We start from the raw sequence: 113504 nt of genomic DNA, 5'->3' as shown, positions 1-113504 counted from the left end.
TGCAAGCCAATAACCAGCAACAACTGGCTCAGGTGCAGGCGCTGAACGATCAGGCGCAAAGCCTCAAGCTCAACGAGCAGCGCATTACTGCACGGCTGGAGCAGTTGCCTGCCGTCGATGAGCTGCAAGCGCGCAGCCGCCTGGTGACGCAGTTGCAGGGTGATCAACAACGCCTGAACCAGCGACTTGAAACCATCCTCGGTGCCAGCCGCAAAGATTGGCGCCTGGCCGAGGCCGAGCATTTGCTGCGTCTGGCCAGCCTGCGACTCTCGGCATTGCAAGACATCAGCAGCGCCCAGGCGTTGGTGCAGGGTGCCGACGATATTCTTCGTGAACAGAACGATCCGGGCTCTTTTGCCGCTCGCGAGCAAGTGGCCAAAACCCTGGTGGCGTTGCGCAGCACCGAGCAACCGGATCGCACCGGGTTGTTCCTGAGACTGGGCGCTTTGCGTGATCAGGTGATTGACCTCACCGAACTGGCGCCCGAGTACAAGGACCGGGGTGAATCACTGCTGGGCCTGACCGCCGATGGTGACGGTGCCAGTCGCTGGGCGCAGTGGTGGGATCAGATCTCCCGCTACATCCGCATCGACTTCAATGCTGACAAAAATGTGCGTCCATTGTTGGCCGGGCAGAGCCTGAGCCAGGTGCGCCTGGCCCTGAGCCTGGCGCTGGAGCAGGCGCAATGGGCCGCGCTCAATGGTCAGGCTGCGGTTTACACCCAGGCGCTGGCGGAAGCGCGGGATGTGTTGACCGGCAACTTCAATCCGGACAACCCCCAGAGCAAAGTGATGCTTGAGCAGGTTGGCGAGTTGAGCAAACAACGGGTCACCGTGGTGACGCCGGACCTGACCGGCACGCTGAGCGCGGTTCAGGGGTATCTGGAGCGGCGTAACGTCAACGCCGAGGACTCGATCAAGCCGATGGCTAAACCTGCCGCAGGTACCGCTCAGGAAGCAACGCCATGAAACGTCTCTATGTGATCGTGTTCCTGGTGATCGCCGCGGCCGCCGCGCTAGGGTTGGCGATTGCCGAACATGCCGGTTACGTGCTGATTGCCTACAAAAGTTTTCGTTATGAATCGAGCCTGTGGGCGACGCTGGCGTTGGTCGCGGTCCTGTGGCTGCTGTTTTGGGGCATCAAGGTGCTGGTTGAGCTGGTGATGACGTCCAGTGGCGTGGTCAATCCCTGGTCGAACCGAAATCGCAGCCGCCGCGTGCAAGTGGCGATAGAACACGGTCAGCTGGATTTGGCGGAAGGTCGCTGGGCAAGTGCGCAGCGTCATTTGCAACGGGCTGCGGAGGCCGAACGCCAACCGCTGCTTTACTACCTCGGCGCGGCTCGCGCCGCGAACGAACAAGGTCACTACGAAGAAAGCGACAATCTGCTGGAGCGTGCACTGGAGCGCCAGCCGCAGGCCGAACTGGCGATCGCCTTGAACCATGCACAATTGCAGACTGACCGGGGCGATACCGACGGTGCGCTGGCGGCCCTTCAAGCCATGCATGAGCGTCATCCGCACAACGCGCAGATGCTGCGACAGCTACAGCGTCTGCTTCAGCAGCGTGGCGACTGGTCGGCGGTGATTCGCCTGTTGCCCGAGCTGCGCAAGGATAAAGTCCTGCCGCCCGCTGAACTGGCTGAACTGGAGCGTCGTGCGTGGGGTGAAAACCTGTCCCTGGCGGCGCATCGGGAAGACGATGGCAAGGTTGGTCTGCAATCGCTCAACCGCGCCTGGCAGCAGCTCACTTCGGCTCAGCGTCAGGAACCTCAGCTGGTGCTGGCGTATGCCGAGCAATTGCGGCAGCTGGGCGCGCAGGTCGAAGCGGAAGAGGTTTTGCGCACGACCCTCAAACGTAAATACGACAGTCATCTGGCGCGTCTTTACGGACTGGTTCGCGGCAGCGATCCGGCTCGGCAGTTGCAAACGGCTGAGGGCTGGCTCAAGGATCATCCGGCCGACCCAAGCCTGTTGCTGACACTGGGTCGCTTGTGTCTGCAAAACAGCCTTTGGGGCAAGGCGCGTGATTACCTGGAAAGCAGCCTGCGGGTTCAGCGTAACCCGGAAGCCTGCGCGGAACTGGCGCGGCTACTGGCACAGCTCGGTGACACGCAACGCAGTAATCAGCTGTTTCAGGAAGGCCTGGGCATGCTCGATGAGCGCCTGCTGGCAGCACCGCTGCCGACGTTGGCTCACGCTTGAAGTCTTGGGCAAGGGGCGCTCGAAAGGGCGATCCGCATGCTCAAAATTCTTCTGGTGTTTGGCTTTGTAGTCTTTGATCGGCCTTGTCCTACATGGGACTACACCAATTCCTCTCGACGCCGTCGGGAATTCCCTACGCTTCTGGTGAAGTGTCCGTGCAGACCTGCCTTGAAAGGCCGGCGCGCTTTCCTCTACCGTAACCACCTGTCTCTATTGGTACGGAAATGCCATGTCTTTGGCCTGCTCACGCTCCTTGTTTTTCATGGTTTTCATTACAGGCTCCCTGGCCTTGGGCGTTTCCTATTACCTGGAATATGCGGTCGGACTCAAACCCTGCGGCTTGTGCCTTTTGCAACGGCTTTGCCTGGCGTTGCTAACGGGTATCAGCCTTGCAGCCTCGGTGCAGGGGCCTGGGCGCTTTGGATCGTTCCTGTATTGGTTGTCCGGATTTTTCTGCAGCCTCGTGGGCACAGCTACGGCGTGGCGGCAGATTTTGCGGCAAAGTGATCCGGCGCATCAGCTAACGACGTGCTCGTCCAGCCTGGAGACGATGTACCAAAGCCTGCCCTGGGTATGCCGGGTCACGCAGATGTTTAAAGGGGAGGGCGATTGTGACGAGATTTCCTGGACGTTGTTCGATCTGAGCATTCCGGAATGGAGCCTGCTGCTCTTTGTCGCGATGACGATTCTGGGGAGCTATCAGTTGCTTCGCATCGTCTGGCTTGCGTGTGAACGACCGCTCAGCGGCAAGTCGTCGCACCGGGTGCGGATGGGCGATTAAACACTTGTATGAACTTTATCGCCTGCGTACCTTGAAGCCACAGTCGCGCGGGCATAATCTGGCCCGCACGTGTCATTGGAATTATGTTGCTCGATGACGCTCTGCCTGACCGCCCACTGACGTAACAAGAGGCGAGCAGGCATAGAGCAGCTGACCCACAAGGGAAGAGAGATCACCATGCTCGAAAGTTGTCAGAATGCTCAGGAACGCTGGGGCGGAGTGCACCTGCTGATCGACCGCTGGTTGCAGGAGCGCAAAGATCTGATCGATGCATACGACAAGCTCGGTGCAAAGCCTGAAACGCTGAGCGAAGACCGAAAGCCCTTGCAGGAATTCTGCGGCGTGCTGGTCGATTACGTGTCTGCCGGGCACTTCGAGATCTACGAACAGTTGACGGGGGAGGCCAAGGCCTTCAACGACAAGCGTGGTCTGGAGCTGGCCGAGACCCTTTACCCACGCATCGACGTTATCACCGAGAAGCTGCTGGCGTTCAACGACCTGTGTGATGCGGGCAAGTGCGTCGCGGAGAAATTCAAGGAGCTGGGTGGCCTGTTGCACGAACGCTTCGAGCTGGAAGATTGCTTGATCGAAGTGCTGCATACCGCTCACAAGGAAGAGGATTCGGTTCAGGCCTGAACCTATTCCCGCAGGCTAAAAACGGTGCGCTATGCGCGCCGTTTTTTGTGCCTGCCATTCAGCTGGTGGCGCCGCGCAATTCGACTTCAAATACCAGCGGTGTGAACGGTGCGATCAGGTCGCCGGCACCGTCCGCGCCGTAAGCCTGGGACGATGGAATCACCAGGCGCCATTTCGCACCGACGGGCATGTTTTGCAGTGCACTGCGCCAACCGCTGATGACGCTGTCGAGACTGAACCACTGTGGCGAACTGTTCTGATCGAACACGGTGCCATCAGGCAGGCGTCCGATATACAAAACCTGCACCTTGCCGTTAGGGCCAGCCTTGGCTCCCGTGCCGGGAGTCAGCTCCGTCAGCAACACGCCATCAGCTAATTCCCGAACACCCGGCTTGGCTTTTTCTTCGGTGAGAAAGCGCTGCTCTTTTTCGAGTGCGGCCTCGCTTTGCGGGAGGGCGGGTTGCTCGGCGAGTTGGGCCTCATGCTCGGCCAGGATCTGGTCGATCTGTTCGTCTTTCAATGCCAGCGGCTTGCCTTGATACGCTTGTTGCAGACCTTCCAGCAGTGCCTGAAGTTGCAAATCCGGAACCTCCTGGCGAAGGCGTTCGCCCAGGCTCGCGCCGAGGCTGTAAGCAAGATCGTGAGCGTTTTTTGCGGCGGTTTTTTCGTCGGCTTGAGCCACCGAAAAAATCACGCACAGCGATAAAAAAAGGTAGCGCGACATGGGCACTCTCCGACCTGGGATGCGGTGGATTATGCCAGTGTGATTGCGCAGAAAGGTGAACTGGTTTTGCGCAAGCGCAGAAGATTTTCGATTCGTTGCAACGCAGCGCTTTGGATACTGTCAACATGCCCTAGCGGCGGTAGCAGCAGAGGTCTAGTATGAGCCGCACCCACGTCAGCCAGGAGGTAAACCATGTCGGCCACCAAGAAGCCTGTAAATACCCCGTTGCACTTACTCCAACAACTCTCGGGCAGCCTGCTCGAGCATCTGGAAAACGCTTGTTCCCAAGCCTTGGCTGATGCTGAAAAACTGCTCGCCAAACTGGAAAAGCAGCGCGGAAAAGCGCAAGAGAAACTGCACAAATCCCGTACCAAATTGCAGGACGCTGCGTCGGCCGGCAAGGCCAAGGCACAAGCCAAAGCCAAGGACGCAGTGAAAGAGCTTGAGGAGTTGCTCGATGCCCTCAAGGGTCGTCAGTCGGAAACTCGCGGCTACATTCTGCAACTCAAGCGTGATGCTCAGGAAAGCCTGAAATTGGCCCAGGGCGTCGGTCGCGTTCAAGAGGCTGTCAGCAAGGCGTTGTCCCTGCGTGCAGCCAAACCTGCTGCGGCACCTGCCAAGAAAGCCGCTGCCAAACCCGCTGCTGCAAAAGCACCGGCCAAGCCTGCTGCCAAACCCGCCGCCAAAGCGCCGGTGAAAGCCGCAGCCAAACCTGCCGCCAAACCGGCGGTGAAAAAACCAGTCGCTGCCAGCGCTGCGAAGCCTGCCGCAAAACCAGCGGCGAGAACTGCAGCCGCCAAACCAGCCGCCGCGAGAACCGCCGCTGCCAAACCGGCTGCCAAAGCGCCTGCCGCCAAACCTGCTGTGGCAAGAACTGCAGTAGCCAAGCCAGCAGCCAAGCCAGCCGCTAAACCGGCTGTTAAAACTGCTGCTGCGAAACCGGCCGCTAAACCTGCCGTGGCCAAAACCGCTGCCGCGAAACCAGCCGCAAAACCGGCAGTAAAAACCGCAGCAAAACCTGCCGCTAAAATTGCGGCCAAACCTGCTGCCGCCAAGCCAGCCGCTGCCGCGAAACCAGCAGCCAAGCCAGCCGCCGCCAAACCAGCTGTTGCCAAGCCTGTTGCAAAACCAGCGGCCAAGCCTGCTGCAGTCAAGCCAGCCGCAAAACCCGTCGCTGCCAAACCAGTCGCCGCTGCCAAACCGACCCCTGCGCCCGCTGCCAAGCCAGTGACGCCAGCGCCAGTTGCATCGACTGCACCCGCCGCAACCACCTCGACAACCACGCCTGCGCCAACGCCAGCCGCACTGTCGAACTCCAGCACCAACCCAACCAGCGCTTCCTAAGTGCCGGTTACCGCGACGCGCAGCTCAAGCAGCGCGTCGCGGTCCAGGTTGGCGGCGCCTGCCGCCATACCTTCCAGCCAGGCCGTTAGATCGGTCGCCTCATTCTGCGGCCAGCTCTGCGCCGATCGCTCCAGTCGCAACAACAGATGTCGCTCGGCTTCCAGTTCCAGTGCCTGCACTTGCTCGCGCAATTTTTTCAGCTCGGAGTCCTTCGTTGCGACGGCTTTCCAGCGCATGCGCAATGCGCGCAACGGTTGCACGACATCCCCATCCCAAGGTTCCGCCACCGCGCGCAGCCTCTTGATTCGATGCTCGTTGCAGGCGACGCCACGCTCCCCCAGCCACAATCCACAGAGCAGCAAACACACATTCACGCCGGCCGACTGCAGTTGCAGGCACGCGTGTTCAACGCCGGGACGGGCGTAAGTCGTCAGGGAAAAGCTCCACAGGTCAGAGGACATAGTGCTACTCGCGCCAGTTGCGAGCGAAGCTGGTAGACTCCGCCGCCATTATGATTCGACTTCAGAACCTGACTTTACAGCGTGGCCCTCAACGTCTGCTAGAAGACGCCGAGCTGACCCTGCACGCCGGCCACAAAGCCGGCCTCATCGGTGCCAACGGCGCCGGCAAATCGAGCCTGTTCGCCTTGCTTCGGGGCGAACTGCACCCGGACTCGGGTGATTGCTTCCTGCCGGCCGACTGGCGCATCGCCCACATGCGCCAGGAAGTCGATACGCTCGAACGCCTGGCGGTCGACTACGTGCTCGATGGCGACCTGCGCCTGCGCCAGGTGCAACGCGACCTCGCCGCAGCCGAAGCGGCGCATGACGGTGCCGCTCAGGCCCGCCTGCACGCGGAACTCGACAGCGCCGACGGTTACACCGCCGATGCCCGGGCCCGCAAGTTGCTGGCCGGCCTTGGATTCACCAACGAGCAGATGGATCGTCAGGTAGGAGATTTCTCTGGTGGTTGGAGGATGCGTCTGAACCTGGCGCAAGCTTTGATGTGCCCCTCGGACTTGTTGCTACTCGACGAACCGACCAACCACTTGGACCTCGACGCCATCATCTGGCTCGAAGAGTGGCTCAAAAGCTACCCCGGCACTTTGATGCTGATTTCCCACGACCGGGACTTCCTCGATGCCGTGGTCGATCACGTGGCTCACGTCGATCAACGCAAGATCACCCTGTACCGCGGTGGTTATAGCGCCTTCGAACGCGCCCGCGCCGAACGTCTGGCCCAGCAGCAGCAGGCCTACGAGAAGCAGCAGGCGCAACGTGCGCACATGGAAAGCTACATCGCCCGCTTCAAGGCCCAGGCCACCAAGGCCCGTCAGGCCCAGAGCCGGATCAAGGCGCTGGAACGGATGGAAGAACTGTCCGCCGCCCATGTCGATTCACCGTTCGATTTCGTTTTCCGCGAATCACAGAAAATCTCCAGCCCGCTGATCGATCTGTCCGATGCCCGGCTGGGTTATGGCGACAAAGCCGTGCTGGAGAAGGTCAAGCTGCAACTGACCCCCGGTGCGCGGATCGGTTTGCTTGGCCCGAACGGTGCCGGTAAATCGACCCTGATCAAAAACCTGGCCGGTGAACTCGAGCCGTTGTCCGGCCGACTGACCCGTGGCGAGAACACCGTCGTCGGCTACTTCGCCCAGCATCAGCTGGACTCACTCGACTCCAAGGCCAGCCCGTTGCTGCACTTGCAGCGCCTGGCTCCGACCGAGCGCGAGCAGACCCTGCGCGACTTCCTTGGCGGTTTCGACTTCCGTGGTGCACGCATCGATGAGCCGGTGCTGAACTTCTCCGGTGGCGAGAAGGCCCGCCTGGCACTGGCGTTGATCGCCTGGGGCCGACCGAACCTGTTGCTGCTCGATGAGCCAACCAACCACCTGGACCTGGAAATGCGCCTGGCGCTGACCATGGCCCTGCAGGAATTCAGTGGCGCGGTACTGGTGGTCTCCCACGATCGCCATTTGCTCAAAAGCACCACGGACAATTTCTACCTGGTGGCGGACGGCAAGGTCGAGGAGTTCGACGGCGACCTGGAAGACTACACCCGTTGGCTGGTGGACTATCGCCAGCGCAATGCGCCGGTCAGCAACACACCGGTCAACCCGGACAAAACCGACAAGAAGGCCCAGCGTCAGGCCGCTGCTGCGTTGCGTCAGCAACTGGCGCCGCACAAGCGTGAGGCCGACAAGCTGGAAGCCGAGCTTGGCAAACTGCACGAGAAACTGGCGAAGATTGACGCCAGCCTGGGTGACAGCGACATCTACGAGCCGGCGCGCAAGAACGACTTGCGCGATCTGCTGGCCGAACAGGCCAGGTTGAAGGTGCGCGAAGCCGAACTGGAAGAAGCCTGGATGGAAGCGCTTGAACTGCTGGAAAGCATGCAGGCCGAGCTGGAGGCGCTGTCTTGATGGAGGCGTTCAAGCTGCCGTTGCCGGCAGTCTGGATCGAACCCCTCTGGCTGGTCGTGCAAATCCTGCTGATTCTGCTGGCTGGCTATTTCACCCAGCGCTTCGTTGCCAAAGGCCTGACCCGACTGGGCGAGCGCTATCCGTTTCCGCCGCAGTTGCTGATGCCGCTACGCGGTGGATTGCGCTGGCTGATCATGGGCAGTGCGCTGATTTTCGTGCTGGAGCGCCTCGGGGTGTCGGCCACGGTTCTGTGGACCGCGCTGTCGGGCTTCGTTGCGGTGGCGGCGGTGGCGTTTTTCGCCATGTGGAGTGTGCTCTCCAACCTGCTGTGCGCGATCCTGATTTTCACCGTCGGCCCGTTTCGCCTTGGCGATGTCGTCGAGTTGGTGGACACCACCGACAAGCCTGGCGTCAAAGGCCGGGTAGTGGCGATCAATCTGCTTTACACCACGCTGATCGAAGCGGAAGAACTTGGCACCGGCAGTGCCATGGTTCAAGTGCCCAACAGCCTGTTCTTCCAGCGCTCGGTTCGACGCTGGCGCGGTACGGATGTATTCCCCTCGAGCGGTTTCGAAAAATAGCCGGGATGCCGACCACGCTGGTCGGCAGCCGCAATATCCTGCAAAAAATTGATGGTCATCAGCCCAAAGCCGCATTAGCTTAGACGTCTGTCACGAGTCTGAGTCGAGGTGTGCAATGGAGCTTCAAACATGGCTGGCGTTTTTTGCAGCCTGCTGGGTGATCAGTCTGTCACCCGGTGCCGGCGCCATTGCGTCGATGTCCAGCGGTCTGCAATACGGTTTCTGGCGCGGTTACTGGAACGCACTGGGCCTGCAATTGGGCCTGGCGGTGCAGATCGCGATTGTCGGCGCCGGTGTGGGCGCGATCCTCACCGCTTCAGCCTCGGCCTTCTATGCGATCAAATGGTTCGGCGTGGCGTACCTGGTTTACCTCGCCATCAAGCAATGGCGCGCGCTACCCAGCGACATGAGCGACGATGCCGCAGTGCGTCAGATTGGCAAGCCGATGGCGCTGGTGTTCCGCGGTTTCCTGGTCAACATCAGCAACCCCAAGGCGCTGGTGTTCATGCTGGCGGTGTTGCCGCAGTTCATTGATCCGCATGCACCGCTGCTGATCCAGTACCTGATCATTGGCGTGACCATGATCTGTGTTGATCTGATCGTCATGGCCGGTTACACCGGGTTGGCGTCCAAGGTGCTGCGCCTGTTGCGCACCCCCAAGCAGCAAAAACGCATGAACCGTACCTTTGCCGGGCTGTTCATCGGCGCGGCGGCGTTCATGGCGACGTTGCGTAAAGCCGCGGTGTAAAACCCGCGGACATAAAAAAGGCGACCTCTTCAGGTCGCCTTTTTCATTTCCGTTATCGTTCCCGCGCAGAGCGTGGGAGCGTGGGAGCGATCAGGCGGGCGCTCAACGCAGAATCACCGGCGCGGTATCCGGTGGCAGGTCGTTGTGTGGCTCCGCCTGCCCCGATGGCTGATCGCTGCCGTCCCCGAGCTGTTCGCTCAATTGCCGCGCCACATCCTCGCCCAAAGACCTCGATACTTCGCGCACCACCCGAGGCCGGTTCAGTGAAACGTGGATGTCCCGATCATTCACCAGCTTGGTGTCCTGAGCCTCACCCATGGCGGTGAAGGCCGAGGTGATCTCGTAGGTCCTGGTATTGATCAGGCTGAAGTCCGCCACCAGAGTCAGCGCCAACACCGCCGAATAGCTGTCGGTATTGGCCAGTTCGTTCATGTCCTGGGTGAAGTCGATGTCTGACAGCGTGCCAAACAATACGTAGTCGGCCCCCTTGAAATGGCCGGCCTTGATGCGTTCGATCACGTCATACACATCGGTTTTGGTGCTGACGGTGTAGGGCGTCCCCTGAATCAGCTGGAACATCCCGGTCTTGAGCATCTGACCTTTGATGTCCCCGCTGAATCGGCGGATTTCGGTCTGTTCCAGGTAGCTGTTCTGCGTCGTGTACTCGTCATAACGGGACGAGCCGCTGGCGCCGTAATAGTCCTGCTGATGATCGTCCCGGGCCGAAATCACGTGGACGTATTGATCCACGCTGGCCTCATAGGCAATGTCAGTGACCGCGATTTTCGGGGCCGCCTGAACGCCCAGGGCGCCGGTCAGGGCCATGATGCCAATCCATGCACGCATTGCTCAGCGCTCCGTGGTCTTGCGGATTTCTTTTTCGTCCATCCAGTCGGCCAGCCCGCTTTCGACGTCGATCAATTGCAGGCTGAACGTGTAGAAGACGTCCTTGTAATCGTTGCTGCGCTTGACGATTGAGCTGATCGACCCTTCCAGGCGATAGCGAGCGGCGATCATGTTGCCGGTTTTGGCCACGGTACTTTTCTTGTACAGGCCGCTCTGGTTTTGCAGTTTGAGGTGATCGACCTGGCTCTGCATGTCGGTGTTATCGCTGGCAAAGCGTGCAGTGCCGGAGCGCATCAGTTGGGTCTTGATTGACGTGGTGATGTCGCGAGTGTCGATGTACTCGCTGGTCTTGTTTCGCACGTCGTACACCTGGACCACCGGACGGCCTTTCAAGACCCCAGACTGGGCGAGTGAGCGGGTCATGCTTTCAGCGATCATTTGCAAATCGGTGGAACCGAATTCGTTGGTCACCAGCTCCACGGCTTTCGGATCACCGTAACTGATGTTGCCGCTGCCCAGCACCGGCGAGTGATTGGCCGCGCAGCCGCCGATCAGCAGGAGGCTGAGGGCGAGGGACGAAACACGTACAAGCATGGGCGTGGTCTCAAGTGGACGGTTCATGGCGTGTTGATTTCCAGGCGAAAGTCCACGGCTTGTGGTACCGGGGCGATGGCCGGCAGGAAGCTCGTCTGCTCGGCGTACAGGGTCAGGCTTTTCCAGGACTCGGCTTCGACCACTGGAAAACCTTCGGGGCCGAGCCATAGATAGCGGTAGTAGAGCGTCCGGTTATCGGTATCGGTGTTGCTCAGCTGCGTATTGACCGTCAGGAACCCGTTTTCCCGAGCCATGCGCATGGGACCGATAGCCAGGCTCTCAATCGGGCCGGTGGCCATGACTTTACTGGCTGCAGTGGGCGGCGCGGTGGCGCAGCCGGCCAACAGGGCCAGCGCGATAACGACGAAGCATTTCAATCCCATGAGGCGCTCCATTCAGGGTTGAGCACGGCTGGTGACAGCCTGCGGTGTTGGAGGGGGGGCGAGATCCAGGGCGACATCTGCGGCGAAAACCCGGTTATTCACCGCGCGCAGGCTGAAGGCCTGATAGGTCTGGCCGATCTTGAACCTGACCGGTGGGCGTTCCGGCGCATTGGGCAGGGTCAGTTGATGCTCGCCTTTCTTGAGGCGCAGGCGAGCGACGTATGTTTTGTCCGGCAGCGTGCGCCAGCCTCGTGTGTCGGCATCCTCTCGCTGGGTTTGCTGCAAGAGGGTTTCTTCAAATTTCTCGGGCCTGTGCTTTTTCAAATAGGCCAGGTACTCGACGTTGGACCGGGCGCGATGAAGCGTGCGCTCAATGATGCCCGGCATGTCGTCACGCAAGGTGCGCCGCGACATGTCGCCATAACTGTTGAGCAACGTCAGTTTCTGTTTTTTTCCATCCACCGTGATGAAGTCCACGGGCGGTGTGGACGTGTCAGGGACGAGGATCGGGAACGACATGTTGGTGATGTAGGTTTCGCCCTCGACGTCCACCGAAATCGGCACACGCACGGAGTTGCGTGCAGGGGCGAGGCCGGTTTGCACGATCAGCAAGACATCACTCTCACCGGCCTTGAGCGGCGATTTGTCCAGGTTGCGCAGCGCCTGTTCAAGCAGCGGCGTGTTGGGGCGCAACTCCACGGCTTTGCGATAACCCGGTGCGGCGAGGTCTTTTTCACCCAGCGTTTCATAGACGAAACCTGCCAGGTAATGACTGAACGCACTTTGGTAGCTGTTTTTCAGCGCAATGACTTCAGGTGCATCTAGGGTCGCCACCGGGTAGCCCTGGAGGTTCTGGTATTTCAGGGGCACGCCTTGCTCCTGGGCCTGGGTTTCCAGTGCCAGGTATTGCTTGTCGCGCTTATCGGCGATGGTTGCTTCACGCTCGTGGGTTTTCTTGATCATCACCCGAGCGAGGTCGGGTTGGGCGCTGGACAGGCACGTCAGAGCCATTTGCGTGGTCAGGGCGACCTTCTCGAAGTCGTAGCCATCGTACAAACGCACTTTGTCATTGGCGCCGTAACTATTGAACTCGGTGAATGCTTTGAAGGCGCCGAATCGTGGCGAGTTTTCCCACCCCTCAATCAGCCGGTCGGCGTAATCCCAACTGGCGTAACTACCGGTCATATCGCCAGTGAGCCGCAGCAGTTCGCCCTTCTCAAAGTTATAGAGCAGGTCGCCCGGGGCAATGGGATTGTTTCGATCCAGTACAGCAACGGCGGAGTCGATCTGGCCGGCTTTGAAATAGTCGAGGGTCTCGCTCAGCTCCGCGTTGTAGTCCCGCATGGTAGGGCAACCGCTCAGTAGCAAGCATGCACCGAGCACAAACATGAAGCGCAGGCGAGTAGCCATTTGCAGTGTGTCTTCCTTGAAGAAAAGCCGCCAAGAGGCGGCACACTGTAGAGCGCAATGATGGCACTTTGTTCCGCGGCTGCTGGCCTCAGTTGCAGACAAAGCTTGAGTGAAAGTGATTGGGAGGGAACAATGTGTTACTTCGTATTACCAATTGAGATTCATTCATGACTGCCCCGTCCCGTTTTCTGGCCTGGCTGGTGTTTCCACTGTTTGCCTTGTGCAGTTTCAATCTGCTGGCCGACACCGTGGAAGGTGCGCCGCAAGCGTTGCACCTGCTCGATTACATCAGCGCGGACTACCCGCAAACCGTGCAAGCGGGCAAGGTGATTGATGAGTCCGAGTACCGCGGGCAGCTGGAATCCATCAAGACGTTGCAGGGCCTGATTGCGGCGATGCCGGCCAAGCAGGAGAAGGCGGGGTTGGAGCAGGGCGTGAGCTCGCTGCGCAGTGCCGTCACTGCCCGTCAGGAAGGTGCGGACGTGGCCCGTCAGGCGCGGCAACTCGGTGCGAAACTGGCCGTGACTTATGAAGTCAGTCAGGCACCGATCATTACGCCGGACCCGACCCGTGGTGCGCCGCTGTATGCCCAGCATTGCTCGGTTTGCCACGGTGATGCGGGCGCTGGCGACGGCCCGGCGGGTGTCGGGCTGATGCCACCACCGTCCAATCTGCGAGATACGACGCGCCTGGATCATCTGAGCCTCTACGCGCTCTACAGCACCGTGGGCCTGGGTATTGAAGGCACCGACATGCCGGCTTTTGCCGATCAACTTGATGATCGTCAGCGCTGGGACCTGGCCACCTACATCGCCAGCTTCAGCGCCGACCCGGCGGCTGCAAAATCCGAAAAGACCTACAACATCGCCGACCTGGGGCGTCAGACGCCGGCAGAAGTGCAGGCCGCCGACGGTCCACAAGCCGCTGCGACATTCCGTGCGCAGCGGGCGCAACCGCCGCAGGTCAAGCGTGGCCCGGCGCAGTTGCTCGACTACACCGCTGCCACCCTCGACAAAAGCATCGCGGCCTACCGCGCCGGCGATCACGATCAGGCCTATGACCTGTCTGTCGCCGCGTATCTGGAAGGTTTCGAACTGGTCGAAAGCTCCCTGGACAACGTCAATGCCGTCGTGCGCAAAGACACTGAAAAATCGCTGATGGCCTACCGTCAGTCGTTGCAGGACGGGTTGCCGGTGGCAGAAGCCGAGCAGCGCCTGAACACGGCCAAGGCCAAGTTGAAGGAATCCGCTGACCTGTTGGGCAGCGATGGTTTGAGTTGGTCGCTGAGCTTCATTTCCGGTTTGCTGATTTTGTTGCGCGAAGGTCTGGAAGCGATTCTGGTGTTGGCTGCGATCCTGGCGTTCCTGCGCAACACTGGCCAGCAATCGGCCGTGCGCAGTGTCAATGTCGGCTGGGGACTGGCGCTGTTGGCCGGTCTGGGGACGTGGGCGCTGGCTGCATACGTGATCGATGTCAGCGGTTCGCAGCGCGAATTGCTGGAAGGCGCGACGGCGCTGTTTGCCTCGGTCATGGTGCTCTGGCTTGGCGTGTGGATGCACGACCGTCGTCACGCTGCGGCGTGGCAGGATTACATCAAGAGCAGCTTGGTGGGCGGCGGCGGCCGTTTCGGCTTTGCGATCCTGGCGTTCTTCTCGGTGTATCGCGAGTTGTTTGAAGTGATTCTGTTCTACGAAACCCTGTGGTTGCAGGCCGGACCTGCAGGGCACAACGCGGTGCTGGCCGGCGGCGGGACGGCGCTGGTGTTGCTGGTGGTTTTGGCGTGGGTCATCTTGCGTGGTTCGGCGAAGCTGCCGCTGGCGTTGTTCTTCAGCATCAACGCCGGCCTGTTGTGCGCGTTATCGGTAGTGTTCGCCGGGCATGGCGTGAAGGCGTTGCAGGAAGCGGGGATCTTTGGTACCCGGCCGGTGCCGTTCTTTGATTTTGACTGGCTGGGGATTCACGCGGATGCCTATTCGCTGGGCGCTCAGGCGGTGGCGATCATTGCGATCTTCGTGTTGTACGGTCGCAGTTGGGTGGCCGAGAAGCGTCGGGTGCAGGTTTCCTAAACAACATTCGCTGCGCTCACAATCGCGGGCAAGCCATGTTCCCACGGGTTTAGGGTTAACCTTGTGGGGGCGAGGCGGCTCGCGATTTTTTTTGAAAGAGGAAAACACAATGCGTGTCTGGATCGACGCCGACGCCTGCCCACGGGCGGCCAAGGATCTGGTGGTGAAGTTCGCCCTCAAGCGCCAATACGAAGTGGTGCTGGTGGCGGGGCAGCCGCAGATCAAGCCGGGGCTGGCACTGGTGAAGTTGATCGTGGTGCCGAGTGGCCCGGACGCCGCCGATGATTACCTGGTGGAGCACGCGGTGCCGGGTGAACTGGTGATTTGCAGCGACGTGCCGCTGGCGGATCGTCTGGTCAAGAAGGGGGTGGCGGCACTGGACCCGCGTGGCAAGGAGTTCGATGCGCAGAACATGGGCGACCGGCTCGCGGTGCGCAACCTGTTCACCGACTTGCGTGAACAGGGGCAGATGGGCGGCGGGCCGGCACCGTTTGGCGAACGCGAGAAGCAGGCGTTCGCCAATGCACTGGACCGGATACTGACGCGGCTTACCCGCAAGCCCTGAGCCGTACCGAGAACCTGTGGGCGTGTGTCAGGCGTCGTTTTCGTGGGTCAGTTCGAGCACGCGGTCGACCATTTTGTTGATGCCGGACGCCGCTTCGCTGATGCTTTGCGCCAGCATGTAGGCCGGTGTACACACCAGCTTGCGCGCCTTGTCTTCGACGATTTCAGTCACGGCGCAATCGGTGTGGGTGGCGCCCATTTTGTTCATGACCGCAGCGGTCTCGGCATCATTGCCGATGGTGCAGTTCACCCCTGGCCCATAGATCTTCGCCGCCAGCGCTGGCGAAATACACATCAAGCCCACTGGTTTTCCAGCCTCGGCAAAGGCTTCGGTCAGCGCCAGGACATCCGGTTGCACGGTGCAACCGGCGCCTTCGATGGCGAAGTTCGACAGGTTCTTCGCCGAGCCGAATCCCCCAGGAACGATCAACGCATCGAAGTCGTCGACGTCGGCCTCGCGAATGTCCTTGATGTGGCCGCGAGCAATCCGTGCCGACTCCACCAACACGTTGCGTGACTCGGGCATCTCTTCGCCGGTCAGGTGATTGATCACATGCAATTGCGCGATGTTCGGGGCAAAGCACTGCACCTGAGCACCACGCTGGTCCAGTCTCAGCAGGGTAATCACGCTTTCGTGGATTTCGGCGCCGTCGTACACGCCACAGCCGGAAAGGATCACTGCAATTTTTTTGCTCATGGGCTTTTCTCCAGATTCATGGCGTTAAATGTCCACTAATTTGTCGCTCGTTGCCATAGGGTTAATTCGCGGCTACACCTAGCATCTGTCCTCGGATTCCGATCAGGGCGCGTCATGGACTTCATTCTGTATGCAGTGCCGTTTTTCTTTGCGCTGATCGCTGTCGAGCTGCTGGCCGACCGTTGGCGCGGGGTCAGCCATTATCGCGTGGCGGATGCGATCAACAGCTTGAGCACTGGCGTGCTGTCGACCACTACGGGCCTGTTGACCAAGGGTGTCGGGCTGGTCACCTATGCCTTTGCCCTTGAGCATGTGGCGCTGTTCCAGTTGTCGGCCGAGAGTATCTGGGTCTGGGTGTTTGCCTTCGTCCTCTACGACTTCTGCTACTACTGGCTGCATCGTATGGGGCACGAGCGCAATATCCTCTGGGCGGCGCACTCGGTGCATCACCAGAGCGAGGAGTACAACCTGTCCACGGCGTTGCGCCAGACCAGCACCGGCTTCTTGCTGAGCTGGATTTTCTACCTGCCGATGGCCGTGCTCGGCGTGCCGCTGCTGGTGTTCGTCAGCGTGGCGGCGCTGAATCTGCTGTATCAGTTCTGGGTGCACACCCGGCACATTCCCAAGCTCGGCTGGTTCGAATGGTTCTTCGTGTCGCCGTCCAATCATCGGGCTCACCATGCACAGAACGCTCTCTACATGGATCGCAACTACGGTGGGGTGTTCATTATTTGGGACCGCCTGTTTGGCTCGTTTCAGGAAGAAGACGACAACGAACCGGTGATTTTTGGCGTGACGACGCCGTTGGCGAGCTGGAACCCGCTGTGGGCAAACCTGCAGTTCTATGTGCAGTTGTGGGATGACGCGCGGCGCGCCGAGAGTACGTGGGACAAGCTGCGGATCTGGTTTATGCGCACCGGTTGGCGGCCGGCGGATGTGGCGGCCAGGTACCCGATGAGCAAGCCTGAGTTGAGCCAGTTCCGCAAGTTCGAGGTGCCGCTGGACGGTCGTCAGCAACTGTATGTGGCGTTGCAGTTTTGCGCCTACATCGCGTTGGGCAGCTATTTGATGAACCTGGAACGGAGCCTGCCGACCGCCGCCTTGGTGCTCGGCTGGAGTGCGGTGGCGCTGGGGTTGTTTGCCTTGGGCGTGGCCCTGGAGAATCGCCCGTGGGCGTTGACGCTGGAGCTGCTGCGGCTGGCATCGAACGTGCCGCTGGTGTGGCTGGCGCCGGTGGTCGGGTTGTGGCCGGCCAGCACGGTGGGCTGGATCGGCCTGCTCAGTTACAGCGTGTTGAGCGCTATCGGTCTCTACTGTTGCACAAACCGCTTCACTCGCTTGGCGTCTTAGTCGCTTCGACGGTAGCCTGTCTGGCTTTCAAGGCTTGCTCCTCGGCGTATATCTTCTTCGCCAGACGCGCATTTTTGAACCGTCGGCGCAGCCACAGGCCAAGTCCCAGCACCAGCAAGGCGCCGAGTACCCACAATTCATATTTCTTGACGCTGCCGAGCATGCCTTCCAGTACGGCGCCAAAGTGGTAGGCCGCCGCCGCCAGGGCCGCCGCCCAGATCGCGGCCCCAATTCCGTTGAGCAGCAGGTAACGTCCCGGTGGATAGCCTGACAGGCCGATGGCCACTGGCATCACCGTGCGCAAACCGTAGACAAAGCGGAAGCTCAGCACCCAGATGTCCGGGTGCTTGCGGATGTGTTCCAGCGCCCGGTCGCCCATCATTTGCCAGCGCGGCTTGCGTGCCAGCAGTTTTCGCCCGTGCTTGCGCCCCAGGAAGTACCACAGCTGATCGCCGGCATAACTGCCGAAGAACGCCACGACCACCACCAGGTTGATGTCCATGTATCCGCGGAACGCGAGGAAGCCTGCGAGCACAAGAATGGTTTCGCCTTCGAAGAACGTGCCGAGGAACAAGGCAAAGTAGCCAAAGTCATGCAGAAATTGTTGGAGCATTGTCTGGGTGCTGGCGAAATGAACGCGCAGCCTAACCCTTCGTGCACATTCATGAAAGTGTCCAAATGTGTCTCGACGTGAACATTTCCTACAATGACAATGGAATGCGGCTACCTGTCACAGGGGTGCACATAACTGTCATGCGTTGGTCATAATGGTCGCTTATAACTGTCACGCTCGCCCGTAAGCGCGGGCTCAGGAGTCTGCCGTGAGCTTTACCCCCGCCAACCGTCTATTCCCCGCAACCCGCCTGCGTCGCAACCGTCGTGATGATTTTTCACGTCGACTGGTCCGTGAAAACGTTCTGACCGTCGATGACCTGATCTTGCCGGTGTTTGTGCTGGACGGTGAAAACCGTCGTGAAGCGGTGACTTCGATGCCGGGCGTCGAACGCCTGACCATCGACCTGTTGCTGGAAGAGGCGGCCAAATGGGTCGAACTGGGGATTCCTGCGCTGGCACTGTTCCCGGTGACACCGCCTGAGCTCAAATCGCTGGACGCCGCCGAAGCCTGGAACCCCGAAGGCATTGCCCAGCGCGCCACTCGCGCGCTGCGGGCGCGGTTCCCGGAGCTGGGTGTGATCACCGATGTTGCCCTCGATCCGTTTACCACCCACGGTCAGGACGGCATCCTCGACGAAGAAGGCTACGTGCAGAACGACATTACCGTCGACGCACTGGTCAAGCAGGCCCTGTCGCACGCTGAAGCCGGTGCACAGGTGGTGGCTCCGTCCGACATGATGGACGGTCGCATCCAGGCAATCCGTGAAGCCCTTGAGGTGGCCGAGCACGTCAATGTGCGCATCATGGCCTACTCGGCGAAGTACGCCAGCGCCTATTATGGTCCGTTCCGTGATGCGGTCGGTTCGGCGCTGAACCTGGGCAAGGCCAACAAGGCCAGCTATCAGATGGACCCGGCCAACAGCAACGAAGCCCTGCACGAAGTGGCGGCGGACTTGTCAGAAGGTGCGGACATGGTCATGGTCAAGCCAGGCATGCCCTACCTGGACATCCTTTACCGGGTCAAAGAAGAATTCAAAGTGCCAACGTTTGTTTACCAAGTCAGCGGCGAATACGCCATGCACATGGCGGCAATCCAGAATGGCTGGTTGAGCGAAGGGGTTATTCTCGAATCCCTGACCGCTTTTAAACGTGCAGGCGCCGATGGCATCCTGACTTACTTTGCCGTCCGTGCCGCTCAATTGTTACGAGAGCAAAAATAGCCCTCCCAGGAACATTTCATGAATACCGAAGGACTCACTGAAGTTGCTGTAAAAGAGGCTCAACCCGTGGTCGAGCAAATCGCCGAAACCCCACCGGAGCTGGAGCCCGCTCCGCCCGTGGTGGCCGAAGCCGCCGCAGCGGCGCCAGCGATTGCCATTCCCGGACTGGATGACAGCAGCCTGTACATCCATCGCGAGCTCTCGCAACTGCAATTCAACATCCGCGTGCTTGAGCAGGCGCTGGATGAGTCCTATCCATTGCTTGAGCGGCTGAAGTTTCTGCTGATCTTCTCCAGCAACCTGGACGAGTTCTTCGAAATTCGTGTGGCAGGTCTTAAAAAGCAGATCACCTTCGCCCGTGAACAAGCCGGCGCCGATGGTCTGCAACCGCATCAGGCCCTGGCCCGCATCAGCGAACTGGTACACGGTCACGTTGACCGCCAGTACGCGATCCTCAACGACATTCTGTTGCCGGAACTGGAAAAACATCAGGTCCGCTTCATCCGTCGCCGCTACTGGACGGCCAAGCTCAAGACTTGGGTTCGCCGTTACTTCCGCGACGAAATTGCCCCGATCATTACGCCGATCGGTCTCGACCCGACGCACCCGTTCCCGTTGTTGGTGAACAAGAGCCTGAACTTCATCGTCGAGCTCGAAGGCGTCGACGCCTTTGGTCGCGATTCCGGTCTGGCGATCATCCCGGCGCCGCGTTTGCTGCCGCGGATCATCAAGGTGCCGGAAGAAGTCGGCGGCGCCGGCGACAACTATGTGTTCCTGTCGTCGATGATCCACGCCCACGCCGATGATCTGTTCCAGGGCATGAAGGTCAAGGGCTGCTACCAGTTCCGCCTGACCCGAAACGCCGACCTGGCGCTGGACTCCGAGGATGTCGAAGACCTGGCGCGCGCATTGCGCGGCGAGCTGTTCTCCCGTCGTTATGGCGATGCGGTGCGTCTGGAAGTGGCCGACACTTGCCCGAAACACCTGTCCGATTATTTGCTCAAACAGTTCAACCTGGGCGAGACCGAGCTGTATCAAGTCAACGGTCCGGTGAACCTGACGCGCCTGTTCAGCATCACCGGCCTGGACAGCCAGCGCGAACTGCAATACCTGCCGTTCACCCCGCAGATCCCGAAACTGCTGCAAAACAGCGAAAACATCTTCAGCGTGATCAGCAAGCAGGACATCCTGTTGCTGCACCCGTTCGAATCGTTTACCCCGGTGGTCGACCTGCTGCGTCAGGCCGCCAAAGACCCGCACGTGTTGGCTGTGCGTCAGACCCTGTACCGCTCCGGCGCCAACTCGGAAATCGTCGATGCGCTGGTGGATGCGGCGCGTAACGGTAAAGAGGTCACGGCGGTCATCGAGTTGCGTGCGCGATTCGACGAAGAGTCCAACCTGCAACTGGCCAGCCGTCTGCAAGCGGCCGGTGCGGTAGTGATCTACGGTGTGGTCGGCTTCAAGACCCACGCCAAGATGATGCTGATCCTGCGTCGCGAGGCGGGCGAAATCGTCCGTTACGCACACTTGGGCACGGGCAACTACCACGCTGGCAACGCCCGTCTGTATACCGACTACAGCCTGCTGACCTCCGACGACGCCTTGTGCGAAGACGTCGGCAAACTGTTCAGTCAGTTGATCGGCATGGGTAAGACCCTGCGCATGAAGAAGTTGCTGCACGCGCCGTTCACCCTGAAGAAGGGCATGCTCGACATGATTGCCCGAGAGACGCAGTTCGCCCTCGACGGCAAACCGGCGCACATCATCGCCAAGTTCAACTCGCTGACCGATCCGAAGATCATCCGCGCGCTGTACAAGGCCAGTCAGTCCGGGGTGCGTATCGACCTGATCGTGCGCGGCATGTGCTGCCTGCGTCCAGGCATCGCCGGGGTTTCGCACAACATCCACGTACGTTCGATCATCGGCCGCTTCCTGGAACACACCCGGGTCTTCTACTTCCTCAACGGCGGTGACGAGCAGATGTTCCTGTCCAGTGCCGACTGGATGGAGCGCAACCTCGACAAGCGGGTCGAGACCTGCTTCCCGGTGGAAGGTCGCAAGCTGATTGTGCGGGTCAAGAAAGAGCTGGAGCTGTACCTCACCGATAACACCCACAGCTGGAGCCTGCAGTCGGACGGTCGATACATCCGTAACACACCGACCGGCAACCAGAACCCGCGCAGCGCCCAGGCGACGTTGCTGGAACGTTTGGGCAGTCCGATCCTGACCGTGCGTTAACGCGAACCCGGTGGGCAAAAAAAGGGCGATCCATGTGGATCGCCCTTTTTTTCACCTGCCTCCCTGTAGGAGCACAGCTTGCTGGCGATGACGTCCATTAGATCGCCATCGCCAGCAAGCTGAGCTCCTACCGAAGGGTGTTTTAGCGTGCGTTCAGAACGATATCGACGCGGGTGAGCCATTCCGCTTCAATGGCGAAGTCGGCCTGGGTCAGCTGGTTGTCGTCCAGCCATTTGTCCGGGAATACCACTTCCAGGCTGTTGCCATTGGCTTTCAATTCCACCTGAGGCATTTGCTGGGTGCCGCGGATGTGATGGAACAGGATCGCAAAGCGCAGCAGCACGCACAGACGGATCAGCTTGGTGCCGTCATCGCCGATCTCGGCGAATTTGTCCTTGGGAATATTGCGTCGGTGACCGCGCACCAGCAGCGCCAGCATTTGCTGGTCTTCGCGAGAGAACCCGGCCAGGTCCGAGTGCTCGATCAGGTAGGCGCCATGCTTGTGGTACTGATAGTGGGCGATGTCCAGGCCCACTTCATGGACCTTGGCAGCCCAGCCGAGCAGTTCACGCCAGACGCCATCGTCCAGGTCCCAATCCTCGGCCACTTGATCGAAGGCGTGCAGCGCCTTGCGCTCGACCCGCGCCGCTTGTTCCAGGTCGACGTGATAACGCTCCATCAGCGAACTGAGTGTGCGTTCACGGACGTCTTCGTGATGATGACGGCCCAACAGATCGTAGAGCACGCCTTCACGCAGGGCGCCTTCGCAGTGGTCCATGCGTTGCAGTTCGAGCGAGTCGAAAATCGCTTCGAGAATCGCCAGGCCTGCCGGGAAAATGGCCCGGCGGTCGGGCTTGATGCCGTCGAAGTCGATTTTCTCGACGTCGCCGAGCTTGATCAGCTTGCGTTTGAGCCAGGCCAGGCCTTCGGCATTCACTTCGCCTGTGCCGTGGCCGCCGGCCTTCAGTGCCAGGCCGATGGCGCGAATGGTGCCCGAGGAGCCAATGGCTTCATCCCAGGTCAGGCGATGCAGGGCATGCTCGATGCTCATGATCTCCAGCCGCGCGGCGGTGTACGCCTGGGCGTAACGGGCCGGGGTGATCTTGCCATCCTTGAAATAGCGCTGGGTGTAGCTGACGCAACCCATTTGCAGGCTTTCGCGCAGCAGCGGTTCGAAGCGCTGGCCGATGATGAATTCGGTACTGCCGCCGCCGATGTCGGCCACCAGGCGCTTGCCCGGGGTGTCTGCGAGGGTGTGGGAGACGCCAAGGTAGATCAGGCGCGCTTCTTCACGACCGGAGATGACTTCCACCGGGTGGCCGAGAATTTCTTCGGCGCGGCGGATGAATTCGGCGCGGTTGCGCGCTTCACGCAGGGCGTTGGTGCCGACGATGCGGACGGCACCCGGGGGCATACCGTTGATCAGTTGGGCAAAACGCTTGAGGCAGTCGAGCCCTCGCTGCATGGATTCTTCGTTGAGGTGGCGTTCTTCGTCGATGCCTGCGGCCAGTTGAACCTTCTCCCCGAGACGCTCGAGAATACGGATTTCGCCGTTCTGGGCCTTGGCCACGACCATGTGAAAGCTGTTGGAGCCCAGGTCTATTGCGGCGATCAGGGACAGATTCTTGGCTTGGGATTGCGGCATGGTCAGGGGGTCTCGGTCGATAACCTCGACATCGTGCCACGATCAAAGGCTGGCGCCAACGCGCAGTGTTCAAAGCCTTGATCCAGCACAACCCTGTGGCGAGGGGCTCGCCCCGTTGAGCGGCGAAGCAGCCCCCCTCGCCACGAATTCTCGCCAGGCAGGGATATGAGCTATACCCAAACTCATGCAGCACCATAGCGAGACTCAATCATCTGCACCTTCCTGAACAAGGGAAGGGCAGCTATGATGGGCCACGTTTTTTTGCTTACAACCTGGAGACTTCCATGAGCAGCGATCTTATCAAACACGTTAGCGACGCTAGCTTCGAGGCCGACGTACTCAAGGCCGAAGGCGCTGTACTGGTCGACTACTGGGCTGAATGGTGCGGCCCTTGCAAAATGATCGCTCCTGTTCTGGACGAAATTGCTGAAACCTACAAAGGCAAGCTGACCGTTGCCAAATTGAACATCGACGAAAACCAGGAAACCCCGGCCAAGCATGGCGTGCGTGGTATCCCGACGCTGATGCTGTTCAAGAACGGCAACGTTGAAGCGACCAAGGTCGGCGCGCTGTCGAAGTCGCAACTGGCTGCCTTCCTCGACGCCAACATCTAAGCGTTGATCAAAGCGTCATCAAAAAGGCCCCGCATATTGCGGGGCCTTTTCGTTATTGAGGGCTAGACGCTCCGAAACTCAGGTGGTACATTCGGCCCCGCACTGGTTTCTCCATTGCCCCCTGCTAGCCGTCGCCGACGCACTCCTTTTCGAATAAGTACGCGATCCTGTCGCCTTCTCCGCGGCGCGGCCTCATTAAGCCAAAAGCTTAATTTCCCCCCTCCATAAATGATTACGTCATTCCTATATGAATCTGACTGAACTCAAGCAAAAGCCGATTACCGAACTGCTCGAATTGGCCGAACAGATGGGCATAGAAAATATGGCCCGTTCGCGCAAGCAGGACGTGATTTTCTCCCTGCTCAAAAAGCACGCTAAAAGCGGCGAGGAAATCTCCGGTGATGGCGTGCTGGAGATTCTCCAGGACGGCTTCGGCTTCCTGCGCTCCGCTGACGCTTCCTATCTCGCAGGTCCAGACGATATCTACGTCTCGCCGAGCCAGATCCGCCGCTTCAACTTGCGCACCGGTGACACCATCGTTGGCAAGATCCGTCCTCCAAAGGAAGGCGAGCGTTATTTCGCGCTGCTCAAGGTTGATACGATCAACTACGATCGTCCCGAGAACGCGAAAAACAAGATTCTCTTCGAGAACCTGACCCCGCTGTTCCCGACTGTGCGCATGAAGATGGAAGCCGGCAACGGTTCCACCGAAGACTTGACCGGTCGTGTCATCGACCTGTGCGCCCCGATCGGCAAAGGCCAGCGCGGTCTGATCGTTGCACCGCCGAAAGCCGGTAAAACCATCATGCTGCAGAACATTGCGGCAAACATCGCCCGTAACAACCCGGAAGTTCATCTGATCGTGCTGCTGATCGACGAACGTCCGGAAGAAGTGACCGAAATGCAGCGCACCGTGCGCGGCGAAGTGGTTGCCTCGACGTTCGACGAGCCGCCAACCCGTCACGTGCAGGTTGCCGAGATGGTGATCGAGAAGGCCAAGCGCCTGGTCGAACACAAGAAAGACGTGGTGATCCTGCTCGACTCCATCACCCGTCTGGCCCGTGCCTACAACACCGTGATCCCGAGCTCCGGCAAAGTGCTCACCGGTGGTGTCGATGCCCACGCCCTGGAGAAACCGAAACGTTTCTTCGGCGCCGCGCGGAACATCGAAGAAGGCGGTTCGCTGACCATCATCGCCACCGCGCTGGTTGAAACCGGCTCGAAGATGGACGAAGTGATCTACGAAGAATTCAAAGGCACCGGCAACATGGAACTGCCTCTGGATCGCCGTATCGCTGAAAAACGCGTCTTCCCGGCCATCAACATCAACCGTTCCGGTACCCGCCGCGAAGAGTTGCTGACGGCCGACGACGAGTTGCAGCGCATGTGGATCCTGCGCAAGCTGCTGCACCCGATGGACGAAATCGCTGCCATCGAGTTCCTGGTCGACAAGCTGAAAACGACCAAGACCAACGACGAGTTCTTCTTGTCGATGAAGCGCAAGTAAGACGGTTTACAAGCCGCTAAAAATGGCGTCCTTCGGGACGCCATTTTTTTTTGCAAAAAAAAAGGGAGGTTTGTGGTGACGGTTGGTCAGTACAAAAGCGAATTGGGCGTGCGACCCCAATAATTTCAACTGATTGGCTTTCTTGCTTATGACCACGCTTGCTTATCGAAGAGACATCGACGGCTTACGCGCAATCGCCGTGATTGCGGTGGTGTTGTTCCATTTCGGTGTTCCTGGCTTCACCGGCGGTTTCGTCGGTGTAGACATCTTTTTTGTGATTTCCGGCTACCTGATTACCTCGATTATCTGGAATCAGCGACAGGCCGGGCGCTTCAGTTTTGTCGATTTCTGGGCCCGTCGCGCGCGGCGAATCCTGCCCGCGCTGTTCGTGATGATCGCTGCCGTGCTCGCAGTCGGCTGGTTCCTGCTGGCGCCCAAGGATTACGAAGAGCTGGGCCGCTCGGTGCGCTACCAGGTGATGTTCGTCTCCAACCTCTTGTTCATGCGTCAGGATGGTTACTTTGATGTGGCTTCCGACCTCAAGCCGTTGCTGCATACGTGGTCGCTGGCGGTTGAGGAGCAGTTCTACATTGTTTTTCCGTTACTGCTGATCCTGCTGTCGAGTCGCCTGAAACATTGGCGACTGGCGCTGTTCGCCGTGTTGCTGGTGTCGTTCGGGCTCAGTGTGTGGGCCGTTGCGCATCACCCTGAAAAAGCATTTTTCCTGTTGCCGATGCGTGCCTGGGAGCTGTTGGCCGGTGGCATGCTGGCCGTTGCGCCCAGAAGCCAATGGCGTCTGACAACGATGGGGGCACAAGCGATCAGCCTGGCTGGCTTGGCGCTGATTCTGTTGGCGGTGTTGTGCTACGACAAAAGCACGCCATTTCCCGGTGCTGCGGCATTGCTGCCGACACTCGGTGTGGTCGCGCTGATCCGGGCCAACGGGCATCAGCCGACATTTGTCGGCAGACTGCTGGCCAGTCGTGTGCTGGTCGGTCTCGGGCTGATTTCCTATTCCTGGTACTTGTGGCACTGGCCGGTGTTTGTTTTTGCCAACTACGCCAGTCTTGATGAGCTTGGCCCTTTCGATATCACAGGATTGATCTTGCTCAGCCTGGTGTTGGGTTATCTGTCGTGGCGATTTGTCGAGACGCCGTTTCGCGAGCGGCGGTTGTGGGCGGGGCGCCGGCAGATCCTGCTTGCCGCCGCGTGCGGTGTGCTGGTGCTCGGCCTGGCCGGTCAGGCATTGCGCTGGACCGATGGATTACCCTCGCGCTTATCTGAACAGGCCCTTCAATACGCCAAAGCGAAGGAGTGGCGGCCGGAACTGATGCGCTGCCTGGCCGACGACAAAACCCCGGACGACCAACTCTTTTGTCACTACGGCACGCCAACGCCGACCGTATCAACGGCGCTGGTCTGGGGTGACAGTCATGCCGCCGCACTGATCCCGGTGTTCGATGAGGGGGCGCACCAGCACGGTGTCAGTGTGATGCTCGCCAGCTCCCCCGGCTGCATCCCGGTTGAAGGGCTGGAGCATGAAGCGCAGTGTGCCCGGTTCAATCGCCGGGTCGAACAAGCCTTGACCCGGCAATCGGTCGGCGATGTGGTGCTGGTCGCGCACTGGAGTCTGTATCTGTATGGCGATGTGAAAGGCGATCTTGGTCATGTCCTGACGGACGCCCGTGGCCGTTATGACCGCGCCATCGCCGAGCAACGATTGGCCGAAGGATTACAGGCGACCGTGCGGCAGCTACGAGAGGGTGGGCATCGCGTCTGGCTGGTAAAGGAAGCGCCGCTGCAAACCTTCAGTCCGCCTTATCGTCTCAGCCGCCTGGCGATGCTGCATCGCCCGACCGACGACGTGGGGCTGGCGGTGACTGAACACCTCAAGCGCCAAGCGTTCATCAGTCAACTGTTCACGCAACTGGCGCAAGCCAACCCGGGCGTGACGGTGGTGGATCCGGCGCCGGTGCTGTGTGATGAAGCGGGACTTTGCCGCGCCGAACTCGGTGGTCAGTCGTTGTACACCGACACCAATCACCTGTCCGAGGCCGGCGCGCGGTTCATCGCCCCGGTCCTTGAGCCGTTGTTCAAGCACTTGCGAGCACGGGCAGCACTGGGCAATGGCAACGCGAATGCAGCCAACTGAACAGCGATAAGCTGCCAGCGGACGGCAGAGCAGGTAGGATGTACGCCTATTTTAGGGGTGCCATCGTCAATGAAATTCAAGGACCTTCGGGATTTCGTGCAGCAGCTTGAGCAGCGCGGAGAGTTGAAACGCATCCAGATCCCCGTCTCTCCAGTGCTGGAGATGACCGAAGTCTGTGATCGCACGCTGCGGGCCAAGGGGCCGGCGCTGCTGTTCGAAAACCCTACCGGCTACGACATTCCGGTGCTCGGCAACCTGTTTGGCACCCCCGAGCGGGTCGCCATGGGCATGGGCGCCGAGTCGGTCAGCGAGCTGCGCGAGATCGGCAAGCTGCTGGCCTTCCTCAAAGAGCCCGAGCCGCCGAAGGGCTTGAAAGACGCCTGGTCGAAGTTGCCGATCTTCCGCAAGATCATTGCCATGGCGCCGAAAGTCGTCAAAGACGCGGTGTGCCAGGAAGTGGTCATCGAAGGCGACGACGTCGACCTGGCGATGCTCCCCGTGCAAACCTGCTGGCCGGGCGATGTCGGCCCGTTGATCACCTGGGGCCTGACGGTCACAAAGGGGCCGAACAAGGACCGCCAGAACCTCGGCATCTACCGTCAGCAAGTGATTGGCCGCAACAAGGTCATCATGCGCTGGTTGAGCCATCGAGGTGGCGCGCTGGACTACCGCGAGTGGTGCGAGAAGCACCCGGGCCAGCCGTTCCCGGTGTCCGTGGCGTTGGGTGCTGACCCGGCGACCATCCTTGGTGCCGTGACGCCGGTACCGGACAGCCTTTCCGAATACGCTTTCGCCGGTCTGCTGCGCGGCAATCGCACCGAGCTGGTGAAGTGCCGGGGCAACGACCTGCAAGTCCCTGCGACTGCCGAGATCATTCTCGAAGGCGTGATCCATCCCGGCGAAATGGCCGATGAAGGTCCGTATGGCGACCACACCGGTTACTACAACGAAGTCGACAGCTTCCCGGTGTTCACCGTCGAGCGCATCACGCATCGGATCAAACCGATTTACCACAGCACTTACACCGGCCGTCCGCCGGATGAGCCGGCGATTCTCGGTGTGGCGCTGAACGAAGTGTTCGTGCCGATCCTGCAGAAGCAGTTCCCGGAAATCACCGACTTCTATCTGCCGCCCGAAGGCTGCTCGTACCGCATGGCCATCGTGACCATGAAGAAGTCGTATCCGGGGCACGCCAAGCGGGTAATGCTGGGTGTCTGGTCGTTTTTGCGACAGTTCATGTACACCAAGTTCGTTATCGTCACTGACGACGATATCAACGCCCGGGACTGGAACGACGTGATCTGGGCCATTACCACGCGCATGGACCCCAAGCGCGACACGGTGATGATCGACAACACGCCGATCGACTACCTCGACTTCGCCTCGCCGGTCTCAGGCCTGGGGTCGAAAATGGGGCTCGATGCCACGCATAAATGGCCGGGCGAAACCACTCGCGAGTGGGGCCGGGTGATCGTCAAGGACGACGCCGTGACCCAACGGATCGATGCCATCTGGAATCAGTTAGGAATAGATTGATGCGTGTAACCTTGCAGCCCTCCGGAGCAGTGCTAGAGATTCTGCCCGGCGAGCGGATTCTCGATGGTGCGCGGCGCCTGGGCTACGAATGCCCGCAAAGCTGCCGCAATGGCAATTGCCACGTATGTGGCGCGTTGCTGGTGGAAGGTCGGGTCGAGCAGGCAGGCCATGTGCGTGACCATGGCGAGTTCTACACTTGCATAGCAGAGCCGCTGGAAGACTGCATCGTGCTGTGGGATGGCGTGCTCGCGCTGGGAGAACTGCCGGTGCGCAGCGTGTCGTGTCAGGTCATTGAATGCAGGGACGTCGGCGGCGACACCTGGCGTGTGCGCCTGCGCGCGCCGGCCGGTAAGCCACCGCGTTATCACGCTGGCCAGTATTTGATGATCGAACGTGAGAATGGCGAGAAATCCGCGTTCTCGCTGGCCTCGGCACCCCATGGCGGACGAGATCTGGAGATCCATGTGCTGGCGCGCGAAAACAGTGCGCTGAGCCTGATCGCACAGTTGCAACGCAACCCGATAGTGCGGGTCGAGCTGCCATTCGGCGATACCCACCTTGCAGAGTTGCCGGACGGTCCGCTGGTGCTGATCGGCGCGGGCACCGGCATGGGCCAGATTCACAGCCTGATCGAACACTGCCGCGCCGCAGGCTTCAAGCATCCAGTGCACCTGTATTGGGGCGTGCGCCGTCCTGAAGACTTTTACCAGATTGAGCATTGGGATGAGTGGCTGAAACTGCCCAACCTGTTCCTGCACAAAGTCGTCAGTGATCAGTGCGGTTGGCAAGGGCGTTGCGGGATGTTGCACGAGATAGTGTGTGAGGATTTCCCGGATCTTAAATCCTTGCATGTCTACGCCAGCGGATCTCCGGCGATGGTCTATGGCACGCTGGATGCCTTGGTCGAAGCCGGGATGGACGCTCATCAAATGCGCGCGGATGTGTTTGCGTACGCGCCGCGATCTTGATCCGCGATCTTGATCCGTGATCTTGATCCTCAATCTTGATCCAAGCCTTTAGAACCGCACCCCGGTCGTAACCATGGCTGCGTTGGCGCCGAGAAAAACCAGCTCGGCGGCCAACGGTCCATAGTGAGTGCCGACCGACGGAATGATCACCGGCGCAACGCCGTAGCGGTTCAATGGAATCTTATCCTTGTAGTCACCGCTATAACCCTGCAACAGGCCGCCAGTCACTTTCAGGTACACCGGATAATTGGCGCTGTCATAGCGTTTACCGGCGTAGGCGTAGTTAGAGCGCTGCCTGAACGAGTTACGAAAAGTCGCCCCGCCAAATACCCAGCCCGATGCCTGATTGCGCTCAATACCAATCAAATCCTGATTGTTATTGTGTTCTGGGTCCGGTGAGTAATGTTTGGTATAGACACTGGTCTGTGCGTACCAAAAACCTTTGCCCTGTGAGTCCTCCAGCGCCATTGCCTGGTCGAACGGAATCAATAGGAAGAGGGTGAAAAGCCCTGGAATTTTCATCATGCAGCCTCGGTTAAACGGGGTGGCTTGCGCCAGAGGAAGGCCGTTATACGTAGGCGTTCAGTGACAGAGAAGTCAGAAAGTCCGATATTTTAGTAGGAAGTTTCCTGCATCTTCTTGAACCGAACCTGAACGAGTGGAAGGCTTATGCATATTTCATTCAGGTATTTAAGATATTCCTGCGATGGTATTAGGCTATATAAAACTCGATAGCGAGGCTGATAATCCCGATTTAGCGCTATTGCGAGTGTCATACATCCTTTAGCACTTTTCGTTTTACGGTTACTGCTATATGTTCTATGAAGCGAGTTTTGCTTACATCTTGTAATACTTGTGGGGCCGAACACTTTCATCATGACCGCCATTGAATCTGCTTTTGTGAATCCGGCTTACCCTCCGCGTCTCGATCTGGGGCCGCAGCTGACGCACGAACAACTTCTCGTCTCGATGCAATCGACCATGGCGCGTCACAAGGGCGGGCCGGTGTGGTTGTTCGCTTACGGTTCGCTGATCTGGCGACCAGAGTGTTCGGCAGTAGAGCGCGTTCGCGGCCGAGTGCATGGTTACCATCGCGGTTTGTACCTGTGGTCCCACGAACATCGCGGCACGCCGGAAATGCCTGGTCTGGTGTTCGGCCTGGACCGCGGCGGCTCCTGCAGTGGCTTCGCCTATCGCCTGCCCGAAGAACAACTTGAAGCTTCGCTGTATGCACTTTGGCAACGCGAAATGCCCGTCCCGTCCTATCGCCCGCACTGGCTCAACTGCCGTCTCGAAGACGGAAGCCAGGTGCAGGCGTTGGGATTTGTTCTGGAGCGGCACCTGCCCAGCTATGCCGGCAACTTGCCGGATCATGTGCTGAGCCAGGTGTTCGAAAGCGCTTGCGGGCGGTACGGCACCACTCGCGATTATGTCGAGCAGACCGCTCATGCCCTGCGTAGCCACGCCATGCCAGACCGGAATCTGGAGGCGCGGCTCAAGCGCTGCAAATCAAAAGCCGATCAGGCAATCGCTTCGCGGGTCTGACTGACGACGTTCCTTTACGAACCTGTCGCTCAGCTGTAAGAACAGGGTGTTTTCACCACCTGTGGACATGGGGGGGCTTAGACTCGCGGACAGTCCAGCCGATTGATCAACAGAGATAAGAGATGCCCCTGACGGTTCGCATGTTGGTGCCGAGATTATTGGTGGCGGCCGCTCTCACTGTTGGGTTGCTGGCATTGGTGATTGCCGACCATCCCGTCCAGTCCGGTCTGCGCAACACTACCGTGATGATCATTCGTCATGCGGAAAAACCCAGCGTGGGCACGGAGCTCAATGCCCGAGGCGAACAACGGGCAGCCGCCTATGTCGACTATTTCAATCCGCTGAAGCTGGAGGGGCAGACACTGACCCCTCAACGGCTGATTGCTGCCGGCGACAGTCCGGAGAGTTCGCGCTCGCGCTTGACCCTGACTCCGCTGGCGCAACATTTGAACTTGCCGATCGAGCAGCCTTACATCAACGTTGATGTTCATAAATTGGTCAAACTGTTGCGCCAGAGCAATCAGGCGCAAACGGTGTTGATCGCCTGGCACCACGGGCGCATCAACAAATTGATTGCAGCTTTCGGCGGCAACAGCATGGCACTGATGGGGCAGGAGAAATGGCCGGACGGCGTCTATGACTGGGTGATCGTTTTACGCTTCGATGAGAATGGGCGACTGATCCCGTCGCGCAGCGAGAAGGTTCAGCCGCATCTGTTGCCGGGCGATGGAGCGGTCCCGCCCGGCAATTGACGGCGACTTTGCGGCTGTCAGCGAACCTGCACCACAACCTTGCCCACAGCCTTGCGCTGCCCAAGATCATTGATCGCCTGTGCCGCATTGCTCAGCGGATACACCTGTGACACCAGCGGCTTCAACTTGCCCTCGGCAAACCAGCCGAACAACTGCTGGAAATTCGCTGCATTGTCCTGCGGCTGGCGTTGAGCAAACGAGCCCCAGAACACTCCGACCACGGCGGCCCCTTTGAGCAGTGCCAGGTTGACCGGGAATTCCGGAATGCGTCCGCTGGCGAAACCGACCACCAGCAGTCGGCCGTTCCAGGCGATGGCGCGCACAGCCTGATCAAACAGGTCGCCGCCGACCGGGTCGTAGATCACGTCGGCGCCTTGGCCGTCGGTGAGGCGTTTGATTTCGTCCTTGAGGCTGGTTTCGCTGTAGTTGATCAGCTCATCGGCGCCAGCGGCCTTGGCCACGGCAAGCTTTTCGGCACTGCTGGCAGCGGCGATCACGCGGGCGCCCATGGCTTTGCCGATTTCCACCGCCGCCAGGCCAACACCGCCGGAAGCACCCAGCACCAGCAGCGTTTCGCCGGGTTGCAGGTTGCCGCGTTGCTTGAGGGCGTGCATCGAGGTGCCATAGGTCATGCTGAAGGCGGCGGCCGTGTTGAAGTCCATCGAGGGCGGGATCGGTAATACGTTGTAGCCTGGTACTGCGATTTGCTCGGCAAAGCTGCCCCAGCCGGTCAGGGCCATGACCCGGTCGCCGACCTTGAGATGACTGACCTTTTCGCCCACTGCGCTGACCACGCCGGCGGCTTCACCTCCCGGGGAGAAAGGGAAGGGCGGCTTGAATTGATATTTGCCCTCGATGATCAGCGTGTCCGGGAAGTTGACCCCGGCGGCGTGCACGTCCAGCAGGATTTCATTCTTCTTGGCGACAGGACTGGCGACGTCTTCCAGTACCAGCGATTCGGCAGGGCCGAAGGCTTTGCACAGCACGGCTTTCATCAGGGCTATTCCTTTGGGAGTGATGGCCGATAAGTGTAGGTGTGTGAGTCGATGGGTCAACGAGCATGCCCGACCCTGATAGTCAGCCATAAGCTTGTGCTTGAGCGGCGGGTCGTTATGCTAGGCCGCAAACCGGATAAGGAGCGAATTGTGAAAGCGTGGATCATGTTGTTGCTGGCCCTGTCTCTGCCTGTGGCAGCGATGGCCGAAGAAGCCAAAGAAGGTGAAGCTCCGAAGGTCAATTACATCACCCTGAGTCCGCCGTTCGTGGGCAACTATGGGCTGGACGGTACGCCGAAGCTCAAGGTCTACAAGGCAGATGTGGCATTGCGCGTGACCGGTGAGGACGCCACCAAGGCCGTGAAGGCCAATGAACCGCTGATCCGCAATCAGCTGGTGGCGTTGTTTGCCCAGCAAACCACCGAGACGATGAACAACGTCGAAGCCAAGGAAAAACTGCGCCAGGAAGCCTTGAAGCAGACCCAGCAGGTGATGAACGACGAAACCGGCAAGCCGGTGGTTGAGGATTTGTTGTTCAACAACCTGATCATTCAATAAGACTTCTGTTGTCTGATCCGGCCTCATCGCGGGCAAGCCCGCTCCCACAATATTCTCCAGTGTATGCAGGTTTTGCATCCACCCCAGATCTCTGTGGGAGCGGGCTTGCCCGCGATGGCATTCTCAGACGCGCAGGCGTTTCTACGGTTTGAGCGCGATGACTGCCGCCCACTGTTCAGCCGTGACAGGCATCACCGACAACCGCGAGCCCTTCTGCACCAATGGCATCTCGGCCAGCGCGGTCTGCTGCTTCAGATAATCGAGCTTCAACACCCTGGCAAACGTCTCGACATGTGCGACATCGATCGCGCTCCAGGCGTTTTTTTCTGCCGTGGCCTTCGGATCGTAATAATGACTCTCCGGCTCCAATGCCGTGGGGTCCGGATAGGCCGCTTCGACAATTTTCCCTATCCCGGCAATTCCCGGCTCCGGGCAACTGGAGTGGTAGAAGAAAAACTCGTCACCGACCGCCATCGTCCGCAAAAAATTACGCGCCTGATAGTTGCGAACCCCGTCCCAGCGCGCTTGGCCGAGCTTCTCCAGGCCCTTGATCGAGAGTTCGTCCGGCTCGGATTTCATCAGCCAATAGGCCATGGATTTTGCTCCTTGCGAGGTGAGTGGACAGGTTGTCCGGCAATTTTATGACAAACCGACAGTCGGTTGACGCCAGCGTTTGCGTGTCAGTTCACGTTGTCGCAAAATGCCGGCCTTCTAAGCTTGACGCTGCTGCACGGCCTACACCTACAACGGAAACCGCTGCTGTCATCGTGTTGATGTGCCTTTGGGGGGCAATCGATGAAACGCAAACCGGATTTACTATGGATTTTGGTTATTTTGTTCGGCCTCGGCGTCGTAACCACCGGTTATGCCCAAAGCCTGTGGAATAACAAGACTGACGCGCCGATCGAAATCGCGCAGCAACAGCAACCGTCGGCCTTCAAGCGCTAAACCTGTCTTTTGGACGCCGCTCTTGGCAGTGGCGTCTAGCGTGCGAAGTACCACGCCTTGTCTGTCACCGTTCCCTGCAGCGGTACATCCCAGCTCGCCTGAGCCAATCGTTCGACTTTCTGACATTCATGGGCCAGCCCCAGCAGCGTCGGCTTGCGCCAGGATTTGCGGCGCGCCAGATAGGCCAGGCTTCGATCGTAGAAACCACCGCCCATGCCCAGGCGTCCGCCGACATCGTCAAACCCCACCAATGGCAACAAAATCAGATCCAGAGCCCAGACTTTGCGTTGCCGGGCGAGGTTGTGCCGTGGTTCGAGGATGCGGAAGCGGTTGGGTTTGAGTGTTTCGCCCGGGCGAATTCGCTGGAACACCATTTTGGTTCGCGGCCAGGCACTGAGCACCGGCAGATACGTCGCCTTGCCCCGACGTTGGGCGGCACGCAGCAATACGCGCGGGTCAATTTCACCGTCGGTCGGCAGGTACAGGGAGATGTGTCTGGCGCGGCGAAACAACGGCTGTTGGGCCAATTGCTTGTACAGCCCGCGAGCAGCCTGGCGCTGTTGACTGGGTGTCAGTGCGCGGCGGGCCTTGCGCAGCATGCGTCGAAGTTGCGGGCGGGGAAGCAGCGCAGGTTCGGTCATGGATTCAGGCTTCGGCAGGACGAGTACGTAAAGCGTACCCGTAAAAAAGCCGATGCCGGCATAAAACCGGCATCGGACTGGAATCAGGCTCCCCGGATGAACCGCTGCTGACTTAGCCCTTGAACCCGAAAGTTCAAGGTGGAAGATGCAGTAGGCTTTAAGGCTTTCCGTCTAGCGGACATGCACACCAGCCCAACGTGCAACCTCCAGGGTAGTGCGAATCGGCTCAGGGACGTGGTCAACTGGCAAGCACCCCAGGGAGTGTTGCGAGTATAACCCAAGCGGTTCGACGAATCAGCCTTTGGTGACGTCCGGATCGGTGGCGAGCACCAGATCGACGCGATCCAGCAAGTCGCGCACCTGTTCGCGAGTCGAGCCGCTGGCCTGTACATCCGGGCGTTCTTCCTTGTGCAGCAGGTCGTGCGTAATGTTCAGCGCGGCCATGACGGCAATGCGGTCGGCGCCGATGACTTTGCCGCTGCTGCGGATTTCACGCATCTTGCCGTCCAGGTAGCGGGCGGCGCTCACCAGGTTGCTGCGTTCTTCCTGGGGGCAAATGATCGAATATTCTTTGTCGAGGATCTGCACGGTAACGCTATTGCTTGAACTCATGAGTCTTGCTCCAGGGCCTTGAGGCGCGAAATCATCGATTCGACCTTACGCCGGGCGATTTCGTTTTTTTCAATGAGGTGCGCGCGTTCCTCGCGCCAGGTCTTTTCCTGAGCTAGTAAGAGTCCATTTTGACTCTTAAGTTGCTCGACTCGATTAATCAGCAGTTCGAGTCTGGCCATCAGCGCTTGCAGGTCGGTGTCTTCCATTGTGTCCACTGATATTGTGCTTGATGGGTGGTAGCTGGCGGACAGCCTTTAATAGTCTTGGCGAGTCTGTCGATGTAGGATACAAGGCCTTCATTCTAGACATAGCGCCGTCTGGCGCCTAGCTGCCCATGACCATTCAGAATTCCCCGTACCAAGCCTTCGCCACACTGCTGACCTCCAGCGGTCATAACGTCTCGCCTGCCGAACTGCATGGCCTGTTGCTCGGCCGCAGTTGCGCCGGTGCCGGTTTCAATGCCGAAGAGTGGTTGATCGATGCCGCCGAACTGCTGGAAAGCGAACCGCAGGACAACGTCCGCAACGCCTTGATCGGCTTGCAGGATATGGTCAAGGGCGAGCTGACCGGCGACGACGTGACCGTTGTTCTGCTGCTGCCGACCGATGACGCGCCCCTGGTTGACCGTGCCGTCGCACTGGGTGAGTGGTGCCAGGGCTTCCTCAGCGGTTTCGGCTTGAACTGCCGGGACAGCAGCACGCTCAGCACTGAAGCCACCGAAGTATTGCAGGACCTGGCGGCCATTTCTCAGGTGCAAGATGCCCTGGAAGAGTCCGAAGATGGCGAAAGCGATTACATGGAAGTCATGGAATACCTGCGCGTAGCGCCGCTGCTGCTGTTCTCCGAGACCAAAAAAGACGTGCCGGCCGCTGCCAAACCGTCTTTGCATTAATCGTAAAAGGGAAAACCATCTGCCCATGATTCATATCCCGAAATCGGAATACAGCCGTCGCCGCAAGGCCTTGATGGCGCAGATGGAACCCAACAGCATCGCCATCCTGCCCGCCGCCGCGGTGGCCATCCGCAACCGCGACGTCGAGCACGTCTATCGTCAGGACAGCGATTTCCAGTACCTCAGCGGTTTTCCCGAGCCTCAGGCGGTCTTTGTCTTGATGCCGGGGCGTGCGCATGGCGAATACATCCTGTTCTGCCGTGAGCGCAACGCCGAGCGCGAGTTGTGGGACGGCTTGCGCGCCGGTCAGGAGGGCGCGATCCGCGACTTCGGTGCCGACGATGCCTTCCCCATCACTGACATCGACGACATCCTGCCGGGCCTGATCGAAGGCCGTGACCGGGTGTATTCGGCCATGGGCAGTAACCCCGAATTCGATCGGCACCTGATGGACTGGATCAACGTGATCCGCTCCAAAGCGCACCTCGGTGCCCAGCCGCCGAACGAATTTGTTGCCCTGGATCATCTGCTTCACGACATGCGCCTGTATAAATCGGCGGCAGAAGTGAAGGTGATGCGTGAAGCCGCACGGATTTCTGCCCAGGCGCATATCCGGGCGATGCAGGCCAGCCGCGCCGGGCTCCACGAGTTCAGCCTCGAAGCCGAGCTTGATTACGAGTTCCGCAAGGGCGGGGCGAAGATGCCGGCCTACGGTTCGATCGTCGCGGCGGGGCGCAACAGTTGCATCCTGCATTACCAGCAGAATGACGCCGTGCTCAAGGACGGTGACCTGGTGCTGATCGACGCCGGTTGCGAGATCGACTGCTACGCCAGCGACATCACCCGCACCTGGCCGGTCAACGGCAAGTATTCACCGGAGCAGAAAGCGATCTACGAGTTGGTGCTGGCGTCGCAAGAAGCCGCGTTTGCCGAAATCGCCCCGAACAAGCACTGGAATCAGGCGCACGAAGCCACGGTTAAAGTGATTACTGCCGGCCTGGTGAAGCTTGGCCTGTTGCAGGGTGACGTCGACGAGTTGATCGCCAGCGAAGCCTACAAGGCGTTTTACATGCACCGCGCCGGTCACTGGCTGGGGATGGATGTGCATGACGTCGGCGAATACAAGGTCGGTGGCGAATGGCGTGTGCTGGAAGTCGGCATGGCGCTCACCGTGGAGCCGGGAATCTACATTTCCCCGGACAACCAGAACGTGGCGAAGAAATGGCGCGGTATCGGCGTGCGCATCGAGGACGACGTGGTGGTGACCAAGACCGGTTGTGAAATATTAACCAAAGGCGTACCGAAAACGGTTGCCGAGATCGAGGCCCTGATGGCGCAAGCGCGGACACAAGCAGCATGAGCCGGGTCAATCTGGCAATCATCGGTGGCGGCCTGGTGGGCGCCAGCCTGGCGTTGGCGTTGCAGGCCGGGGCCAAGTCTCGCGGCTGGAAAATCGTCCTGATCGAGCCATTCGCCCCGGGTGATACGTACCAGCCGAGCTACGATGCTCGCTCCTCGGCGCTGTCCTATGGTGCCAAACAGATTTATCAACGGTTGGGCGTCTGGCAGGAAATTTCCCGCCGCGCCGAGCCGATCAAGCAGATTCATGTGTCCGACCGTGGACGTTTTTCCACCGCGCGTTTATCGGCAATGGAAGAGGGCGTTCCGGCACTGGGTTATGTGGTGGAAAACGCCTGGCTGGGCCAATGCCTCTGGCAAGGCCTGGACAAGGACGTGGTCACTTGGCGCTGCCCGGCGGAAGTCACCCGCATGGAACCGCTGACTGACGGTTACCGCCTGACCCTCAATGACGAAACCACCCTGGAGTGCGACTTGGCGGTGCTCGCCGATGGCGGCCGTTCAGGCCTGCGCGAGCAACTGGGGATCGGCATCAAGAAACGCCCGTATAACCAAAGTGCCCTGATCGCCAACATCACCCCGAGCGAAGCGCACAACGGCATGGCGTTCGAGCGATTCACCGACGACGGCCCGATGGCATTGCTGCCGCTGCCGGAAAACCGCTGCGCGTTGGTCTGGACCCGTCTGGGCATGGACGCGCAACGGCTGGCGGCACTGGATGACCGTAGCTTCCTCAGCGAGTTGCAAGGTGTGTTCGGATATCGCCTCGGCACGTTGAAGCAGGTCGGCGCGCGACATCTTTACCCGCTGACACTGATCGAAGCCGAAGAGCAGGTGCGCCCGCATCTGGCGATTCTCGGTAACGCGGCGCACAGCCTGCATCCGATTGCGGGGCAAGGTTTCAACCTGTCGCTGCGTGATGCTCAGGCCTTGGCCGATGCGTTATTGGCGGGCGAGGCATCGCTGGGCGATTTCGCCACATTGCAGGCTTACCGTGAGCGCCAACGCCTGGATCAGAACCTGACGGTAGGTTTTTCCGATCAGGTCACCCGTTTGTTCGGCAGCACTCAGCCGCTGGTTTCGCTGGGCCGCAACCTCGGCTTGCTCGGTCTCGACCTGCTGCCGCCGGCCAAGCGTTGGTTCGCCCGGCAGGCCATGGGCCTGGGTACGCGTCCCGATGCTTAAGTGGTTGACGAACACATTCGGCAAAGCGCGATTGATGCGTTGCTTCATGTCGTTTTACCCGCCGTACATGGGTGCCGGGGTTCGGGTGCGGCACATCAGCGATGACTTTCGCGACATCACGGTGTCCATGGGCCTGAGCTGGTACAACCGCAATTACGTAGGCACCCAGTTTGGCGGCAGCCTGTATTCGATGGTTGATCCGTTCTACATGTTGATGCTGATGGAAAACCTCGGGCGCCATTACATCGTCTGGGATAAGGCGGCGGACATCGATTTCATTTCGCCGGGCAAAGGCCCGGTGTTCGCCAATTTCCGGATCGATGAGACGTTGCTCGACGAGATCCGTCGGCAAACGGCCGGTGGCGAGAAATACCTGCCGCAATTGCAGGTCGATATTCACGACGGCGCCGGCACCTTGGTGGCGCGAGTCGAAAAAACCCTTTACGTGCGGCTCAAGCCGCCAGCGAGACAGGCTTAAAGCATGGACATGCGCGCAGATGTGCTGATTGTCGGGGCCGGAATGGTCGGCAGCGCCCTGGCGCTGGCGTTGCAGGACAGCGGGCTGGAAGTCCTGCTGCTGGACGGCAGCCCCTTGAGCGTCAAACCCTTCGATGACCAGGCACCGTTCGAACCGCGGGTGAGCGCCTTGTCGGCGGCCAGCCAACGAATTCTCGAGCGCTTGGGCGTGTGGGACGGCATCGCCAAGCGGCGCAGCAGTCCTTACACCGATATGCACGTCTGGGATGGCAGCGGCACCGGGCAGGTCCATTTCTCGGCCACCAGCGTGCATGCCGACGTACTGGGGCATATCGTCGAGAATCGCGTGGTGCAGGACGCCTTGCTCGATCGCCTGCACGACTGCGACCTCGGGATGCTGGCCAATGCGCGCCTGGAACAGATGCGCCGCTCGGGCGACGACTGGCTGCTGACCCTGGCCGACGGCCGCACGTTGCGTGCGCCGTTGGTGATCGCGGCCGATGGCGCCAACTCGGCAGTTCGGCGTCTGACCGGCGTGGCGACACGTGAGTGGGACTATATGCACCACGCGATTGTCACCAGCGTGCGCAGTTCCAAATCCCATCAGATGACAGCCTGGCAGCGCTTCACCGACAACGGTCCGTTGGCGTTTTTACCGCTGGAACGCGACGGCCAGCAGGACTGGTGTTCAATCGTCTGGTCGACCACGCCGAGTGAAGCTGAACGCTTGATGGCGCTGGACGAAGCGGGTTTTTGCAAGGCACTGGAACGAGCATTCGAAGGCCAGCTCGGCACAGTGCTTGGCGCTGATCCGCGTCTGTGCGTGCCCCTGCGTCAGCGCCATGCCAAGCGTTATGTAGCCGAAGGCCTGGCGCTGATCGGCGACGCGGCGCACACCATTCACCCACTGGCGGGGCAGGGCGTTAACCTCGGTTTTCTCGATGCCGCCGTGCTGGCGGAAGTGCTGTTGCAAGCGTCCGCTCGTGGTGAACGCTTGGCGGACGTGAAAGTGCTCAGCCGCTATGAACGTCGACGCATGCCCCACAACCTGGCGCTGATGGCGGCGATGGAAGGGTTTGAGCGATTGTTTCAGGCGGATCCGCTGCCGGTTCGATGGTTGCGCAATGCCGGGTTGAAGATGGTCGACCAGATGCCCGAAGCCAAGGCGTTGTTCGTGCGCGAGGCGTTGGGATTGACCGGGGATTTGCCGGCGCTGGCCAAGGCTTGATATCTGCGTTACGGCTGACGTCTTCGCGGGCAAGCCCGCTCCCACAGGATCTTCAGTGTTCACACATAATGTGTAATCACCTGGACCCTTGTGGGAGCGGGCTTGCCCGCGAAGGCGTCAGTACATTCACTGCGCATCTCAGGCAGTGCAACATCTGGTAACTCCTCCGCGAACGGATCGATTGAGAAGCTAAATGTGAGTCCTTATCATTTGGCCTCAATTTTTCAATCGAGAGATCGCTCCCATGCTACCGAAGCGTCTACTGACTGCACTCGCCCTGACCCTGATTGGCAGTACCGCCGCCCAGGCCGCTGACGAGGTGGTGGTTTACTCATCGCGTATCGACGAGCTGATCAAGCCGGTCTTCGACGCCTACACCGCCAAGACGGGCGTCAAGGTGAAGTTCATCACCGACAAGGAAGCGCCGCTGATGCAGCGGATCAAGGCCGAGGGCGAAAACGCCACCGCCGACCTGCTGTTGACGGTCGATGCCGGTAACCTCTGGCAGGCCGAGCAGATGGGCATCCTGCAACCGTTCACCTCCAAGGTGATCGACGCCAATATCCCGCTGCAATACCGCGCATCCTCCCATGCCTGGACCGGCCTGAGCCTGCGGGCGCGGACCATCGCTTACTCGACTGATCGAGTGAAGCCGGGCGAGCTGACCACCTACGAAGCGCTGGCCGACAAAAACTGGGAAGGGCGCCTGTGCCTGCGCACGGCGAAGAAGGTCTACAACCAGTCCCTGACGGCCACCATGATCGAAATCCACGGCGCCGAAAAAACCGAGAAGATCCTCAAGGGCTGGGTGAACAACCTGTCCACCGACGTGTTCTCGGATGACGTCGCAGTGCTGGAAGCAATCAACGCGGGTCAATGCGATGTGGGCATCGTCAACACCTACTACTACGGTCGTTTGCACAAGCAGAAGCCGAACCTGCCAGTGAAGCTGTTCTGGCCGAACCAGGCCGACCGTGGTGTACACGTCAATCTCTCCGGCGTTGGCCTGACCAGGCACGCCCCGCACCCGGAAGCCGCCAAGGCCCTGGTGGAGTGGATGACCACGCCGGAAGCACAGAAGATCTTCGCTGATGTGAATCAGGAATTCCCGGCCAACCCGACGGTAGCGCCTTCTGAAGAAGTCGCGGCCTGGGGCAAGTTCGTTGCCGATACCCTGCCCGTGGAAGTGGCCGGCAAGCGCCAGGCTGAAGCGATTCGCATGATGGATCGGGCAGGCTGGAACTGACACCACTGATCGTTCCCACGCTCTGCTGATCGTTCCCATGCTCTGCGTGGGAATGCATCCCCCGACGCTCAGCGTCGAGCGTGACAAGATATGTGCCCACGCAGAGCGTGGGCACAATCATTTAACTTTCTAGAGAACCTCCTTGGCCCACCCCGCCCAACGCCGCTGGTATCCCCTGGTCTTCGCCATCGCTGCGCTGGTCCTGTTGCCTCTCAGTGTTTTACTGCTGTCCTGGCAAACCATCGATCAACAGATCTGGTCCCACCTCTGGGACACCCAGATGCCGCGCCTTTTGGGCAACACCCTGACGTTGATACTCGGTGTCGGTGTCGGCGTCACCCTGCTGGGCGTGAGCCTCGCCTGGCTCACCAGTCTCTGTGAGTTTCCCGGTCGACGCTGGCTCGATTGGGCACTGATGTTGCCGTTTGCGATTCCGGCCTACGTGCTGGCATTTGTCTTCGTCGGCCTGCTGGACTTTGCCGGCCCCGTGCAAACCCTGTTACGCGAATGGTTTGGCACGGGCCTGAGGTTGCCGCGCGTGCGCTCCACCGGCGGTGTCATCCTGGTGCTGGTGCTGGTTTTCTATCCTTACGTTTACCTCTTGGCTCGCACGGCATTCCTTGCTCAGGGCAAAGGCCTGATGGAAGCCGCCCGGGTTCTCGGACAATCCCCGTGGCAGGCGTTCTGGCGAGTGGCCTTGCCGATGGCTCGCCCGGCCATTGGCGCGGGGGTGGCGTTGGCGTTGATGGAAACCCTGGCGGATTTCGGTGCGGTGTCGGTGTTCAATTTCGACACGTTCACCACCGCGATCTATAAGACCTGGTACGGGTTTTTCAGCCTCGGCACCGCTACGCAACTGGCTAGCCTGTTGCTGTTAGTGGTGATGCTGGTGCTGTACGGCGAGCGTCGTGCTCGCGGGGCCAACCGGGCGAGTAACGAACGACCACGGGTCAAGGCGCTGTACCACTTGCGAGGCTTAAAGGCGCTGGCGGCGATGAGCTGGTGTGGCCTGGTGTTCGCCTGTGCGTTTGTCATTCCGATGCTGCAACTGGTGGCCTGGTTCTGGCAACGCGGGCGCTTTGATCTGGACGAGCGCTACACCGGGCTGATCCTCCATACCTTGTACCTGGGTGGCATGGCCGCATTGATTACGGTCAGTGTTGCCCTGGTGTTGGCGTTCGCGCGACGCTTGGCACCGACCCGAGCCATCCGCTCCGGCGTCAGCCTGGCCAACCTCGGCTACGCCTTGCCGGGTTCTGTGTTGGCGGTGTCGATCATGCTGGCGTTCAGTTACCTGGATCGCGAACTGGTGATCCCGCTGTCGGGCTGGCTCGGTGGTGCGGGCAAGCCGTTGCTGCTGGGCAGTCTGTCGGCGTTACTGCTGGCCTATCTGGTGCGTTTCATCGCAGTGGCTTACGGCCCACTGGAAAGCAGTCTGGCGCGTATACGGCCATCTTTGCCCGAAGCGGCACGTAGCCTTGGCGTCAGTGGGCCACGACTGTTTTTCAAGGTGTATCTGCCATTGCTGTTGCCCGGTACCTTGAGCGCGGGGTTGCTGGTGTTTGTCGATGTGCTCAAGGAAATGCCCGCGACCCTGCTAATGCGCCCGTTTGGCTGGGATACGCTGGCCGTTCGGATCTTTGAAATGACCAGCGAAGGTGAGTGGGCGAGGGCCTCTTTGCCGGCGCTGACTCTGGTCCTGGTCGGGCTGTTACCGGTCATCGGATTGATTCGACGTTCGGCGCATCGAAACAGCTAGGTGTCAGTCCTACACCTTGCGGCTACAATGCGCGGCATTCGGTGCGGTCCGTCTGACAGACCCGGTAGCTGAAATCGGCTGGAAACCTTCTATTTCAAGGTTTTCACCCCGGTGCAGCACCTGTCCGCACCTTCGCCACGCCCGGAAGGAGAAACCCATGGGACAGCGTACGCCTCTGTATGACCTTCATCTCGCCCTCGGCGCGAAGATGGTCGATTTTGGCGGTTGGGATATGCCTCTGCATTACGGCTCGCAGGTCGAGGAACACCATCAGGTGCGCCGCGATTGCGGGGTTTTCGATGTATCCCACATGACCGTGATCGATGTCAGCGGCCCCCAGGCCAAGGCCTGGCTCCAGCATTTGCTGGCCAATGACGTCGAACGCCTGCACAGCCCCGGCCGTGCCTTGTACAGCACCATGCTCAACGAGCGTGGCGGTATCGTCGACGACATGATTGTCTATCGTCTCGACGACGGTTATCGCCTGGTGGTCAACGCTTCCACCCGCAATCAGGACCTCGCCTGGATGCAGGCTCACCTCGATGGTTTCGATGTGCAGCTCAACGAGCGTGCCGAGCTGGCGATGCTGGCCATTCAAGGCCCTCAGGCCCGGCAAAAAGTCTGCGAACTGGTGTCCCAGGCCCGCAGTAACCTGATTCAGCTACTCAAGCCTTTCGAAGGCCAGCCCGAAGGGGACTGGTTCATCGCTCGCACCGGTTACACCGGGGAAGATGGATTGGAAATTGTGTTGCCGGCCAGTCAGGCGCCGGGTTTTTTCAACGATCTGGTCGGTGCGGGCATTTCTCCTATCGGCCTGGGTGCGCGGGATACCTTGCGCGTCGAAGCTGGCATGAACCTGTACGGCCAAGACATCCACCAGGATGTCTCACCGCTGGCCTCCAACATGGCCTGGAGCATTGCCTGGGAACCGGCCACGCGCCAGTTCATCGGGCGCACGGCCCTGGAAGGCGAACGGGCCGGTGGCGTACAGCACAAACTGGTGGGGCTGGTCCTTGAGGAACGAGGGGTTTTGCGCGCTCATCAAGTGGTCCGCATCGCCAATGTTGGCGAAGGGGAGATCACCAGTGGTAGTTTCTCTCCTACGCTTAGCAAGTCGATAGCACTGGCGCGCGTGCCGATGGCAACTGCCGACCGCGCCGAAGTGGAAATCCGTGGCAAGTGGTACCCGGTCCGAGTGGTCAAACCGACCTTCGTACGCCATGGCAAAACCTTGATCTAACCTTTTCTGGCGGACTACAACCGCCGACACTTTTTTGAGGACACAGAACATGAGCGATATTCCTGCCGACCTGCGTTTTGCCGAAAGTCACGAATGGGCCCGCCTGGAAGCCGACGGCACCGTCACCGTGGGCATTAGCGATCACGCGCAGGAAGCGCTGGGTGATGTGGTGTTCGTGGAGCTGACTGAAGTCGGCAAAGCCTTCGCCGCCGGTGATCAATCCGGTGTGGTGGAATCGGTTAAAGCTGCTTCCGACATCTACTCCCCGATTGCCGGTGAAGTGATCGCGATCAACGAAGAACTGAGTGGATCGCCAGAGCTGCTCAACTCCGACCCGTACGGCGCGTGGATCTTCAAGCTCAAGCCAAGCAACGCTGCCGATCTGGAGAAGCTGCTCGACGCCGCCGGCTACAAGGCTGCCATCGGCGAATAACGTTGCTCTTGCAGGAGCATGGCTTGCCTGCGATGGCGTTTTCGAAAACGCCATCGCGGGCAAGCCATGCGCCTACAAGGAACGGTTCAAGGCTTTAGAACAGCTTTGACCGCCGCCACCGAACGCTCGACGTCCGCTTTGCTCATGGCCGTGAACATCGGCAGCGAGACAATCAGGCGTCCGACCCGTTCGGCGACCGGGAACATGCCCTCCTTGAAACCGCGCTCGCGGTAAAGACTCAACAAATGAATCGGCGGGTAGTGATAGCCGATGCCGACCCCCAGCGCCTGCATCTGCTCCATGAAGGTAGCCCGCGCCGGCTTGCCATCCCCGCGCTCCGGCAATACCAGCTGGAACAAGTGCCAGTTACTGTTCTCGAAATCCGCCGGGGGCAATTGAGCCCCGTACACCGACTCGAAATCCTCGCCAAAGCAGGCGAAATAGTGCCTGGCCAGTTCACGGCGATGGGCGGTGATGGCTTCAATGTGAGCAAATTGCCCAAGGCCGATGGCCGCTGCGACGTCGGTCATGTTGAATTTACCGCCCAGCACATCGACATCCAGGCCATCGAAGCCACTGCGGGTGACGCCCTGCAAGCGGTACTTCTGCGCCAGTCGAACTTCCTCATCGTTGTTCAACACCAGGCAACCGCCCTCTGACGAGGTCACGTTTTTGTTCGCCTGGAAACTGAACGACACCAAATCCCCGGTCGAGCCAATGCGCTGGCCGTTCCAACTGGAGCCCAACGCCTGGGCCGCGTCTTCCAACACCCGAAGGTTGTACTTTTTCGCCAGTGCGTACAGGTGCGTCATGTCCACCGGCAGCCCGGCGAGATACACCGGAAGGATGGCTTTGGTACGTGGGGTGATGGCGGCTTCGAGCTGAGCCAGGTCGATGTTGCGGGTGATCGGGTCAATGTCGGCAAACACCGGGGTGGCGCCGACTTCCAGAATCACGTTGGCGGTGGCCACCCAGGAAATCGGCGTGGTGATCACTTCATCACCTGGCCCGACACCGGCAATGCGCAAGGCGATTTCCATGGTGCAGGTGCCAGAGTTGAAGGTGAGTACCGGGCGCCCACCGAAATACTCCGAGAGTTGTTGCTCAAAGGCCTGGACCTTCGGGCCGCTGGTAATCCAGCCCGAGCGCAACACGTCGCCGACCGCGGCAATCGTCGCTTCATCGATGGTGGGTTTGGAAAACGGCAGGAACGGCAGTTGGTTCATGAATACAGGCACCTGATCAGCAGTCATTAGGCAGATGGCGTGCATGATGATCCGCAATGGTCGCGGCGCCAAGCCATCCGCCCGGATATCCGCTGCTATGCTGGTTTGACCGTGTTGCATCGACGCTGAGCGCCAGTCAAGAGAGAGCCCGTCATGTCCCAGTTGCCGTCCTTGAGCCAGTTACGCGACCCCAATGCCTTTCTGCGCCGCCACCTCGGGCCCGATGCCGCCGAGCAGCAGGCGATGCTCGACAGCCTCGGCCTCGGCAGCCGGGTCGAGCTGATTGAGCAGACGGTGCCGCCGGGCATCCGTCTGAACCGGGCGCTGGACCTGCCGCCCGCCCTCGACGAGCAAGCCGCACTGGCCAAGCTGCGTGGCTATGCCGAGCAGAACCAGGTCTGGACCAGCCTGATCGGCATGGGCTACCACGGCACCCTCACGCCGACGGTTATTTTACGCAACGTCCTGGAAAACCCCGGTTGGTACACCGCCTACACGCCTTATCAGCCAGAGATCGCCCAAGGACGACTCGAAGCGCTGCTGAATTTCCAGCAACTGACCATCGATCTGACTGGCCTGGAGCTGGCCAACGCTTCGTTGCTGGATGAAGCAACGGCAGCGGCGGAAGCCATGGCGCTGGCCAAGCGTGTCGCCAAGTCCAAAAGCAATCTGTTCTTCGTCGACCAGAACTGCCATCCGCAGACCATTTCGGTGGTGCAGACCCGCGCCGAAGGCTTTGGCTTCGAACTGATCATCGACGCTGTGGATAGCTTGAAACAACACCAGGTGTTCGGTGCCCTGCTGCAATACCCCGACACCCACGGCGAGATCCGCGATCTTCGGCCGCTGATCGATCACCTGCACGCACAGCAAGCCCTGGCGTGTGTCGCCACTGATCTGCTGAGCCTGTTGTTACTGACACCGCCGGGGGAGTTGGGCGCCGACGTGGTGTTCGGCTCATCCCAGCGTTTTGGCGTGCCGATGGGTTACGGCGGGCCACACGCGGCGTTCTTTGCCAGCCGCGATGAGTACAAACGGGCGATTCCCGGGCGGATCATCGGCGTGTCCAAAGATGCCCGCGGCAACGTGGCCCTGCGCATGGCCCTGCAAACTCGCGAGCAACATATTCGCCGGGAGAAGGCCAACTCGAATATTTGCACCGCTCAAGTATTGCTGGCCAACATCGCCAGTTTCTACGCGGTCTATCACGGTCCAGAGGGGCTCAAGCGCATTGCCCAGCGCGTGCACCGCTTGACGTGCATCCTCGCCGCCGGCCTCGAACGCCGTGGCATCAGCCGCCTCAACACACACTTCTTCGACACCCTGACTCTGGATGTCGGCGGCATCCAGACGGCGATCATCGAAAGCGCTCAAGCGGCGCAGATCAATTTACGCATCCTGGGGCGAGGGCAGTTGGGGTTGAGCCTTGACGAAACCTCTGACGAAACCACCGTCGCGCAGTTGTTCGCGGTGTTCCTGGGGGCCGATCATGGCCTGAGTGTCGACGATCTGGACGCTGAAACGTTGCCATCGGGCATACCCGACGGGCTGCAGCGCACTTCACCTTATCTGCGCCACCCCGTGTTCAATGCACACCACAGCGAAACCGAGATGCTGCGTTACCTCAAGCAACTGGAGAACAAAGACCTCGCCCTCAACCAGTCGATGATTCCGTTGGGCTCCTGCACCATGAAGCTCAACGCTACCAGCGAAATGATCCCCATCACCTGGCCGCAGTTCGCCAACCTGCACCCGTTCGTGCCCAAAGAGCAGGCTGCGGGGTATTCGCTGATGATCGAAGAGCTGGAGCGCTGGCTCTGCGCAATCACCGGTTTCGATGCGATTTGCATGCAACCCAACTCCGGCGCCCAGGGCGAGTACGCCGGGTTGCTGGCGATCCGCAAATACCACGAGAGTCGTCATCAAGGGGCGCGGGATCTCTGCCTGATTCCGTCCTCGGCCCACGGCACCAACCCGGCGTCGGCGCAGATGGCCGGGATGCGCGTGGTCATTGTCGAGTGCGACGAAGCCGGCAACGTCGATCTGGATGACCTCAAGGCAAAAGCGGCGGAGGCAGGGGACAAACTCGCGTGCCTGATGGCGACGTATCCCTCGACCCACGGCGTCTACGAGGAAGGCATCAGCGAGATCTGTGAAGTTATCCACAGCCACGGCGGTCAGGTGTACATGGACGGCGCCAACCTCAACGCCCAGGTCGGCCTGGCACGCCCGGCGGATATTGGTGCCGACGTTTCGCACATGAATTTGCACAAGACGTTCTGCATTCCCCATGGCGGCGGCGGCCCGGGCATGGGGCCGATTGGTGTGCGGGCGCACCTGGCGCCGTTCGTGGCCAATCACCCGGTGGTGCCCATCGACGGACCTTTACCGCAGAACGGCGCGGTGAGCGCCGCGCCTTGGGGCAGCGCGAGCATCCTGCCGATCAGCTGGATGTACATTGCGATGATGGGGCCACAACTGGCGGACGCCAGTGAAGTGGCGATCCTTGCCGCAAACTACCTGGCCCAGCACTTATCCGGTGCGTTCCCGGTGCTCTACACCGGCCGCAATGGCCGGGTGGCTCACGAATGCATCCTCGATCTGCGACCGCTGAAGACGCTGACCGGCATCAGTGAAGAGGACGTTGCCAAGCGCCTGATGGATTATGGGTTCCATGCGCCAACGATGTCGTTTCCGGTGCCAGGGACACTGATGGTCGAGCCGACCGAAAGTGAATCGAAGGCCGAGCTGGACCGGTTTATCGGAGCGATGCTGAGCATCCGCGCAGAAATCAGCGAGGTGGAACAAGGCAACTGGCCGGCGGAGGACAACCCGCTGAAACGTTCACCGCACACGCTGGCCGACATCACTGGTGTCTGGGAGCGGCCCTACAGCATCGAGCAAGCCGTGACGCCAGATGCGCACACCAAGGCGCATAAGTATTGGCCGGTGGTGAACCGGGTCGATAACGTCTATGGCGACCGGAATCTGTTCTGCGCGTGTGTGCCGGTGGATGATTACCGCTGAGATCTCGCGGTACACCTGACCCCTGCAGGAGCACGGCTTGCCGGCGATGGCGATCTTAAGGACGCCATCGCCGGCAAGCCGTGCTCCTACAGGGGATTTGTGTCGGGCAAAAAAATGCCGCTCAGCTGAGCGGCATTTTTGTACCTGTGGACTTACTGCGCAGCGACCGCGTTCTTCGCCAGGATCGCATTCGCCAGTTCCATGTCCGTGGCCTGCAAGCCCGGGTTGTCGGCGCGGACTTTCTGCAGCGCCGCTTCCAGGTAAGGGCCACGAATGCCGCCGTCACTGGCGACGAAGCTGCCAGCATCGTCCTGAGCGGCGACGACCATTTTGCGGTCTCTGGACGTCAGGTAGGACGTGCCGGTAGTTGCGCCGGACGTGAGGACATTTTGCCAAAAGCTATCGTCGGCCATCGCGCAACCAACGGGAAGAGACAGCAGCGCGACGGTGGCGACAGCAAGTTTGAAACGCATGATGGGTGACTCCACTGGGTTAACTGCGGCCTTGGATAGCCAACCCCCCATCGAGTTCCGTGGCGGCGCGTTTACTTTTGTTCGCTCTGTGGCGTCACTCGTAATACCTCTTCGAGCGTGGTCAAGCCCGCTGCGACCTTCTGCGCCCCCGATAGCCGCAAGCTGCGCATGCCTTCCTTGAATGCCTGACGCCGGATCGCCAGCAAGTCGGTGTCGGGATTGATCAACGCTTTGACGCCGTCCGTCAGTTTCATGATTTCGTACACCCCGGCGCGGCCGCGATAACCGGTGTCGCGGCATTCGAGACAGCCGATGGCACGTTGGGCGTTGGTGGGCAGAGGGGCTTGCCAAGGTTTGGTCAGGGTTTGCCAATCCTCTTCTTCCAACGTCAGCGGCGCCTTGCAATGGGAGCACAAGGTGCGCACCAGGCGCTGGGCCATGACGCCCAGCACGGTGGCTTTGATCAGGTAGTGCGGCACGCCGAGTTCCAGCAGGCGACTGATCGCACTCGGTGCGTCGTTGGTGTGCAACGTCGACAGCACCAAGTGGCCGGTGAGCGCCGCCTGAATCGCCATTTCGGCGGTTTCGAGGTCGCGTATCTCGCCGATCATGATGATGTCCGGGTCTTGCCGCATCAACGCGCGCACGCCGGCCGCGAAGGTCAGGTCGATGTTGTGCTGGACCTGCATCTGGTTGAACGCGGGCTCGACCATTTCAATCGGGTCTTCGATGGTGCAGAGGTTGACCTCTGGCGTCGCCAGTTTCTTGAGCGTGGTGTACAGCGTGGTGGTCTTGCCCGAACCCGTGGGCCCGGTGACCAGGATGATGCCGTTGGGCTGTCGGGTCATGTCCTGCCAGCGGCGCAGGTCCTCGGTGGAAAAACCCAGCTGGTCGAAATCCTTGAGCAGCACTTCCGGGTCGAAGATTCGCATGACCATTTTTTCGCCGAACGCGGTCGGCAATGTCGAGAGCCGCAATTCGACTTCACCGCCGTCCGGGGTCTTGGTTTTCACCCGGCCGTCCTGGGGTTTGCGTTTTTCCGCGACGTTCATCCGCCCCAGGCTTTTCAGGCGACTGACGATGGCCATGGTCACCTGTGGCGGGAATTGATAGACGTTGTGCAACACACCGTCGATGCGAAAACGCACCGTGCCTTGCTCGCGCCGGGGTTCGATGTGGATATCACTGGCGCGTTGCTGGAAGGCGTACTGGAACAGCCAGTCGACGATGTTGACGATGTGCGCGTCGTTGGCATCAGGCTCCTGGTCGCTGGCGCCGAGGTTCAGCAGTTGTTCGAAGTTGCCCAGGGTCGAGGTCTGCTGTTCGGCGTTGCTCGCACCGCTGACCGATTTGGCCAGGCGAAAAAACTCCACGCTGAAGCGCTGGATGTCGACCGGGTTGGCCACGACCCGTTTGATCGGCAGCTTCAACACGTGGGTCAGGTCGGCTTCCCAGCCGCTGACGTAAGGCTGGGCGCTGGCCACGGTCACCGCGTCGCGGTCGATGGACACCGCGAGAATCTTGTGGCGCTGGGCAAAGGCGTAGGACATCAGCGGCGTGATGGCCGCGACGTTGATCTTCAGCGGATCGATACGCAAGTAAGGCTGGCCGGCCTGTTGTGCCAGCCACAACGTCAGGCTTTCCAGGTCCAGGTGCTTGCCGGGACGGCTGAGATCGTCGAGGTGTTGGCCGGCAATGAATTCCAGCGGGTGTATCTGGCCATTGGCGGTGTGGCGGCGTCGGGCGTTTAGCGCGTTCTCGGCCGAGTCCTGACTGATAAAGCCTTGGGCGACCAGTTCGCGCAGCAAATCATTGAGATCCAGCCAGCGGTCCTGAAAGGCAAGTTGAACGGACATGCGGGCTCCTCATGAACAACAGTCCGCCAAGGATAGTCGTGGACCCGTCGACCGTTGGGCCACTACCGGACAAAGCCGTGTCGAGGTTTTTCAGCCCATCGCCTGGGACGGCTCATCCCACGTCGCATCCGCCGGCTGCACGTCGACCGAGCAGACGCTGATCAGGTTACGCAGTTTGTGCGCGATCACTTGGGCGCGGTGCCAACTCAGACCGTCCATGACGAGGTCGATCGCCAGCACATCGTCCTGGCGCTGTACGTTGACCTGCTGCGGTGTCAGAAACTGCAACGCGAACAGATTGAGCGCCCGGCACAGCACATCCGGTTCGGCTTCGGCCAGCAGTTGATAATGAACACGGCAGTGGGCGTTGCTGGCGTTCCAGACATCGGTACGGGTGGGCGGGGTATGAACGGCTTCTAGATGCGGCATGGTCGGACTCCAAAATCACTGGAGGAATTTTTACATTCGTTGCCGGACATTTCTTATCTATGATTGGGGTTATTGGCGATTTATCGAATCGTGTAATTCATAAAAACAGCGATATAAGGTTTTTCTATGCAAAGCGAGTTGGATAGCTACGACCGCAAGATTCTCGCGTTGCTGCAAGAGGACGCTTCGCTTTCCAGTGCACAGATCGCCGAACAGGTGGGGCTCTCGCAGTCGCCGTGCTGGCGACGGATTCAGCGGATGAAAGAGGAGGGGATCATTCGTGGGCAGGTGACCTTGCTTGATCGCAAGAAGATCGGCCTGAACACGCAGATCTTCGCTGAAATCAAACTCAACGCGCACGGACGCTCGAACTTCACCGAATTCACCGAGGCGATTCGCGGCTTTCCCGAAGTGTTGGAGTGTTATGTGCTGATGGGGTCGGTGGATTTTTTGCTGCGCATTGTCACGGCGGACATTGAGGCGTACGAGCGATTTTTCTTTGAAAAACTGTCGATGGTGCCGGGGATACAGGAGGTCAACTCGATCGTGGCGTTATCTGAAATCAAATCCACGACGAGTTTGCCGGTCTGAGGTTTTGAGGTGAACCGGCGGGCCTCATCGCGGGCAGCCTTGCTCCTACAGAATTCGAGTCGGTCTCCCAATTGGGTTTGACACAAAACCTGTAGGAGCGAGGCTTGCCCGCGATGGCGGTATTACATACGCAGCAGCATTTTCCAGGCACGATTCTGATAAACCGCAATCGCCTGCTGCTTGCGCGCATCCAGCGATTCATCGGTGATCGGCTCGTTAGCTAGCAGGGCAAGCTGCTTCAATTCACCGTACAGGCGATCCATTTCCGGGATGTCCAGCACGTGACGGGCATGGTGCAACCAGGACTGGATACGCTCGATGCGCGGCAATTGCTCGGCCAGATCTTCCGGCTGTTGCTGGTAACGCTGCAATTGCAGGGAGGTCGCTTCTTCACCCAGCAGGCGAGGCAACCAACTGCCCAGTTGCGCGGCGCCCTGGCGATTGCCACGCACGTTGCGATCGGCTGCCCAGGTACGGGCCAGCAACCAGCGCGAGGTGTTCAGCGAGAACAGGCCCCAGCGCGGGTCTTCGAGTTCTTCCAGGAACTGCTCCGGTGCCGCTTTGCGCACGTCTTCGTCGTCCAGACCGGCTTGTACCAGCGGACGCCAGTCTTCCAGCAACGCATCCAGCGCAAGGCGCAGATCGTGGGTCGATTGACGTGGCGCGGCCTGGCCCAGGCTGCTGAGCAATGCGCGCAGTTCGGCGAGGTTTTCAACCCAGTCCTGCAACAGACGCCAGTGGCCGTTGAAGCGATATTGCTCGGCCAGACGCTGGCTGCTGCCCAGCAAATGCCAGCTCAATGCGGCGAAGGCATCGTCCAGCAGGGTTTCGGCGGTGATCTGCGGCGCCGGCAAGCTCAACGAATAGCTGTTGGCGTCGTACAGGCGATAGCCGCGTTCGGCCTTGCTGATGTCGCACGGCATCAGCGCCAGTTTCTCGGCCAGTTCGGCGGCCAGTTCCAGCAGCGCGGCCGGCTCGCCTTCACGCAGTTCGAGTTCCAGCTCGCAGATTTCTTCTTTCTGCTTGCCGACGATCACATGGCCAAAGTCCAGCGCGGCTTCGATGACCACTTTGGTCTTGCCACGGCCCCAGGCGATTTCAGCGCGTTCGCGAACGAAATCGGTAGTGAAGATCGGCTTGAGGGTTTTCTTGTCCAGCTCGGCCAGTTCCTCGGGCCAGCATTCGCCGTCGAGTTTCTTCAGGTCGAGCTTGGCTTTGGGCAGGTTCCAGTCGTATTCATTGCGCTCGGACAGACCGGCGACGCTCTGGCCACGGGTCTTGAGCGTCTGGATCACTTCCTCGCCGTCGCGGCGCAGGCGCAGGGCAACCTTGGCGCGGGCCAGGTCGCGCTCTGGCGTGTCGAAGTACTGGTTCATCAACTCACGGCGTTCCCAGCCACTTTTGTTGCGTTTTTTCAGGAGCGGGTGCTCGCGCAGGGCAGCGAGGGTTTCGCGGCTGACGCGGAGTTTGATTTCGGTTTCTTTCTGCATGGCCGGAAAATCCAGGATCGGGAGCGCAGCCGGGGGAATGTGTGGCTGCCAAGGTCGTGCAGTGTACAGGACTCGCAGCGGGTACGCGCCGCGACGGTTTATTCCTGTCACCGGATGGTTCTATGATGGACTTCACTTCGGGAGTTGGGAGTCAGCGATGCCTTTGCCGTCCATGAAAGATCAGTTCGCTGCGCTGATCGCTGCACCCTCCGTCAGCTGCACCCAACCGAGCCTGGATCAAACCAACCGTCCGGTGATCGAATTGCTGGCGACGTGGCTGGGTGATTTGGGTTTTGCCTGTGACATCCAGCAGGTCAGCCCCGGCAAGTTCAATCTGCTGGCCAGTTATGGTTCCGGCCCAGGCGGTCTGGTGCTGGCCGGTCACAGCGACACTGTGCCGTTCGATGGCGCGTTGTGGCAAACCGACCCGTTGAAACTGACCGAAGTGGACGGCCGTTGGGTGGGCCTGGGCAGCTGCGACATGAAAGGCTTTTTTGCCCTGGCCATCGAAGCCGTTCTGCCATTGCTCGACCAGCCGTTCAAACAACCGCTGATGATCCTCGCCACCTGCGACGAAGAAAGCTCGATGTCCGGTGCCCGCGCCCTGGCCCAGGCCGGTCGCCCGTTGGGCCGGGCTGCGGTCATCGGCGAGCCGACCGGCCTGAAGCCGATCCGCATGCACAAAGGCATCATGATGGAACGCATCGACATCCTCGGTCAGAGCGGCCATTCCTCTGATCCACGCCTGGGCCACAGCGCCCTTGAAGCGATGCACGATGCGATTGGCGAACTGCGGGGATTGCGCCTGTTATGGCAACGAGAGTTTCGTAACCCGCAGTTCGGCGTACCGACGCCGACACTGAATTTCGGCTGTATTCATGGCGGCGACAACCCCAACCGCATTTGCGGGCAATGCTCATTGGAGTTCGATCTGCGGCCATTGCCGGGCATGGACCCCAAGGCGCTGCGCGCGGAGATTTTGCAGCGCCTCCAACCGGTTGCCGAACGCCATCAGGTGAAGATCGATTACGCGCCGCTGTTCCCCGAGGTGCCGCCCTTCGAACAAGCCGAAGACTCGGAACTGGTGCGCGTCGCTGAAAAGCTCACCGGTCATGTTGCCGAAGCAGTGGCGTTCGGCACCGAAGCGCCTTATCTTCAGCGCCTTGGCTGCGAAACACTGGTGCTCGGCCCGGGTGATATCGCCTGCGCGCACCAGCCGGGGGAATACCTTGAAATGTCACGTTTGCAGCCTACGGTGCATCTATTACGTCAGTTGATTCAACATTACTGCCTGACAGCCCCAATGCCAGCCGGTTGAGCGCTCCCACAGGTTCTGTGTTTTGACGTATAAATTGCCAGTGTCCCAACCCGTATTCATGAGGAGAGCGCGCGTGTCGCCAAGCCTGTTCCGACGATAACCATCAGCCCGTTGTGCATTTTTTGTTTCGCCCTTTTTTTGGCTGCTATTTATTACAGGCCCAGGTTCATGCCCGACTACGTTAATTGGCTTCGTCACGCTTCGCCTTACATCAATGCCCACCGCGATTGCACGTTCGTCGTCATGCTCCCAGGCGATGGGGTGGAGCATCCGAACTTCGGCAATATCGTCCACGACCTGGTGCTGTTGCACAGCCTGGGGGTGCGACTGGTGCTGGTTCATGGTTCCCGTCCGCAAATTGAAACCCGCCTCGCCGCGCGTGGGCTGACCCCGCATTACCACCACGGCATGCGCATCACCGATGCCGCGACGCTGGAGTGCGTGATCGATGCGGTCGGCCAGTTGCGTATCGCCATTGAAGCGCGCCTGTCCATGGACATGGCCTCGTCGCCGATGCAGGGCTCGCGCCTGCGGGTGGCCAGCGGCAACCTGGTCACCGCGCGGCCGATTGGTGTGCTGGAAGGCGTTGATTATCACCACACCGGCGAAGTGCGCCGGGTCGACCGCAAAGGTATCAACCGCCTGCTGGACGAGCGCTCCATCGTGCTGCTGTCTCCTTTGGGCTACTCGCCGACCGGTGAAATCTTCAACCTCGCCTGCGAGGACGTCGCTACGCGCGCGGCCATCGACCTGGGCGCGGACAAGCTGCTGCTGTTCGGCGCGGACCTGGGTTTGATCGATGAAAACGGTCGACTGGTGCGCGAATTGCGTCCGCAACAAGTGCCGGCGCATCTACAGCGATTGGGCAGCAACTATCAGGCCGAGCTGTTGGATGCGGCCGCTGAAGCGTGCCGGGGCGGCGTCGCGCGCAGCCACATCGTCAGCTACGCCGAAGACGGTGCGTTGCTGACCGAGCTGTTCACCCGCGACGGTGGCGGTACGCTGGTGGCGCAGGAGCAATTCGAGGTGGTGCGTGAAGCCGCGATCGAAGACGTCGGCGGTTTGCTGGATCTGATCAGCCCGCTGGAAGAGCAGGGGATTCTGGTGCGTCGTTCCCGTGAGGTGCTGGAGCGTGAGATCGAGCAATTCAGCGTGGTTGAACGCGAAGGGATGATCATCGCCTGTGCGGCGCTGTACCAGATTGCTGATTCGGACGCCGGGGAGCTGGCGTGTCTGGCAGTGAACCCGGAATATCGCCATGGCGGTCGCGGGGATGAACTGCTGGAGCGCATTGAAACCCGCGCACGGGCTCAGGGCTTGAAAACGTTGTTCGTGCTCACCACCCGGACTGCTCACTGGTTCCGCGAGCGCGGGTTTGTGCCGAGCAGCGTCGAGCGCCTGCCATCGGCGCGGGCGTCGCTGTACAACTATCAGCGTAATTCGAAGATCTTCGAAAAGACCCTGTAATTCATGAACGTTCCCACGCAGAGCGTGGGAACGATCCGTTACTGCGCCACAAACTTCGCACTGACATACGCCGAATAATCCGGCAGCACCGTTTCAACCTTCCCTTGCTCCTTCAAGAACTTTGCCGTTTCGCCAATCGCCTTGGCCGTACCGCCCTCCAGTAGCGCGGTGGTCTGCTGGGCCTTGGCATCCGGGAATGCAGAGCCGGCCAGCAACTCCGGTACATCGGCAGCGTTGGCACCGGTCAGTTTGGCGATTTTCTGCACGGGCACCGAGTCAGCTGTCCAGCTGTCTTTATGTGCGGCGTAATCGGCGAACGAATCCAGGGTGACTTTGGCAAATTTGGCCACCACCTCAGGGTGTTTCTCGGCGTAATCCTTACGCGCGACCCAGACCTCAAAGGTCGGCGCCCCCCACTGACCGACCTGCGCGGCATCGGTCAGCGTCTTGCCAGTCTTGCGAATTTCCCCCAGCGCCGGGGACCAGACAAACGCACCATCAATATCACCACGCTTCCACGCCGCCGCGATTTCCGCTGGCTGCAAATTGACCACTTTGACTTTCGAGGCGTCCAGGCCCCAGTGCTTGAGTGCGCCAAGCAAGCTGTAGTGAGAGGTTGAAACGAACGGTGTGGCGATGGTCTTGCCGATCAGATCTTGTGGTTTCTCGATGCCGCTGCCGTTGCGCACCACGAGGGCTTCAGCCGCATTGATCTGGGCGGACACGATGAACGCCACAATCGGCAGGTTGCGCGAGGCGGCTGCGGCCAAAGGGCTGGAGCCGAGGTTGCCGATCTGCACGTCACCGGAGGCGATGGCGGTTACCACTTCGGGGCCGCTGTTGAATCGGCGCCAGTCGATTTTCTGGCCGATGGCTTGCTCGTACAGACCATCGGCCTGGGGGACTTTGCTGGGGTCGATACCGGTTTGATACCCAACAGTCAGGTTGGCCGCCTGAGTGGAAAGAGAAAACAGCATCGATACACAAACTGTAACAATTGAGCCGGATAGTGCGCGTTTGGTCGTCATGGCGTCGCCTTTCGGTGGGGGTTTGTTTCCGAATTGCTTCAAACGCTAAACGATCTAAAAAACGGCTAATAAATACCATTTAGGAATTAGCTTATGAGTGGGTGGCTCTATTCCGGGATTTATCAGTCATCTAGAGCTTAATTCCTAAACGGTATGAGAAAAGGCTCAGGTAGTTCTTTTCAGGTTTATGACGAACTCATGACCTGCATGGACCAAAAAACGGGGGATTAGACCATGGTCGTAGACACATATAGTTACGATTGACTTGTGGGTCACGGTCTGGCGCTAATCGCGCATCTTAGGATCCCGGGCAAAGAACCGGGGCCAGGAACACAAGAATTAGAAACGAGAGGAGTTTTACAATGAACAAGTCCACCTTGGCCCTGGCCGTGGCCGTAGGGGTTTTGGCGCAGCAGGCAGGCGCCGCCGGTTTCCTGGAAGACAGCAAGGCTTCCGTTAGTTCGCGGACCATGTACTACGACGCCGATATACGTTCACATCTGAACGCTCCAAATAACAAGCTTGCTGCTAACCGTCAGCGAGAAACCGCTGAAGGTCTCAAGTTCGATTACCTGTCCGGTTTCACCCAAGGTACCGTAGGTTTTGGTATCGACGCCCAGGCTCTGGTGGGTATCCACCTGGACGGCGGCAAGGGGCATCACCCGACGGGTAACGCTAACTCGTTCTTCCCTAGCGATGGCGATCATTCGGCCGACGAGTGGAGCCGTCTGGATGGCAACGTCAAGGCGCGCTTCTCGAAGACCGAAGCCCACCTGGGTGGCGCTCTGGCACCCAACCTGCCGATCCTGATCGCGAACGACAGCCGTTTGCTGCCACAAACCTTTGAAGGTGGCACGATCTCCTCGAAGGAAATCGACAACGTAACCATCAACCTGGGTCAGCTGGAGCACGCGTCGGGCCGCGCCTCCTCCAACAGCACCGGCATGGCAGTGGCGGGCGGTACTCAGGACAGCAACCAGTTCCGTTACGCCGGTGCTGACTGGAAAGTAACCAAAGACCTGACCCTGCAGTACTACCATGCGAATCTGCAGGATTACTACAAACAGGACTTCCTGGGCTTGGTGCACGTCTGGACGATCGATGCCAAGCAGTCGTTCAAGTCGGATTTCCGCTACTTCGACAGCAGCTCTGATGGCAAGAACGGCGACGTCGGCTACCGCTTCAACAACAACAACGGATTCGCCAAGACTCCGGGCGAGGTCGATAACAAGACCTGGAGCGGTATGTTCACCTACACCCTGGGTGGCAACGCATTCCTGCTGGGTCACCAGCGCGTCAACGATGACGGCGGCTTTGTTTTCCTGAACCAAGGCAACCTTATCGATGACAAAGGTCGTCAAGAAGGTGCTGGCGGCGCCAGCTTCTACTCGTTTACCGATGCCACAGTGGGCAGCTTCATCCGTGCCGGTGAAAACACCACGTTCGGTCAGTACTCCTATGACTTCGCCTCCCTGGGCGTCCCAGGTTTGAAAGCTTCGATTTCTTACTTGAATGGCCAGGACATCAAGGCAACCAACGGTACTGGTAAAGACCTGAGTGAGCACGAGACCGACGCACGTGTGGACTACGTGATTCAAACGGGTGCACTGAAAGGGTTTGGTACGACGCTGCGTCACGGTACCTACCGTGGCAACACCAGCACCCTTGATCAAGACCAGACCCGTCTGATCTTCAACTACACCTACAGCTTCTTGTAACAGGCCGTCTGGTTTCCTGAATCAGGTGTAAACCTTATTCAGGACGAGACAAGGCAAACAAAAAAGCCTCGCCCTTACCGGCGAGGCTTTTTTTTGCTTTCTCATATTCCAAAATGACCGCAGTCAATTATTTTTTATTCTTTTTAGTTTTTACTGTGCTCACCTAAAGTAGGCCCGTCCGGCACTCGTTACGAGTTTCGGAGCGAGCAATGTTCCCCCGTTAATCAAACAGGTTAAGGATTCGGCTTTTTAGCCGATACCTCGACTCTGTGCTGTCCAGGCATATTCCATGAAGCTATGAGAAATAAAGATGAAATTCTTTTTAGCTTTATGACGTTGTATCCTGCGCGGCCAAAACGACCGGGCTAGAAGCTTCGGCAAAAAATTGCGCTTTCTGGACCCAGGGCGATCGACTCAGGGCCAGGAACACAAGAATTAAAAAATGAGAGGAGCGAAACAATGAACAAGTCCACCTTGGCCATGGCTGTGGCCGTTGGGGTTTTGGCGCAGCAGGCAGGCGCCGCCGGTTTCATCGAAGACAGCAAGGCCACCCTGGGGCTGCGTAACTTCTACATCAACCAAGATTTCCGTGACGGCAATGCCAACCCGAACAAAAACGAAGAATGGGGCCAGGGTTTTGATCTGCGCTTCATCTCCGGTTACACCCAGGGCACTGTCGGCTTCGGTATCGACGCGATCGGCCTGCTGGGCGTCAAGCTGGATTCGGGCGGCGGCACCAACGGCGCCACGGCGACCTCCTACGGCGGCACGGTGTTCCCAAGCAAGTCCAATGGCGAAGCGGTTGATGACTTCTCCAGCCTGGGCCTGACTGCCAAGGCCAAGATCTCCCAGACCGAACTGAAGCTGGGTACTCTGCAGCCAAAACTGCCGGTCATCGTGACCAACGATGGTCGTCTGCTGCCGCAAACCTGGCAGGGTGGCCAACTCTCCTCGAACGACATCAAGGATCTGACCCTGATTGGTGGCCAGATCGAGCAGGTAAAAGGTCGTAACTCGAGCAACAACCAACAGATGTCGATCGCGGGTGCAAACAGCCGTGCCGCAACAGGTCGCGACAGCAACAAGTTCTACTATGCCGGTGGTGACTACAAAATCACCAAGGACCTGACGGCCCAGTACTACTACGGCAACCTGGAAGAGTTCTACCAGCAACACTTCGTGGGTCTGTTGCACAACTGGGCAATCGGCCCGGGTGTGTTGAAGTCGGACTTCCGTTACTTCAACAGCTCTGACGACGGCGCAAACGGCCACGACCCGCTGTACTACAGCACTGGCAACTACAACGCGCCAAGCGGTAAAGGCAAGGTCGACAACAACCTGTACAGCGGCCTGTTCCTGTACTCCGTTGCCGGTCATACCTTCGGTGGCGGATACCAGGTCAGCAACGGCAGCAGCGACTTCCCTTGGCTGAACCAGGGTGACGGTTCGTCGGCCTACATCATCACCGATTCGCAAATCCAGAAATTCGCCCGTGCTGGCGAGAAAACCTGGCAAGCACGCTACTCGTTCGACTTCGCCAAGGTCGGCGTGCCTGGCCTGACGGCAGGTATGGTTTACCTGCACGGTGACGACATCGACACCTCTAACGCCAAAGGCGGCGTGGCCGCTAACGGCGCTTCCGAGTGGGAACGCGACTTGAACGTTGCCTACGTCGTACAGGAAGGCCCGCTGAAAAACCTTGGCCTGGCCTGGAAAAACGCTATGTGGCGCACCGACCTGCCGAACACTCGCTCCCAGGACGAAAACCGCCTGATCCTCAGCTACTCGATCCCGCTGTTGTAATAGCGCTCGCGTAACCGAGACAAAAAAAGCCCCGCCCGGCATCTCGCCCGGCGGGGCTTTTGCGTTTCAAGGCGGAGTCACCCCCGTAATCCCGCCTTGAAATTCCCCTCTTTTGCAGCACTCAAGGCCTTCTCGAACCTTATGGGCGATGTTCGGTGCGTTACCTGCACAGGTCCAGTGAACAGATATTTAATATTCGTTTATGGTCTAAATAAATCGATATTTATTCTTTTTAATCATTGAGAAATGCAGGCACAGTTGAGCTCAACACGCACTCATCAGGAGCAGCACCATGAGCCTCAGACTGGGCGACATCGCCCCCGACTTTGAACAGGATTCCAGCGCCGGCACCCTCCGTTTCCACGAATGGTTGGGCGATAGCTGGGGCGTGCTGTTTTCCCATCCGGCAGACTTCACCCCGGTGTGCACCACGGAGCTGGGGTTTACCGCCAGGCTCAAGGAGGCGTTTGCCGAGCGTGGCGTGAAAGCCATCGCCCTGTCGGTTGATCCGGTGGACTCGCACCACCGGTGGATCGAAGACATCAACGAAACCCAGAACACGCTCGTCAACTTTCCGATCCTCGCCGACGCCGACCGCAAGGTATCGGACCTTTACGACCTGATCCACCCAAACGCCAACGACACCCTGACTGTGCGCTCGCTGTTCGTGATCGACCCGAACAAAAAAATTCGGCTGACCATCACCTACCCGGCGAGTACCGGTCGAAATTTCCACGAAATCCTGCGGGTGATCGACTCGTTGCAACTCACCGACAACTACAAAGTCGCCACCCCGGCCAACTGGCAGGACGGTGATGACGTGGTGATCGTGCCATCGCTCAAGGATGAAGATGAAATCAGCAAACGCTTTCCCAAGGGCTACCGTGCGGTGAAACCGTACTTGCGTCTGACGCCGCAGCCGAACAGGTAACCATTGAAGTCTTGTTGTTGATCGTTCCCCCCGTTCCGCGTGGGAATGCCTCTAGGGACGCTCCGCGTCCAGTGACGCGGAGCGTCACGGGCTGCATTCCCACGCAGAGCGTGGGAGCGATCACCCAATACCGCAAAGCAGGGGTTTTCAGGCCGTTTCGACGGCCTTTTTTTATGCCTTGAAATCCGTCTTTTATATATCTCCATATCGAATAACCAAATGAATAAATATGATTTATGGATATATAAATCACCTGTTAAGGTCACTCCCATCACAGCGAGATCGCAAGCCGCGAATCGCTAGTACCGCTCAAGGAATCTTTTGAATGTTGGTCGTCTCACTCGGTGGCAGTCCTAGCCAACGCTCCCGTTCCGGCGTGTTGCTGGAGCGCTCCAAGCGCTGGTTGCAAGAGCAAGGGGTGGAAGTGGTGAGTTACCAGGTTCGCGACTTCCCGGCCGAAGACCTGCTGCACGCACGCTTCGACAGCCCCAAGGTGGTTGACCTGCTTCAACAAATTGAAAACGCAGACGGCCTGCTGATTGCCACACCGGTTTACAAGGCGTCGTTCTCGGGTGCACTGAAAACCGTGCTGGACTTGCTGCCCGAACGCGCACTGAGCCACAAGGTGGTGTTGCCAATGGCCACCGGCGGCAGCATCGCCCACATGCTGGCGGTGGATTACGCGCTCAAACCGGTGCTGTCGGCGCTGAAAGCTCAGGAAATGCTGCAGGGCATTTTTGCCGAGGACAGCCAGATCGCTTACGGCGAAGGCAGCGCCCAGGCGCAATTGACGCCGGAGTTGGAGCAACGTTTGAACGAGTCGCTGGAGTTGTTTTTCAGCGCCATGGCGAGACGGCCCAAGCCGCTCGATCCGAACCTGTTGAATGAACGTTTGTTGAGTGCTCGCTGGAGCATTTAAACCTCGCCCGAAATTGAAGTACTCGCCTTACTCAGCCGCCAACGGCCAAGCAGGTGCAGCCAAAACCCAACAGCAAAAAGGAGAGCGCTATGCGCACTGTCATTTTGCGTCGTGGTCTGGTCGCTCTGTTTGTTGCGGCTGTGTCCTTCGGCGCCATTACTCAAGCTCAAGCCGAGACGCTTCGGATCGGTTATCAAAAGTACGGCACGCTTGTGCTGCTCAAAGCCAAAGGCACATTGGAAAAACGCCTCGCCGCCCAAGGCGTGGATGTGCAATGGACGGAATTCCCTGGTGGCCCGCAACTGCTCGAAGGCCTGAACGTCGGCTCCATCGACTTTGGCGTGACGGGTGAAACCCCGCCAGTATTTGCCCAGGCTGCCGGTGCCGACTTGCTCTACGTCGCCTATGAACCTCCAGCACCGCACGCCGAAGCCATCCTGGTGCCGAAGGACTCGCCGATCAAATCGGTGAAGGACCTCAAGGGCAAGAAAGTCGTGCTCAACAAGGGCTCCAACGTTCACTACCTGCTGGTCCGCGCGCTTGAAGACGCAGGCCTCAAATACACCGACATCCAGACCGTGTTCCTGCCACCGGCCGATGCCCGCGCCGCCTTCGAGCGTGGCAGCGTCGACGCCTGGGTCATCTGGGATCCGTACCAGGCTGCCGCCGAACAGCAGCTGCAAGCGCACACCCTGCGCGACGGTCAAGGCATCGTCGACAACCATCAGTTCTACCTGGCCACCAAGCCTTACGCGCAGAAAAATCCCGAGGTGATCAAGACCCTCGTCGAAGAAGTGCGCGCCGTCGGTGAATGGGCCAAAGCCAATCCTGAAGACGTCACCCAACAGGTTTCGCCACTGCTCGGTCTGCCGGCAGACATCACCCTGACCTCAATGAAGCGCCAAGGCTTCGGCGCGATATTCCTCACACCTGAAGTCGTCGCCGCCCAACAGAAAATCGCCGACAGCTTCTATCAGCTCAAGCTGATTCCGAAGCAGTTGAGTATCAAAGACGTGATCTGGACGCCACCGGCAACTGTTGCCCAAAGCTCAGTAACCAAAGCGCAGTAATCCGATTCCCTTAGGAGACCACTCCATGAGCCTCAATATTTTCTGGTTCCTGCCTACCCACGGCGACGGCCATTACCTTGGCACCGCCGAAGGCGCTCGCGCCGTCGACCACGGTTACCTGCAACAAGTCGCGCAAGCGGCGGATCGTCTGGGGTTTGGCGGCGTGCTGATTCCTACCGGTCGCTCCTGCGAAGACTCATGGCTGGTGGCCGCATCGCTGATCCCGGTGACCCAGCGTTTGAAATTCCTTGTCGCCCTGCGCCCCGGGATCATTTCCCCGACGGTGGCGGCGCGTCAGGCGGCGACGCTGGATCGTCTGTCCGGCGGCCGTGCGCTGTTCAACCTGGTGACCGGAGGCGATCCGGAAGAACTGGCCGGTGACGGTTTGTTCCTCAGTCACGAAGAGCGCTATCAGGCCTCGGTGGAATTCACCCGTATCTGGCGCCGCGTGCTGGAAGGCGAAACCGTTGATTACGACGGTCAGCACATCAGCGTGAAAGGCGCGAAGTTGCTCTATCCGCCGATCCAGCAACCGCGCCCGCCGCTGTACTTCGGCGGTTCGTCGGAAGCGGCGCAAGACCTTGCGGCAGAGCAAGTGGAAATGGTCCTGACCTGGGGCGAGCCGCCGGCCGCCGTGGCCGAGAAAATCGAACAAGTGCGCGCCAAAGCCGCGAAGCTCGGCCGTACCGTGCGCTTCGGCATTCGCCTGCATGTGATCGTTCGCGAAACCAACGCCGAAGCGTGGCAAGCGGCCGATAAATTGATCTCTCACCTGGACGACGAAACCATCGCTCGGGCCCAGGCGTCACTGGCGCGTTTCGATTCGGTCGGCCAGCAGCGCATGGCCGCACTGCATGGCGGTAGCCGCGACAATCTGGAAGTCAGCCCCAACCTCTGGGCTGGTGTCGGCCTGGTGCGCGGTGGCGCCGGGACAGCGCTGGTGGGTGACGGTCCGACCGTGGCCGCCCGTGTGAAGGAGTACGCGGAACTGGGCATCGATACGTTCATTTTCTCCGGTTATCCACACCTGGAAGAGTCATACCGCGTCGCCGAGTTGCTGTTCCCGCATCTGGACGTCGAACGTCCCGAGTTGCCCAAAAGCGCCGGTTACGTCAGCCCGTTCGGCGAGATGGTTGCCAACGACATTCTTCCCAAAGCCGCGTCCCAAAGCTGAGGCGCGTCATGAAGAAAATCATCCACAGCTTCGCGCCTTGGGCGTTGCCGGTGTTGTTGCTGGCGGTGTGGCAGTTGTCGGTGTCGGCGGGCTGGTTGTCGACGCGGATTCTGCCCGCCCCCATCGCGGTGATTGAAGCCGGCGTGAGCCTGGTGCGCAGCGGCGAAATCTGGACGCACCTGGCAATCAGCGGCTGGCGCGCCGCGCTGGGCTTCACCATTGGTGGCGGCATCGGTCTGGCGCTGGGCTTCATTACCGGCTTGTCGAAATGGGGTGAACGCCTGCTCGACAGTTCGGTACAGATGATCCGTAACGTGCCGCACCTGGCGCTGATTCCATTGGTGATCTTGTGGTTCGGTATTGACGAGTCGGCGAAGATTTTCCTGGTGGCGTTGGGCACTTTGTTCCCGATTTACCTCAACACTTATCACGGCATCCGCAACGTTGATCCGGCACTGGTGGAGATGGCACGCAGTTATGGCTTGTCCGGTTTCAGCCTGTTCCGTCAGGTGATTCTGCCGGGTGCGCTGCCTTCGATTCTGGTGGGGGTGCGTTTCGCCCTTGGCTTTATGTGGCTGACGTTGATCGTCGCGGAAACCATCTCCGCCAGTTCCGGCATCGGCTACCTGGCGATGAACGCCCGGGAGTTTTTGCAGACCGATGTGGTGGTGCTGGCAATTCTTCTGTACGCGGTGCTCGGCAAACTGGCCGACCTCGCGGCTCGTGGACTCGAGCGCGTGTGGTTGCGTTGGCATCCGGCTTATCAGGTAGCCAAGGGAGGTGCGGCATGACGGCTCAACAACCTCCGCGCCTGCTGCGCGGGATTCCGCTGGTGGTGCGCAAGCTGCAAAAAACCTTTGGCGCGCGGCAAGTGCTGCGTGAGATCGATCTGCACATTCCGGCCGGTCAGTTCGTCGCGGTGGTCGGTCGCAGTGGCTGCGGCAAAAGCACCTTGCTGCGACTGCTCGCCGGACTCGATCAGCCTACGGGTGGTCAATTGCTGGCCGGCGCTGCACCGCTGAGCGATGCGCGAGAAGACACACGGCTGATGTTCCAGGAAGCGCGTTTGCTGCCGTGGAAAAAGGTCATCGACAACGTCGGCCTCGGGTTGACGGGCAACTGGCGGCCGCAAGCGCTTCAGGCGCTGGAGTCGGTCGGTCTGGCAGACCGTGCCAACGAATGGCCGGCAGCATTGTCCGGTGGGCAGAAACAACGTGTGGCCCTGGCGCGCGCGCTGATCCATCAACCGCGTTTGCTGTTGCTCGACGAGCCGCTGGGTGCGCTGGATGCCCTGACCCGGATTGAAATGCAGCAACTGATCGAACGGCTCTGGCAGCAGCATGGTTTTACCGTGTTGCTGGTGACGCACGACGTCAGTGAAGCGGTGGCGATTGCTGATCGGGTGATCCTGATCGAAGAGGGCGAAGTCGGCCTCGACCTGCTCGTGGAACTGCCGCGCCCTCGGGTTCGCGGCTCCCATCGGCTGGCGGCGCTGGAAACTGAAGTCCTCAACCGCGTACTTGAACTGCCCGGCGAGCCGCCGGCACCGGAACCCGTTTCACCCTTGCCTACGCAATTGCGCTGGGCGCACTGACCCAAGTCTTACTCAACGACAGGAATTGACCTCATGACTATCAAAGCCATCAACGTTCGCAACCAGTTCAAAGGCTCCATCAAGGAAATCGTGCTGGGTGACGTGCTGTCGGAAATCGACGTGCAGACCGCCTCCGGCATTGTCACTTCAGTGATCACCACACGCTCGGTGAAAGAGCTGGAACTGGTGGTCGGCAGTGAAGTGATCGCGTTTGTGAAATCCACCGAAGTGTCGATCGCCAAGTTGTAAGCCCGTGGGCAAACAGCAACCCCGGAGGGTGTGAGCCCTTCGGGGTTTTTTATGTCAGGGCGCGGGGGCGCAGCGCCAACCTGCAGCGGGTGAATAAGTGCCGAGCGAAGACAGCACGCGCGGGTCGCTGAATAGCGCCTGCGCATTGGGGTCGATGTCTGCCGGCAACAAGGGCTGGCCGGTTAGCGCGGGCAACGTGGAATAGTCGATCTGCCACGGGGTTTGCCCGCCCTGGTGACGACCAAAGGACAATTCAGTCGTGAGCAGTTCGTGTGCTGCCGCAGCGCTCATGTGCTCACGCAAATGACCGCCGGGTGCCAGCGCGACAATCCGGCTGGCGGCAAACAGAAAGTAATCGCCGGCCAACACCAGGCAGGCAACTCGCACTGGATCATCGGCTGCCTGCAACCACTGACCGCGACAGATGCCGCGAGAGTCGGGCAGTCGCTCCCAGATTTCGTAGTAGTCATCGTCCAGGGCGGTTTCGATCAGGCGCTCACTGGTTTCAAAGTGCATGTGTCCGATGTCCTGCTCGGCGCTGGCAGGTTGATAGTCGAGTTTGCGATGCCACTGGCAAATGTCACCTTCGACCTCGGTCACACCGGCGAAGCCCTTTTGTTCGCTCAAGGTCAACAGGTCCGCGTGATTCAATTGTTCCAGGGGCAGCGCTGCGAGCGTGGCCGGCGGGATGCGCAGGTCGGCAAACAGGCATGGGGTTTGCAGCCAGTACACCGCCGTTTCGCTGTCGGTGCGCCCGGACTGGAAGGAGATCAGGCGTCGTTTCCACACGCCAAGGTAGTTGTCGGGTATGTGCGCCATGAGCAGAACACCTCGTTGCGTTATACGTCGCGCCTGGCCAGGTACGGCGGCAGGTACAGGCCCAGATAGGCATCAAATACGCGCATGCCTTCTTCGGCCATGCGTGGCGTGATCTGCTCGTGTTGTTGCACCGAGCGTGCGTAGACGCGGTCGCCAAGCTCCATGGCCAGCGCAAAACACGTCGACGTCCGTGGGCAACTTCGGCAGTTCGAAGTGGTGATCGAAGAGTTTGTGCATCAAGTCGCCCAGTTCGATGTCGTGCTGGCGGTCGGCCTGAGTGACCTCGGTGAGGCCGTGCTGCGCGAGGATCAATTGGCGAGCGGCGGCATCCTCGCTGTAGATCGCGAGCATGCGTTGTTCCACCAGTCGCGACAAATCACGCCAGCTGTTGAGGGACGCATGATCGATGGGGGCTTGCAGGCATGCGCGGAACGCGGCGTGGACGTCGGCCGTCAAGGCTTCGAGCAGCGCCGGTACGCTGGCGAAAAAGTGGTAGACGGAAGAGGGTGGGATCTGCGCACGTTCGGCGACACTGTAGATCGACAGACTGGCCACGCCCTCGGCGGCCAGCAGTGTGCGGGCGGCATCGAGGATCGTATCGATCCGCGCCTGGCTGCGGGCGCGGGGTTTGCGTGGGGTGGCGAGTCGGGTCATCGAAGTCTCCTGCGGGGGCAGCGGGCATTGTACGAGGCGACTGACACCTTGTCTGTATGGGCGCCGCTGCCCGGCTGGCAGGAGAAGGAAGGTCAGCCGCCGACGTTCACGGTTCGGTCATTCAGGGGCTGAACAGGGCGTGCGTTCATCGGGTACAAGGCCTGAAAAGCCTGCAACTGGGCGTGGGACAATTGCACCGGTTGGGTCAGGACATGCCAGCGCACCCCTTCGCTGCACGGCGGTGTGGTCAGAGAACCCATGTAGGAATAGTAATGGCGGGTGGTCGGCAGCAGATCGGCGATATTTTGCATCTCCAGCTTCGTCATGCCGCCTGCTTCCTTGGGCATTGCCGCGAGAATGGGTTTCCAGTGCAGGGTTGTAGGCACCTTCTTCAAACAACAGGGCGACTACCGCTAACTCGCCGGCCGCATTGCGATGTACGAAATGCGCATCGAGCGGGTAGGCGCGGCCCTGGATTCTTTCCTCGCTGGGCGTATGAAAGTGCAACTGCACCAGTGAGAAGTCGCCGGAAGGCAAGGTGATCCCGCCGGCGTCCGTTGGCGACACTTGAATGGTATGGCCGTTGTTCAGGACCGTTACCGGGCTTGCTCGATAGGTGAATGTCAGGGGCGCCAGGCTGGCCTTGACCGCATTGCTGATGTCGATAGGTGACTGCGCCTTGCCGGTTGAGCAGAGTTTGTAGTCGCTGTTGAGGTCGCTCCAGTGTTCCGGGCCGGAGTGATCGCTGTAAGACCAGGTGGAAGTGTGATCGTTACGGGCCAGGGCAGAAGTGCACAAGCCGGCACCGATCAGTGAAAGGGCTACGCCCAGAAGGTGTTTTTTCAATTTCAATGGCTCTCAATTCAAGTGGGATGTCGGACAGTGCCCGCGCCCCAAAGTTTGAGATTCAAATGTTGATACGTCTGTAGGTTCTTTCTTGGAGATTGTCGGATGCTGACAAGCAGCGTTGGGTGAGGGCATAAAAAAAACGCCGCAGGCGCTAAGGCCGGCGGCGTTCGTTTTTACTGCAACCGCTTACACGGTATGCAGGTACCAGTTGTACTCAAGGTCGGAGATGGAGTGTTCGAACTCCTCCAGCTCGCTCTCTTTGCACGCGACGAAGATATCGATGTACTTCGGATCGATGTACTTGGCCATGACTTCGCTGTCGTCCAGCTCGCGCAATGCATCGCGCAGGTTGTTCGGCAGGCTTTGCTCGTTCTGCTCGTAGGAGTTGCCTTCTACGGGTGCGCCTGGCTCGATCTTGTTGGTCAGGCCGTGGTGCACGCCTGCCAGGACCGAAGCCATCAACAGGTACGGGTTGGCATCGGCGCCGGCAACACGGTGTTCGATACGTACGGCATCGGAAGAGCCGGTCGGTACGCGAATCGCCACGGTACGGTTGTCCAGGCCCCAGCACGGCGAGTTCGGCACGTAGAACTGTGCGCCGAAACGACGGTAGGAGTTGACGTTCGGGCAGAGGAAAGCCATCTGCGCGGGCAGGGTCTCGAGCACACCGCCGATCGCGTGACGCAGTGCGGCGTTCTGCTCGGGATCCTCGCTGGCAAAAATGTTTTTGCCGTCTTTATCAAGAATCGAGATATGGACGTGCAGACCGTTGCCCGCCTGGCCCGGGTAAGGCTTGGCCATGAAGGTGGTGTCCATTTCATGGTCGTAGGCGATGTTTTTGATCAGGCGCTTGAGCAGAACCGCGTAGTCGCAGGCCTTGATCGGGTCGGCCACGTGGTGCAGGTTCACTTCGAATTGCGCCGGGGCACTTTCCTTGACGATCGCGTCGGCAGGGATGCCTTGCTCTTTCGCACCTTCCAGAATGTCCTGGAGGCAATCGACGTATTCGTCGAGGTCGTCGATCAGGTAGACCTGAGTCGAATGCGGGCGTTTGCCAGAGATCGGCGAGCGTGGCGGCTGTGGACGGCCGTTCACGTTTTCCTGGTCGATCAGGTAGAACTCCAGTTCGAACGCGGCGCAGATGGTCAGGCCCATCTCGTCGAACTTGGTCACGACTTGACGCAGCACTTCACGGGGATCCGCGAAGAAAGGGTCACCTTCGAGTTCGTGCATGGTCATCAACAGCTGCGCGGTAGGGCGTTTCTGCCAAGGCTCATTGCACAGGGTGTCGGGGATTGGATAGCAGATTCGGTCAGCATCACCGATGTCCAGGCCCAGGCCGGTGCTTTCCACCGTCGAGCCATTGATATCCAGAGCAAATAGAGAGGCCGGCAGGTTGATGCCTTTCTCGTAAACCTTGTGGAGGCTGGTGCGTTCAATGCGCTTGCCGCGCACCACACCATTCATATCCGCAATCAGAAGGTCAACGTACAGAACCTCAGGATGTTCCTTAAGGAACGCGTTCGCTTCGTTAAGCTGAACGGCACGCGGGGGTACCGACATGATGCAACACCTTTGTTGTTAAAAATATCAATCATTGATCTCTTCGGATTCCAGTCAACCCGAACGGCATGCCGAAGTCAAGCGAGGCCTTTTTTGCCCTAAAAAAGCGCTCGTAAGGCTTTTTTGAGGCAGTTTGGGGCGTTTTTATGCCTTTGAACGCTTTAGCCGACGCAGGGTTGAGCGGGGCGTGTTGTATTTTTTACGGGGGTGTTGTGTAAAAAAATGAACAAGGCTAAGCTCGATTCAAACCCATAACACCAATAATACCGGGGTGCTTCATGTCTCGCCTGCCGATAATCGGCATCACCAACTGCTCTAGGCAGATTGGTCTGCATGCTTACCACATCAGTGGCGACACTTGCGTCCGCGCCGTAGCCTCATCGGCTTCGGGCCCGCTCAAAACTCTGCGGTCGCTGGCGGCTCATCGGTCTGCGTCCGATATTCTGGACGGTCCTGATGGCACCCCCATTACGGTTACTCCATTCAATATAGAACCGATTCACAATAGCGGCCTGGCTATCGCACAGGACTCCGCTCGTGATTCTGCACGCCCGGCCGTTGGCGCGCAGTCCGCAAGAAACACGATAGCCTGTCGCAGACACCCGTTTCAACGCGACGCCGATGCGTCAAACATCGCCTGACTTGCAAGAGTCAGGAAACTCAAAGCCTAGAGGCATTTATGAGTAACAACCTCGACCAGCTCACCGATTGGTTGAAAGACCACAAGATCACAGAAGTCGAATGCATGATCGCCGACTTGACCGGGATTACCCGGGGCAAGATTTCGCCGACCAACAAGTTCATTGCCGAAAAAGGCATGCGCCTGCCTGAAAGCGTTTTGTTGCAGACCGTGACCGGCGACTATGTCGAAGACGACATCTATTACGAGCTGCTCGACCCGGCCGACATCGACATGATCTGCCGCCCCGACCAGAACGCTGTGTTTCTGGTGCCGTGGGCCATCGAGCCGACTGCCCAGGTGATCCACGACACCTACGACAAGCAAGGCAACCCGATCGAGCTGTCGCCGCGCAACGTGCTCAAGAAGGTCCTGAAACTCTATACCGACAAGGGCTGGCAGCCGATCGTGGCGCCGGAAATGGAGTTCTACCTGACCAAGCGCAGCGACGACCCCGACTATCCGCTGCAGCCGCCGATCGGTCGCTCCGGGCGCCCGGAAATCGGTCGCCAGTCGTTCTCGATTGAAGCGGCGAACGAATTCGATCCGCTGTTCGAAGACGTCTACGACTGGTGCGAACTGCAGGAGCTGGACCTCGATACGTTGATCCATGAGGACGGCACGGCGCAGATGGAAATCAACTTCCGTCACGGCGATGCCCTGTCCCTGGCCGACCAGATCCTGGTGTTCAAGCGCACCATGCGCGAAGCCGCGCTCAAGCACGACGTGGCGGCGACCTTCATGGCCAAGCCCATGACCGGTGAACCGGGCAGTGCGATGCACTTGCACCAGAGCATCATCGACATCGAGACCGGCAAGAACATCTTCTCCAATGAAGACGGGACCATGAGCCAGTTGTTCCTGCACCACATCGGTGGCTTGCAGAAACTCATTCCCGAGCTGTTGCCGCTGTTCGCGCCCAACGTCAACTCGTTCCGCCGCTTCCTGCCGGACACCTCGGCACCGGTGAACGTGGAGTGGGGCGAAGAGAACCGCACCGTGGGCCTGCGGGTTCCGGACGCCGGGCCGCAAAACCGCCGGGTGGAAAACCGTCTGCCGGGCGCCGATGCCAACCCGTACCTGGCGATTGCCGCGAGCCTGCTCTGCGGTTACGTCGGCATGGTCGAAGGCCTCAATCCGAGTGCCCCGGTGGTGGGCCGTGGCTATGAACGCCGCAACCTGCGCCTGCCGCTGACCATTGAAGATGCGCTGGATCGCATGGAAAACAGCTCAACCATCGAGAAGTACCTGGGCAAAAATTTCATTACTGGCTACGTCGCGGTCAAGCGGGCCGAGCATGAAAACTTCAAGCGCGTGATCAGTTCGTGGGAACGGGAATTCCTGCTCTTTGCCGTCTGATACGCCGGGCGCCGTCGTTGTCGGGCGGCGCTTTCACCTGATTTTTTAGGAGATTTACATGACCAGTAACAATCCGCAAACCCGTGAATGGCAAACCCTGAGCAACGATCACCACCTGGCTCCGTTCAGTGATTTCAAGCAGCTGAAAGAGAAAGGCCCGCGGATCATCACCAACGCCAAGGGCGTTTACCTGTGGGACAGCGAAGGCAACAAGATCCTCGACGGCATGGCCGGCCTGTGGTGCGTAGCGATCGGTTACGGTCGTGATGAACTGGCCGATGCCGCTAGCAAGCAAATGCGCGAACTGCCTTACTACAACCTGTTCTTCCAGACCGCTCACCCTCCGGTTCTGGAGCTGGCCAAGGCCATCGCCGACATCGCCCCAGAAGGCATGAACCACGTGTTCTTCACCGGCTCCGGCTCCGAAGGCAACGACACCATGCTGCGTATGGTTCGTCACTACTGGGCGATCAAGGGCCAACCGAAAAAGAAAGTCATCATCAGCCGCAAGAACGGCTATCACGGTTCTACCGTGGCCGGCGCGAGCCTGGGTGGCATGACGTACATGCACGAACAAGGCGACTTGCCGATTCCGGGCATTGTCCACATCGCACAGCCGTACTGGTTCACCGAAGGCGGCGACATGACGCCTGAAGAGTTCGGCGTCTGGGCGGCGAATCAGCTGGAAGAGAAAATTCTGGAAATCGGCGTGGATAACGTCGGTGCCTTTATTGCCGAGCCGATCCAGGGCGCCGGTGGCGTGATCATTCCGCCAGACACCTACTGGCCGCGCATCAAGGAAATCCTCGCCAAGTACGACATCCTGTTCGTGGCGGACGAAGTGATTTGTGGTTTTGGCCGTACCGGTGAGTGGTTCGGTACCGATTACTACGACCTCAAGCCCGACATGATGACCATCGCCAAAGGCCTGACCTCCGGCTACATCCCCATGGGTGGCCTGATCGTGCGTGACGAAGTGGTCGAGGTGCTGAACGAAGGCGGCGACTTCAACCACGGCTTCACGTACTCCGGTCACCCGGTGGCCGCTGCGGTGGCGCTGGAAAACATCCGCATCCTGCGCGAAGAAAAAATTATCGAGCGCGTTCATGCAGAAACGGCACCCTATTTGCAGAAACGTCTGCGGGAACTGAACGATCACCCGTTGGTGGGAGAAGTGCGTGGTGTCGGTCTGTTGGGGGCCATTGAACTGGTTCAGGACAAAGCCACTCGCAAACGTTACGAAGGCAAGGGCGTCGGCATGATTTGCCGCCAGTTCTGCTTCGACAACGGCCTGATCATGCGCGCCGTGGGCGACACCATGATCATTGCTCCGCCACTGGTGATTACACCGGCTGAAATCGATGAGTTGGTGGCCAAGGCACGCAAGTGTCTGGACCTGACCCTGAGTGCGTTGCAGGGCTAAGTGCTAGGCTCTGAGCGTAAGTGGCCGGGGTTTGTATCAAAACAGCTACTTTCGCTCAGCGCTGTCAGAAAGCGTGGCCTTTCCTTGAAAGACCGATGTGGATCTTGCCAGACTAGCCGCGGTTCCAGTTGCCCGGGTTCGGTCGCTGAAAACAAGTGGTTCAAAAAAGAAAAATTTGGAGCATTACGCATGAAGGCACTAGGTAAAAAGCTCGCTGGTAAGACTCTCCTTGCCATGTCGTTGATGGGGTTGATGGCGGGCGCGGTTCAGGCCGATGACAAAGTACTGCACGTGTACAACTGGTCCGATTACATCGCACCGGACACCATCAAGAAGTTCGAAGACGAGTCGGGGATCAAAGTCGTCTACGACGTGTTCGACAGCAACGAAACCCTTGAAGCCAAGTTGCTGGCCGGCAAATCCGGTTACGACATCGTCGTACCGTCGAACAACTTCCTGGCCAAGCAAATCAAGGCCGGCGTTTACCAGAAGCTGGACAAGTCCAAGCTGTCTAACTGGAAAAACCTGAACACCGACCTGCTCAAGGCGGTATCGGTGAGCGACCCGGGCAACGAACATGCCTTCCCGTACATGTGGGGCTCGATCGGCATTGGCTACAACGCCGAGAAGGTCAAGGCTGCACTGGGTGCCGACGCACCGGTCGATTCCTGGGACCTGATCTTCAAACCTGAAAACGCCGCCAAGCTGAAGTCCTGCGGTATCAGCTTGCTGGACTCGCCAACCGAGATGATTCCGGTGGCGCTGCACTACCTGGGCCTGCCAACCGACAGCCAGAAGAAAGAAGACATCGACAAGGCTGAAGCGCTGATCATGAAGGTCCGTCCTTCGATCGCCTACTTCCACTCGTCCAAGTACATCTCCGACCTTGCCAACGGCAACATCTGTGTAGCCGTGGGTTACTCGGGTGACGTGTATCAGGCCAAGTCCCGCGCGGCTGAAGCCGGTGACAAGGTCAAAGTCAGCTACAACATTCCGAAAGAAGGTGCTGGCAGCTTCTACGACATGGTCGCCATCCCTAAAGATGCCGAGAACGTCGAAGGCGCCTACAAGTTCATGACCTTCCTGCAGAAGCCGGAAATCATGGCTGAAATCACCAACGCCGTGCGCTTCCCGAACGGTAACGCGGCTGCCACGCCACTGGTGGATAAAGACATCACCGCGGATCCAGGCATCTACCCGCCAGCGGACGTGCTGGCCAAGCTGTACGCGATTGCCGACTTGCCGGCCGCGACCCAGCGGATCCTGACTCGCAGCTGGACCAAGATCAAATCGGGTAAATAAGCCGTAAAACCCTGTAGCAGCTGCCGCAGGCTGCGTCCAACTGCGAAGCAGTTGTGCTGTTGAAAACGCGGGAAGGTCCTTCGGAGCTTAACGCCGCCTTCGGCAGCTGCTACAGGTATCTGCATAAAAGTTTTGCTGGAACGGTTTTTCGAGGGTAAGTTGCGCGCCGGTTTTGTTGCTGGGCAATCACGGTTGTCATGTAGCGCGGGGCAACTTGGGCCCAACTAATTTTAGAGGACCTCCACTTGCCTATTTTTTCTTTGTTTCGCAATGCCTTGCTGGCTGGCGCTGGACTGACACTTGCCGTCAGTGTCCAGGCCGCCGGTACTGTGCATATTTATAACTGGTCGGACTACATCGGTCCGACCACCCTGGCTGACTTCCAGAAAGAGACCGGCATCAAGCCGGTCTATGACGTCTTCGACTCCAACGAAACCCTGGAAGGCAAGTTGCTGGCCGGGCGTACCGGTTACGACGTGGTCGTGCCGTCCAACCACTTCCTTGGCAAGCAGATCAAGGCGGGCGCCTTCCAGAAACTCGACAAGTCGAAGCTGACTAACTATTCCAACCTCGACCCGGTGCTGCTCAAGCGCCTGGAGCAGAACGATCCGGGCAACCAGTACGCGGTGCCGTACCTGTGGGGCACCAACGGCATCGGTTACAACGTCGACAAAATCAAAGCCGTGCTGGGCGTCGACACGATCGATTCATGGAGCGTGCTGTTCGAGCCGGAGAACATCAAGAAGCTGCACAGCTGCGGCGTGGCGTTCCTCGACTCGGCCGATGAAATGATGCCGACCGTGCTCAACTACATGGGCCTGAACGCCAACAGCACTGATCCCAAGGATTATGAAAAGGCCACCGCCAAGTTGCTCGCCGTGCGGCCGTACGTGACTTACTTCCATTCCTCCAAGTACATCTCGGACCTGGCCAACGGCGACATCTGCATCGCCATCGGTTTCTCCGGCGACATGTTCCAGGCCCGCAACCGTGCGGAAGAAGCCAAGAAAGGCGTGAACATCGTCTACACCATTCCCAAGGAAGGCGGCGCTCTGTGGTTCGACATGCTGGCGATTCCCAAGGATTCGGCCAACACCAAAGAGGCCCACGCGTTCATCAACTTTTTGTTGAAACCCGAGGTGATCGCACAGGTCAGTGATTCTGTTGGCTATGCGAATCCCAACCCTGCTTCGGACAAACTGATGGAACAGTCCATCCGCACAGACGAGTCGGTTTATCCACCGCAAGCAGTCCTCGACAAGACCTACGTGTCGGTCGAATTACCACCGAATATTCAACGTTTGATGACCCGCAGCTGGACCAAGGTCAAGACGGGTAAATAGCTTCAAGGCTCAAACTATCCAAGGTTGGCTCACCTTGAGCGAACTGCACTCTTTTTTTCTGGGAGTTTCGTAAATGGCAGTTGCCTCCGGCGCCTATAAGAAAGCCCTCGAGGGCGACCAGTCACCTAAACAGGTGCTGGTCAAAATCGACCGGGTCACGAAAAAGTTCGACGAGACGATTGCCGTGGACGATGTGTCCCTGGAAATCAAGAAAGGCGAAATTTTCGCCCTGCTCGGCGGTTCGGGATCGGGCAAGTCCACGTTGCTGCGCATGCTCGCTGGCTTCGAACGGCCAACGGAGGGGCGCATTTTCCTCGACGGCGTAGACATCACTGACATGCCGCCGTACGAGCGGCCGATCAACATGATGTTCCAGTCCTACGCCTTGTTCCCGCACATGACCGTGGCGCAGAACATCGCCTTCGGCCTCAAGCAGGACAAGCTGCCTGCCGCCGAAGTCGATGCGCGCGTGGCCGACATGCTCAAACTGGTGCAGATGAGCCAGTACGCCAAGCGCAAGCCGCATCAGTTGTCCGGTGGCCAGCGTCAGCGTGTGGCACTGGCGCGCTCGCTGGCCAAGCGACCGAAGCTGTTGCTGCTCGACGAGCCAATGGGCGCCCTGGATAAAAAGCTGCGTTCGCAGATGCAACTGGAGCTGGTGGAGATCATCGAGCGCGTCGGCGTAACCTGCGTCATGGTGACCCACGACCAGGAAGAGGCCATGACCATGGCCGAGCGCATCGCGATCATGCACCTGGGCTGGATTGCCCAGATCGGCAGCCCGATCGACATCTACGAAACCCCGACCAGTCGCCTGGTCTGCGAATTCATCGGCAACGTCAACATCTTCGACGGTGAAGTGATCGACGACGCCGAAGGTCACGCGACCATTACCTGCAAGGACCTGGATCGCCAGATCTACGTGGGCCACGGCATCAGTACCTCAGTGCAGGACAAATCCGTGACCTACGCGATCCGTCCGGAAAAACTGCTGGTGACGCCGACGCAGCCGACCTGCGAATACAACTGGTCCAGCGGCAAAGTGCACGACATCGCCTACCTCGGCGGGCACTCGGTGTTCTACGTCGAACTGCCAAGCGGCAAGATCGTCCAGTCGTTCGTCGCCAACGCCGAGCGCCGTGGTCAGCGCCCAACCTGGGGTGACCAGGTTTACGTGTATTGGGAAGACGACAGCGGCGTGGTACTTCGCTCATGAACATGCGCAAATTCAAACGCCGCCTCAATCGAATAATTCCCGGTGGCCGTCAGCTGGTCATCGGGGTTCCGTTCATCTGGCTGTTCATGTTCTTCATGCTGCCGTTCTTCATCGTCTTGAAGATCAGCTTCGCCGAAGCCGATGTGGCCATTCCGCCGTACACCGAAATCTACAACTTCGTCGACCAGAAGCTGCAGGTGCTGCTCAACCTCGGCAACTACGCCATGCTGGCGGGCGACGAGTTGTACATCGCCGCTTACCTCGGCTCGTTGAAGATGGCGCTGATCAGCACCGTCCTCTGTTTGCTGATCGGGTACCCGATGGCCTACGCCATTGCCAGTGCCCGTAAAGAGCTGCAAACGGTCCTCGTGCTGCTGATCATGATGCCGACCTGGACCGCCATCCTGATCCGCGTTTACGCGTGGATGGGCATCCTCAGCAACAACGGTCTGCTCAATGGTTTCCTGATGAGCATGGGCTGGATCAGCGAACCGCTGCAGATCCTCAACACCAACCTCGCCGTCTATATTGGTGTCGTTTACTCCTATCTGCCATTCATGATCCTGCCGCTCTACGCCAACCTGGTGAAGCACGACCACAGCCTGCTGGAAGCCGCATCCGATCTGGGTTCTAGCACCTTCAACAGCTTCTGGAAAATCACCATTCCGTTGTCCAAGAACGGCATCGTCGCTGGCTGCATGCTGGTGTTCATTCCGGTGGTGGGCGAGTTCGTGATCCCGGAACTGCTCGGCGGCCCGGAAACCCTGATGATCGGTAAAGTGCTTTGGCAAGAGTTCTTCAACAACCGTGACTGGCCCGTGGCGTCAGCCTTGGCGGTGGTGATGCTGGCGATCCTGATTGTGCCGATCATCCTGTTCAACCGCAGTCAGGCCAAAGAAATGGAGGGCAAAGAATGAAGCGCTTCAGATTCTCAAGCTTGATGCTGGTGCTGGGTTTGCTGTTCATCTACGCGCCGATGCTGATCCTGGTGATCTACTCGTTCAACGCCTCAAAACTGGTGACGGTGTGGGGCGGCTGGTCGATCAAATGGTACGTCGGGTTGATGGACAACACTCAGTTGATGGGCTCGGTGGTGCGCTCGCTGGAAATCGCCTGCTACACGGCGGTGGCGGCGGTGGCGCTGGGTACATTGGCCGCGTTCGTCCTGACCCGTATCACCCGCTTCAAAGGTCGCACGCTGTTCGGTGGCCTGGTCACCGCACCGCTGGTGATGCCCGAAGTCATCACCGGTCTGTCGCTGTTGCTGCTGTTCGTGGCCATGGCGCAGATGATCGGTTGGCCACAGGAACGCGGCATCGTCACTATCTGGATCGCCCACACTACGTTCTGTGCGGCGTATGTGGCGGTGGTGGTGTCGGCGCGTTTGCGTGAGTTGGACTTGTCCATCGAAGAGGCGGCCATGGACCTTGGTGCGCGGCCGTGGAAGGTGTTCTTCCTGATCACCATCCCGATGATCGCGCCCTCGTTGGGAGCAGGCGGCATGATGTCTTTCGCGCTGTCGCTGGATGACCTGGTGCTGGCGAGCTTCGTCTCGGGGCCGGGTTCCACGACCCTGCCAATGGAAGTGTTCTCGGCGGTGCGTCTGGGCGTGAAACCGGAGATCAACGCCGTGGCCAGCCTGATTTTGCTGGCGGTATCGCTGATGACGTTCCTGGTCTGGTTCTTCAGCCGTCGTGCCGAAGAGAGCCGCAAGCGTGCGATTCAGCAGGCCATCGAAGAAGGCGCTGCCGACTCCTGGAAGCAACCGGACGTACGCCGCGCGCAGGCGCCGGAAGCGGCTTGATCTACGGATGATCGTTCCCACGCAGAGCGTGGGAACGATCAGTAACCCAAATCCCCTGTGGCTTCATGCCAACCAAGGGGATTTGCGGATGATCTCGACAAAGTTCATCGGCTTGAACCCCGCCTCGCTGTCGACCAGCACATCGGCGTTCACCGTGCCGAACGTGGTATCCGGCTTGTGTTTGAAGCCGTTGGCGAACGCACACAGGATGCATTCCTTGAAGCCTTCACCCCGTGGATGCGCATGCACCACCGCCTCACGCTGCACGGTGGAAAACGCCGCGTAGTCGATGCCCAGCACATCCATTTCAACCCCGGCGGTCACCAGCGCCACATTCGGGCGCAAGTGTTGCGGCACACCCGGTGTGGTGTGCAGCGCAATCGACAGCCAGACTTGCTCGATATCGTCGTCGCTCAACCCGTAAGGCTTGAGGAATGCCTTGGCGGCATTGGCGCTGTCGACTTCAAAACGTTCGTCATCGCTGCGATGTCCTTCCACCAGGCCCAGGTCATGGAACATCGCGCCGACGTACAGCAACTCCGGATCGTAGGCCAGTTGCTTGCGTTCACCGCTCAACGCACCGAACAGAAACACCCGGCGCGAGTGGTGATACAGCAAGTCGGACTCGACATCGCGGATGTATTCGGTGGTGGCCTTGGCCAATGCGCTGTCGGGAATGTTGATACCGGCAATGATGCTGCTCATGGGTGCTGTCCTCGTGGGCAACGCCGTGGCGGCGCTGATGGAACAAGTCTGTTGCGTCACCCAAAACCGGACAATCGATCCATGGCTGCGATCCTTGCCAATGAACCTGCATATCGCGCCAACCTCGCTTGTTGCGCGTGGATTGGCTAAGTTTGATGCAGATAATCGAATCACAAACGGCGCCTGTAGCAGCTGCCTCGCAGGCTCGGCAGCTGCTACAGGTCTTGCGGTGTAATCAAAGTATTGAGGGCGTTTCCCGCCATGAGTAAAACCGTAGCCATCGTGGTTTTTGCCGGGGTTCAGTCCCTGGACGTTACCGGTCCCATGGATGTGTTTTGCGAGGCCAACCGCTTCCTCGAACCGCAAGACCATTACCGGTTGGAGGTGATCGGTGTCGAGCATGGGATGATGCCGTGTTCCAACGGTTTGTCGCTCAATGCTCACCGGCATTTCAGCGACGCGCTTGAGGCGTATGACCTGCTGCTGGTGGCCGGCGGCCCGCAATTACCATTCCTGGATTTCGGTGCGGTGTTCGATGCCTGGTTGCGTGGTGCCTGCGGGCGGGCGCAACGTTTTGGTTCGATCTGCAATGGCGCGTTCATGCTGGCGCGGGCCGGCCTGCTTGATGGGCGGACCGTGACCACCCATTGGAGCGATGCTGCCGCGTTGGCACAGTTGTGCCCGTCGACCCGGGTCGAGGCGGATCGCTTGTACGTGCAGGACGGCGAGCTCTACACCTCGGCCGGGGTCACGGCGGGGATTGATCTGTCGTTGTACCTGCTGGCCAGGGATCACGGGCCGGAAGTCGCGCTGCACGTGGCCAAGCGTCTGGTGGTATTCACGCAGCGCTCAGGCGGGCAATCGCAGTTCAGCCCGTTCCTCACGCCCCACGCCGAACCCACGTCGGCGGTGGCGCTGGTTCAGCTCTACGTGCTGGCGAACCTCACCGGCGACCTGACCCTCGCTGACCTGGCGAATGCGGCCAACATGAGCACCCGCAACTTTTCCCGTGTGTTTGCCAAGGAAGCCAAAATCACCCCGGCGGAATTTGTCGAACAGGCGAGGGTGGACGCGGCGCGGGTGCTGTTGGAAAGCACCCATTCGCCACTGAAAACCGTGGCCTACCAATGTGGGTTTCGCGATGCCCAGCACATGCGCAGCGTGTTCAACCGCCGATTGGGGGTAACGCCACAGCAGTTCCGGCTGAATTTTTCTGCGATGGTTTGAGCAGGCATTTCTGTCGTTTGTGAGGGCCTCATCGCGGGCAAGCCCGCTCCCACATTGGACCGCGTTCGAGCGGACAACTCAGTCACTTGTGGGAGCGGGCTTGCCCGCGATGACGGCAGCCGAAACAACAAAAATCTACGGCGCAGCCCGCGCCGGCAAGAACTTCAACGTGCTGCGCGTATTGGCCGTGACTTCTTCATCGTTGAAGTGCGCCTCGTAATAAACCCCTTCGACATACGCCTCCGCCTGGTCATCGTAGTGGCTGTCGAACGGCACACCACTCTGGCCGACCGGGTTGATGGTCAGGCTGTGGGCCGGGTCGGCAAAGTCGACCAGGCGTCGCGTCGACGGGCCGTAAGTCACCGGCCACGGCGCCGGGCCGATTTTGGCCGAGAGGTTGTTCGGCACTTCATGCGTGCCGGGTGCCGCAAACGGCCCGACGTTGTAGATAAGGTCCAACGGCTTCTGCATGCCCAGTGGATGGCCGTGCGTCAGGGTGTGCGCCTTGCCCCACTGCCATTGAGCCGAATCCGCACCCAGCGTTGTCTTGAGGTGGGTGATGCTCGCTTGCCAGGCCACCTTGACCGTATCGGCGCGGGTTTCCTTGCCGAGGGTGTTGCGGTTGTCCCACCACGGCGAATCAGGCGTAGCGGCCAGACGTGGCAGCGCGGCGTCGATCACCCGGGTCGAGAGCAAAGTGTCGAAGAAATCATTGCCCAGTTCATCGTGCATCGTCGCGTCAGCCAGGTTGAACAGGAACTGGTTGAACAGCGTCGCGCTGGTCGAATCCAGCGGGTAATCGCCTTTCCACTGCGCCAGTTGTTCCACCAGTTTCAGTTCGGCGGGATCGCTGACGACTTCACGCAGTACCGGCAACAACGGCGCCAATAGACGCGGGCCGTAAGCCGTGGTGGTGCCCAGTTGCAGCTTCTGGCTGGCGTCGATGTCCCACTTCACGTTCTTGTCACTGAGCTGGCGATTGAGCTGCTGGCCGCGATCGGCAAGGTTGTAGTAACCGGGGATCTCCATGCCGGTCGGCGATAGCGGCTGGAAGTTGGCTGAGACGATATAGCCGCGTGGCGGGTTCTCTTCCTGCGGGTTGGCGCTGAACGGGTAAAAGCCGTCCTTGTCCGCCTGATTGGTGCTGCCGTCTAGGATGAAGCCGGGTTTCACCCCGGTCGGGCGTTTGGGCAGCAGAGCCGCCGCCCACCAGCCGATGTCGCCCTTGGCGTTGGCGTAGACAATGTTCAACCCCGGCGCCTGAACCTTGGCGGCGGCGGCGCGTGCCTTGGCCAGCGTGTCGGCGCGGTTGAGCTGGTAGAAACCTTCGAGAATCGGGTTTGGCGTTTCAAGGAACGCCCACCACATGGCCACCGGCGTCTTGCCTGCCGCGGTGCCGAGTGCATCATTGATGATCGGGCCATGGGGCGATTGACGCAGGGTCAGCGTGACCGGCTCCTGGCCCTTCACGGCAATTTTCTGTTCGGTGTTGACCATGTCCACCCACTTGCCGCGATACCAGACCTGGTTAGGGTTGTCCGGGTTGATCTTCTCGGCGATCAGGTCCAGATCGTCGTTCTGGAACATGGTCAGGCTCCAGCCGAAGTCCAGGTTGTGGCCGAGAAAGGCAAACGGCACCAAGGCCTGATGGTGGCCGTACAGCTCAAAGCCCGGCGCCGAGAGTTGTGCCTCGTACCAGACTGCGGGCACTGAAAAGCGAATGTGCGGGTCGCCCGCCAGCAGCGGTTTGGCGCTTTTGGTGCGGTTGCCGGAAATCACCCAGGCGTTGCTGCCTTCGAATTGGGGCAGGCCATTGTCGGCCAGGGCTTGTTCGCTCAGGCGGGCGAGGGCGTTCAGGTCTTTCCAGTCACTGGCTGTCAGTGTCAGGGCAGGTTTGGAATGCCCCTTGGCCAACACGCCTTTGGGCTGCCAGTCGAGGTCGAAGATGTTCAGGTAGTCAGCGCCCAATTGGTCGCGCACGAACGTCAGCAAAGGTTCGGTGCGGAACGCCGCGGCAAAGCTGTACGCCATGTAGCCGGCGACGCTGATGCTGTCTTGCGCCGTGAACGGACGCTTGTGGATGCCCAGCACGTCGAACTCGGCGGGTGCGGCGTGAGTGTCCTGATATTGATTGATGCCATCCAGGTACGCTTCCAGCGCCTTCCATGCCGGCGACTGCCGATCCAGCGCCGCCACGTAGCTGTCGGCCCGCTCACGAATGCGCAGGCTGCGGAAGAGTTTGTCGGTCTCGATCAGTTTCGGTCCGAGGATTTCGGCCAGTTCACCCCGGGCCAGGCGCCGCATGGCTTCCATCTGGAACAAGCGGTCCTGGGCTTGCACATAGCCGAGGGTGCGGTAGAGGTCGGCTTCGTTTTCCGCGCGGATATGCGGCACGCCACGCTCGTCGTAACGCACGGTCACCGAACCTTGCAGGCCTTGCAGTTCGACCAGGCCCTGACGCGACGGCTGTTTGCTGTACACATACCCGCCGACTCCGATGGCGAGCACGACAATCAGCAAGGCAAGTACGGTCAGGACGCGTTTCATGGTGACTCCTTGTTCTTATAGGTTTGCCGCCCGTGTGGGCTGCCAACATGTAGCACAGACCTTCCGTGCCGGGCATCGCGGTCCTGCAAAAGTCAGGAATGCCTTACTTCACTTCAACGGGCCATGGGCAGTAACAACCGATGGCCAGCGTATGGGTAGCGTTCACCGCGCGACCTTCGCTCAGTGCTTGCAGAATGGGTTCGATGAAGCTGTTGTTCGAATTGCAGGTCAGGCCTTCGCTGTACGGGCCGAAGTAGGCCAGTTTGCCGTTGCGGTCCCAGATCGCCACGGCCGGGCTGGCGGGAATCTGTTCGGAGCCCGGCAGGACGGTAATGGTTTTCAGGCTGCTCAGTGTGGCGGGTAACTGGCCATGGCTGCCGGGTTTTTGCACTGCATAAAACTCGACGCCCTGCGGTACATAGCGCTCGACCAGTTCGCTCAGGTGTTGTTGATTACCGACGTTGCACGGGCAGGCCGGGTCCCAGAAGTGCACCAGCCGGATGGCGCCGGGGCCGGCGAGGTCGTCGGGCAGGCGCAGCGGGTCACCGGAAAATACGGCGGTGTGTTCGCTGAAGGCTCGCAAGTAGCGTCCTTGAAACCAGTCATACGCGGCCCACAGGATGCCGGCGCACACGAGGGCGAGCAGGCTGGCAAGCAGTGTGGTGCGATAGGCCGGGCGCATGGGTTTCAATCCTCGAAGGTCGGCTAGCTTGCCATGCTTGCCGCGACAGATGAATATCGCAGGCCTATAAAGTCTGTTTACCGCTCTGGAATCGTTCATGTCAGCCACGTTTGCCCCCGATCATTTACGCGCCAGCCTGCGGCCATTGGCCGAAGGGCAGCCGTTGTCGACCGAGGCCATGGCGTATCAGCGTTTTTATGGCCTGGATTTTCCGGGGCGTACGCTGCGTGGGGGGCTGGGGCGTTTCGAGGTCGATGGCTATGAATTGGTCAGCCAGTTCTGGTGGCCGGAGCGGGCGAAGGCGACGTTGTTCATGTTCCACGGTTTCTACGATCACACCGGACTCTACCGCCATGTGATCGAGTGGGCGCTGGACCAGGGGTTTGCCGTGATCGCCTGTGACCTGCCGGGGCATGGCCTGTCCAGTGGCGAGCGGGCGAGCATCAAGGCATTCGCCGAGTATCAGCACACGCTTGAAGGGTTGTTCGCCGAGGCATTCTCCATCGAACTGCCGCAGCCATGGCACCTGTGCGGGCAAAGCACGGGTGGGGCGATCGTGATTGATCATGTACTCAATCAAGGCTCTAACAGTCCCGCTCAAGGGCAGGTGATTCTGTTGTCACCCCTGGTCAGGCCTCGCGCCTGGGGTTGGTCCAAACTCAGTTATTACCTGCTCAAGCCTTTCGTCAAAGCCATCGCCCGGCGCTTCAGCGAGAACTCCAACGATCCTGATTTCTTGCCGTTCCTGCAGGCTGATCCTTTGCAGCCGTTACGCCTGCCCACGGCCTGGGTGGGGGCATTGGCGCGCTGGATCAAGCAGATCGAAGCCGCACCGAACAGCCCGCGCAGGCCGCTGATCGTGCAGGGGCAGGCAGACATGACGGTGGATTGGGAGCATAACCTTGGGGTGTTGAACGCCAAGTTCGACCGGCCTCAGGTGTTGATGTTGCCAGAGGCGCGGCATCATCTGGCGAATGAGACGCTGGTGTTGCGGCAGGAGTATTTCGGGTTTTTGACCAAGCGGATCAAAGGCCGGAATTCATAGCGGCCGTTTTGGCCCCATCGCGGGCAAGTCGATCAGACAGCAAAAATCATTGGCTGAGGTTCGAAGTATTCTGCCCCACCGCCAGCCCCGCCCGAATTGCCGCCAGCGCGGCCTGGTAATAGGCCAGGCCCTCGGTGGACTCGGCAAACGTGGCGAATTCTTCCAGTTCGTCATCCGACAGGTCGCGATACACGTAGAGCAGCGTGTTGTTCAGGTCGCTGCCGATCTGTTCCATCAAACGCTGACGCTGACCGTTCAACATCATCTGCGCCTGACCACCGCCCAACAGGCCGGGAATCATTGAACTCAGGCTGTCGGCCGCGACACCGGCAATGGCCAGGCTCACTTCAGCGCCCGCCTCGCGAGCGGGCAGGGCCTGGGCTAGGTGGCCGATGATCAATTGACGGCTATCGCTGGCCTGAACCTTGGGCAGGCCCTTGGCGTTTTTTGCCAGTTGATCACGACGGGTGGCCAGCAGTTCGGCGGCTACGACTTTTTTGCCCAAGGGCGATTGAAAGAAGGCCAATGCCGGTTTGGGATCAGCGAGGCTCTTGCGCAATTGCGCTTCGGCACGCTGATCGACGGACTGGGGAGCGAAACGCTGATTGCTGTTATTCACCAGCGCCTGAAACACGGCCGGTGGCAGGCTGCTTTCGTAGCGTTGTTGTGCGGCCGTGAGCGCGTCGTTGAAATGCGCACGTTGGTCTGGCCAGCCGGCGACTTTATACAACTGGTCGTGGCCGTCTGCCCAAGCGGGCAAAGCACAGAGCATCAACAGTGAAAAAAGCAAACGGCGCATAGGGACTCCTGTCGGCAGGCGACTATTCTCCGTGTGGCACCCGTACTTGTCGAGAATTCGTATCAACCCGCTGCGTGGCTCTGTCGGATTTTCAGGCACAGGAATACTATGCGCGGCATGCAAATACCCTCTGATCACCCGCTGCTGTTACGTATCGTTGATGACCTGGCTGCACATGGCTGGTCGCAGCAGAATATTTTCCTGCCTCTGGATCTGACCCGGGCGTTGGCGGCTGAGTGCCGTAAACGTGCAGCCGAGGGTGAACTGGCCCCGGCCGCCGTGGGCCGAGGCCCGTCATCGGAAGTTCGCGAGGGGATTCGTGGCGACCACATCCAGTGGATCGATCCGGGCCAGGCCGAAGCCTGCGACAGCTACCTGGCGTTGATGGACAGCCTGCGTGAAGCACTGAATCGCGGTTTGTTCCTGGGGCTGGAAGATTTCGAAAGCCACTTCGCGATGTACCCACCCGGCGCGTTTTACCTCAAACACGTCGACCGCTTCCGAGATGACGACCGGCGCATGGTGTCGGCCGTGGTGTATCTCAATGACGGCTGGCTGCCTGAACACGGTGGTCAGTTGCGCATGTACCTCGACGACGACCGCGCCTACGACGTGCAACCTATCGGCGGTTGCCTGGTGGTCTTCCTCTCGGGCGAAGTGCCCCACGAAGTCCTGCCCGCCACCCGGGATCGCCTGTCGTTGACCGGCTGGTTCCGGCGTCGGGGTAACGAGCCGTTCTGATCATGCAAAAGATTCTGGTAAGCCGCTGCCTGCTGGGCCATCGCGTTCGTTACGACGGCGGGGCGAGTGGGCCATTCGATCAGCTTCAGCAATGGCTGGATGAGGGCCGGGTCGTACCGCTGTGCCCCGAGGTGGCCGGCGGTTTGCCGACGCCGCGGGCCGCGGCGGAAATCCCGGGCGGGCAGGGCGGTGAAGTGCTTGATGGCCACGCCAGTGTGATCACCACCGAAGGCGCGGATGTCAGTGCCGAGTTTCTGTCGGGGGCGTATCAGGCGCTGGCACTGGTGCAACAGCATGGCATCCGCATCGCTGTGCTCAAGGCCAACAGCCCGTCCTGCGGGAATTTGCTGACGTATGACGGGACGTTCAGCGGCGTAAAGGTCAGTGGCGAGGGTGTGACGGCGGCGCTGCTCAAGCGCCATGGCGTGCAAGTCTTCAGCGAGCTGGAGTTGCCGCAAGCTGATGCCGCACTGAGCTCTCTCGACTGACACCCCCCCCTTTGTAGGCGCGAGCAGGCTCACTCCTGCAGGGGTTAGTCATTTACCCTCTGTCAGGGCTTGGGCGACACACTCGCATCCGCCGTAAACCACTTCTTCTCCAGCGCCGCCATCCGGCCATCGTCCTTGATCCGTTGCAGCGCGTTTTCCAGGCTGGCGTGAAACGCCGGGTTACCTTTCTGAAACGGAATCGCCAGGCTCACGGGTGCGGCGGCTTTCGGTTTCGCATCAGTCAACGACTGCACCAGCAACATTGAGCGCGGTTCTTCTTTCTGCGCGATCAATTGCGTGGTGGTTTGAACGTAAGGTTCGCTGAAATCGAAACGATCCGAGAGCGCCGAGGTCACTGTAATGTGATTGATGGCTATGTCGTACTTGCCGCTTTCAACGCCAGTCAGCAGATCGCCAGAATCGGTGACGACGAAGTCGGCCCGCACATCGAGCTCGTTGGCCAGCAGTTGACCCAGCTCGACTTCGAAGCCGGTAAGCTTGCCTTCATCCTTGAAGTTGAAGGGCGGTGTATTCGCTTCAAGAGCGATACGCAGTTCGCCGCGGTCGTTCACGTCGTCAATCAGTTCGGCATGAGCCAAAGGGCTCAAAAGGGGTAGCAGACAGATCAGGCCAGGCAAAAAGCGCATGGTCACTCCTTTGAATTTATTATCGCGACCCTCTGGTTCAGGTTCGCTTTGCTATGGTTGTCGAGTGCCTTCGACAACGATTGACCATGAAGTTGTATTGGTCACGCGGATTTTACGGAAAAACAGGAGAAGAGAATGAAAACCTTTATGTCACGTGCTGCTTTGGCTGGCCTGCTGATGGGTGTTTCGGTGTTGGCCAGTGCTGCTACACCGGCGCCCAAGGGGGCTGAAGTATCCATCGTTTCTCCTGAAGACGGGGCGACGGTGCCGCAGACTGTCGTCGTCAAGTTCGCGGTCGAGAACGTTGCGCTGGCGCCTGCGGGTGATACCACCAAGAACACCGGCCATCACCACTTGCTGATCGATGTCGATGAACTGCCAGCCGCCGGTGCGGCGATCCCCAAAGATGACAACCACAAACATTTCGGCAAAGCCGAGACCCAGGCTGAAATAACGCTGACGCCGGGCAAGCACACCTTGCAGCTGGAACTGGGCGACAGCAACCACATACCGTTCGATCCGCCGATCGTGTCGAAAAAGATCACCGTCAACGTGAAGTAACCTGCTCGGTATAAAGAACCGCGCCCATGAAAAAGGAGACCACTAGGTCTCCTTTTTTTGTCGCTCAAGTCGCTATCAGAACAACACGCGGCAACGAATGGTGCCGTTGATGTGCTGCAGCTTCTCTTGCGCCAGGTCCGAGTACTCGGCGTCGACGTCGATTACCACGTAGCCGACTTTCTCGTTGGTCTGCAGGAACTGACCGGAGATGTTGATGCCGTTTTCGGCGAAAACCTTGTTGATCTCGCTGAGCACGCCCGGAATGTTTTCGTGGATGTGCAGCAGACGGTGCTTGCCAGGGTGAGCCGGCAGGGCCACTTCCGGGAAGTTCACGGACGATACCGACGTACCGTTGTCGCTGTACTTGACCAGTTTCTCTGCCACTTCCAGGCCGATGTTGGCCTGGGCTTCAGCGGTGGAGCCACCGATGTGCGGGGTCAGGATCACATTGTCCAGGCCGCGCAGCGGGCTTTCGAACTCTTCGTCGTTGGAGCGAGGCTCCACCGGGAACACGTCGATGGCCGCGCCGATCAGGTGCTTGTCCTTGATGGCGGCAGCCAGGTGGTCCAGCTCGACCACGGTGCCGCGAGCGGCGTTGATCAGGATGCCGCCTTTCTTGATCGCGCGGATTTCCTTCTCGCCCATCATCCACTGGGTGGCGGCGGTTTCCGGAACGTGCAGCGAGACGATGTCGGACATCGCCAGCAGCTCGTGCAGGTTGCCTACCTGAGTGGCGTTGCCCAACGGCAGCTTGGTGATGGTGTCGTAGAAGTACACCTGCATGCCCAGGCCTTCAGCCAGGACCGACAGTTGCGTACCGATCGAACCGTAACCGACGATACCCAGCTTCTTGCCGCGGATTTCGAAGGAGTTGGCCGCGCTCTTGATCCAGCCGCCACGGTGGCAGGAAGCGTTCTTCTCAGGGATGCCGCGCAGCAACAGGATCGCTTCGGCCAGCACCAGCTCGGCTACGGAGCGAGTGTTGGAGTACGGTGCGTTGAACACCGCGATGCCGCGTTCGCGAGCCGCGTTCAGGTCAACCTGATTGGTGCCGATGCAGAAACACCCTACAGCCACGAGCTTCTTCGCGTGATCGAAGATCTCTTCGGTCAGTTGCGTGCGGGAGCGAATGCCGATGAAGTGCGCATCAGCAATCTTTTCCTTCAGCTGGGCTTCCGGCAGAGAACCGGTGAGGTACTCAATGCTGGTGTAGCCCGCCGCCTTGAGGACGTCGACAGCCGATTGGTGGACGCCTTCGAGAAGAAGGAACTTGATCTTGCTCTTATCGAGAGAAGTCTTGCTCATCTGCGTAAACCTGTATCCCGGAGAAAAATGGCAGGAAATGGTCAACAGATGCTGACCCGGACGGCAAGAAAGCCGTCGCCGCAGAACAGCCGTTGGGCACTATCCTGCGGGGTCGATATGCTAGCATAGGCGCCCCGCTAAACACTCATTCCTGCGACGTGAAGCGTTCTCAGGATGACCATGAATTGTTCGAGAGTTCTGTCGATGACCAATCCTGCCCTGATTGATGAGCTGAAGACCCTGGTTGAGCCTGGCAAGGTGCTGACCGATGCCGACTCCCTGAATGCTTATGGTAAGGATTGGACCAAGCATTTCGCCCCGGCCCCGACGGCCATCGTGTTTCCCAAGACCACCGAACAGGTCCAGGCCATTGTCCTGTGGGCCAATAAACACAAGGTGGCGCTGGTGCCGTCCGGTGGTCGTACCGGGTTGTCTGCCGCTGCCGTGGCGGCCAATGGCGAAGTCGTTGTGTCCTTCGACTATATGAACCAGATTCTCGACGTGAACCTCACTGACCGCACGGCCGTATGTCAGCCAGGCGTGGTCACTGAGCATTTGCAGAACGTCGCCGAAGAAAAAGGCCTGTACTACCCGGTGGACTTCGCTTCGGCAGGTTCCAGCCAGATTGGCGGCAATATCGGCACCAATGCCGGCGGGATCAAGGTCATTCGCTATGGCATGACCCGTAACTGGGTCGCCGGCATGAAAGTCGTGACCGGCAAGGGTGATGTGCTGGAGCTGAACCGCGACCTGATCAAGAACGCCACTGGCTACGACATGCGCCAGCTGTTCATCGGCGCTGAAGGCACCCTGGGTTTTGTGGTCGAAGCGACCATGCGCCTGGACCGTGCGCCGAAAAACCTGACCGCGATGGTCCTCGGTACTGCCGATTTCGACGCGATCATGCCGGTATTGCACGCGTTCCAAAGCAAGCTCGACCTGACGGCCTTCGAATTCTTCTCCGATAAAGCGCTGGCCAAAGTCATGGGCCGCGGCGATGTGCCGGCGCCTTTCGAAACTGATTGCCCGTTCTACGCGTTGCTCGAATTCGAAGCGACCACCGAAGAAGTGGCCAACCACGCCCTGGAAACCTTCGAGCACTGCGTCGAGCAGGGCTGGGTACTGGACGGCGTGATGAGCCAGAGCGAAACCCAGCTGCAGAACCTGTGGAAGCTGCGCGAATACATCTCCGAAACCATTTCCCACTGGACGCCGTACAAAAACGACATTTCGGTCACTGTGTCGAAAGTCCCGGCGTTCCTGAAGGAAATCGACGCGATCGTCGGCGAACACTACCCGGACTTCGAAATCGTCTGGTTCGGCCACATTGGCGACGGCAACCTGCACTTGAACATCCTCAAGCCGGATAACCTGAGCAAGGACGAGTTCTTCGCCAAGTGCGCAACCGTCAACAAGTGGGTGTTCGAAACCGTCGAGAAGTACAACGGCTCGATCTCCGCCGAGCACGGCGTGGGCATGACCAAGCGTGATTACTTGACCTACAGCCGCTCGCCGGTTGAGATCGAGTACATGAAAGCCGTCAAAGCGGTGTTCGACCCGAACGGCATCATGAACCCGGGCAAGATCTTCGCTGTTTGATTTTCGAACGTTAAGAGCACGAATCAGGAGTCGGTAATGAGCTATCAGCACCAGTATGTCGACGGTACGCGTATTCACTTCCCGCTGGGGAAAGTGGTGTGCATTGGCCGTAACTATGCCGAACACGCCAAGGAACTGGACAATCCGGTGCCTACCGAGCCGTTGCTGTTCATCAAGCCGGGCAGTTGCGTGGTGCCGCTGGACGGCGGTTTCAGCATTCCGACCGAGCGTGGCTCGGTGCATTACGAGGCGGAAATCGCTGTATTGATCGGCAAGTCGTTGTCGACCAAGCCGAGCCGTGAGGAAGTGCTGGACGCCATCTCCGGTTTCGCGCCGGCCCTGGACCTGACGCTGCGCGACAAACAGGCCGAGCTGAAATCCAAGGGCCTGCCTTGGGAAATCGCCAAGTCTTTCGACGGCGCGGCGGTGATCGCGCCGTTCGTGTCCGGCAGTACCTTTGCGGACCTGACCGACATCGGCATCCGCCTGACCATCAATGGCGAAGTGCGCCAGGACGGCAACAGCAGCGCAATGCTCAACCCGATCGTGCCGATGATCCAGCACATGGCCGGTTGCTTCTCGCTGCAGGCCGGTGACGTGATCCTGACCGGCACGCCAGTGGGCGTTGGCCCGCTGAATGTCGGTGACGAGATCGTCCTGGAACTGCCGGGCGCGAGCCGCTTCACCAGCAGCGTTCGCTAACCCAAACACCGCAAACCCCCGTAGGAGCCGAGCTTGCTCGCGATGGCGTCAGCACATTCAACCTGGATGTTGAATGAACGACCGCTATCGCGAGCAAGCTCGGCTCCTACAAGGGTTTTGTGGTTGGCCGCCGTAGGGCCTTCCTGTCATTTGCCGATTTTTTCACATGTTCTCTGGATAATTCCGGGGCGTTCGGCGTCTGAGCCGGCCCCAATTGTGCTATTACCCCTAGCCTGAATTTCTGGAACGCATTCCCCGATGGCCACTCCTCCGCTTTCCACGTTTAAACCTGCCCGCCGCTCGCGCTTCGCGCTGCGTTGGTATACCTGGCTACTGTTGGTGGCCGTTGTCGCCTACGGCGTCGCCTTTGCCATGCATTGGGATGCGCGAGGCGTGCTCTGGGTGAAAGAGCAATTCAAGAGCCCGGCCGAGCGCCAGGCCAGTATCTGGCTTCCGGACTACCGGGCAGTGATCGATGCCAAGCCGTTGCCGGGCATGGAAAAGGACGAAGCATCGGACCTGTCTTACGATCCCCAGACCAAGACCCTGTTTTCGGTCATGGGCAAGAACCCGTTCCTGGTCGAATTGAACCTGCAGGGCGATGTGTTGCGCAAAATGCCGTTGGTCGGCTGGAGCAACCCTGAAGGCGTCACCGTGCTGGGCGATGGTCGGTTGGCCATTGTCGATGAGCGCGAGCATCTGATCGCTATCGTCAAGGTTGACGCCGACACCCGCGAACTGAACATCGCCGACTTCCCGAAATACGACCTCGGCCCTTCCAAAGACCAGAACAAGGCCTTCGAGGGTGTCACCTGGGATCCGCGCAATCAGCAACTGGTGCTGGGCGAAGAGCGTCCGCCGGCCTTGTTTACCTGGAAAGGTGACGGCAAGGTCCTGACCGGTGACAAGCTGAAACTGGCCAGTCATGCGCTGGATATGCGCAACCTGTCGGCACTGGCCATCGACCCGCGGACCGGCCGCATGCTGGTGCTGTCCGCCGATTCGCACCTGTTGCTGGAGCTGGACAAGAAGGGTGAACAGGTCAGTTTCATTACGCTGCTGCGTGGCTTCAACGGCCTGAAGAACACCATTCCCCGGGCCGAAGGCGTGACCATGGACGAAGCGGGCACCTTGTACATGGTGAGTGAGCCGAACCTGTTCTACCGCTTCGAAAAGCAGAAATAAGCGCCGCAAACCCGCAGTTGTGGTCGCAGGCTACGGGCCATTAAGCTTGAATTCATACGGGCGTGATATTTCATCCGCCCGTTTTGTTTTCGAGCTGGCCTGAATGCAACGACTTGCCCGTCCCAAACCCCTTGTCCTGATCCTGACGGTGATTGCCCTGATCGCGCTGGTTGCGATCGGCCAATACATGCGCTTGTTCGAGCGTGGCTGGTTCAACCTGCAGACCCTTTGGCAGCCGCAGAGCAGCGAATCCATCGGCCTGGATCAATACCGGGTGGAAATCGAAGCACGGGTGATCGACGGGCTGGACGATAACGTCTCGGCGCTGACGTTTGATCCGGTGCGCAAAAGCCTGTTCACGGTGACCAACAAAAACTCTGAGCTGATCGAGCTGTCGCTTGAGGGCAAGGTCCTGCGGCGGGTGGCGTTGATTGGCTTCGGCGACCCGGAAGCGGTGGAGTTCATCAGCGCCGACACCTACGTGATCACCGATGAGAGCCAGCAGCGGCTGATCAAGATTCATCTGGAGCAGGACACCACTTTCCTCGACGGGGCGGATGCCGAACAGATGGTCCTTGGCGTGCACATGGGCAGTAACAAGGGGTTTGAAGGGTTGGCGTACGATTCGGTGGGCAAGCGCCTGTTCGTCGCCAAGGAGCGCGACCCGATGCTGATCTACGAAGTGCAGGGCTTTGCGCATTACAACCCGGAGAAATCCTACGCCGTGCACGTGGTGAACAACCCCAAGCGCGATGCGGGGATGTTCGTGCGGGACTTGTCGAGCTTGCAATACGACGAGCGCAGCGGTCATCTGCTGGCGCTGTCTGACGAGTCGCACTTGATTCTGGAGCTGGATGTGGACGGGCGACCGCTGAGCACCCTGTCATTGATCAAGGGGCGCCAGGGTTTGCAAAAAACCGTGCCGCAAGCGGAAGGCATCGCGATGGATGACGAGGGTACGATGTACCTCGTCAGCGAGCCCAATCTGTTCTACGTCTTCAAAAAACCAGCGCAACCCTAAAAACACCCCAAAACCACTGTGGGAGACATGCACAGATTGTGTGTGTGCCACAAAACACTGTAGGAGCCGAGCTTGCTCGCGATAGCGGTGCATCAGTCGACAGAGATGTTGAATGATGCACCGCTATCGCGAGCAAGCTCGGCTCCTACAGGTTTTGCGTTGTAAATGGCTTACTCGGCGCGCAGGGTTTTCACGCCTTCGCTGGTGCCCAGCAACAGCAAGTCCGCCGGGCGTGCCGCGAACAAACCATTGGTGACCACGCCAACAATGGCGTTGATCTGACGTTCCAGTTCTACCGGGTTGGTGATCTGCATGTTGAACACATCAAGGATGATGTTGCCGTTGTCGGTCAGCACGCCTTCGCGGTAAACCGGGTCGCCGCCCAGTTTCACCAGTTCGCGGGCCACGTGGCTGCGGGCCATCGGGATGACTTCGACCGGCAGCGGGAACGCGCCGAGCACTGGCACCAGTTTGCTGGCGTCGGCGATGCAGATGAACGTCTTGGCCACGGCCGCCACGATCTTCTCGCGGGTCAGGGCCGCGCCACCGCCCTTGATCAGGTTCAGGTGCTCATCGCTTTCATCGGCGCCGTCGACGTAAAACTCCAGGTCGCTGACCGTGTTCAGCTCATACACCGGAATTCCGTGGCCCTTGAGGCGGGCGGCGGTGGCTTCGGAGCTGGCAACAGCGCCGTCGAACGCACCTTTGTGCTTGGCCAGGGCATCGATGAAGCAGTTGGCGGTGGAGCCGGTGCCGACCCCGACGATGCTCTTGTCGTCGAGTTTCGGGAGGATGAAGTCGACGGCGGCCTGAGCCACTGCCTGTTTGAGTTGATCCTGGTTCATGCGGGCTCCGAGATGCCGGGGAGGGAACGAAAGGCCGGCATTATAGCCCTAAGCGGGGCTAAAACCGCTGTATTCGTGTGGTCGTACAGCTGAAAGCCGGGTTAGACTCCGTGGTCCTGCCCAACCCGCTCAGTGATGCTTTCCGATGCTCGAACAGTACGTCAAAAAGATCCTCACCTCGCGCGTTTATGACGTTGCCGTAGAAACCCCATTGCAGACTGCCCGCCAGCTCACCGAGCGGCTGGGCAACACGATCTGGCTCAAGCGTGAAGACTTGCAGCCGGTGTTCTCGTTCAAGATTCGCGGCGCTTACAACAAACTGACCCAGTTGAGCGACGAAGAGCGTGCGCGCGGCGTCGTGACGGCTTCGGCGGGTAACCACGCGCAAGGCCTGGCCCTGGCGGCGAAAGTGCTGGGCGTCAAAGCCACCATCGTCATGCCCAAGACCACCCCGGAAATCAAAGTCGAAGGCGTGCGTTCGCGCGGCGGCAAAGTGGTGCTGCACGGGGATTCGTTCCCGGAAGCCCTGGCCTACTCGCTGAAACTGGTCGACGAAAAAGGTTACGTCTACATCCACCCCTACGACGATCCCCACACCATTGCCGGGCAGGGCACCGTGGCCATGGAGATTCTGCGTCAGCACCCGCAGCCACTGGATGCGATCTTCGTCCCGGTGGGCGGTGGCGGGCTGATCGCCGGCATTGCGGCGTACGTGAAGTACCTGCGCCCGGACATCAAAGTCATCGGCGTCGAACCGGACGATTCCAACTGCCTGCAAGCCGCCATGGCGGCGGGTGAGCGCGTGGTATTGCCGACCGTGGGCCTCTTCGCCGACGGCGTTGCGGTGGCACAGATCGGCCAGCATACCTTCGACATCTGCAAAGACTATGTCGATGAAGTGATCACCGTCAGCACCGACGAGATCTGTGCGGCAATCAAGGATATCTACGACGATACCCGCTCGATCACCGAGCCTGCGGGCGCGCTGGGCGTGGCCGGGATCAAGAAGTATGTCGAGCAGCGCGGTGTCAGCGGCCAGACCTTCGTGGCCATCGACTCCGGCGCTAACGTCAACTTCGACCGCTTGCGCCATGTCGCCGAACGCGCCGAGCTGGGCGAAGGTCGTGAAGCAATCATCGCCGTGACCATCCCCGAGAAACCGGGCAGCTTCAAGGCGTTTTGCGAAGCCATCGGCAAACGCCAGATCACCGAATTCAATTACCGCTACAACACTGGCAGCGAAGCGCACATCTTCGTTGGCGTGCAGACGCACCCGGAAACCGACCCGCGCAGTGCGCTGATTGCCAGCCTCGGCGAACAGGGCTTCCCGGTGCTGGACCTGACCGACAACGAACTGGCCAAGCTGCACATTCGCCACATGGTCGGCGGTCGAGCGGCCCACGTTGTTGATGAAGTGATCCTGCGCTTCGAATTCCCGGAGCGTCCGGGGGCGTTGTTCAACTTCCTCAACAAGTTGGGCGGGCGCTGGAACATCTCGATGTTCCACTACCGCAACCATGGTGCGGCGGACGGCCGAGTAGTCGCGGGCCTGCAAGTACCGCACGACGAACGTCATCTGGTGCCGGCCGCGCTGGAAGAAATCGGTTACCCGTACTGGGATGAAAGCGACAACCCGGCCTATAAGCTGTTTCTGGGCTGAACGGCTACGCTGATGGGCAGGCCATAAGGAAATCGAACAATGGAAACGTTATCTGCCCTGAAAGCGGCGCACATGGTCGCAACGGTTGTGTTGCTGATCAGCGCACTGGGCCTGGGCGTCTGGGTTTTACTTGCGCGGCGCAAGGGTGACGCGACGGCGGGAAGCCGCACCTTGCAGCGGCCAAGGGTGTTTGTCTGGCTGCTGATGGGCCTGGCGCTGCTGAGCATGCCGGTTACAGGCTGGTGCATGGTGCATCTGGTGGGTTGGCCGCTGGGGCAGACGTGGTTGCTGGCCTCCAGCGTGCTGTACACCGTGGCGGCGCTGGCATGGTTCTGGTTGCTGGTGCGGCTGAACAAACTGCGCAAGGCGCCGGTTAGCGTCGGTAAATTTACCTTTGCGTTGGCGTTGTTCAGTTTTGTCTGTTTTGTGGCCATTGCGGGGTTGATGGGAGCCAAACCCATCTAAGGCAGTCTCTGTAGCAGCTGCCGAGGTACGAGGCTGCGATGGGCTGCGAAGCTGCCCTTGAGGACGGCCCTGCGGACCGCAACGCAGCCTCGTGCCTCGGCAGCTGCTACAGATGTAATCAGAGGCGCAGACTGATCACCGGCCAGCCACGCTTCTGGGCTTCGGCACGCAGATTCGGATCAGGATCAACCGCGATCGGGTGGGTTACCTGCTCCAGCAACGGCAAATCATTCATCGAGTCGCTATAGAAGTAGCTGCCTTCCAGTGAATGCCCGGTCTCGTCCAGCCAACGATTCAAGCGCGTTACCTTGCCTTCACGGAAGCACGGTACGTCGGTACTGCGCCCGGTGTAGCGGCCATCGACCATCTCGCACTCGGTGGCGATCAAGGTTTCAACGCCCAGGCGCTGGGCAATCGGCCCGGTGACGAAGCGATTGGTCGCGGTGATGATCACCAGTTTGTCGCCGGCGTCGCGGTGCTTGGCCAGCAGTTCGAGGGCCTTGGGCAACACGATCGGTTCGATGCAGTCGCGCATGTAGTCGCTGTGCCACTGATCGAGCACGGTCATCTCGGTGCGGCCGAGGACTTCCAGGCAGAAGTTCAGGTAGGCGGCGTTATCCAGCTTGCCGGCCAGGTAATCCTGATAGAACTCGTCGTTGCGAGTCTTGTAGGCGACGGCGTCGAGGAAGCCGCGTTCGCACAGGTAATCGCCCCAGGCGTGGTCACTGTCGCCGCCCAGAAGAGTGTTGTCCAAGTCGAATAAAGCCAGGCGCATTGCAGTTACTCGCTGAAAAGTCTGTAGAAAGGCGCCCAGAATACGGACTTTTCACAAGAGTGCACATAAGGTTGGCCGGCTCGTTGCTGCCTTCACAACCTTTGTGGAACAATGCGGCGACATGCGTTTGCGAGGTTGTTGCCGTGATCGACCCCGATGGTTTCCGCCCCAATGTCGGGATCATTCTCACGAATGATGCCGGACAGGTGCTATGGGCTCGCCGTATCAATCAAGATGCCTGGCAGTTTCCACAGGGAGGGATCAACCCCCAGGAGACGCCGGAAGACGCCTTGTACCGCGAGTTGAACGAAGAAGTGGGTCTGGAGCGCGAAGATGTTGAAATTCTCGCCTGCACCCGGGGCTGGTTGCGCTATCGTTTGCCGCAACGTCTGGTCCGTACCCACAGCCAACCGCTGTGCATCGGCCAGAAACAGAAATGGTTTCTCCTGCGCCTGATCTCCAACGAGCAGCGGGTGCGGATGGATTTGACCGGTAAACCGGAGTTCGATGGCTGGCGCTGGGTCAGCTATTGGTATCCGTTGGGCCAGGTGGTGACATTCAAGCGCGAGGTGTATCGACGCGCTCTCAAAGAGCTTGCCCCGCGCCTTTTAACGCGCGACTGACGACGGAGTTCGACCCCGAGCCATGCTCAATACGCTGCGCAAGATCGTCCAGGAAGTTAACTCCGCCAAGGATCTCAAGGCGGCGTTGGGGATTATTGTGTTGCGCGTCAAAGAGGCCATGGGCAGCCAGGTCTGCTCGGTCTACCTGCTTGACCCCGAGACCAACCGCTTCGTGCTGATGGCTACCGAGGGCTTGAACAAGCGCTCGATCGGCAAAGTCAGCATGGCACCCAACGAAGGTCTGGTTGGCCTGGTCGGTACGCGCGAAGAACCCCTGAACCTCGAAAACGCTGCGGACCACCCGCGCTACCGCTACTTCGCCGAGACCGGTGAAGAGCGCTTCGCTTCATTCCTCGGGGCGCCGATCATTCACCACCGCCGCGTTGTCGGCGTGTTGGTCATCCAGCAAAAAGAACGCCGCCAGTTCGATGAAGGTGAAGAAGCCTTCCTCGTGACCATGAGCGCGCAACTGGCTGGCGTTATCGCCCACGCCGAGGCCACCGGGTCGATCCGTGGCCTGGGCCGTCAGGGCAAAGGCATCCAGGAAGCCAAGTTTGTCGGCGTGCCGGGTTCGCCGGGGGCGGCGGTCGGTACGGCGGTGGTCATGCTGCCGCCCGCCGATCTGGACGTGGTGCCGGACAAGACTATTGTCGACATCGACGCCGAACTCGGGCTGTTCAAGACCGCCATCGAAGGCGTGCGCGCCGATATGCGCACGCTGTCGGCCAAGCTCGCGACACAATTGCGCCCGGAAGAGCGCGCCTTGTTCGATGTCTATCTGATGATGCTCGACGACGCCGCGCTGGGCAGCGAAGTGACCACCGTCATCAAGACCGGTCAGTGGGCCCAGGGCGCACTGCGTCAAGTGGTCACCGATCACGTCAACCGTTTCGAATTGATGGACGACGCCTACCTGCGTGAGCGTGCCTCGGACGTCAAGGACCTCGGTCGCCGCCTGCTCGCCTATTTGCAGGAAGAGCGTCAGCAAACCCTGGTTTATCCCGACAACACCATTCTGGTCAGCGAAGAACTGACGCCGGCCATGCTCGGCGAGGTGCCGGAAGGCAAGCTGGCCGGTCTGGTGTCGGTACTCGGCTCCGGTAACTCCCACGTCGCGATCCTGGCGCGAGCCATGGGTATCCCGACGGTGATGGGCCTGGTCGACTTGCCGTACTCGAAAGTCGACGGCATCCAGATGATCGTCGACGGCTACCACGGCGAGGTCTACACCAACCCCAGCGATGTACTGCGCAAGCAGTTCGCCGAAGTGGTCGAGGAAGAGAAGCAACTGGCCCTCGGGCTGGATGCACTGCGCGACTTGCCGTGCGTGACCCTCGATGGTCACCGCATGCCGTTGTGGGTCAATACCGGTTTGCTGGCGGACGTGGCGCGGGCGCAGAAGCGTGGCGCTGAAGGCGTGGGTCTGTACCGCACCGAAGTGCCGTTCATGATCAACCAGCGTTTCCCGAGCGAAAAGGAACAACTGGCGATCTACCGCGAGCAGCTCGCCGCGTTTCACCCGCAACCGGTGACCATGCGCAGCCTCGACATCGGCGGCGACAAGGCCTTGTCGTACTTTCCGATCAAGGAAGACAACCCGTTCCTGGGCTGGCGCGGGATTCGCGTCACCCTCGACCACCCGGAAATTTTCCTGGTCCAGACCCGCGCCATGCTCAAGGCCAGCGAAGGCTTGAACAACTTGCGGATTCTGCTGCCGATGATCTCCGGCACCCACGAACTCGAAGAAGCCTTGCACCTGATCCACCGGGCGTGGGGCGAAGTGCGCGACGAAGGCACCGATGTGCCGATGCCGCCGATTGGCGTGATGATCGAGATTCCGGCGGCGGTGTATCAGACCAAGGAACTGGCGCGGCAAGTGGACTTCCTGTCGGTCGGCTCCAACGACCTGACTCAGTACCTGCTGGCCGTCGACCGCAACAACCCGCGGGTGGCCGACCTTTACGACTACCTGCACCCGGCGGTGCTCCAGGCCTTGCAGAACGTGGTGCGTGACGCCCATGCCGAAGGCAAGCCCGTGAGTATCTGCGGTGAGATGGCCGGTGACCCGGCGGCGGCGGTGCTGTTGATGGCGATGGGCTTCGACAGCCTGTCGATGAACGCCACCAACTTGCCGAAAGTGAAGTGGATGCTGCGCCAGATCAACCTGAGCAAGGCCAAGGAATTGCTGGCCGAGCTGATGACCATCGACAACCCGCAAGTTATCCACAGCTCGCTGCAACTGGCGCTGAAAAACCTCGGGTTGGCGCGGATGATCAATCCAGCGGCGATCAAGCCCCTCTAATTCTGCGGCGGCCCCATCGCGGGCAAGCCATGCTCCTACGGATTTGTGTCGTGCAGCCACAGACCTGTAGGAGCAAGGCTTGCCGTCCAGCCAACACAAAACTAAAGCCTGATCTCCACTTCCCCAAGATGCCCGCCATACGGCCCGAAACTCCGTTCGACCAGATGCCGCGAGCCATCCGCCTGCACAATCAACGCCGTGCTCGCCCGGGTCCCGTAGCTTTGGCTGGCAATAAACACACTCGACAACAACGTCTCGGTCGCCAGCCCCACCCCTGTATCCGGCAGCTCGGCAAATGGCGCAGTCTGCGAATCGCTCAACAGCGCCAATAGTGCTTGAGGTTGTGGGTCTTCCAGCACCTCATTCAATGCCGCCTTGGCCTTGAGCAACTTCGGCCAGGGCGTATCCAGCCCGGCGTTGGATAACCCATACACCCCAGGCACCAGCATCACGGCCTCGGATTCCCGGGCATTGAAGTGCCAGAGCTCATTGCCATTGCCGACCAGCAGGTTAAATCCGCCATATTCCGGCGAGCGGGCGACAACGTCGGCTAAATAGTCGTCAATCGGCAGCTCCCCGGTGAGAAACCGCGCCACCAGTTCACCGCGAGACTTGCGTCCGGGTGGTCGGTGCGGATCACGAATATTGGTCAGCGCCGCAAAGCGCCCATTGGCGCCGACACCGAGCCAGGTGCCGCCGGCCTCCAGGTCGCGACCGGCATGAACGTGCGCAGCTTCTGGCCATTGCGCCAAGGGCAGGCTGGGGCGCGCGTAGAACTCGTCGCGGTTGGCCGCCACGATCAGCGGCTGGGCGTGACCCGGTCGCCAGGCGAAAACAATCAGGCACATAAGGTGGTCCTTGTGTGTTTTTTGCTCACTCTACGCAGACATCGCACGGGTATCCATCGCCATCCAGTGGAGCCTTGGGCCCCGCATCCGTTACTATGCCGGTGCTTTTTTGAGAAGCGTACAAGGAAGGTCATGGAATTTCTGCTCTATCTGGCGCTGGGCGCCTGCGCAGGCGTGCTGGCCGGGCTGTTCGGGGTCGGCGGCGGGATCATTATCGTCCCCGTGCTGGTATTCAGTTTCACCTTGCAGGGCTTCGATGCATCGATTCTGACCCATCTGGCGGTCGGTACCTCCCTGGCGACGATTATCTTTACCTCGGTCAACGCCGTGCGCGAACACCATCGTCGTGGCGCGGTGCGTTGGCCGATTTTCGTCTGGATGACCGTGGGCATTTTGATGGGCGCCGGTTTCGGCGCACTGACGGCCGAAGCGATCTCCGGTCCGAATTTGCAGAAAATCATCGGTGTGTTCGCCCTGGTCATCGCCGCGCAACTGGCGCTGGACGTCAAGCCCAAGGCCAGCCGCACGGTGCCGGGCAAACTCGGTCTGACCATGGCTGGCAGTGTGATTGGCTGGGCCTCGGCGATTTTCGGGATTGGCGGCGGCTCCTTGACCGTGCCGTTCCTGACCTGGCGCAGTGTGCCGATGCAACAGGCCGTGGCCACATCGTCGGCCTGCGGTCTGCCGATCGCATTGGCCAGTGCGTTAAGTTTCATGATCCTGGGCTGGCACGATCCGTTGCTGCCGGCCCATAGTCTCGGTTTTATTTATTTGCCGGCACTGTTGGGCATTGCCCTGACCAGCATGGTCTTCGCCCGTATCGGCGCGCGACTGGCCCACAGGCTGTCGCCGAAGTTGCTGAAAAGACTGTTTGCCGCTTTGCTGTTCTGCGTCGGCCTGAGTTTCTTGCTCTGACGACCCGCGCAATCCTGACTTAATCCTGAGGTGGCAGCGTCGCCCGGGAATTTTGGTTTCAACTCTAACGAGGAGTCGCAATGCTGCCTTACCCGCAGATCGACCCGGTGGCCCTGGCCATCGGTCCGCTGAAAATCCACTGGTACGGCTTGATGTACCTGATCGGCATTGGCGGCGCCTGGCTGCTGGCGTCCCGTCGGATGAACCGTTTCGACCCGACCTGGACCAAGGAGAAGCTCTCCGACATGGTCTTCTGGATGTCGATGGGTGTCATTGTCGGTGGCCGTTTGGGGTATGTGCTGTTCTACGATCTGCACGCGTACCTGGCCAACCCGGCGCTGATTTTTGAAGTGTGGAAGGGCGGCATGTCGTTCCACGGCGGGTTCATCGGCGTGATGCTGGCGGCGTTGTGGTTTGGTAAAAAGAACAACAAGTCGTTCTTCCAGCTGATGGATTTCGTCGCGCCGATGGTGCCGATCGGCCTGGGCGCCGGGCGTATCGGCAACTTCATCAACGCCGAATTGTGGGGCAAGCCGACCGACGTGCCGTGGGCAATGATCTTCCCGCCGTTCAGCGATCCGTCGCAGTTGCCGCGCCATCCGTCGCAGCTGTACCAGTTCGCGCTGGAAGGCGTGGCACTGTTCCTCATCCTCTGGTTGTTCTCGCGCAAGCCGCGGCCGACCATGGCGGTGTCCGGGATGTTCGCGCTGTTCTATGGCATCTTCCGTTTCATCGTCGAATTCGTCCGCGTACCGGACGCGCAACTGGGCTATCTGGCCTGGAACTGGCTGACCATGGGCCAAGTGCTCTGCGTGCCGATGATTGTCGGCGGTCTGTTCCTGATCTGGCTGGCGTATCACCGTGCCCCGGCGACGCCAGCAGCAGCCGTATAAATTCGAACCCCGGGGGCAACGGTCTCCGGGTTCAAGGACACAGGTAACTCATGAAGCAATATCTCGAACTGGTCGCCCACGTCATCAAGAACGGCACCAAGCAAGCCAACCGCACGGGCGTGAACACCATCAGCTTTCCGGGTGCGATGCTGCGCTATGACCTCAAGGAAGGTTTCCCGGCGATCACCACGCGCAAGATGGCTTTCAAATCGGCCATCGGCGAGATGTGCGGTTTTCTGCGTGGCGTTAACAACGCCGCCGAATTCCGCGCGTTGGGCTGCAAGGTCTGGGACCAGAACGCCAACGAAAATGCGCAGTGGCTGGCCAACCCGTTCCGCCAGGGCGAAGACGACCTCGGCGAAATCTACGGTGTGCAATGGCGCAAATGGCCAGCGTACAAACAGATCCCGGTCAGCAATAAGGCCGCTATCGAACAGACATTGGGCCAAGGCTACCGCCAGATCGCTGAAGGCGAAGAAGACGGCCAGGCTTACGTCGTGCTGTACAAGGCGATTGACCAGATTCGTCAGTGCGTCGACACCATCATCAAAGACCCGGGCAGCCGCCGCATTCTGTTCCACGGCTGGAACGTTGCCCAGCTCGATGAAATGGCCCTGCCGCCGTGCCATCTGCTGTACCAGTTCCACCCGAATGTCGAGACCAAGGAGATTTCCCTGACCCTCTACATCCGTTCCAACGACCTAGGCCTCGGTACGCCGTTCAACCTCACCGAAGGCGCGGCGCTGCTGAGCCTGATCGGTCGCCTGACCGGCTACACGCCGCGCTGGTTCACCTATTTCATCGGCGACGCGCATGTCTACGAGAACCACCTGGACATGCTCAATGAACAGCTCAAGCGCGAGCCGTTCCCGATGCCGAAACTGGTGATCAGTGATCGTGTGCCGGCGTTTGCCAAGACCGGCGTTTATCAGCCGGAGTGGCTGGAGCTGATCGAACCGAGCGATTTCTCGCTGGAAGGTTACGAGCACCACGCGCCGATGACCGCGCCGATGGCGGTTTAATAGATGGGCGGATAGATTTTTATATTAGAAAAAGGTCTATCTGGCTGTCATTTTTGACAGTGGGCGAACGAATGCTAGGGTGTTTGAATGGCCATTAGGACGTGGTCAGCAACACCCTTTCTTTATTTCAGGAGCTTCGTCATGACAATCATTGCGCCCCGTGCAACTACCGGGTTTTCGCAAAGCCCTATCGGTCTCTCGCCAGAGCACTTGAGTAGTCAATTAACCGGTTTACCGCTTATTGGCTGCGAAAGCCGATCCGGACTTTTTCATTTCATCCCAAGCCTCGCTCCATGGGATTGCGTGGTGCCTATGGAAATATTCACTGGCGCACCTATCTTCGTCGATTCTCTGCGCGTGGTTGTGTCAGTAAATGACAGGGAATTTCAGATCGGTGATCAGGTTCGGGTGCAGTGGCAGGCGCTTGGTGGCAGCGGGAAAAGTTACCAGTCACCACCTCAGCCAGTACTGAGTTTCACCTCGTTGCAGTTTGCTGTTCCTGACGAAACGGCACGCCCGTTTGAAGGCGACCGGGTTGAGGTTATTTTTGTTATCGAAAGAGGGGGGAGCGCATTACCTTCCGCATCGTTGTACATGACGTTCGCCCAGGCACTGATTCAAACCGCCCCGATTTCTATTGACGACGTATCGGAGGGAGTTCTGGATATTGATCAACATCCCGATGGCGTTTTCCTAACCATTCCACTGATTGAAAACCTGCGAACAAACAACGCCATTGAAATGCACTGGAAAAGCAGCCCGAACGGCGGGCAGGGTGGCGCCTGGAGGGACTATCAGCGCAAGTTAACGGTCAGTCCCGATTCACCCCTCAAGTTTCGGATTGATTCTTCTGTCTATCAGGCGCATCGCGGAGAGTCCGTTCACCTGCTTTGCAGTTTGTTTCTGGGTTCCGGGATGGTCCCCGGCCTGAATTATGGCATGGGCCCCCGGGGTACCTTGGAGTTCACATTGGTCTGAGCGTTAATTGGCGAAGGACTAATGTCCATGACTGCGGCCGACATGGGAATGCCCCACCTCGGTCGCCACAACCCCGCCACTCACTTCCAGCCGTTGCAAAATCCCGCACTGATCAATCTCCGGCCCTTCGCCACAGCGTTGGCGCAGGTCGAGCAATTGTGTCTGCAACGCCAGTAACCCATCGATCCGCGCCTTGACGTGGTGGATGTGCTCGTCGATCAACGCATTCACGCTTTCGCACTGATCCTGCGGGCTGTCGCGAAACGCCAGCAGGCTGCGGATTTCTTCCAGCGTCATGTCGAGGGTGCGGCAGTTGCGGATGAAGGTCAGGCGCTCGGCGTGGGCCTGGGTGTAGACGCGGTAGTTGCCGTCGCTGCGAGCCGGCTCCGGCAACAGGCTTTCGCGCTCGTAATAGCGGATGGTTTCCACGGCGCAGTCGGTCAGTTTGGCCAGTTCTCCGATCTTCATGACGGCAGTCTCCAAATAGGTGCTTGACCCTATAGTGGCTACAGGGTCTTTACTTGGCAACAGGCACCTTATGGACGCGACCTGATGAGCGATTCCCAACACACCCACACCCCCAAGGCTGAGCACGATCACAGCCACACACTGCAGCCTGTAAAGAAGCACGAGCATGGCGGCCACGGCGATTCCTGCTGTTCCACCAAAGTGGCTGCGCCGTCGCTGATCAAATTGAGCGAAACGCCAACGGCCGGTGCACGCCTGAGCAGCTTTCGCATCGATGCGATGGACTGCCCGACCGAGCAGACGCTGATCCAGAACAAACTCGGCAAACTCGCCGGTGTGCAGCAACTGGAGTTCAACCTGATCAACCGGGTGTTGGGCGTGACCCACGACTTGCCAAGCACTGCGCCCATCATCGAGGCGATCAAATCCCTCGGCATGCAGGCAGAACCGCTTGAGCAAGGCGTCGAAGCACCCGCTCCCGCGCCGGAGAAAAAACCGTGGTGGCCATTGGCGCTGTCCGGTGTGGGGGCGATGGCCGCCGAAGTCATTCACTTCACCAACGCTGCACCCACTTGGGTGGTGGCGGTTATCGCGTTGGTTTCAATCCTCAGCGGCGGCCTGACCACGTACAAAAAGGGCTGGATCGCCCTGAAAAACCTCAACCTGAACATTAACGCGCTGATGAGCATCGCGGTGACCGGCGCGATCCTGATCGGTCAGTGGCCGGAAGCGGCGATGGTGATGTTCCTGTTCACCGTGGCCGAGTTGATTGAAGCCAAATCCCTGGACCGCGCACGCAATGCGATCAGCGGCCTGATGCAGATGACCCCGGAACAGGCCACGGTGCAGCGGGCCGATGGCAGCTGGGTCGAGCAAGACGTCAAAACCATCGAACTCGGTGCGCGGGTGCGGGTGCGGCCCGGTGAACGCATCGGGCTGGACGGTGAAGTGGTGGCCGGCAGTTCAACTATCGATCAGGCGCCGATCACGGGTGAAAGCTTGCCGGTTGAGAAAACCGTCGGCGACAAAGTATTCGCCGGCACCATCAATCAGGCCGGATCTCTGGAATATGCCGTGACCGCAGCGGCGGACAATTCGACGCTGGCGCGAATCATCCACGCCGTCGAACAGGCCCAGGGCGCGCGGGCACCGACCCAGCGTTTCGTCGACAGCTTCTCGAAAATCTACACGCCAGCGGTATTCATCCTGGCCCTTGCCGTTGCGCTGATTCCTCCGCTGTTCATGGGCGCCGCATGGTTCGACTGGATCTACCGGGCGCTGGTGTTGCTGGTGGTCGCTTGCCCATGTGCGCTGGTGATTTCCACCCCGGTGACCATCGTCAGCGGCCTCGCGGCGGCGGCACGCAAAGGCATTCTGGTGAAGGGTGGCGTGTATCTGGAGGGCGGTTACAAGCTCGATTATCTGGCGTTGGACAAGACCGGAACGATCACCCACGGCAAACCGGTACAGACGGATTACCTTTCTCTCGACACAACCACCGTCGAAACAGCCCCGGCGATTGCCGCCGCGCTGGCCGGTCGTTCCGATCACCCGGTGTCGCTGGCCATTGCCAATGCCGCTGTGGATAAACAACTCGCGCCGCTGTTTGTGGATAACTTTGAAGCGCTAGCCGGTCGCGGTGTGCGCGGTGAGATCAACGGTCAGGTGTATCACTTGGGTAACCACCGTTTGGTGGAAGAGCTGAACCTGTGTTCGCCGGCGCTGGAAGAGAAACTGTTCGCGCTGGAGAAACAGGGCAAGTCGGTGGTGCTGCTGCTCGATAAATCCGGCCCGCTGGCGCTGTTTGCGGTGGCGGACACGGTAAAAGAGTCGAGTCGCGAGGCGATCCAGCAACTGCATGACCTGGGCATCAAAACCCTGATGCTGACCGGCGACAACGTCCACACCGCTCAGGCGATTGCCGCACAAGTGGGCATCGACGAGGCCAAGGGTGATCTGCTGCCGACCGACAAACTGCAAGCCATCGAAGCCCTTTATGCACAGGGTCATAACGTCGGCATGGTGGGCGATGGCATCAACGATGCGCCGGCACTGGCCCGGGCCGAGATCGGTTTTGCCATGGCCGCGGCGGGCACCGATACGGCCATCGAGACCGCTGATGTCGCCTTGATGGATGACGACTTGCGCAAGATCCCGACGTTCATCCGGCTGTCGCGGCAGACCTCCAGCATCCTGAAACAGAACATCGCGCTGGCATTGGTGATCAAGGCGATCTTTCTTGGGGTAACCTTCGCCGGGCTCGCTACCATGTGGATGGCGGTGTTCGCCGACATGGGCGTCAGTTTGTTGGTGGTGTTCAACGGTTTGCGCCTGCTGCGCAAATAAGGAAGAGGGAAGGGTGTGCTGAGTGCGGAGCTGAAGGCGTTTTACATGGTGGCCCGCCTGGGCAGCATTACCCTGGCGGCGAAGAAGCTCGGCCTGAGCCAACCGACGGTCACGACCCAGATCCGCAACCTGGAAAACCAGTATTCGGTGGAACTGTTCTACCGTGGCGGCCGCCGCCTCAGTGTCAGCGATGAAGGCGCTCGGCTGTTGCCGATGGTCAAGGCGCTGTTGCAACAGGAAGCCGACATCGAGTTTTTCCTGCGCAACAGTGGCCAGGTCCAGGGCACGTTGCGCATTGCCGCCACGGCGCCGTATTACATCCTGGATCTGGTGAAAACCTTTCGCGAACGCTTGCCGCAAGTGGAAGTGTCGGTGGAAATCGGCAACTCGCAGCAAGTGCTCGAAGCGCTGGAGGATTACCGGGTGGATGTCGCAGCGTCCTCGCAATTGCTGGACGATGCGCGACTGATTCGCCGGGTGCTCGGCAGCGATCCGCTGGTGCTGGCCGTGCATCGCAATCACCCGCTGGCGATTCACGATCATGTGCCACTCAGCGCCTTGGCCGGGCATACGTTGCTGATGCGCGAGTCGGGCTCGACCACCCGTCGATTGACCGAAGAGTTGCTGGTCAATGCCGGGGTGAGTTTCGGGCCGTTGCTGGAAATTGGCAGCCGTGAATCGATTCGTGAGGCGGTGCTGCGCAACATCGGCATCAGCATCATTGCCCGCCAGGAAGTGCCGCACGATCCGCAATTGCGCGTGCTGACCATCGAAAATGCACCGCAGATTCCCGAGTACCTGTATTGCCTCAAGGAGCGCAAAGGCGCGCGGCTGCCGGCGGCGTTCCTGGGGTTGGCGCAGGAAATGGCCCCGGCCTGAAATATCCATCACTTGAGCTGGCCTCATCGCGGGCAAGCCTTGCTCCTACAGTTGACCGCGTTCCCCTGTAGGAGCAAGGCTTGCCCGCGATGGCGTCAGTTCAGGCGCCGCATGACTTCAACCAAAATCCCCGAATACCACTATCAGTCGTTTTTGCCTCACTGCCATATGACGGACGCATTACAAATCTAGGATGGCTCTCATCTGCTTGATGAGGCCTGTCCATGAACCACTCGATCGCAACTGCCCTGACCAACCCCGGCGCCCCAATGAAAGTGCGCGGCGTGCAGAAACGCTTTGGCGCCTTCACGGCGCTGGATAACGTTTCCCTCGACGTGGCGGCCGGTGAGCTGGTGTGTCTGCTGGGCCCGTCGGGTTGTGGCAAAACCACGTTGCTGCGCTGCATCGCCGGTCTGGAAAAACAGGACAGCGGCGAGTTGTACCTGGGTGATCGCGACGTTTCCCATCTGGCCCCCCAAGCGCGGGACTACGGCATTCTCTTCCAGTCCTACGCGTTGTTCCCCAATCTCACCGTTGAAGCGAACATTGCCTACGGCCTCGCGGGCAGCGGTCGTGATGAAGTGCGTAAACGTGTCGGTCAGATGCTGGAATTGGTCGGCCTGATCGGCAGTGAGAAAAAGTACCCGGGCCAGTTGTCTGGCGGCCAACAGCAACGCGTTGCACTGGCTCGGGCCCTGGCGCCAGCGCCCTCGTTACTGTTGCTGGACGAACCGATGTCGGCACTCGACGCCCGGGTCCGCGAGCATCTGTGCACCGAACTGCGCCAACTGCAGCGCAACCTAGGCGTCACCACCCTGATGGTCACGCACAATCAGGACGAAGCCATGCTGATGGCCGACCGCATCGCCGTGATGAACAACGGCAAGGTCGAGCAGTACGCCACGCCGCAGGAAATCTACGACCGCCCGGCCACACCGTTTGTGGCGGAGTTCGTCGGCCAGGGCAACTGGTTGCCGTTCAGCCGTAGCAGTGACAGCCACGCCCAGGTCGGCGGGATGAGCCTGCGCCTGGCTGATGGCAGCGCCAAAACCGCATCGGGCCGACTGTTCTGTCGCCCGGAAGCGATCAACGTGAACCCGGTGGTGCACGAGGAAAACCTGTTCCCGGCCAAGGTTCGCGAAATCACCTTCCTAGGCAACCGCTGCCGCATGAGCTTCGAGCTCGATCAATTGCCGGGCCATGCGCTGCTGGCCGAACTGGCGCCGGAAGCCATGCCGCGCCTCGGCGCGCAGCAGATCATGGTCGCCTTGCCGCCACGCAGCCTGCAGGTGTTTGCCTGATGAGCGCGAACATCGCGCTGCCGATACCGCACAAGCAGGTTCGGCAGACCTCCCGTGCCGAGATCGGCGACCGGGTGTTCGTGGTCGGCGGCAAAGTCCTGTTGCTGGTGCTGCTCGGTGTCGCCGTGTTGATGCCGTTGCTCGCCATTTTCTGGCGTGGTTTCAGTTCCGAGGCGGGGCAGGGAGGTGGCCTGGTCGCGGCACGCGAGCTAGTGACCAGTGCGAATTTTCACTGGCTGTTGGGTAACAGCCTGAAGGTTTCCCTCAGCGTGGCGGCGATCGTCGTACCGCTGGCGTACCTGTTTGCCTACGCCCTGCAACGCACATTGATTCCCGGCAAAGGCGTCTGGCGTGCGATATCCCTGCTGCCGTTGATGGCACCTTCGATGCTGCCCGGTATTGCACTGGTCTATCTGTTCGGCAACCAGGGCATGTTGCGCGGTCTGCTCTCGGACAACATCTACGGTTTCTGGGGCATTGTGCTCGGTGAGGTCATCTACACCTTCCCGCATGCCTTGATGATTCTGCTGTCGGCGCTGTCCCTGGCGGATGCGCGATTGTTCGATGCCGCCTCCAGCATGGGCGCAAGTCCCGCCAAAGCCTTTCGCAGCATCACCTGGCCGGCGACCCGTCAGGCTGTGTTCGCCGCGTTCTGTCTGGTGTTCACCCTGACCATCACCGACTTCGGCGTGCCCGTGGTGGTCGGTGGCGACTATCAAGTGTTGGCGCTGGAGGCCTACAAAGCGGTGGTCGGTCAGCAGCAGTTTGGTCGCGGCGCATTGATTGGCATGGTCCTGCTGTTGCCGGCGCTGTTCAGCTTCGGTGTCGATGCGTGGTTGCGT

General features: G+C 59.7%; 106 protein-coding genes, 1 other RNA gene and 2 pseudogenes (2 of these 109 cut by a window edge). 72 read left to right on the top strand and 37 right to left on the bottom strand.

What is annotated here, in order from left to right; all coding sequences use genetic code 11:
* The 4 genes from LOY55_RS29505 to rsd all read left to right on the top strand — a co-directional run.
* On the top strand, positions 1-968 hold the 3' portion of the coding sequence (locus LOY55_RS29505; RefSeq protein WP_109785701.1) for a uroporphyrinogen-III C-methyltransferase. 187 nt of this gene lie to the left of the window's left edge; the window shows 968 of its 1155 coding nt (coding positions 188-1155); the start codon falls outside the window, past its left edge; the stop codon is at positions 966-968.
* The gene (locus LOY55_RS29500; protein WP_046032231.1) at positions 965-2203 is read left to right on the top strand and encodes a heme biosynthesis protein HemY; all 1239 of its coding nucleotides are present in this window, start codon (positions 965-967) and stop codon (positions 2201-2203) included. Before LOY55_RS29505 ends, LOY55_RS29500 begins: the two co-directional genes overlap by 4 nt.
* A 229-nt stretch (positions 2204-2432) precedes the next feature.
* Positions 2433-2984, top strand: coding sequence for a disulfide bond formation protein B (locus LOY55_RS29495; protein ID WP_223523018.1), 552 nt, complete (start codon positions 2433-2435; stop codon positions 2982-2984).
* 177 nt (positions 2985-3161) lie between these two features.
* Entirely contained in the window at positions 3162-3620 is a 459-nt protein-coding gene (gene rsd, locus LOY55_RS29490; protein ID WP_109785698.1) for a sigma D regulator, read from the top strand.
* Between the two features lie 58 nt (positions 3621-3678).
* On the opposite strand, the gene LOY55_RS29485 is transcribed toward rsd, so the two are convergent.
* Positions 3679-4344, bottom strand: coding sequence for an FKBP-type peptidyl-prolyl cis-trans isomerase (locus LOY55_RS29485; protein WP_046032234.1), 666 nt, complete (start codon positions 4342-4344; stop codon positions 3679-3681).
* 192 nt (positions 4345-4536) lie between these two features.
* On the opposite strand from LOY55_RS29485, the gene LOY55_RS29480 reads away from it, so the two are divergent.
* Positions 4537-5688: an AlgP family protein gene (locus LOY55_RS29480; RefSeq protein ID WP_223523016.1), complete on the top strand. Its 1152-nt coding sequence runs from the start codon at positions 4537-4539 to the stop codon at positions 5686-5688.
* On the opposite strand, the gene LOY55_RS29475 is transcribed toward LOY55_RS29480, so the two are convergent.
* Complete coding sequence (locus LOY55_RS29475; protein WP_046032236.1) at positions 5685-6149, bottom strand: TIGR02444 family protein; 465 nt, start codon at positions 6147-6149, stop codon at positions 5685-5687. The two genes, LOY55_RS29480 and LOY55_RS29475, sit on opposite strands and share 4 nt — an antisense overlap.
* A 50-nt stretch (positions 6150-6199) precedes the next feature.
* Here LOY55_RS29475 and LOY55_RS29470 point away from each other — a divergent pair, with 50 nt between their 5' ends.
* From LOY55_RS29470 to rhtB, 3 genes are all read left to right on the top strand, one after another.
* Positions 6200-8110 carry an ATP-binding cassette domain-containing protein gene (locus LOY55_RS29470; RefSeq protein ID WP_077431056.1) on the top strand — a complete coding sequence of 637 codons (1911 nt, stop codon included), beginning with the start codon at positions 6200-6202 and terminating at the stop codon, positions 8108-8110.
* The gene (locus LOY55_RS29465) at positions 8110-8691 is read left to right on the top strand and encodes a mechanosensitive ion channel family protein (RefSeq protein ID WP_077431057.1); all 582 of its coding nucleotides are present in this window, start codon (positions 8110-8112) and stop codon (positions 8689-8691) included. Before LOY55_RS29470 ends, LOY55_RS29465 begins: the two co-directional genes overlap by 1 nt.
* A gap of 115 nt (positions 8692-8806) precedes the next feature.
* Positions 8807-9439, top strand: coding sequence for a homoserine/homoserine lactone efflux protein (gene rhtB, locus LOY55_RS29460; protein ID WP_046032239.1), 633 nt, complete (start codon positions 8807-8809; stop codon positions 9437-9439).
* Between the two features lie 102 nt (positions 9440-9541).
* Here rhtB and LOY55_RS29455 read toward each other — a convergent pair whose 3' ends face one another.
* From LOY55_RS29455 to LOY55_RS29440, 4 genes are read right to left on the bottom strand one after another with little or no spacing between them, the layout of a single operon-like run.
* On the bottom strand, positions 9542-10285 hold the full coding sequence (locus LOY55_RS29455; RefSeq protein WP_109785695.1) for a penicillin-binding protein activator LpoB: 744 nt from the start codon (positions 10283-10285) through the stop codon (positions 9542-9544).
* Between the two features lie 3 nt (positions 10286-10288).
* Positions 10289-10879, bottom strand: coding sequence for a penicillin-binding protein activator LpoB (gene lpoB / locus LOY55_RS29450; RefSeq protein WP_046032340.1), 591 nt, complete (start codon positions 10877-10879; stop codon positions 10289-10291).
* 23 nt (positions 10880-10902) lie between these two features.
* Positions 10903-11262, bottom strand: a complete 360-nt coding sequence (locus LOY55_RS29445) for a YcfL family protein (protein ID WP_077431060.1) — start codon at positions 11260-11262, stop codon at positions 10903-10905.
* Positions 11263-11274: 12 nt separating this feature from the next.
* A complete protein-coding gene (locus LOY55_RS29440) occupies positions 11275-12672 on the bottom strand; it encodes a COG3014 family protein (RefSeq protein ID WP_223523014.1) in 1398 nt (465 codons plus the stop codon).
* 167 nt (positions 12673-12839) lie between these two features.
* On the opposite strand from LOY55_RS29440, the gene LOY55_RS29435 reads away from it, so the two are divergent.
* Complete coding sequence (locus LOY55_RS29435) at positions 12840-14738, top strand: cytochrome c/FTR1 family iron permease (protein WP_223523012.1); 1899 nt, start codon at positions 12840-12842, stop codon at positions 14736-14738.
* A 109-nt stretch (positions 14739-14847) separates the two neighbouring features.
* Positions 14848-15303 (top strand): YaiI/YqxD family protein, encoded by a 456-nt coding sequence (locus tag LOY55_RS29430; protein ID WP_027926433.1) that lies wholly within the window; start codon positions 14848-14850, stop codon positions 15301-15303.
* A 27-nt stretch (positions 15304-15330) separates the two neighbouring features.
* Here the strand turns inward: LOY55_RS29430 and elbB are convergent, their stop codons facing one another.
* Positions 15331-15999, bottom strand: a complete 669-nt coding sequence (gene elbB / locus LOY55_RS29425) for an isoprenoid biosynthesis glyoxalase ElbB (RefSeq protein ID WP_046032244.1) — start codon at positions 15997-15999, stop codon at positions 15331-15333.
* Between the two features lie 114 nt (positions 16000-16113).
* Between elbB and LOY55_RS29420 the strand changes: the two genes are divergently transcribed.
* Positions 16114-17349 carry a sterol desaturase family protein gene (locus tag LOY55_RS29420; RefSeq protein WP_223523011.1) on the top strand — a complete coding sequence of 412 codons (1236 nt, stop codon included), beginning with the start codon at positions 16114-16116 and terminating at the stop codon, positions 17347-17349.
* Here LOY55_RS29420 and LOY55_RS29415 read toward each other — a convergent pair.
* A complete protein-coding gene (locus LOY55_RS29415) occupies positions 17330-17962 on the bottom strand; it encodes a DedA family protein (protein WP_046032246.1) in 633 nt (210 codons plus the stop codon). The two genes, LOY55_RS29420 and LOY55_RS29415, sit on opposite strands and share 20 nt — an antisense overlap.
* 208 nt (positions 17963-18170) lie before the next feature.
* On the opposite strand from LOY55_RS29415, the gene hemB reads away from it, so the two are divergent.
* On the top strand, positions 18171-19184 hold the full coding sequence (gene hemB, locus LOY55_RS29410) for a porphobilinogen synthase (protein WP_077431063.1): 1014 nt from the start codon (positions 18171-18173) through the stop codon (positions 19182-19184).
* A gap of 18 nt (positions 19185-19202) precedes the next feature.
* A complete protein-coding gene (ppk1, locus tag LOY55_RS29405) occupies positions 19203-21422 on the top strand; it encodes a polyphosphate kinase 1 (RefSeq protein WP_223523009.1) in 2220 nt (739 codons plus the stop codon).
* Positions 21423-21564: 142 nt separating this feature from the next.
* Here the strand turns inward: ppk1 and ppx are convergent, their stop codons facing one another.
* The gene (ppx, locus tag LOY55_RS29400; RefSeq protein ID WP_046032249.1) at positions 21565-23067 is read right to left on the bottom strand and encodes an exopolyphosphatase; all 1503 of its coding nucleotides are present in this window, start codon (positions 23065-23067) and stop codon (positions 21565-21567) included.
* 284 nt (positions 23068-23351) lie between these two features.
* On the opposite strand from ppx, the gene trxA reads away from it, so the two are divergent.
* The 5 genes from trxA (at position 23352) to LOY55_RS29375 (ending at position 29844) form a co-directional block, all read left to right on the top strand.
* On the top strand, positions 23352-23681 hold the full coding sequence (gene trxA, locus LOY55_RS29395; RefSeq protein WP_003206727.1) for a thioredoxin TrxA: 330 nt from the start codon (positions 23352-23354) through the stop codon (positions 23679-23681).
* A gap of 247 nt (positions 23682-23928) precedes the next feature.
* Positions 23929-25188, top strand: a complete 1260-nt coding sequence (gene rho / locus LOY55_RS29390; protein WP_007942421.1) for a transcription termination factor Rho — start codon at positions 23929-23931, stop codon at positions 25186-25188.
* Between the two features lie 148 nt (positions 25189-25336).
* Positions 25337-27340, top strand: coding sequence for an acyltransferase family protein (locus LOY55_RS29385; RefSeq protein WP_223523007.1), 2004 nt, complete (start codon positions 25337-25339; stop codon positions 27338-27340).
* Between the two features lie 69 nt (positions 27341-27409).
* Positions 27410-28876 carry a 4-hydroxy-3-polyprenylbenzoate decarboxylase gene (ubiD, locus tag LOY55_RS29380; protein WP_046032251.1) on the top strand — a complete coding sequence of 489 codons (1467 nt, stop codon included), beginning with the start codon at positions 27410-27412 and terminating at the stop codon, positions 28874-28876.
* Positions 28876-29844, top strand: a complete 969-nt coding sequence (locus tag LOY55_RS29375) for a CDP-6-deoxy-delta-3,4-glucoseen reductase (RefSeq protein ID WP_046032252.1) — start codon at positions 28876-28878, stop codon at positions 29842-29844. The genes ubiD and LOY55_RS29375 overlap by 1 nt, the downstream gene beginning before the upstream one ends.
* Before the next feature lie 48 nt (positions 29845-29892).
* On the opposite strand, the gene LOY55_RS29370 is transcribed toward LOY55_RS29375, so the two are convergent.
* Positions 29893-30366 carry a hypothetical protein gene (locus tag LOY55_RS29370; protein ID WP_046032253.1) on the bottom strand — a complete coding sequence of 158 codons (474 nt, stop codon included), beginning with the start codon at positions 30364-30366 and terminating at the stop codon, positions 29893-29895.
* Between the two features lie 354 nt (positions 30367-30720).
* Here LOY55_RS29370 and LOY55_RS29365 point away from each other — a divergent pair, with 354 nt between their 5' ends.
* Together LOY55_RS29365 and LOY55_RS29360 are read left to right on the top strand one after the other, a co-directional pair.
* On the top strand, positions 30721-31389 hold the full coding sequence (locus LOY55_RS29365) for a gamma-glutamylcyclotransferase (RefSeq protein WP_046032341.1): 669 nt from the start codon (positions 30721-30723) through the stop codon (positions 31387-31389).
* Positions 31390-31511: 122 nt separating this feature from the next.
* The gene (locus tag LOY55_RS29360) at positions 31512-32141 is read left to right on the top strand and encodes a flagellar basal body-associated protein FliL (RefSeq protein ID WP_109785690.1); all 630 of its coding nucleotides are present in this window, start codon (positions 31512-31514) and stop codon (positions 32139-32141) included.
* Between the two features lie 17 nt (positions 32142-32158).
* On the opposite strand, the gene LOY55_RS29355 is transcribed toward LOY55_RS29360, so the two are convergent.
* Entirely contained in the window at positions 32159-33136 is a 978-nt protein-coding gene (locus tag LOY55_RS29355) for an NADPH:quinone oxidoreductase family protein (RefSeq protein ID WP_046032256.1), read from the bottom strand.
* A 150-nt stretch (positions 33137-33286) separates the two neighbouring features.
* Here LOY55_RS29355 and LOY55_RS29350 point away from each other — a divergent pair, with 150 nt between their 5' ends.
* Positions 33287-33694 (top strand): flagellar basal body-associated protein FliL, encoded by a 408-nt coding sequence (locus LOY55_RS29350; protein WP_046032257.1) that lies wholly within the window; start codon positions 33287-33289, stop codon positions 33692-33694.
* A 141-nt stretch (positions 33695-33835) separates the two neighbouring features.
* On the opposite strand, the gene LOY55_RS29345 is transcribed toward LOY55_RS29350, so the two are convergent.
* Positions 33836-34288, bottom strand: a complete 453-nt coding sequence (locus LOY55_RS29345) for an EVE domain-containing protein (RefSeq protein WP_223523005.1) — start codon at positions 34286-34288, stop codon at positions 33836-33838.
* Between the two features lie 201 nt (positions 34289-34489).
* On the opposite strand from LOY55_RS29345, the gene LOY55_RS29340 reads away from it, so the two are divergent.
* Complete coding sequence (locus LOY55_RS29340; protein ID WP_007942433.1) at positions 34490-34642, top strand: hypothetical protein; 153 nt, start codon at positions 34490-34492, stop codon at positions 34640-34642.
* 35 nt (positions 34643-34677) lie between these two features.
* Here LOY55_RS29340 and LOY55_RS29335 read toward each other — a convergent pair whose 3' ends face one another.
* From LOY55_RS29335 to LOY55_RS29320, 4 genes are all read right to left on the bottom strand, one after another.
* The gene (locus tag LOY55_RS29335) at positions 34678-35283 is read right to left on the bottom strand and encodes a 5-formyltetrahydrofolate cyclo-ligase (RefSeq protein ID WP_046032259.1); all 606 of its coding nucleotides are present in this window, start codon (positions 35281-35283) and stop codon (positions 34678-34680) included.
* Positions 35284-35368: 85 nt separating this feature from the next.
* A non-coding RNA gene (gene ssrS / locus LOY55_RS29330) (6S RNA) lies at positions 35369-35547 on the bottom strand.
* Between the two features lie 30 nt (positions 35548-35577).
* Positions 35578-35895, bottom strand: a complete 318-nt coding sequence (locus LOY55_RS29325; RefSeq protein WP_007942435.1) for a cell division protein ZapA — start codon at positions 35893-35895, stop codon at positions 35578-35580.
* Positions 35892-36101, bottom strand: coding sequence for a TIGR02449 family protein (locus LOY55_RS29320; protein ID WP_003213954.1), 210 nt, complete (start codon positions 36099-36101; stop codon positions 35892-35894). The genes LOY55_RS29325 and LOY55_RS29320 overlap by 4 nt, the downstream gene beginning before the upstream one ends.
* Positions 36102-36229: 128 nt before the next feature.
* Here LOY55_RS29320 and LOY55_RS29315 point away from each other — a divergent pair, with 128 nt between their 5' ends.
* The 9 genes from LOY55_RS29315 to gcvH all read left to right on the top strand — a co-directional run bounded on the left by LOY55_RS29315 (position 36230) and on the right by gcvH (position 45714).
* Complete coding sequence (locus tag LOY55_RS29315) at positions 36230-36787, top strand: YecA family protein (protein ID WP_223523003.1); 558 nt, start codon at positions 36230-36232, stop codon at positions 36785-36787.
* Positions 36788-36812: 25 nt separating this feature from the next.
* Positions 36813-38147: a Xaa-Pro aminopeptidase gene (pepP, locus tag LOY55_RS29310; protein ID WP_109785685.1), complete on the top strand. Its 1335-nt coding sequence runs from the start codon at positions 36813-36815 to the stop codon at positions 38145-38147.
* Positions 38144-39331, top strand: a complete 1188-nt coding sequence (gene ubiH, locus LOY55_RS29305; protein ID WP_223523001.1) for a 2-octaprenyl-6-methoxyphenyl hydroxylase — start codon at positions 38144-38146, stop codon at positions 39329-39331. The genes pepP and ubiH overlap by 4 nt, the downstream gene beginning before the upstream one ends.
* Positions 39324-39809 (top strand): DUF4442 domain-containing protein, encoded by a 486-nt coding sequence (locus LOY55_RS29300; protein WP_077431068.1) that lies wholly within the window; start codon positions 39324-39326, stop codon positions 39807-39809. Before ubiH ends, LOY55_RS29300 begins: the two co-directional genes overlap by 8 nt.
* Positions 39810-39818: 9 nt before the next feature.
* The gene (locus LOY55_RS29295; RefSeq protein ID WP_223523093.1) at positions 39819-41036 is read left to right on the top strand and encodes a 2-octaprenyl-3-methyl-6-methoxy-1,4-benzoquinol hydroxylase; all 1218 of its coding nucleotides are present in this window, start codon (positions 39819-39821) and stop codon (positions 41034-41036) included.
* 244 nt (positions 41037-41280) lie between these two features.
* Positions 41281-42282 (top strand): extracellular solute-binding protein, encoded by a 1002-nt coding sequence (locus LOY55_RS29290; RefSeq protein WP_109785683.1) that lies wholly within the window; start codon positions 41281-41283, stop codon positions 42280-42282.
* A gap of 142 nt (positions 42283-42424) precedes the next feature.
* The gene (locus tag LOY55_RS29285; protein ID WP_223523000.1) at positions 42425-44041 is read left to right on the top strand and encodes an iron ABC transporter permease; all 1617 of its coding nucleotides are present in this window, start codon (positions 42425-42427) and stop codon (positions 44039-44041) included.
* Positions 44042-44198: 157 nt separating this feature from the next.
* Positions 44199-45281 carry a glycine cleavage system aminomethyltransferase GcvT gene (gene gcvT / locus LOY55_RS29280; RefSeq protein ID WP_223522998.1) on the top strand — a complete coding sequence of 361 codons (1083 nt, stop codon included), beginning with the start codon at positions 44199-44201 and terminating at the stop codon, positions 45279-45281.
* 49 nt (positions 45282-45330) lie between these two features.
* Positions 45331-45714, top strand: coding sequence for a glycine cleavage system protein GcvH (gene gcvH, locus LOY55_RS29275; RefSeq protein WP_109785680.1), 384 nt, complete (start codon positions 45331-45333; stop codon positions 45712-45714).
* A gap of 86 nt (positions 45715-45800) precedes the next feature.
* Here gcvH and LOY55_RS29270 read toward each other — a convergent pair whose 3' ends face one another.
* Positions 45801-46940: a DegT/DnrJ/EryC1/StrS aminotransferase family protein gene (locus LOY55_RS29270; RefSeq protein WP_109785767.1), complete on the bottom strand. Its 1140-nt coding sequence runs from the start codon at positions 46938-46940 to the stop codon at positions 45801-45803.
* A gap of 153 nt (positions 46941-47093) precedes the next feature.
* Here LOY55_RS29270 and gcvP point away from each other — a divergent pair, with 153 nt between their 5' ends.
* A complete protein-coding gene (gene gcvP, locus LOY55_RS29265) occupies positions 47094-49967 on the top strand; it encodes an aminomethyl-transferring glycine dehydrogenase (protein WP_223522996.1) in 2874 nt (957 codons plus the stop codon).
* Between the two features lie 152 nt (positions 49968-50119).
* On the opposite strand, the gene LOY55_RS29260 is transcribed toward gcvP, so the two are convergent.
* The 3 genes from LOY55_RS29260 to LOY55_RS29250 all read right to left on the bottom strand — a co-directional run bounded on the left by LOY55_RS29260 (position 50120) and on the right by LOY55_RS29250 (position 52725).
* Positions 50120-50440, bottom strand: a complete 321-nt coding sequence (locus LOY55_RS29260) for a DUF2388 domain-containing protein (RefSeq protein WP_223522994.1) — start codon at positions 50438-50440, stop codon at positions 50120-50122.
* A gap of 71 nt (positions 50441-50511) precedes the next feature.
* Complete coding sequence (locus LOY55_RS29255) at positions 50512-52296, bottom strand: GspE/PulE family protein (RefSeq protein WP_223522992.1); 1785 nt, start codon at positions 52294-52296, stop codon at positions 50512-50514.
* Positions 52297-52386: 90 nt separating this feature from the next.
* Positions 52387-52725: a hypothetical protein gene (locus tag LOY55_RS29250; RefSeq protein WP_077431075.1), complete on the bottom strand. Its 339-nt coding sequence runs from the start codon at positions 52723-52725 to the stop codon at positions 52387-52389.
* 126 nt (positions 52726-52851) lie between these two features.
* Between LOY55_RS29250 and LOY55_RS29245 the strand changes: the two genes are divergently transcribed.
* Positions 52852-53316, top strand: a complete 465-nt coding sequence (locus LOY55_RS29245; RefSeq protein WP_046032273.1) for an Lrp/AsnC family transcriptional regulator — start codon at positions 52852-52854, stop codon at positions 53314-53316.
* Positions 53317-53438: 122 nt separating this feature from the next.
* Here LOY55_RS29245 and LOY55_RS29240 read toward each other — a convergent pair whose 3' ends face one another.
* Complete coding sequence (locus tag LOY55_RS29240; RefSeq protein ID WP_046032274.1) at positions 53439-54806, bottom strand: inorganic triphosphatase; 1368 nt, start codon at positions 54804-54806, stop codon at positions 53439-53441.
* A gap of 157 nt (positions 54807-54963) precedes the next feature.
* Here LOY55_RS29240 and argE point away from each other — a divergent pair, with 157 nt between their 5' ends.
* The gene (gene argE, locus LOY55_RS29235; RefSeq protein ID WP_223522991.1) at positions 54964-56124 is read left to right on the top strand and encodes an acetylornithine deacetylase; all 1161 of its coding nucleotides are present in this window, start codon (positions 54964-54966) and stop codon (positions 56122-56124) included.
* A gap of 168 nt (positions 56125-56292) precedes the next feature.
* Complete coding sequence (argA, locus tag LOY55_RS29230) at positions 56293-57591, top strand: amino-acid N-acetyltransferase (protein ID WP_077431077.1); 1299 nt, start codon at positions 56293-56295, stop codon at positions 57589-57591.
* A 38-nt stretch (positions 57592-57629) separates the two neighbouring features.
* On the opposite strand, the gene tauA is transcribed toward argA, so the two are convergent.
* The gene (gene tauA / locus LOY55_RS29225) at positions 57630-58619 is read right to left on the bottom strand and encodes a taurine ABC transporter substrate-binding protein (protein ID WP_046032277.1); all 990 of its coding nucleotides are present in this window, start codon (positions 58617-58619) and stop codon (positions 57630-57632) included.
* 362 nt (positions 58620-58981) lie between these two features.
* Between tauA and LOY55_RS29220 the strand changes: the two genes are divergently transcribed.
* From LOY55_RS29220 to LOY55_RS29180, 9 genes are all read left to right on the top strand, one after another.
* Positions 58982-60337, top strand: coding sequence for an OprD family outer membrane porin (locus LOY55_RS29220; RefSeq protein WP_077431079.1), 1356 nt, complete (start codon positions 58982-58984; stop codon positions 60335-60337).
* A 459-nt stretch (positions 60338-60796) separates the two neighbouring features.
* On the top strand, positions 60797-62140 hold the full coding sequence (locus tag LOY55_RS29215) for an OprD family porin (RefSeq protein WP_223522989.1): 1344 nt from the start codon (positions 60797-60799) through the stop codon (positions 62138-62140).
* A 292-nt stretch (positions 62141-62432) separates the two neighbouring features.
* A complete protein-coding gene (locus LOY55_RS29210; RefSeq protein WP_046032280.1) occupies positions 62433-63071 on the top strand; it encodes a peroxiredoxin in 639 nt (212 codons plus the stop codon).
* A gap of 325 nt (positions 63072-63396) precedes the next feature.
* Positions 63397-63990, top strand: a complete 594-nt coding sequence (ssuE, locus tag LOY55_RS29205; RefSeq protein WP_223522987.1) for an NADPH-dependent FMN reductase — start codon at positions 63397-63399, stop codon at positions 63988-63990.
* Between the two features lie 89 nt (positions 63991-64079).
* Positions 64080-65060 carry a sulfonate ABC transporter substrate-binding protein gene (locus tag LOY55_RS29200; protein ID WP_046032282.1) on the top strand — a complete coding sequence of 327 codons (981 nt, stop codon included), beginning with the start codon at positions 64080-64082 and terminating at the stop codon, positions 65058-65060.
* 25 nt (positions 65061-65085) lie between these two features.
* Positions 65086-66234 (top strand): FMNH2-dependent alkanesulfonate monooxygenase, encoded by a 1149-nt coding sequence (gene ssuD / locus LOY55_RS29195; protein ID WP_109785677.1) that lies wholly within the window; start codon positions 65086-65088, stop codon positions 66232-66234.
* An 8-nt stretch (positions 66235-66242) separates the two neighbouring features.
* The gene (ssuC, locus tag LOY55_RS29190; protein WP_046032284.1) at positions 66243-67025 is read left to right on the top strand and encodes an aliphatic sulfonate ABC transporter permease SsuC; all 783 of its coding nucleotides are present in this window, start codon (positions 66243-66245) and stop codon (positions 67023-67025) included.
* Positions 67022-67828: an aliphatic sulfonates ABC transporter ATP-binding protein gene (gene ssuB, locus LOY55_RS29185; protein WP_046032285.1), complete on the top strand. Its 807-nt coding sequence runs from the start codon at positions 67022-67024 to the stop codon at positions 67826-67828. The genes ssuC and ssuB overlap by 4 nt, the downstream gene beginning before the upstream one ends.
* A 33-nt stretch (positions 67829-67861) precedes the next feature.
* Positions 67862-68077: a molybdopterin-binding protein gene (locus LOY55_RS29180; protein ID WP_003229256.1), complete on the top strand. Its 216-nt coding sequence runs from the start codon at positions 67862-67864 to the stop codon at positions 68075-68077.
* Positions 68078-68131: 54 nt separating this feature from the next.
* Here the strand turns inward: LOY55_RS29180 and LOY55_RS29175 are convergent, their stop codons facing one another.
* The 5 genes and pseudogenes from LOY55_RS29175 to LOY55_RS29155 form a co-directional block, all read right to left on the bottom strand.
* A complete protein-coding gene (locus tag LOY55_RS29175) occupies positions 68132-68896 on the bottom strand; it encodes a hypothetical protein (protein WP_258667219.1) in 765 nt (254 codons plus the stop codon).
* Positions 68897-68916: 20 nt separating this feature from the next.
* A pseudogene (locus tag LOY55_RS29170) lies at positions 68917-69550 on the bottom strand (TetR/AcrR family transcriptional regulator).
* Between the two features lie 92 nt (positions 69551-69642).
* On the bottom strand, positions 69643-69861 hold the full coding sequence (locus LOY55_RS29165) for a carbonic anhydrase family protein (RefSeq protein ID WP_258667217.1): 219 nt from the start codon (positions 69859-69861) through the stop codon (positions 69643-69645).
* Between the two features lie 109 nt (positions 69862-69970).
* Positions 69971-70348: pseudogene (locus tag LOY55_RS29160) on the bottom strand (carbonic anhydrase family protein); the annotation flags it as partial.
* A 237-nt stretch (positions 70349-70585) separates the two neighbouring features.
* Positions 70586-71962: a glutamine synthetase family protein gene (locus LOY55_RS29155; protein ID WP_017341358.1), complete on the bottom strand. Its 1377-nt coding sequence runs from the start codon at positions 71960-71962 to the stop codon at positions 70586-70588.
* Between the two features lie 679 nt (positions 71963-72641).
* On the opposite strand from LOY55_RS29155, the gene LOY55_RS29150 reads away from it, so the two are divergent.
* The 7 genes from LOY55_RS29150 to LOY55_RS29120 all read left to right on the top strand — a co-directional run bounded on the left by LOY55_RS29150 (position 72642) and on the right by LOY55_RS29120 (position 81088).
* A complete protein-coding gene (locus tag LOY55_RS29150) occupies positions 72642-74000 on the top strand; it encodes a glutamine synthetase family protein (RefSeq protein WP_046032289.1) in 1359 nt (452 codons plus the stop codon).
* A 58-nt stretch (positions 74001-74058) separates the two neighbouring features.
* A complete protein-coding gene (locus LOY55_RS29145) occupies positions 74059-75423 on the top strand; it encodes an aspartate aminotransferase family protein (protein WP_109785674.1) in 1365 nt (454 codons plus the stop codon).
* A gap of 189 nt (positions 75424-75612) precedes the next feature.
* The gene (locus tag LOY55_RS29140; RefSeq protein WP_223522981.1) at positions 75613-76725 is read left to right on the top strand and encodes a polyamine ABC transporter substrate-binding protein; all 1113 of its coding nucleotides are present in this window, start codon (positions 75613-75615) and stop codon (positions 76723-76725) included.
* Positions 76726-76970: 245 nt separating this feature from the next.
* Positions 76971-78068: a polyamine ABC transporter substrate-binding protein gene (locus tag LOY55_RS29135; protein WP_223522979.1), complete on the top strand. Its 1098-nt coding sequence runs from the start codon at positions 76971-76973 to the stop codon at positions 78066-78068.
* 73 nt (positions 78069-78141) lie between these two features.
* Positions 78142-79284 (top strand): ABC transporter ATP-binding protein, encoded by a 1143-nt coding sequence (locus tag LOY55_RS29130; RefSeq protein ID WP_046032293.1) that lies wholly within the window; start codon positions 78142-78144, stop codon positions 79282-79284.
* A gap of 35 nt (positions 79285-79319) precedes the next feature.
* Positions 79320-80201 carry an ABC transporter permease subunit gene (locus LOY55_RS29125; RefSeq protein WP_175649027.1) on the top strand — a complete coding sequence of 294 codons (882 nt, stop codon included), beginning with the start codon at positions 79320-79322 and terminating at the stop codon, positions 80199-80201.
* Complete coding sequence (locus LOY55_RS29120) at positions 80198-81088, top strand: ABC transporter permease subunit (protein ID WP_046032295.1); 891 nt, start codon at positions 80198-80200, stop codon at positions 81086-81088. Before LOY55_RS29125 ends, LOY55_RS29120 begins: the two co-directional genes overlap by 4 nt.
* A 63-nt stretch (positions 81089-81151) precedes the next feature.
* Here LOY55_RS29120 and LOY55_RS29115 read toward each other — a convergent pair whose 3' ends face one another.
* Positions 81152-81793, bottom strand: coding sequence for an HD domain-containing protein (locus tag LOY55_RS29115; protein WP_109785672.1), 642 nt, complete (start codon positions 81791-81793; stop codon positions 81152-81154).
* A 261-nt stretch (positions 81794-82054) separates the two neighbouring features.
* On the opposite strand from LOY55_RS29115, the gene LOY55_RS29110 reads away from it, so the two are divergent.
* Entirely contained in the window at positions 82055-83020 is a 966-nt protein-coding gene (locus LOY55_RS29110; protein ID WP_109785671.1) for a GlxA family transcriptional regulator, read from the top strand.
* 135 nt (positions 83021-83155) lie between these two features.
* Here the strand turns inward: LOY55_RS29110 and LOY55_RS29105 are convergent, their stop codons facing one another.
* Positions 83156-85567, bottom strand: coding sequence for a penicillin acylase family protein (locus LOY55_RS29105; protein WP_223522977.1), 2412 nt, complete (start codon positions 85565-85567; stop codon positions 83156-83158).
* A gap of 103 nt (positions 85568-85670) precedes the next feature.
* The gene (locus tag LOY55_RS29100) at positions 85671-86249 is read right to left on the bottom strand and encodes a DUF6436 domain-containing protein (RefSeq protein ID WP_109785669.1); all 579 of its coding nucleotides are present in this window, start codon (positions 86247-86249) and stop codon (positions 85671-85673) included.
* Between the two features lie 97 nt (positions 86250-86346).
* Between LOY55_RS29100 and LOY55_RS29095 the strand changes: the two genes are divergently transcribed.
* Positions 86347-87294 carry an alpha/beta hydrolase gene (locus LOY55_RS29095; protein WP_223522975.1) on the top strand — a complete coding sequence of 316 codons (948 nt, stop codon included), beginning with the start codon at positions 86347-86349 and terminating at the stop codon, positions 87292-87294.
* Positions 87295-87340: 46 nt separating this feature from the next.
* Here the strand turns inward: LOY55_RS29095 and LOY55_RS29090 are convergent, their stop codons facing one another.
* Positions 87341-88093 carry a DUF2059 domain-containing protein gene (locus tag LOY55_RS29090; RefSeq protein WP_223522973.1) on the bottom strand — a complete coding sequence of 251 codons (753 nt, stop codon included), beginning with the start codon at positions 88091-88093 and terminating at the stop codon, positions 87341-87343.
* Between the two features lie 108 nt (positions 88094-88201).
* On the opposite strand from LOY55_RS29090, the gene LOY55_RS29085 reads away from it, so the two are divergent.
* The gene (locus LOY55_RS29085) at positions 88202-88834 is read left to right on the top strand and encodes a 2OG-Fe(II) oxygenase (RefSeq protein WP_046032302.1); all 633 of its coding nucleotides are present in this window, start codon (positions 88202-88204) and stop codon (positions 88832-88834) included.
* 2 nt (positions 88835-88836) lie between these two features.
* A complete protein-coding gene (locus LOY55_RS29080) occupies positions 88837-89322 on the top strand; it encodes a DUF523 domain-containing protein (protein ID WP_109785667.1) in 486 nt (161 codons plus the stop codon).
* A gap of 62 nt (positions 89323-89384) precedes the next feature.
* Here LOY55_RS29080 and LOY55_RS29075 read toward each other — a convergent pair whose 3' ends face one another.
* A complete protein-coding gene (locus LOY55_RS29075; RefSeq protein WP_109785666.1) occupies positions 89385-89969 on the bottom strand; it encodes a transporter substrate-binding domain-containing protein in 585 nt (194 codons plus the stop codon).
* Between the two features lie 135 nt (positions 89970-90104).
* On the opposite strand from LOY55_RS29075, the gene LOY55_RS29070 reads away from it, so the two are divergent.
* Positions 90105-90530, top strand: coding sequence for a DUF4399 domain-containing protein (locus LOY55_RS29070; RefSeq protein WP_109785665.1), 426 nt, complete (start codon positions 90105-90107; stop codon positions 90528-90530).
* A gap of 75 nt (positions 90531-90605) precedes the next feature.
* Here LOY55_RS29070 and serA read toward each other — a convergent pair whose 3' ends face one another.
* Positions 90606-91835, bottom strand: coding sequence for a phosphoglycerate dehydrogenase (gene serA / locus LOY55_RS29065; RefSeq protein ID WP_046032306.1), 1230 nt, complete (start codon positions 91833-91835; stop codon positions 90606-90608).
* Positions 91836-92039: 204 nt separating this feature from the next.
* Here serA and LOY55_RS29060 point away from each other — a divergent pair, with 204 nt between their 5' ends.
* The 4 genes from LOY55_RS29060 (at position 92040) to LOY55_RS29045 (ending at position 96342) form a co-directional block, all read left to right on the top strand.
* Positions 92040-93434 carry an FAD-binding oxidoreductase gene (locus LOY55_RS29060; RefSeq protein WP_046032307.1) on the top strand — a complete coding sequence of 465 codons (1395 nt, stop codon included), beginning with the start codon at positions 92040-92042 and terminating at the stop codon, positions 93432-93434.
* 36 nt (positions 93435-93470) lie between these two features.
* Positions 93471-94136, top strand: a complete 666-nt coding sequence (locus LOY55_RS29055; protein ID WP_223522971.1) for a fumarylacetoacetate hydrolase family protein — start codon at positions 93471-93473, stop codon at positions 94134-94136.
* Between the two features lie 258 nt (positions 94137-94394).
* A complete protein-coding gene (locus LOY55_RS29050) occupies positions 94395-95321 on the top strand; it encodes an SdiA-regulated domain-containing protein (protein ID WP_223522970.1) in 927 nt (308 codons plus the stop codon).
* 103 nt (positions 95322-95424) lie between these two features.
* On the top strand, positions 95425-96342 hold the full coding sequence (locus LOY55_RS29045; RefSeq protein WP_109785664.1) for an SdiA-regulated domain-containing protein: 918 nt from the start codon (positions 95425-95427) through the stop codon (positions 96340-96342).
* Positions 96343-96512: 170 nt separating this feature from the next.
* Here LOY55_RS29045 and rpiA read toward each other — a convergent pair whose 3' ends face one another.
* The gene (gene rpiA, locus LOY55_RS29040) at positions 96513-97187 is read right to left on the bottom strand and encodes a ribose-5-phosphate isomerase RpiA (protein ID WP_046032311.1); all 675 of its coding nucleotides are present in this window, start codon (positions 97185-97187) and stop codon (positions 96513-96515) included.
* Positions 97188-97332: 145 nt separating this feature from the next.
* On the opposite strand from rpiA, the gene ilvA reads away from it, so the two are divergent.
* Both ilvA and LOY55_RS29030 read left to right on the top strand, forming a co-directional pair.
* Complete coding sequence (gene ilvA / locus LOY55_RS29035; protein ID WP_046032312.1) at positions 97333-98847, top strand: threonine ammonia-lyase, biosynthetic; 1515 nt, start codon at positions 97333-97335, stop codon at positions 98845-98847.
* A 39-nt stretch (positions 98848-98886) separates the two neighbouring features.
* Positions 98887-99312, top strand: coding sequence for a DUF2269 domain-containing protein (locus tag LOY55_RS29030; RefSeq protein WP_223522969.1), 426 nt, complete (start codon positions 98887-98889; stop codon positions 99310-99312).
* Between the two features lie 118 nt (positions 99313-99430).
* Here LOY55_RS29030 and LOY55_RS29025 read toward each other — a convergent pair whose 3' ends face one another.
* Complete coding sequence (locus LOY55_RS29025) at positions 99431-100087, bottom strand: HAD family phosphatase (RefSeq protein ID WP_223522967.1); 657 nt, start codon at positions 100085-100087, stop codon at positions 99431-99433.
* Between the two features lie 143 nt (positions 100088-100230).
* Between LOY55_RS29025 and LOY55_RS29020 the strand changes: the two genes are divergently transcribed.
* Together LOY55_RS29020 and ptsP are read left to right on the top strand one after the other, a co-directional pair.
* A complete protein-coding gene (locus LOY55_RS29020; RefSeq protein ID WP_007945562.1) occupies positions 100231-100710 on the top strand; it encodes an RNA pyrophosphohydrolase in 480 nt (159 codons plus the stop codon).
* 22 nt (positions 100711-100732) lie between these two features.
* The gene (ptsP, locus tag LOY55_RS29015; protein ID WP_046032315.1) at positions 100733-103012 is read left to right on the top strand and encodes a phosphoenolpyruvate--protein phosphotransferase; all 2280 of its coding nucleotides are present in this window, start codon (positions 100733-100735) and stop codon (positions 103010-103012) included.
* 101 nt (positions 103013-103113) lie between these two features.
* Here the strand turns inward: ptsP and LOY55_RS29010 are convergent, their stop codons facing one another.
* Positions 103114-103860, bottom strand: coding sequence for an NRDE family protein (locus LOY55_RS29010; RefSeq protein WP_223522965.1), 747 nt, complete (start codon positions 103858-103860; stop codon positions 103114-103116).
* Between the two features lie 132 nt (positions 103861-103992).
* Here LOY55_RS29010 and LOY55_RS29005 point away from each other — a divergent pair, with 132 nt between their 5' ends.
* From LOY55_RS29005 to LOY55_RS28990, 4 genes are all read left to right on the top strand, one after another.
* Positions 103993-104775 (top strand): sulfite exporter TauE/SafE family protein, encoded by a 783-nt coding sequence (locus LOY55_RS29005; protein ID WP_109785661.1) that lies wholly within the window; start codon positions 103993-103995, stop codon positions 104773-104775.
* An 80-nt stretch (positions 104776-104855) separates the two neighbouring features.
* Entirely contained in the window at positions 104856-105668 is an 813-nt protein-coding gene (gene lgt, locus LOY55_RS29000; RefSeq protein ID WP_046032318.1) for a prolipoprotein diacylglyceryl transferase, read from the top strand.
* Between the two features lie 50 nt (positions 105669-105718).
* The gene (locus LOY55_RS28995) at positions 105719-106690 is read left to right on the top strand and encodes a thymidylate synthase (protein WP_223522964.1); all 972 of its coding nucleotides are present in this window, start codon (positions 105719-105721) and stop codon (positions 106688-106690) included.
* Between the two features lie 141 nt (positions 106691-106831).
* Entirely contained in the window at positions 106832-107668 is an 837-nt protein-coding gene (locus tag LOY55_RS28990; RefSeq protein WP_146206164.1) for a hypothetical protein, read from the top strand.
* Between the two features lie 18 nt (positions 107669-107686).
* Here LOY55_RS28990 and cadR read toward each other — a convergent pair whose 3' ends face one another.
* On the bottom strand, positions 107687-108136 hold the full coding sequence (gene cadR / locus LOY55_RS28985) for a Cd(II)/Pb(II)-responsive transcriptional regulator (RefSeq protein ID WP_223522962.1): 450 nt from the start codon (positions 108134-108136) through the stop codon (positions 107687-107689).
* Between the two features lie 84 nt (positions 108137-108220).
* Between cadR and LOY55_RS28980 the strand changes: the two genes are divergently transcribed.
* The 4 genes from LOY55_RS28980 to LOY55_RS28965 form a co-directional block, all read left to right on the top strand.
* Complete coding sequence (locus LOY55_RS28980; protein WP_223522960.1) at positions 108221-110482, top strand: heavy metal translocating P-type ATPase; 2262 nt, start codon at positions 108221-108223, stop codon at positions 110480-110482.
* Positions 110483-110497: 15 nt separating this feature from the next.
* A complete protein-coding gene (locus tag LOY55_RS28975) occupies positions 110498-111361 on the top strand; it encodes a LysR family transcriptional regulator (protein WP_109785657.1) in 864 nt (287 codons plus the stop codon).
* A 224-nt stretch (positions 111362-111585) separates the two neighbouring features.
* The gene (locus tag LOY55_RS28970; RefSeq protein WP_223522959.1) at positions 111586-112662 is read left to right on the top strand and encodes a putative 2-aminoethylphosphonate ABC transporter ATP-binding protein; all 1077 of its coding nucleotides are present in this window, start codon (positions 111586-111588) and stop codon (positions 112660-112662) included.
* On the top strand, positions 112662-113504 hold the start of the coding sequence (locus LOY55_RS28965; RefSeq protein ID WP_223522957.1) for a putative 2-aminoethylphosphonate ABC transporter permease subunit. It continues 882 nt past the right edge of the window; the window shows 843 of its 1725 coding nt (coding positions 1-843); it begins with the start codon at positions 112662-112664; the stop codon falls past the right edge of the window. The genes LOY55_RS28970 and LOY55_RS28965 overlap by 1 nt, the downstream gene beginning before the upstream one ends.

It is taken from the genome of Pseudomonas sp. B21-040, from assembly GCF_024748695.1.
Classification (GTDB): domain Bacteria; phylum Pseudomonadota; class Gammaproteobacteria; order Pseudomonadales; family Pseudomonadaceae; genus Aquipseudomonas.
This window is presented reverse-complemented; position numbering and strand designations above follow the sequence as displayed.

Bases quoted from the DNA above. Each gene is read 5' to 3' on its own strand.
- rho (WP_007942421.1), top strand. From the start codon at position 23,929: ATGAATCTGACTGAACTCAAGCAAAAGCCGATTACCGAACTGCTCGAA.
- LOY55_RS29055 (WP_223522971.1), top strand. From the start codon at position 93,471: ATGAGCTATCAGCACCAGTATGTCGACGGTACGCGTATTCACTTCCCG.
- LOY55_RS29210 (WP_046032280.1), top strand. From the start codon at position 62,433: ATGAGCCTCAGACTGGGCGACATCGCCCCCGACTTTGAACAGGATTCC.
- LOY55_RS29290 (WP_109785683.1), top strand. From the start codon at position 41,281: ATGCTACCGAAGCGTCTACTGACTGCACTCGCCCTGACCCTGATTGGC.
- LOY55_RS29050 (WP_223522970.1), top strand. From the start codon at position 94,395: ATGGCCACTCCTCCGCTTTCCACGTTTAAACCTGCCCGCCGCTCGCGC.
- LOY55_RS29270 (WP_109785767.1), bottom strand. From the start codon at position 46,940: ATGAACCAACTGCCGTTCCTGCCGTTTTCCAAACCCACCATCGATGAA.
- gcvP (WP_223522996.1), top strand. From the start codon at position 47,094: ATGTCCCAGTTGCCGTCCTTGAGCCAGTTACGCGACCCCAATGCCTTT.
- gcvH (WP_109785680.1), top strand. From the start codon at position 45,331: ATGAGCGATATTCCTGCCGACCTGCGTTTTGCCGAAAGTCACGAATGG.
- LOY55_RS29080 (WP_109785667.1), top strand. From the start codon at position 88,837: ATGCAAAAGATTCTGGTAAGCCGCTGCCTGCTGGGCCATCGCGTTCGT.
- LOY55_RS29370 (WP_046032253.1), bottom strand. From the start codon at position 30,366: ATGAAAATTCCAGGGCTTTTCACCCTCTTCCTATTGATTCCGTTCGAC.
- LOY55_RS29335 (WP_046032259.1), bottom strand. From the start codon at position 35,283: ATGACCGAACCTGCGCTGCTTCCCCGCCCGCAACTTCGACGCATGCTG.
- LOY55_RS29240 (WP_046032274.1), bottom strand. From the start codon at position 54,806: ATGCAGAAAGAAACCGAAATCAAACTCCGCGTCAGCCGCGAAACCCTC.
- LOY55_RS29010 (WP_223522965.1), bottom strand. From the start codon at position 103,860: ATGTGCCTGATTGTTTTCGCCTGGCGACCGGGTCACGCCCAGCCGCTG.
- LOY55_RS29060 (WP_046032307.1), top strand. From the start codon at position 92,040: ATGACCAATCCTGCCCTGATTGATGAGCTGAAGACCCTGGTTGAGCCT.
- LOY55_RS29375 (WP_046032252.1), top strand. From the start codon at position 28,876: ATGCGTGTAACCTTGCAGCCCTCCGGAGCAGTGCTAGAGATTCTGCCC.
- LOY55_RS29115 (WP_109785672.1), bottom strand. From the start codon at position 81,793: ATGAGCAGCATCATTGCCGGTATCAACATTCCCGACAGCGCATTGGCC.
- LOY55_RS29470 (WP_077431056.1), top strand. From the start codon at position 6,200: ATGATTCGACTTCAGAACCTGACTTTACAGCGTGGCCCTCAACGTCTG.
- LOY55_RS29175 (WP_258667219.1), bottom strand. From the start codon at position 68,896: ATGGCGCACATACCCGACAACTACCTTGGCGTGTGGAAACGACGCCTG.
- ppx (WP_046032249.1), bottom strand. From the start codon at position 23,067: ATGCCGCAATCCCAAGCCAAGAATCTGTCCCTGATCGCCGCAATAGAC.
- ubiD (WP_046032251.1), top strand. From the start codon at position 27,410: ATGAAATTCAAGGACCTTCGGGATTTCGTGCAGCAGCTTGAGCAGCGC.
- LOY55_RS29120 (WP_046032295.1), top strand. From the start codon at position 80,198: ATGAAGCGCTTCAGATTCTCAAGCTTGATGCTGGTGCTGGGTTTGCTG.
- LOY55_RS29430 (WP_027926433.1), top strand. From the start codon at position 14,848: ATGCGTGTCTGGATCGACGCCGACGCCTGCCCACGGGCGGCCAAGGAT.
- LOY55_RS28990 (WP_146206164.1), top strand. From the start codon at position 106,832: ATGACAATCATTGCGCCCCGTGCAACTACCGGGTTTTCGCAAAGCCCT.
- LOY55_RS29420 (WP_223523011.1), top strand. From the start codon at position 16,114: ATGGACTTCATTCTGTATGCAGTGCCGTTTTTCTTTGCGCTGATCGCT.
- LOY55_RS29260 (WP_223522994.1), bottom strand. From the start codon at position 50,440: ATGCGTTTCAAACTTGCTGTCGCCACCGTCGCGCTGCTGTCTCTTCCC.
- LOY55_RS29355 (WP_046032256.1), bottom strand. From the start codon at position 33,136: ATGAAAGCCGTGCTGTGCAAAGCCTTCGGCCCTGCCGAATCGCTGGTA.
- LOY55_RS29255 (WP_223522992.1), bottom strand. From the start codon at position 52,296: ATGTCCGTTCAACTTGCCTTTCAGGACCGCTGGCTGGATCTCAATGAT.
- lgt (WP_046032318.1), top strand. From the start codon at position 104,856: ATGCTGCCTTACCCGCAGATCGACCCGGTGGCCCTGGCCATCGGTCCG.
- LOY55_RS28970 (WP_223522959.1), top strand. From the start codon at position 111,586: ATGAACCACTCGATCGCAACTGCCCTGACCAACCCCGGCGCCCCAATG.
- LOY55_RS29360 (WP_109785690.1), top strand. From the start codon at position 31,512: ATGCCCCTGACGGTTCGCATGTTGGTGCCGAGATTATTGGTGGCGGCC.
- ssuB (WP_046032285.1), top strand. From the start codon at position 67,022: ATGACGGCTCAACAACCTCCGCGCCTGCTGCGCGGGATTCCGCTGGTG.
- LOY55_RS29180 (WP_003229256.1), top strand. From the start codon at position 67,862: ATGACTATCAAAGCCATCAACGTTCGCAACCAGTTCAAAGGCTCCATC.
- serA (WP_046032306.1), bottom strand. From the start codon at position 91,835: ATGAGCAAGACTTCTCTCGATAAGAGCAAGATCAAGTTCCTTCTTCTC.
- LOY55_RS29095 (WP_223522975.1), top strand. From the start codon at position 86,347: ATGTCAGCCACGTTTGCCCCCGATCATTTACGCGCCAGCCTGCGGCCA.
- cadR (WP_223522962.1), bottom strand. From the start codon at position 108,136: ATGAAGATCGGAGAACTGGCCAAACTGACCGACTGCGCCGTGGAAACC.
- LOY55_RS29455 (WP_109785695.1), bottom strand. From the start codon at position 10,285: ATGCGTGCATGGATTGGCATCATGGCCCTGACCGGCGCCCTGGGCGTT.
- LOY55_RS29495 (WP_223523018.1), top strand. From the start codon at position 2,433: ATGTCTTTGGCCTGCTCACGCTCCTTGTTTTTCATGGTTTTCATTACA.
- LOY55_RS29200 (WP_046032282.1), top strand. From the start codon at position 64,080: ATGCGCACTGTCATTTTGCGTCGTGGTCTGGTCGCTCTGTTTGTTGCG.
- LOY55_RS28995 (WP_223522964.1), top strand. From the start codon at position 105,719: ATGAAGCAATATCTCGAACTGGTCGCCCACGTCATCAAGAACGGCACC.
- ppk1 (WP_223523009.1), top strand. From the start codon at position 19,203: ATGAATACCGAAGGACTCACTGAAGTTGCTGTAAAAGAGGCTCAACCC.
- rsd (WP_109785698.1), top strand. From the start codon at position 3,162: ATGCTCGAAAGTTGTCAGAATGCTCAGGAACGCTGGGGCGGAGTGCAC.
- LOY55_RS29445 (WP_077431060.1), bottom strand. From the start codon at position 11,262: ATGGGATTGAAATGCTTCGTCGTTATCGCGCTGGCCCTGTTGGCCGGC.
- trxA (WP_003206727.1), top strand. From the start codon at position 23,352: ATGAGCAGCGATCTTATCAAACACGTTAGCGACGCTAGCTTCGAGGCC.
- LOY55_RS29110 (WP_109785671.1), top strand. From the start codon at position 82,055: ATGAGTAAAACCGTAGCCATCGTGGTTTTTGCCGGGGTTCAGTCCCTG.
- LOY55_RS29150 (WP_046032289.1), top strand. From the start codon at position 72,642: ATGAGTAACAACCTCGACCAGCTCACCGATTGGTTGAAAGACCACAAG.
- LOY55_RS29325 (WP_007942435.1), bottom strand. From the start codon at position 35,895: ATGAGTTCAAGCAATAGCGTTACCGTGCAGATCCTCGACAAAGAATAT.
- LOY55_RS29030 (WP_223522969.1), top strand. From the start codon at position 98,887: ATGGAAACGTTATCTGCCCTGAAAGCGGCGCACATGGTCGCAACGGTT.
- tauA (WP_046032277.1), bottom strand. From the start codon at position 58,619: ATGACGACCAAACGCGCACTATCCGGCTCAATTGTTACAGTTTGTGTA.
- rpiA (WP_046032311.1), bottom strand. From the start codon at position 97,187: ATGAACCAGGATCAACTCAAACAGGCAGTGGCTCAGGCCGCCGTCGAC.
- ssuE (WP_223522987.1), top strand. From the start codon at position 63,397: ATGTTGGTCGTCTCACTCGGTGGCAGTCCTAGCCAACGCTCCCGTTCC.
- LOY55_RS29345 (WP_223523005.1), bottom strand. From the start codon at position 34,288: ATGGCCTATTGGCTGATGAAATCCGAGCCGGACGAACTCTCGATCAAG.
- LOY55_RS29130 (WP_046032293.1), top strand. From the start codon at position 78,142: ATGGCAGTTGCCTCCGGCGCCTATAAGAAAGCCCTCGAGGGCGACCAG.
- LOY55_RS29485 (WP_046032234.1), bottom strand. From the start codon at position 4,344: ATGTCGCGCTACCTTTTTTTATCGCTGTGCGTGATTTTTTCGGTGGCT.
- LOY55_RS29155 (WP_017341358.1), bottom strand. From the start codon at position 71,962: ATGTCGGTACCCCCGCGTGCCGTTCAGCTTAACGAAGCGAACGCGTTC.
- LOY55_RS29075 (WP_109785666.1), bottom strand. From the start codon at position 89,969: ATGCGCTTTTTGCCTGGCCTGATCTGTCTGCTACCCCTTTTGAGCCCT.
- argA (WP_077431077.1), top strand. From the start codon at position 56,293: ATGCCCGACTACGTTAATTGGCTTCGTCACGCTTCGCCTTACATCAAT.
- LOY55_RS29145 (WP_109785674.1), top strand. From the start codon at position 74,059: ATGACCAGTAACAATCCGCAAACCCGTGAATGGCAAACCCTGAGCAAC.
- LOY55_RS29475 (WP_046032236.1), bottom strand. From the start codon at position 6,149: ATGTCCTCTGACCTGTGGAGCTTTTCCCTGACGACTTACGCCCGTCCC.
- ilvA (WP_046032312.1), top strand. From the start codon at position 97,333: ATGCTCGAACAGTACGTCAAAAAGATCCTCACCTCGCGCGTTTATGAC.
- pepP (WP_109785685.1), top strand. From the start codon at position 36,813: ATGATTCATATCCCGAAATCGGAATACAGCCGTCGCCGCAAGGCCTTG.
- LOY55_RS29300 (WP_077431068.1), top strand. From the start codon at position 39,324: ATGCTTAAGTGGTTGACGAACACATTCGGCAAAGCGCGATTGATGCGT.
- LOY55_RS29100 (WP_109785669.1), bottom strand. From the start codon at position 86,249: ATGCGCCCGGCCTATCGCACCACACTGCTTGCCAGCCTGCTCGCCCTC.
- LOY55_RS29220 (WP_077431079.1), top strand. From the start codon at position 58,982: ATGAACAAGTCCACCTTGGCCCTGGCCGTGGCCGTAGGGGTTTTGGCG.
- lpoB (WP_046032340.1), bottom strand. From the start codon at position 10,879: ATGCTTGTACGTGTTTCGTCCCTCGCCCTCAGCCTCCTGCTGATCGGC.
- LOY55_RS29500 (WP_046032231.1), top strand. From the start codon at position 965: ATGAAACGTCTCTATGTGATCGTGTTCCTGGTGATCGCCGCGGCCGCC.
- LOY55_RS29465 (WP_077431057.1), top strand. From the start codon at position 8,110: ATGGAGGCGTTCAAGCTGCCGTTGCCGGCAGTCTGGATCGAACCCCTC.
- ubiH (WP_223523001.1), top strand. From the start codon at position 38,144: ATGAGCCGGGTCAATCTGGCAATCATCGGTGGCGGCCTGGTGGGCGCC.
- LOY55_RS29315 (WP_223523003.1), top strand. From the start codon at position 36,230: ATGACCATTCAGAATTCCCCGTACCAAGCCTTCGCCACACTGCTGACC.
- LOY55_RS29250 (WP_077431075.1), bottom strand. From the start codon at position 52,725: ATGCCGCATCTAGAAGCCGTTCATACCCCGCCCACCCGTACCGATGTC.
- LOY55_RS29245 (WP_046032273.1), top strand. From the start codon at position 52,852: ATGCAAAGCGAGTTGGATAGCTACGACCGCAAGATTCTCGCGTTGCTG.
- LOY55_RS29295 (WP_223523093.1), top strand. From the start codon at position 39,819: ATGCGCGCAGATGTGCTGATTGTCGGGGCCGGAATGGTCGGCAGCGCC.
- LOY55_RS29385 (WP_223523007.1), top strand. From the start codon at position 25,337: ATGACCACGCTTGCTTATCGAAGAGACATCGACGGCTTACGCGCAATC.
- LOY55_RS29215 (WP_223522989.1), top strand. From the start codon at position 60,797: ATGAACAAGTCCACCTTGGCCATGGCTGTGGCCGTTGGGGTTTTGGCG.
- ssuC (WP_046032284.1), top strand. From the start codon at position 66,243: ATGAAGAAAATCATCCACAGCTTCGCGCCTTGGGCGTTGCCGGTGTTG.
- LOY55_RS29090 (WP_223522973.1), bottom strand. From the start codon at position 88,093: ATGCGCCGTTTGCTTTTTTCACTGTTGATGCTCTGTGCTTTGCCCGCT.
- LOY55_RS29340 (WP_007942433.1), top strand. From the start codon at position 34,490: ATGAAACGCAAACCGGATTTACTATGGATTTTGGTTATTTTGTTCGGC.
- LOY55_RS29320 (WP_003213954.1), bottom strand. From the start codon at position 36,101: ATGGAAGACACCGACCTGCAAGCGCTGATGGCCAGACTCGAACTGCTG.
- LOY55_RS29415 (WP_046032246.1), bottom strand. From the start codon at position 17,962: ATGCTCCAACAATTTCTGCATGACTTTGGCTACTTTGCCTTGTTCCTC.
- argE (WP_223522991.1), top strand. From the start codon at position 54,964: ATGCCTTTGCCGTCCATGAAAGATCAGTTCGCTGCGCTGATCGCTGCA.
- LOY55_RS29085 (WP_046032302.1), top strand. From the start codon at position 88,202: ATGCGCGGCATGCAAATACCCTCTGATCACCCGCTGCTGTTACGTATC.
- rhtB (WP_046032239.1), top strand. From the start codon at position 8,807: ATGGAGCTTCAAACATGGCTGGCGTTTTTTGCAGCCTGCTGGGTGATC.
- LOY55_RS29025 (WP_223522967.1), bottom strand. From the start codon at position 100,087: ATGCGCCTGGCTTTATTCGACTTGGACAACACTCTTCTGGGCGGCGAC.
- ptsP (WP_046032315.1), top strand. From the start codon at position 100,733: ATGCTCAATACGCTGCGCAAGATCGTCCAGGAAGTTAACTCCGCCAAG.
- LOY55_RS29070 (WP_109785665.1), top strand. From the start codon at position 90,105: ATGAAAACCTTTATGTCACGTGCTGCTTTGGCTGGCCTGCTGATGGGT.
- gcvT (WP_223522998.1), top strand. From the start codon at position 44,199: ATGGGACAGCGTACGCCTCTGTATGACCTTCATCTCGCCCTCGGCGCG.
- LOY55_RS28980 (WP_223522960.1), top strand. From the start codon at position 108,221: ATGAGCGATTCCCAACACACCCACACCCCCAAGGCTGAGCACGATCAC.
- LOY55_RS29435 (WP_223523012.1), top strand. From the start codon at position 12,840: ATGACTGCCCCGTCCCGTTTTCTGGCCTGGCTGGTGTTTCCACTGTTT.
- LOY55_RS29440 (WP_223523014.1), bottom strand. From the start codon at position 12,672: ATGGCTACTCGCCTGCGCTTCATGTTTGTGCTCGGTGCATGCTTGCTA.
- elbB (WP_046032244.1), bottom strand. From the start codon at position 15,999: ATGAGCAAAAAAATTGCAGTGATCCTTTCCGGCTGTGGCGTGTACGAC.
- LOY55_RS29365 (WP_046032341.1), top strand. From the start codon at position 30,721: ATGACCGCCATTGAATCTGCTTTTGTGAATCCGGCTTACCCTCCGCGT.
- LOY55_RS29105 (WP_223522977.1), bottom strand. From the start codon at position 85,567: ATGAAACGCGTCCTGACCGTACTTGCCTTGCTGATTGTCGTGCTCGCC.
- LOY55_RS29480 (WP_223523016.1), top strand. From the start codon at position 4,537: ATGTCGGCCACCAAGAAGCCTGTAAATACCCCGTTGCACTTACTCCAA.
- LOY55_RS29045 (WP_109785664.1), top strand. From the start codon at position 95,425: ATGCAACGACTTGCCCGTCCCAAACCCCTTGTCCTGATCCTGACGGTG.
- LOY55_RS29140 (WP_223522981.1), top strand. From the start codon at position 75,613: ATGAAGGCACTAGGTAAAAAGCTCGCTGGTAAGACTCTCCTTGCCATG.
- ssuD (WP_109785677.1), top strand. From the start codon at position 65,086: ATGAGCCTCAATATTTTCTGGTTCCTGCCTACCCACGGCGACGGCCAT.
- LOY55_RS29165 (WP_258667217.1), bottom strand. From the start codon at position 69,861: ATGCAAAATATCGCCGATCTGCTGCCGACCACCCGCCATTACTATTCC.
- LOY55_RS29005 (WP_109785661.1), top strand. From the start codon at position 103,993: ATGGAATTTCTGCTCTATCTGGCGCTGGGCGCCTGCGCAGGCGTGCTG.